General features: G+C 65.9%; 105 protein-coding genes and 1 tRNA gene (1 of these 106 running past the window's edge). 76 read left to right on the top strand and 30 right to left on the bottom strand.

The window, feature by feature from the left end:
* A protein-coding gene (locus tag G3N64_RS02125) for a S53 family peptidase (protein WP_205782108.1) crosses the window boundary here: on the bottom strand, nt 1–1,693 show its 5' portion. Its footprint begins 41 nt before the window's first position; 1,693 of the gene's 1,734 nt are visible here — the first part of the coding sequence; the start codon lies at nt 1,691–1,693; its stop codon lies beyond the left edge, outside the window.
* 292 nt (nt 1,694–1,985) lie between these two features.
* Here G3N64_RS02125 and G3N64_RS02120 point away from each other — a divergent pair, with 292 nt between their 5' ends.
* The 10 genes from G3N64_RS02120 to G3N64_RS02075 all read left to right on the top strand — a co-directional run bounded on the left by G3N64_RS02120 (nt 1,986) and on the right by G3N64_RS02075 (nt 11,687).
* Nucleotides 1,986–2,330, top strand: a complete 345-nt coding sequence (locus G3N64_RS02120) for a hypothetical protein (RefSeq protein ID WP_205782107.1) — start codon at nt 1,986–1,988, stop codon at nt 2,328–2,330.
* Between the two features lie 436 nt (nt 2,331–2,766).
* Nucleotides 2,767–5,280, top strand: coding sequence for a type VI secretion system tip protein VgrG (gene vgrG / locus G3N64_RS02115; RefSeq protein WP_205782106.1), 2,514 nt, complete (start codon nt 2,767–2,769; stop codon nt 5,278–5,280).
* 3 nt (nt 5,281–5,283) lie between these two features.
* Nucleotides 5,284–7,227: a DUF3274 domain-containing protein gene (locus G3N64_RS02110; protein ID WP_205782105.1), complete on the top strand. Its 1,944-nt coding sequence runs from the start codon at nt 5,284–5,286 to the stop codon at nt 7,225–7,227.
* A complete protein-coding gene (locus tag G3N64_RS02105; protein WP_241020726.1) occupies nt 7,227–7,958 on the top strand; it encodes a hypothetical protein in 732 nt (243 codons plus the stop codon). Before G3N64_RS02110 ends, G3N64_RS02105 begins: the two co-directional genes overlap by 1 nt.
* Nucleotides 7,959–7,969: 11 nt before the next feature.
* On the top strand, nt 7,970–8,671 hold the full coding sequence (locus G3N64_RS02100; RefSeq protein WP_205782103.1) for a hypothetical protein: 702 nt from the start codon (nt 7,970–7,972) through the stop codon (nt 8,669–8,671).
* 37 nt (nt 8,672–8,708) lie between these two features.
* Nucleotides 8,709–8,966: a PAAR domain-containing protein gene (locus G3N64_RS02095; RefSeq protein ID WP_205782133.1), complete on the top strand. Its 258-nt coding sequence runs from the start codon at nt 8,709–8,711 to the stop codon at nt 8,964–8,966.
* Nucleotides 8,963–10,372, top strand: coding sequence for a hypothetical protein (locus tag G3N64_RS02090; RefSeq protein WP_205782102.1), 1,410 nt, complete (start codon nt 8,963–8,965; stop codon nt 10,370–10,372). Before G3N64_RS02095 ends, G3N64_RS02090 begins: the two co-directional genes overlap by 4 nt.
* Nucleotides 10,373–10,498: 126 nt before the next feature.
* Nucleotides 10,499–10,822, top strand: coding sequence for a metalloregulator ArsR/SmtB family transcription factor (locus G3N64_RS02085; protein ID WP_205782101.1), 324 nt, complete (start codon nt 10,499–10,501; stop codon nt 10,820–10,822).
* Nucleotides 10,822–11,253, top strand: a complete 432-nt coding sequence (locus G3N64_RS02080; RefSeq protein ID WP_205782100.1) for an SRPBCC domain-containing protein — start codon at nt 10,822–10,824, stop codon at nt 11,251–11,253. The genes G3N64_RS02085 and G3N64_RS02080 overlap by 1 nt, the downstream gene beginning before the upstream one ends.
* Entirely contained in the window at nt 11,250–11,687 is a 438-nt protein-coding gene (locus tag G3N64_RS02075) for a DUF1801 domain-containing protein (RefSeq protein ID WP_205782099.1), read from the top strand. The genes G3N64_RS02080 and G3N64_RS02075 overlap by 4 nt, the downstream gene beginning before the upstream one ends.
* Before the next feature lie 120 nt (nt 11,688–11,807).
* Here the strand turns inward: G3N64_RS02075 and acnA are convergent, their stop codons facing one another.
* The 5 genes from acnA to G3N64_RS02050 form a co-directional block, all read right to left on the bottom strand.
* The gene (acnA, locus tag G3N64_RS02070; protein ID WP_205782098.1) at nt 11,808–14,525 is read right to left on the bottom strand and encodes an aconitate hydratase AcnA; all 2,718 of its coding nucleotides are present in this window, start codon (nt 14,523–14,525) and stop codon (nt 11,808–11,810) included.
* A gap of 300 nt (nt 14,526–14,825) precedes the next feature.
* Complete coding sequence (locus G3N64_RS02065) at nt 14,826–16,277, bottom strand: bifunctional 2-methylcitrate dehydratase/aconitate hydratase (protein ID WP_205782097.1); 1,452 nt, start codon at nt 16,275–16,277, stop codon at nt 14,826–14,828.
* Nucleotides 16,278–16,299: 22 nt separating this feature from the next.
* Complete coding sequence (locus G3N64_RS02060) at nt 16,300–16,815, bottom strand: hypothetical protein (RefSeq protein ID WP_205782096.1); 516 nt, start codon at nt 16,813–16,815, stop codon at nt 16,300–16,302.
* 230 nt (nt 16,816–17,045) lie between these two features.
* Entirely contained in the window at nt 17,046–18,053 is a 1,008-nt protein-coding gene (locus G3N64_RS02055) for an aldolase/citrate lyase family protein (RefSeq protein WP_205782132.1), read from the bottom strand.
* A gap of 184 nt (nt 18,054–18,237) precedes the next feature.
* Nucleotides 18,238–19,224: a malate dehydrogenase gene (locus G3N64_RS02050; protein WP_059237257.1), complete on the bottom strand. Its 987-nt coding sequence runs from the start codon at nt 19,222–19,224 to the stop codon at nt 18,238–18,240.
* Between the two features lie 288 nt (nt 19,225–19,512).
* Between G3N64_RS02050 and G3N64_RS02045 the strand changes: the two genes are divergently transcribed.
* From G3N64_RS02045 to gltA, 7 genes are all read left to right on the top strand, one after another.
* Nucleotides 19,513–20,337, top strand: a complete 825-nt coding sequence (locus G3N64_RS02045; RefSeq protein ID WP_205782131.1) for a GntR family transcriptional regulator — start codon at nt 19,513–19,515, stop codon at nt 20,335–20,337.
* A gap of 170 nt (nt 20,338–20,507) precedes the next feature.
* Nucleotides 20,508–20,924, top strand: coding sequence for a succinate dehydrogenase, cytochrome b556 subunit (sdhC, locus tag G3N64_RS02040; RefSeq protein WP_034185792.1), 417 nt, complete (start codon nt 20,508–20,510; stop codon nt 20,922–20,924).
* A 4-nt stretch (nt 20,925–20,928) separates the two neighbouring features.
* Nucleotides 20,929–21,297: a succinate dehydrogenase, hydrophobic membrane anchor protein gene (sdhD, locus tag G3N64_RS02035; protein WP_011355745.1), complete on the top strand. Its 369-nt coding sequence runs from the start codon at nt 20,929–20,931 to the stop codon at nt 21,295–21,297.
* Between the two features lie 3 nt (nt 21,298–21,300).
* Nucleotides 21,301–23,076, top strand: a complete 1,776-nt coding sequence (gene sdhA / locus G3N64_RS02030; RefSeq protein WP_205782095.1) for a succinate dehydrogenase flavoprotein subunit — start codon at nt 21,301–21,303, stop codon at nt 23,074–23,076.
* Between the two features lie 21 nt (nt 23,077–23,097).
* Nucleotides 23,098–23,799: a succinate dehydrogenase iron-sulfur subunit gene (locus G3N64_RS02025; protein ID WP_060242989.1), complete on the top strand. Its 702-nt coding sequence runs from the start codon at nt 23,098–23,100 to the stop codon at nt 23,797–23,799.
* Nucleotides 23,800–23,806: 7 nt separating this feature from the next.
* Nucleotides 23,807–24,076, top strand: a complete 270-nt coding sequence (locus G3N64_RS02020) for a succinate dehydrogenase assembly factor 2 (RefSeq protein ID WP_205782094.1) — start codon at nt 23,807–23,809, stop codon at nt 24,074–24,076.
* A gap of 66 nt (nt 24,077–24,142) precedes the next feature.
* Nucleotides 24,143–25,444 (top strand): citrate synthase, encoded by a 1,302-nt coding sequence (gltA, locus tag G3N64_RS02015; protein WP_049097329.1) that lies wholly within the window; start codon nt 24,143–24,145, stop codon nt 25,442–25,444.
* Between the two features lie 90 nt (nt 25,445–25,534).
* Here gltA and G3N64_RS02010 read toward each other — a convergent pair whose 3' ends face one another.
* On the bottom strand, nt 25,535–26,512 hold the full coding sequence (locus G3N64_RS02010) for an AraC family transcriptional regulator (protein WP_205782093.1): 978 nt from the start codon (nt 26,510–26,512) through the stop codon (nt 25,535–25,537).
* Between the two features lie 72 nt (nt 26,513–26,584).
* On the opposite strand from G3N64_RS02010, the gene G3N64_RS02005 reads away from it, so the two are divergent.
* The 5 genes from G3N64_RS02005 (at nt 26,585) to G3N64_RS01985 (ending at nt 31,508) form a co-directional block, all read left to right on the top strand.
* Nucleotides 26,585–26,974, top strand: a complete 390-nt coding sequence (locus tag G3N64_RS02005) for a VOC family protein (protein WP_205782092.1) — start codon at nt 26,585–26,587, stop codon at nt 26,972–26,974.
* Between the two features lie 110 nt (nt 26,975–27,084).
* Nucleotides 27,085–28,335, top strand: coding sequence for a DUF1479 domain-containing protein (locus tag G3N64_RS02000; protein WP_205782091.1), 1,251 nt, complete (start codon nt 27,085–27,087; stop codon nt 28,333–28,335).
* 211 nt (nt 28,336–28,546) lie between these two features.
* The gene (locus G3N64_RS01995; RefSeq protein ID WP_205782090.1) at nt 28,547–29,305 is read left to right on the top strand and encodes an amidinotransferase; all 759 of its coding nucleotides are present in this window, start codon (nt 28,547–28,549) and stop codon (nt 29,303–29,305) included.
* A gap of 97 nt (nt 29,306–29,402) precedes the next feature.
* On the top strand, nt 29,403–29,867 hold the full coding sequence (locus tag G3N64_RS01990; RefSeq protein WP_205782089.1) for an Lrp/AsnC family transcriptional regulator: 465 nt from the start codon (nt 29,403–29,405) through the stop codon (nt 29,865–29,867).
* A gap of 102 nt (nt 29,868–29,969) precedes the next feature.
* Nucleotides 29,970–31,508, top strand: a complete 1,539-nt coding sequence (locus G3N64_RS01985) for an amino acid permease (RefSeq protein WP_277399085.1) — start codon at nt 29,970–29,972, stop codon at nt 31,506–31,508.
* A gap of 96 nt (nt 31,509–31,604) precedes the next feature.
* On the opposite strand, the gene G3N64_RS01980 is transcribed toward G3N64_RS01985, so the two are convergent.
* Nucleotides 31,605–32,519, bottom strand: a complete 915-nt coding sequence (locus tag G3N64_RS01980; protein WP_205782088.1) for a LysR family transcriptional regulator — start codon at nt 32,517–32,519, stop codon at nt 31,605–31,607.
* Between the two features lie 192 nt (nt 32,520–32,711).
* Between G3N64_RS01980 and G3N64_RS01975 the strand changes: the two genes are divergently transcribed.
* Together G3N64_RS01975 and G3N64_RS01970 are read left to right on the top strand one after the other, a co-directional pair.
* On the top strand, nt 32,712–34,097 hold the full coding sequence (locus G3N64_RS01975) for an MFS transporter (protein WP_205782087.1): 1,386 nt from the start codon (nt 32,712–32,714) through the stop codon (nt 34,095–34,097).
* A gap of 15 nt (nt 34,098–34,112) precedes the next feature.
* Nucleotides 34,113–34,511, top strand: a complete 399-nt coding sequence (locus G3N64_RS01970; protein WP_205782086.1) for a DUF4440 domain-containing protein — start codon at nt 34,113–34,115, stop codon at nt 34,509–34,511.
* A 51-nt stretch (nt 34,512–34,562) separates the two neighbouring features.
* Here G3N64_RS01970 and G3N64_RS01965 read toward each other — a convergent pair whose 3' ends face one another.
* Nucleotides 34,563–35,288 carry a glutathione S-transferase gene (locus tag G3N64_RS01965; protein WP_205782085.1) on the bottom strand — a complete coding sequence of 242 codons (726 nt, stop codon included), beginning with the start codon at nt 35,286–35,288 and terminating at the stop codon, nt 34,563–34,565.
* A gap of 128 nt (nt 35,289–35,416) precedes the next feature.
* Complete coding sequence (locus G3N64_RS01960; protein WP_205782084.1) at nt 35,417–35,740, bottom strand: cupin domain-containing protein; 324 nt, start codon at nt 35,738–35,740, stop codon at nt 35,417–35,419.
* Nucleotides 35,741–36,145: 405 nt separating this feature from the next.
* On the opposite strand from G3N64_RS01960, the gene G3N64_RS01955 reads away from it, so the two are divergent.
* From G3N64_RS01955 to asd, 8 genes are all read left to right on the top strand, one after another.
* Nucleotides 36,146–36,967, top strand: coding sequence for a hypothetical protein (locus tag G3N64_RS01955; protein WP_205782129.1), 822 nt, complete (start codon nt 36,146–36,148; stop codon nt 36,965–36,967).
* 31 nt (nt 36,968–36,998) lie between these two features.
* Nucleotides 36,999–37,757, top strand: coding sequence for a Tat pathway signal protein (locus G3N64_RS01950; protein WP_205782128.1), 759 nt, complete (start codon nt 36,999–37,001; stop codon nt 37,755–37,757).
* A gap of 235 nt (nt 37,758–37,992) precedes the next feature.
* Nucleotides 37,993–39,402, top strand: coding sequence for a 3-isopropylmalate dehydratase large subunit (gene leuC / locus G3N64_RS01945; protein WP_205782083.1), 1,410 nt, complete (start codon nt 37,993–37,995; stop codon nt 39,400–39,402).
* 3 nt (nt 39,403–39,405) lie between these two features.
* Nucleotides 39,406–39,552 carry an entericidin A/B family lipoprotein gene (locus tag G3N64_RS01940; protein ID WP_089474479.1) on the top strand — a complete coding sequence of 49 codons (147 nt, stop codon included), beginning with the start codon at nt 39,406–39,408 and terminating at the stop codon, nt 39,550–39,552.
* A 66-nt stretch (nt 39,553–39,618) separates the two neighbouring features.
* Nucleotides 39,619–40,269, top strand: a complete 651-nt coding sequence (gene leuD / locus G3N64_RS01935; protein ID WP_011355726.1) for a 3-isopropylmalate dehydratase small subunit — start codon at nt 39,619–39,621, stop codon at nt 40,267–40,269.
* A 79-nt stretch (nt 40,270–40,348) separates the two neighbouring features.
* On the top strand, nt 40,349–41,416 hold the full coding sequence (leuB, locus tag G3N64_RS01930; protein WP_039358295.1) for a 3-isopropylmalate dehydrogenase: 1,068 nt from the start codon (nt 40,349–40,351) through the stop codon (nt 41,414–41,416).
* A gap of 98 nt (nt 41,417–41,514) precedes the next feature.
* Nucleotides 41,515–41,634 (top strand): hypothetical protein, encoded by a 120-nt coding sequence (locus G3N64_RS40355; protein ID WP_041493347.1) that lies wholly within the window; start codon nt 41,515–41,517, stop codon nt 41,632–41,634.
* An 81-nt stretch (nt 41,635–41,715) separates the two neighbouring features.
* Nucleotides 41,716–42,837 (top strand): aspartate-semialdehyde dehydrogenase, encoded by a 1,122-nt coding sequence (gene asd, locus G3N64_RS01925; protein ID WP_205782082.1) that lies wholly within the window; start codon nt 41,716–41,718, stop codon nt 42,835–42,837.
* A 104-nt stretch (nt 42,838–42,941) separates the two neighbouring features.
* Here asd and flgE read toward each other — a convergent pair whose 3' ends face one another.
* Nucleotides 42,942–44,186, bottom strand: a complete 1,245-nt coding sequence (gene flgE / locus G3N64_RS01920; protein ID WP_205782081.1) for a flagellar hook protein FlgE — start codon at nt 44,184–44,186, stop codon at nt 42,942–42,944.
* A gap of 848 nt (nt 44,187–45,034) precedes the next feature.
* On the opposite strand from flgE, the gene G3N64_RS01915 reads away from it, so the two are divergent.
* The 12 genes from G3N64_RS01915 to G3N64_RS01860 all read left to right on the top strand — a co-directional run bounded on the left by G3N64_RS01915 (nt 45,035) and on the right by G3N64_RS01860 (nt 58,391).
* Nucleotides 45,035–47,173, top strand: a complete 2,139-nt coding sequence (locus tag G3N64_RS01915) for a FimV/HubP family polar landmark protein (RefSeq protein ID WP_205782080.1) — start codon at nt 45,035–45,037, stop codon at nt 47,171–47,173.
* On the top strand, nt 47,173–47,985 hold the full coding sequence (gene truA / locus G3N64_RS01910) for a tRNA pseudouridine(38-40) synthase TruA (protein ID WP_205782079.1): 813 nt from the start codon (nt 47,173–47,175) through the stop codon (nt 47,983–47,985). Before G3N64_RS01915 ends, truA begins: the two co-directional genes overlap by 1 nt.
* Nucleotides 47,982–48,683, top strand: a complete 702-nt coding sequence (locus tag G3N64_RS01905; RefSeq protein ID WP_205782078.1) for a phosphoribosylanthranilate isomerase — start codon at nt 47,982–47,984, stop codon at nt 48,681–48,683. The genes truA and G3N64_RS01905 overlap by 4 nt, the downstream gene beginning before the upstream one ends.
* Nucleotides 48,684–48,738: 55 nt before the next feature.
* Nucleotides 48,739–49,932 carry a tryptophan synthase subunit beta gene (gene trpB, locus G3N64_RS01900; protein ID WP_205782077.1) on the top strand — a complete coding sequence of 398 codons (1,194 nt, stop codon included), beginning with the start codon at nt 48,739–48,741 and terminating at the stop codon, nt 49,930–49,932.
* Between the two features lie 9 nt (nt 49,933–49,941).
* Nucleotides 49,942–50,793 carry a site-specific DNA-methyltransferase gene (locus G3N64_RS01895; protein ID WP_205782076.1) on the top strand — a complete coding sequence of 284 codons (852 nt, stop codon included), beginning with the start codon at nt 49,942–49,944 and terminating at the stop codon, nt 50,791–50,793.
* 41 nt (nt 50,794–50,834) lie between these two features.
* A complete protein-coding gene (gene trpA, locus G3N64_RS01890; protein ID WP_205782075.1) occupies nt 50,835–51,650 on the top strand; it encodes a tryptophan synthase subunit alpha in 816 nt (271 codons plus the stop codon).
* Nucleotides 51,651–51,714: 64 nt separating this feature from the next.
* Nucleotides 51,715–52,587, top strand: coding sequence for an acetyl-CoA carboxylase, carboxyltransferase subunit beta (gene accD / locus G3N64_RS01885; RefSeq protein ID WP_011355716.1), 873 nt, complete (start codon nt 51,715–51,717; stop codon nt 52,585–52,587).
* A gap of 100 nt (nt 52,588–52,687) precedes the next feature.
* Nucleotides 52,688–53,998: a bifunctional tetrahydrofolate synthase/dihydrofolate synthase gene (folC, locus tag G3N64_RS01880; RefSeq protein ID WP_205782074.1), complete on the top strand. Its 1,311-nt coding sequence runs from the start codon at nt 52,688–52,690 to the stop codon at nt 53,996–53,998.
* Nucleotides 53,999–54,027: 29 nt separating this feature from the next.
* Complete coding sequence (locus G3N64_RS01875; RefSeq protein ID WP_205782073.1) at nt 54,028–54,870, top strand: SPOR domain-containing protein; 843 nt, start codon at nt 54,028–54,030, stop codon at nt 54,868–54,870.
* Between the two features lie 6 nt (nt 54,871–54,876).
* A complete protein-coding gene (locus G3N64_RS01870) occupies nt 54,877–55,371 on the top strand; it encodes a CvpA family protein (protein WP_069251156.1) in 495 nt (164 codons plus the stop codon).
* A 51-nt stretch (nt 55,372–55,422) separates the two neighbouring features.
* A complete protein-coding gene (purF, locus tag G3N64_RS01865) occupies nt 55,423–56,955 on the top strand; it encodes an amidophosphoribosyltransferase (RefSeq protein WP_069259541.1) in 1,533 nt (510 codons plus the stop codon).
* A gap of 245 nt (nt 56,956–57,200) precedes the next feature.
* Complete coding sequence (locus G3N64_RS01860; protein ID WP_205782072.1) at nt 57,201–58,391, top strand: O-succinylhomoserine sulfhydrylase; 1,191 nt, start codon at nt 57,201–57,203, stop codon at nt 58,389–58,391.
* A gap of 96 nt (nt 58,392–58,487) precedes the next feature.
* On the opposite strand, the gene G3N64_RS01855 is transcribed toward G3N64_RS01860, so the two are convergent.
* The 3 genes from G3N64_RS01855 to G3N64_RS01845 are packed head-to-tail and all read right to left on the bottom strand — an operon-like array spanning nt 58,488 to nt 61,583.
* A complete protein-coding gene (locus G3N64_RS01855; protein ID WP_205782071.1) occupies nt 58,488–59,450 on the bottom strand; it encodes an NAD-dependent epimerase/dehydratase family protein in 963 nt (320 codons plus the stop codon).
* Nucleotides 59,437–60,483, bottom strand: coding sequence for a GDP-mannose 4,6-dehydratase (gene gmd / locus G3N64_RS01850; RefSeq protein WP_205782070.1), 1,047 nt, complete (start codon nt 60,481–60,483; stop codon nt 59,437–59,439). The genes G3N64_RS01855 and gmd overlap by 14 nt, the downstream gene beginning before the upstream one ends.
* A gap of 35 nt (nt 60,484–60,518) precedes the next feature.
* Nucleotides 60,519–61,583 (bottom strand): acyltransferase, encoded by a 1,065-nt coding sequence (locus G3N64_RS01845; protein ID WP_205782069.1) that lies wholly within the window; start codon nt 61,581–61,583, stop codon nt 60,519–60,521.
* Nucleotides 61,584–62,056: 473 nt separating this feature from the next.
* Between G3N64_RS01845 and G3N64_RS01840 the strand changes: the two genes are divergently transcribed.
* The 3 genes from G3N64_RS01840 to G3N64_RS01830 are packed head-to-tail and all read left to right on the top strand — an operon-like array spanning nt 62,057 to nt 68,237.
* On the top strand, nt 62,057–64,273 hold the full coding sequence (locus G3N64_RS01840; RefSeq protein WP_205782068.1) for a hypothetical protein: 2,217 nt from the start codon (nt 62,057–62,059) through the stop codon (nt 64,271–64,273).
* 35 nt (nt 64,274–64,308) lie between these two features.
* Nucleotides 64,309–65,775, top strand: coding sequence for an oligosaccharide flippase family protein (locus G3N64_RS01835; protein WP_205782067.1), 1,467 nt, complete (start codon nt 64,309–64,311; stop codon nt 65,773–65,775).
* Nucleotides 65,772–68,237, top strand: a complete 2,466-nt coding sequence (locus G3N64_RS01830) for a glycosyltransferase family 4 protein (RefSeq protein WP_205782066.1) — start codon at nt 65,772–65,774, stop codon at nt 68,235–68,237. Before G3N64_RS01835 ends, G3N64_RS01830 begins: the two co-directional genes overlap by 4 nt.
* A gap of 444 nt (nt 68,238–68,681) precedes the next feature.
* On the opposite strand, the gene G3N64_RS01825 is transcribed toward G3N64_RS01830, so the two are convergent.
* Entirely contained in the window at nt 68,682–69,857 is a 1,176-nt protein-coding gene (locus G3N64_RS01825; protein ID WP_205782065.1) for an acyltransferase, read from the bottom strand.
* 217 nt (nt 69,858–70,074) lie between these two features.
* On the opposite strand from G3N64_RS01825, the gene G3N64_RS01820 reads away from it, so the two are divergent.
* Both G3N64_RS01820 and galU read left to right on the top strand, forming a co-directional pair.
* Nucleotides 70,075–70,218, top strand: coding sequence for a hypothetical protein (locus tag G3N64_RS01820; protein ID WP_006479318.1), 144 nt, complete (start codon nt 70,075–70,077; stop codon nt 70,216–70,218).
* A 230-nt stretch (nt 70,219–70,448) separates the two neighbouring features.
* Nucleotides 70,449–71,336 carry a UTP--glucose-1-phosphate uridylyltransferase GalU gene (gene galU, locus G3N64_RS01815; protein WP_205782064.1) on the top strand — a complete coding sequence of 296 codons (888 nt, stop codon included), beginning with the start codon at nt 70,449–70,451 and terminating at the stop codon, nt 71,334–71,336.
* A 399-nt stretch (nt 71,337–71,735) separates the two neighbouring features.
* On the opposite strand, the gene G3N64_RS01810 is transcribed toward galU, so the two are convergent.
* Entirely contained in the window at nt 71,736–72,854 is a 1,119-nt protein-coding gene (locus G3N64_RS01810; RefSeq protein ID WP_205782063.1) for an acyltransferase, read from the bottom strand.
* 257 nt (nt 72,855–73,111) lie between these two features.
* Here G3N64_RS01810 and G3N64_RS01805 point away from each other — a divergent pair, with 257 nt between their 5' ends.
* Both G3N64_RS01805 and G3N64_RS01800 read left to right on the top strand, forming a co-directional pair.
* The gene (locus tag G3N64_RS01805; RefSeq protein ID WP_011355701.1) at nt 73,112–73,561 is read left to right on the top strand and encodes an HU family DNA-binding protein; all 450 of its coding nucleotides are present in this window, start codon (nt 73,112–73,114) and stop codon (nt 73,559–73,561) included.
* A gap of 286 nt (nt 73,562–73,847) precedes the next feature.
* Entirely contained in the window at nt 73,848–74,639 is a 792-nt protein-coding gene (locus G3N64_RS01800; RefSeq protein WP_205782062.1) for an AadA family aminoglycoside 3''-O-nucleotidyltransferase, read from the top strand.
* Nucleotides 74,640–74,776: 137 nt separating this feature from the next.
* On the opposite strand, the gene G3N64_RS01795 is transcribed toward G3N64_RS01800, so the two are convergent.
* The 3 genes from G3N64_RS01795 to G3N64_RS01785 form a co-directional block, all read right to left on the bottom strand.
* Nucleotides 74,777–75,250, bottom strand: a complete 474-nt coding sequence (locus tag G3N64_RS01795; RefSeq protein WP_205782061.1) for a VOC family protein — start codon at nt 75,248–75,250, stop codon at nt 74,777–74,779.
* Nucleotides 75,251–75,638: 388 nt separating this feature from the next.
* Nucleotides 75,639–76,796, bottom strand: a complete 1,158-nt coding sequence (locus tag G3N64_RS01790) for a porin (RefSeq protein ID WP_205782060.1) — start codon at nt 76,794–76,796, stop codon at nt 75,639–75,641.
* A gap of 404 nt (nt 76,797–77,200) precedes the next feature.
* Nucleotides 77,201–78,133 (bottom strand): YihY/virulence factor BrkB family protein, encoded by a 933-nt coding sequence (locus G3N64_RS01785; protein ID WP_205782059.1) that lies wholly within the window; start codon nt 78,131–78,133, stop codon nt 77,201–77,203.
* A 344-nt stretch (nt 78,134–78,477) separates the two neighbouring features.
* Between G3N64_RS01785 and G3N64_RS01780 the strand changes: the two genes are divergently transcribed.
* The 19 genes from G3N64_RS01780 (at nt 78,478) to G3N64_RS01690 (ending at nt 99,152) form a co-directional block, all read left to right on the top strand.
* Nucleotides 78,478–79,683 (top strand): IS110 family transposase, encoded by a 1,206-nt coding sequence (locus G3N64_RS01780; RefSeq protein WP_205782058.1) that lies wholly within the window; start codon nt 78,478–78,480, stop codon nt 79,681–79,683.
* A gap of 44 nt (nt 79,684–79,727) precedes the next feature.
* Entirely contained in the window at nt 79,728–82,799 is a 3,072-nt protein-coding gene (gene fdnG / locus G3N64_RS01775) for a formate dehydrogenase-N subunit alpha (protein WP_205782057.1), read from the top strand.
* A gap of 10 nt (nt 82,800–82,809) precedes the next feature.
* A complete protein-coding gene (fdxH, locus tag G3N64_RS01770) occupies nt 82,810–83,724 on the top strand; it encodes a formate dehydrogenase subunit beta (RefSeq protein WP_034198330.1) in 915 nt (304 codons plus the stop codon).
* The gene (locus G3N64_RS01765) at nt 83,721–84,347 is read left to right on the top strand and encodes a formate dehydrogenase subunit gamma (protein ID WP_039370262.1); all 627 of its coding nucleotides are present in this window, start codon (nt 83,721–83,723) and stop codon (nt 84,345–84,347) included. Before fdxH ends, G3N64_RS01765 begins: the two co-directional genes overlap by 4 nt.
* Nucleotides 84,348–84,454: 107 nt before the next feature.
* Nucleotides 84,455–85,390: a formate dehydrogenase accessory protein FdhE gene (gene fdhE / locus G3N64_RS01760; protein WP_205782056.1), complete on the top strand. Its 936-nt coding sequence runs from the start codon at nt 84,455–84,457 to the stop codon at nt 85,388–85,390.
* 75 nt (nt 85,391–85,465) lie between these two features.
* Nucleotides 85,466–86,905, top strand: coding sequence for an L-seryl-tRNA(Sec) selenium transferase (selA, locus tag G3N64_RS01755; protein WP_205782055.1), 1,440 nt, complete (start codon nt 85,466–85,468; stop codon nt 86,903–86,905).
* Entirely contained in the window at nt 86,902–88,827 is a 1,926-nt protein-coding gene (gene selB, locus G3N64_RS01750; RefSeq protein WP_205782054.1) for a selenocysteine-specific translation elongation factor, read from the top strand. The genes selA and selB overlap by 4 nt, the downstream gene beginning before the upstream one ends.
* A 32-nt stretch (nt 88,828–88,859) precedes the next feature.
* Nucleotides 88,860–88,955, top strand: a tRNA-Sec gene (locus G3N64_RS01745).
* A gap of 77 nt (nt 88,956–89,032) precedes the next feature.
* Nucleotides 89,033–89,767: a Fic family protein gene (locus G3N64_RS01740; protein WP_346778795.1), complete on the top strand. Its 735-nt coding sequence runs from the start codon at nt 89,033–89,035 to the stop codon at nt 89,765–89,767.
* Between the two features lie 803 nt (nt 89,768–90,570).
* Nucleotides 90,571–90,825 (top strand): LuxR C-terminal-related transcriptional regulator, encoded by a 255-nt coding sequence (locus tag G3N64_RS01735; RefSeq protein ID WP_205782053.1) that lies wholly within the window; start codon nt 90,571–90,573, stop codon nt 90,823–90,825.
* A 17-nt stretch (nt 90,826–90,842) separates the two neighbouring features.
* The gene (locus tag G3N64_RS01730; RefSeq protein ID WP_241020723.1) at nt 90,843–91,019 is read left to right on the top strand and encodes a LuxR C-terminal-related transcriptional regulator; all 177 of its coding nucleotides are present in this window, start codon (nt 90,843–90,845) and stop codon (nt 91,017–91,019) included.
* A gap of 198 nt (nt 91,020–91,217) precedes the next feature.
* Nucleotides 91,218–92,459: a hypothetical protein gene (locus G3N64_RS01725; protein ID WP_205782052.1), complete on the top strand. Its 1,242-nt coding sequence runs from the start codon at nt 91,218–91,220 to the stop codon at nt 92,457–92,459.
* Nucleotides 92,460–92,621: 162 nt separating this feature from the next.
* The gene (locus G3N64_RS01720; protein ID WP_205782051.1) at nt 92,622–94,325 is read left to right on the top strand and encodes a S8 family serine peptidase; all 1,704 of its coding nucleotides are present in this window, start codon (nt 92,622–92,624) and stop codon (nt 94,323–94,325) included.
* 76 nt (nt 94,326–94,401) lie between these two features.
* Entirely contained in the window at nt 94,402–95,061 is a 660-nt protein-coding gene (locus G3N64_RS01715) for a hypothetical protein (protein ID WP_205782050.1), read from the top strand.
* 34 nt (nt 95,062–95,095) lie between these two features.
* Entirely contained in the window at nt 95,096–96,154 is a 1,059-nt protein-coding gene (locus G3N64_RS01710) for a hypothetical protein (RefSeq protein ID WP_241020722.1), read from the top strand.
* A complete protein-coding gene (locus G3N64_RS01705) occupies nt 96,151–97,110 on the top strand; it encodes a DUF4239 domain-containing protein (RefSeq protein WP_241020721.1) in 960 nt (319 codons plus the stop codon). Before G3N64_RS01710 ends, G3N64_RS01705 begins: the two co-directional genes overlap by 4 nt.
* On the top strand, nt 97,097–97,639 hold the full coding sequence (locus G3N64_RS01700; protein ID WP_205782049.1) for a glycoside hydrolase family 19 protein: 543 nt from the start codon (nt 97,097–97,099) through the stop codon (nt 97,637–97,639). The genes G3N64_RS01705 and G3N64_RS01700 overlap by 14 nt, the downstream gene beginning before the upstream one ends.
* Before the next feature lie 47 nt (nt 97,640–97,686).
* Nucleotides 97,687–98,685: a GNAT family N-acetyltransferase gene (locus tag G3N64_RS01695; protein ID WP_205782048.1), complete on the top strand. Its 999-nt coding sequence runs from the start codon at nt 97,687–97,689 to the stop codon at nt 98,683–98,685.
* 254 nt (nt 98,686–98,939) lie between these two features.
* Entirely contained in the window at nt 98,940–99,152 is a 213-nt protein-coding gene (locus tag G3N64_RS01690) for a hypothetical protein (RefSeq protein ID WP_205782047.1), read from the top strand.
* A 76-nt stretch (nt 99,153–99,228) separates the two neighbouring features.
* Here G3N64_RS01690 and G3N64_RS01685 read toward each other — a convergent pair whose 3' ends face one another.
* On the bottom strand, nt 99,229–99,654 hold the full coding sequence (locus G3N64_RS01685; RefSeq protein WP_205782046.1) for an NUDIX hydrolase: 426 nt from the start codon (nt 99,652–99,654) through the stop codon (nt 99,229–99,231).
* A gap of 224 nt (nt 99,655–99,878) precedes the next feature.
* Nucleotides 99,879–101,267: a nucleobase:cation symporter-2 family protein gene (locus tag G3N64_RS01680; RefSeq protein ID WP_205782045.1), complete on the bottom strand. Its 1,389-nt coding sequence runs from the start codon at nt 101,265–101,267 to the stop codon at nt 99,879–99,881.
* Here G3N64_RS01680 and G3N64_RS01675 point away from each other — a divergent pair.
* Complete coding sequence (locus G3N64_RS01675) at nt 101,232–101,849, top strand: SDR family oxidoreductase (RefSeq protein WP_346778794.1); 618 nt, start codon at nt 101,232–101,234, stop codon at nt 101,847–101,849. The two genes, G3N64_RS01680 and G3N64_RS01675, sit on opposite strands and share 36 nt — an antisense overlap.
* An 8-nt stretch (nt 101,850–101,857) precedes the next feature.
* Here the strand turns inward: G3N64_RS01675 and G3N64_RS01670 are convergent, their stop codons facing one another.
* Nucleotides 101,858–102,835 (bottom strand): LysR family transcriptional regulator, encoded by a 978-nt coding sequence (locus tag G3N64_RS01670; protein ID WP_205782043.1) that lies wholly within the window; start codon nt 102,833–102,835, stop codon nt 101,858–101,860.
* A 132-nt stretch (nt 102,836–102,967) separates the two neighbouring features.
* Between G3N64_RS01670 and G3N64_RS01665 the strand changes: the two genes are divergently transcribed.
* The 3 genes from G3N64_RS01665 to G3N64_RS01655 all read left to right on the top strand — a co-directional run bounded on the left by G3N64_RS01665 (nt 102,968) and on the right by G3N64_RS01655 (nt 105,391).
* Nucleotides 102,968–103,684 carry an SDR family oxidoreductase gene (locus tag G3N64_RS01665; protein WP_205782042.1) on the top strand — a complete coding sequence of 239 codons (717 nt, stop codon included), beginning with the start codon at nt 102,968–102,970 and terminating at the stop codon, nt 103,682–103,684.
* 217 nt (nt 103,685–103,901) lie between these two features.
* Complete coding sequence (locus G3N64_RS01660; protein WP_205782041.1) at nt 103,902–104,237, top strand: putative quinol monooxygenase; 336 nt, start codon at nt 103,902–103,904, stop codon at nt 104,235–104,237.
* Nucleotides 104,234–105,391 carry an iron-containing alcohol dehydrogenase gene (locus G3N64_RS01655; protein ID WP_205782040.1) on the top strand — a complete coding sequence of 386 codons (1,158 nt, stop codon included), beginning with the start codon at nt 104,234–104,236 and terminating at the stop codon, nt 105,389–105,391. The genes G3N64_RS01660 and G3N64_RS01655 overlap by 4 nt, the downstream gene beginning before the upstream one ends.
* Before the next feature lie 61 nt (nt 105,392–105,452).
* Here G3N64_RS01655 and G3N64_RS01650 read toward each other — a convergent pair whose 3' ends face one another.
* Entirely contained in the window at nt 105,453–105,992 is a 540-nt protein-coding gene (locus tag G3N64_RS01650; protein WP_205782039.1) for a hypothetical protein, read from the bottom strand.
* 144 nt (nt 105,993–106,136) lie between these two features.
* Entirely contained in the window at nt 106,137–107,045 is a 909-nt protein-coding gene (locus tag G3N64_RS01645; protein ID WP_205782038.1) for a LysR family transcriptional regulator, read from the bottom strand.
* 174 nt (nt 107,046–107,219) lie between these two features.
* On the opposite strand from G3N64_RS01645, the gene G3N64_RS01640 reads away from it, so the two are divergent.
* Entirely contained in the window at nt 107,220–107,804 is a 585-nt protein-coding gene (locus G3N64_RS01640) for a putative glycolipid-binding domain-containing protein (protein ID WP_205782037.1), read from the top strand.
* Nucleotides 107,805–107,843: 39 nt separating this feature from the next.
* On the opposite strand, the gene G3N64_RS01635 is transcribed toward G3N64_RS01640, so the two are convergent.
* Complete coding sequence (locus G3N64_RS01635) at nt 107,844–108,836, bottom strand: sulfonate ABC transporter substrate-binding protein (protein WP_205782036.1); 993 nt, start codon at nt 108,834–108,836, stop codon at nt 107,844–107,846.
* Nucleotides 108,837–109,173: 337 nt separating this feature from the next.
* Nucleotides 109,174–109,581 (bottom strand): DUF427 domain-containing protein, encoded by a 408-nt coding sequence (locus G3N64_RS01630; RefSeq protein ID WP_205782035.1) that lies wholly within the window; start codon nt 109,579–109,581, stop codon nt 109,174–109,176.
* Nucleotides 109,582–109,870: 289 nt separating this feature from the next.
* Here G3N64_RS01630 and G3N64_RS01625 point away from each other — a divergent pair, with 289 nt between their 5' ends.
* Nucleotides 109,871–111,532: an ABC transporter substrate-binding protein gene (locus tag G3N64_RS01625; protein WP_205782034.1), complete on the top strand. Its 1,662-nt coding sequence runs from the start codon at nt 109,871–109,873 to the stop codon at nt 111,530–111,532.
* Between the two features lie 104 nt (nt 111,533–111,636).
* Here G3N64_RS01625 and G3N64_RS01620 read toward each other — a convergent pair whose 3' ends face one another.
* The 4 genes from G3N64_RS01620 to G3N64_RS01605 form a co-directional block, all read right to left on the bottom strand.
* Entirely contained in the window at nt 111,637–112,584 is a 948-nt protein-coding gene (locus G3N64_RS01620; protein ID WP_205782033.1) for a TauD/TfdA family dioxygenase, read from the bottom strand.
* Nucleotides 112,585–112,747: 163 nt separating this feature from the next.
* Complete coding sequence (locus G3N64_RS01615) at nt 112,748–113,701, bottom strand: TauD/TfdA family dioxygenase (protein ID WP_205782032.1); 954 nt, start codon at nt 113,699–113,701, stop codon at nt 112,748–112,750.
* A gap of 148 nt (nt 113,702–113,849) precedes the next feature.
* Entirely contained in the window at nt 113,850–114,695 is an 846-nt protein-coding gene (locus G3N64_RS01610) for an ABC transporter ATP-binding protein (protein ID WP_241020719.1), read from the bottom strand.
* 37 nt (nt 114,696–114,732) lie between these two features.
* Nucleotides 114,733–115,343 (bottom strand): ABC transporter permease subunit (locus G3N64_RS01605; RefSeq protein WP_205782030.1); only part of this gene is annotated, 611 nt, incomplete at its 5' end.

Genomic DNA, 115,343 nt, shown 5'->3' with positions numbered 1-115,343 from the left:
TGTTCAGGCTGCCGAAGCCGGTCGTGTCATCCCAGCCGGTGCGTGCGTTGTAGCCATACCCCTGATAGCCGTTGTTCCCCGACACCACGTCGTAGCGCACGAGCGACGGGTTCGACGGAATGTCGGCGTAGAACTTGCCGGCCGGGAAGCCGAGGCCCGTGCCGTTCGCTGCGAGCAGGCGCGCCCAGAGGCCCGTGAAGATCGGCGCGGCGAGGCTCGTGCCGCCGATCTGCTGCAACTGGCCGTAGTTGTAGATATAGGCGCCGGTGCTTTGCGCGGCGTCGAACGAGACGTCCGGCAACTGGCGATTGCTGCCCGATTGCCACGACGGTGCGGGCAGGATCGTGCTGACGCCGCCGCCCGTCGCCCACAGCTTGCCGTTGTCGTCGAGCCCTTCGTTCCATACCGTCTCGTTCGAGAAGGCACCCGACGACGTCGTGTAGAGCGTCGTGCCGCCGATCGCGAGCACGTGCGGCGACGAAGCCGGCCACGACACCGTGTAGTTCGAGCCGTCCGGATAGCCGCGGTTGTTGCACTCGTACACGCCTTCGTCGCCCGACGAAACCGAGAACGTCTGGCCTTGCGCCGCGGCGGTCGTGAAGATCTGTTCCTCGGCGTCGAGCGTGCCGTCCGCGTTCGCGTCGGTCTCGCACCAGCCGAGCGACACGTTGATCACCTTCGCGGTGTTGTCCGACACCGCGCGGTTGAACGCCTGTGTGAGGCCCGTGTTGCCGCTCGCATTGAGGTCCGCCATGTAGAACACGAGCTTGCCGACCTGGCCGCCGGCCGAGCCGACGATCGACTGGCTGTCGAGATCCCACTCGCCCTGGCCGTCCTGGTCGTCGGTGTAGCTGCCGCCCGTACCGTTGGTCTTGACGGTCTGCGTCGACACCGTGCCGTAACCGTTGCTCGACGTGAACTGCTTCAGGTCCTGCAGCGTCTGCGACACGCCGCCGATCGTGATGATGCCGACGGTGACGCCGGCTGCAGTCGGCACGCCGGTTGCGTTGTAGAGGCCCGGGAATTCCTTCGGATAGTGGCCGGTCGCCGTGCCGGCCGCGAGCGCCTGCGGCTTCGCGACGTTGCCGATACGCAGCAGCGGCCGCGCGCGTGCGACGCTCTGCAGCCCGAGCACCGAGCCGACGACGTCGCCGAGCGCGCGCGGCACCTGCGCGGTCGACGTGTTGGCGAAGCCCGAACGGCCCGCGTATTCGAAGTGGACGAGCGACGTGTTGAATGCGGTCTTCACCGTGCCGGCCGTGCCGCGCGCGGACACCAGCAGCCGGTTCGGCGCGACCTCGACGTTCACGAAGCCGCTCTTGTGCAGATAGTCGACCACCGACTTCACCTGCGCTTCGGTCGGCGCGTAGCTGGCGAGGAACTGCTCGTGCGTGAGGTACTGGTGGTAATGCGCGCTGCCCGGCCGGTTAACGTCGCGCGACAGTTGCTTGAGCTGCGCGGCATTGCGCAGCTTCAGGCTGACGACGACGTCGGTCGTTTCGCCGGCCGCGAGTTCGAGCGACGGCGCCGCGCTGCGCGCCATCAACTGCGGGCCGGTCAGAAAGGCCTTCGTATGGGTGTCGACCCAGTCCGTCGCCGCATGCGCTGCAGCGGCGGCGAACACGAGCGGTGCCACGCACGCAAGGCGGCGGGGCGACGGCAGGGGCAGGGCAAACCAGGCGTTCCTTTTCATCGGGAGTCCTTTTTAGGAGAGACGACGTTGCTGGAGCCCCCGACCCTTGTGGGGTCGCGAGCGGTGACGAGCGTAGGGTGTCGCTGCCGTTCAGGTAGCTGGCAGTTTCCATAGCTGTCAGTTCTGACATCGAGGCGGGGGCGAGCATGCGCTGCGTCGTACGCGCGAGCGATCGCGGCCGCGTCGAACGAAACCGGTTCGCGACACGACTGCGCGGCAATGTGTGACGTTCGCACGCACGAGTCGCTCGTCGCGGCGCCGGAACGTGCGCGATTGCGGAGCGGATCGCCACGTGAATGCCATGACGCACGACCGGTCGTTGCCGCATGCCGCGTCGCACTATGTGGTCAAACGAAGCGACGCGGCAGGAACGGATTCGCGCGTGCACAAAAAAGGGGCCGGTCGATCGCAAACGATTCCCGAACTGTGGAACGGTGCTTCCGGCAGTCTTGCAGGTGACTTTCGGATCGCATGCGGCGATTGCGGATTAGAGGAAGGGCTCGAATTCGGAGGTGGAATCCAAACTGTCTGGAGCGGCATCGCGAAGCGAAGCCACCGTTACGTGGTTGATCATGTCTGGTATGGGCGCAACGATGTGCGGCAGCGATCGTCGACGTCTGATTTCCGCCGTCACTGAAATTGGATTGAATTGCGTCAAGGCGCAGTCGCAGAGTGTCCGGCGCAGGTTTTCTGTATTGCACAATCGGCTATAAGCCGGAATGTCAGATTTCCAGAAAATGCTTTTGAGTCTACCGGGTCTCAATAGTGTATTTGGCCACACGCGGAGCGCGATATCGGGACTTGTTTGCTACGGTTTTCGACGCAGACGGCGCGTTGTCTCTGTATGTACCGGGCATGTCGCACGGCAACAGTTTAGGCGCCAGACGCGTGGTGCCAATCGAGCGGATTGGCATACGGGAAATACGGAATCCATTTTCGCCCGAGTGGGACCCATTAAAGGACCCGGCTTCAGATCGCGGTGCTTGTTAATTTCAGATTCGTCCTATGGCGGCTTTCGCACTCGCCCGGTTAAAGTCGCACGGACTATTTCGTAAACGTTTTCGGAGGATTGATTGACCCCGAGCACGGCCATTTCCGACATGCTCGCACTCGCGGGCATCAACATCCATCAGTTCTACAGCCTCGATCTCAAGGGCGTGCCAGCCGCTGCGCTCGCGGACATTTACGAGTTCGCCGGGGAGCACGGGATTGGGGAGCCGACGAAGTACACGATTCAATTCACGCATCCCCGTCATGACTTGTCGCGCAGCGAATTCCTTAACCGGATGGGCGCGTTCGTGATCCAGCCGCCGCCGAGTGACAGCTGGAGCCAGCCGGAAGGCGCACGCCGCGTGCAAGGTGTGGTGACGAGTTTCGCGCTGAAGGCCACCAATCGCGACCAGTCGTTGTACGAGATCGTGCTGGAGTCGCGTCTGGCGCTGCTGCGCAATGCGCCGAAATGCCGGTTCTTTCTGGACATGAGCATTCCCGAGATCATCGAGCAAGTTCTTCGGGAGCACGAGTTCAACAAGATATTCGCGTCGTTTGAATTCCAGCTGTACCGAACCTATCGCAAGCGCAGCTTCGTGATGCAATGGGGCGAAGATGACCTGGCGTTCATTACGCGCTTGTGCCGGCGCTCTGGAATTTGGTTCGTATGTGAGGAGGGCGAACGTTGCGAGCGGGTGCGCTTCGGCGACGATTATGCGCACTACCGCCGCGATGCTGAGCGTCTGACGGTTGCATACCGGCCGCACAGTGGACTGGAAGCCGGAGGCGTCGAGTCGGTCAGCGCACTCGAAATGCATGCGAAGACGTTACCGGCGACCTACACGGTACGCACGTTCAATACCGAAGCGGCGATTTCCGATCCAATCGAGGCGGCCTGCCCGGTCAGCGACGACCGCACTACCTATGGTGAAGCGTATACCTGGGGAATGCCGGATCGGAGCGAGGCCGAGGCGAAGGAAGAGGCGCAATTGCGCCGCGAGGCAGCGCTGGCTGGACAGGTCGAGTATCGCGGCGAATGCGACATGCTGGACCTCACGCCCGGCTCGGTGCTTAAACTGTCCAATCGGACATTGCCCGATGCGAAGCATGGGCTGGTCGTGGTGCGGGTGACGCGCAGGGCGACCCGGAAGAAGGCGTATCACGTCAGGTTCGATGCGATTCCATCCGATCGCCAGTATCGAATGCCGTTGAAGGAAGCAACGTGGCCCAGGATCGACGGGGTCATCACCGGGACGATCGCATCGTCGGGCGGCTGGAAAGATCCGTATCTGGACAGGCAGGGCGAATACATCGTCGATCTTCATCTGGATCGAGACACGCGTGTGCCCGGTTTGCAAAGCTGCCCGATGAGACTGGCGAAGCCGTTTGCGGGCCCGAACCAAACCGGCTTTCACTTCGGGCTAGTCGAGGGCACGGTGGTCGGCGTGAGCTTCCTGTGGGGCTGCGTGGATTTGCCGTTCATCAGCCATGTGCTGCATACCGCCCAACACACGGATCCGATTGTCGCGGGCGTGCCCTGGGGCACGCGCAACACGATTCGCACGCGTTCCAACAATACCGTCGAATTGGACGACCGGGAGGGCAAGGAACACGTCAAGGTCGCGACTGAGCACGGTAAGACGCAACTCAATCTTGGCTATACGGTGGACCGGAATCAACAGTTGCGCGGTGAGGGTTTCGAACTGCGTACCGACGATCGTGGGCATGTGCGCGCCGGTGGTGGCCTGCTGGTGTCGTCCGACCGGCAGGAGAAGGCGATCGGGCAGGCGGCCGACATGCGGCCGGCAACGAACCAGTTTGCGCTGACTCAGGCGCAGGCGCGGGGGTTGACCGATGCTGCCGCGGTGGCGCAGGCGGAAATCGCGGATCTGAAGGCGGAAAACGCGTGGCTGCAGGACGAACTGGCAAGCTTGAAAACGGCCGTGATCGCATTGTCCGCACCGAACGGCATTGGCCTGGCGACGCCGGATCGGGTAATGGTGTCGGCGGGCAAGGACGTGAGTGTCGGCACGTCTTCGCGGTTCAACGTGAATGCGCTCCGGAACGTTGCGATCGCGGCAGGCGAGGTGCTGTCGCTGTTTGCGCAAAAGTTTGGCATCAAGCTCTATGCCGCGCGCGGCAAGGTTCAAATCCAGGCGCAGTCGGATGCGATGGAACTGGTGGCGCAGAAGGACATGCGGATCACGAGTGCAGACGGCACGACGACGGTCAATGCCGCCAACGGAGTGGTGCTCGGCGGTGGTGGTACGGCCTACATCAAGGTGCAGGGCGACAACGTCGAAATTGGCGGGGCCGGCTGCCTGATCCTCAAGATCATCGAAATTCAGAAGGAAGGACCCGGTGCGCTGTCGTTGCCGCTGCCGAAGTTCAACCAGACCGATATCGCGAATGACGAACGATTCATTCTCAGCGACGACATCACCGGCCGGCCGGTTGCAAACCGACCTTACAAGATTCGGCTCGCCGGCGGGCAGATTATCGAGGGCGTTACCAACGAAAAGGGGGAGACCTCGTTGAGCCGGCAGGACGTTGCCGGGGGCCTCAAGCTGCTGCTTCAGAACAATAAGGAAGTCTGACTCATGACCGGCGACGAGTCCAATCTGCCGGACGGCGCGGGCGACGATACCGGTGCGCCTCAACCTTACCGGCATGACAACGCAACGCGCATTGTGCCGATGCAGCGCGATCATCTGGGGCAGCCCTATTGGGAGTCGTATCACACACCGACCAGCTTTCAGGTGCGAGCCGAGTGCCGGATTCCGCCGCACATGCCGGGGGTCATCATCTTCGTGCATGGGGTTAACTCCACGGGGGAGTGGTATGACTCGGCGGAACAGGCTTTGTGTGATGGGTTGAATGACCGGTTGAATCGGCCTGACGGTACGAAGCTGAAAGCTAACAATTACATCGCGGTTGATCCCGATACGAAGAAGCCCATTTTGCGCAGGCTCGATCCTAAGGCGACCGGATATTCGCCTGTGATTCGCTTCTATTGGGGTTACAGCGCGGCCCCTGGGACCGAGCGCAACTGGCGCATCCCGATGCGCAATCCGCGTGGCTTCGATCTTTGGTCTCCAGCATGCACGAACGAGCAGGGTCCCTGGCATTGGGGTGGCGGCCCTTTTCAGAACGGAACGAACAACCTGCCGCAGTTGTGGAGCATCGAGGGATTTAAGCGTCACGTGCTCAGGTTCGATATGGAGTCGTTGAACACCGAGGAGGATCGCCAACTGCAGGACTCCCCGCCGCGTACGTACTACGCGCACGCGGCCCAACGGTTGGCTGATTTGGTCGATCGGATTCGCAACGAGTGTCCGCGCGATACGGTGACCGTAATGTCGCATAGCCAAGGGACGATGATCGCGCTGGCAGCGACAGCCTTATGCAAGACACGTGTGCCGGATGCCGTGTTTGTAATGAACTCTCCGTATGCCCTTGATGACAAGATCACGGATGCGTTGGCGTGCGGTACGGAACGTCCTACTCCGGAGGCGCGTATCAACAGTTTCCGGAACATCGCAAACCGGATTAAGGAGGACAAGCGCATTTTCACCGAGGCGGAATTGGATCAGCTTCAGTGTGGTGCGTCCGAAGACATGGATTTTTGGCGGCCCGACAACCAGCGCAAGTCTGGCGTGCACGAACGCGACAATCACGGCCGACTGTACGTGTACTTCACGCCGCACGATCGCGTGATGGGCGCGGTGCCGCTGCAAAGCATCGGCTGGCAGGGCGTGGATGACAAATTACTTAAAGAGTTGGGCGATACGGTGAAGCAGCGCATGCTGGCGCGCGGTACGCCGGTGGGTGACGCACCGGGCGTGAAGAAGTTCGGCACACTGCCACCGATTCCCGACGACAAGCTTGTGCCCGGAGCGAAGTCGACTGATTTCTGGAACGGTAACCGAAATATCTTTACGCCCCTTTTGAAGCTGTGGGCGGTACCGCATCCCGATAACACCGTGACAATTAATACGGAAGAGGTGCCACAGCCAGTCACGGCTGAAGAGATGAGCGACTTTGACGAGTCCCGCGTCGATATGCCAGAAATGGGAAAATGGGTTCCGGATCCAAATGATCCGAACACAGGTAGCTACGCGGACAAAGACTACCGTTTTATGCGCTCGGTTTTTCAACCTAAGCACACCATTGCTACCGAAGACATTTACACATCCAAGCGCATGACGCGAGTAGAAACTCAGGATGAAATGCTGCAACGACTTGATGCCTATCGCGCTGAACCGACCAATCACAGCACGTTACCAGGGAATCAAACATTCATGCGCCGGGTGGTGGCCTACGATTTGCCGATCGGCTTTTGTGATGCGTATGAGAGGCCGGCGTTCTGGACACGCCTAATGCAGTTAGCCGACTGGACGCAGGGCTACGACGATTACTTTGAACTTGGTGCGCCTCAAAGCATTGCCAAACCCGCGTATATCGATTGGGACACGGTAGCCGAGGAACAAAGCAAGACCGAAGCCGAACAACTTCGGCAACAGCAATGGAAGGGCGGAGCGTGATGAAATATTCAATTACCACGATCGCGTTGATCGTCCTGATGCAAGGGTGTACGGCACAGGAGCCGAAGCGTCCAGTCTTCAGGTTGGGAGACTTTATGAGTTCGAGGCTTAAGGAGTTGCCTTACGATTCGCCACCGCAGGTTATCTACCGGATCGACGAGCACCGATTCGTCACGCTTGAACATTACCGAGACTGCCGACACGGAGACGCCTATTACAACGATACACGTGCCGATATTCGAAAGTATCTGGGGCGAGGACATTTTGAGAATTTTCAAGGACGTGTGATTAATGCAGACCCGTCGGGCATGAACATAGTGCTGCCATTGGCCTATCCGCCGAGGGCTATTTGCGGAAATGGTGAGAAAGGATGCGTTGTGCCGCTTTGGTATTCGACGGATGGCGGTATCACTTTCTCAGTGATGACTTATATGGATCACAGTTTTAATCCAACTGAGGATTCGAGGAGCTATTCGGTATTTGTGACCGAGGACAAACTCTATGTGGCGAAGAAGTGGGGGGATGACGATGCCTACGTCGTTGTGTCTCCGATGGTGCCAGGCATTGACTTAAGTAAGCCCTATCCTCCGGGCGTCAGAGGCGGGAGCTTTGCCGCATCGAAGCGACCAGGCATTTTCTCAAAGCTTCGCACACCCTCCGGTCAGGATCGAATTACCTGTGATACGTCGATCAAGCCATCTAATCCGGATGCACCGCTGATACCTCATTGAGATAAAAACCGATGAGATACACCATTTCTATGGTCATGCTGGTCGTCCTGATGCAAGGGTGCACGGCACATGAGCCGAAGCGTCCGGTCTTCAGGTTGGGAGACTTTATGAGTTCGAGGCTTAAGGAATTACCTTACGATTCGCCACCTCAGGTCATCTACCGGATCGACGAGCATCGCTTCGTCACGCTTGAACATTACCGAGACTGCCGACACGGAGATGCCTATTACAACGATACGCGTGCCGACATTCGAAAGTATCTGGGGCGAGGGCATTTTGAGAATTTTCAGGGGCGCGTGATTAATGCAGACCCGTTGGGCATGAACATTGTGCTGCCGTTGGCCTATCCACCGAGGGCTATTTGCGGAAATGGTGAGAAAGGATGCGTTGTGCCGTTTTGGTACTCGACGGATGGTGGAAGAACTTTCGCCACGAAGATCTACGCGGATCATAGTTTAAATCCATTTGAGGATTCGAAAAGATATGTGTTCGCGGTTACGCGAGATAGTCTTTTTATTTCAAAAAAAATAAGCGAAACGGTGAGCGTATTTGACACTGACCGCTACCCGCTCATTCCTGACTCTACTGGTAAGCGCATCGAGTTTGATGCAAAGATGCCGAGTAATCTTCGCACACCCTCCGGCCAGGATCGAATTACCTGCGATGCATCGATCAAACCGACGAACCCGGATGCACCGTTGCTACCGCAGTGAAGCACACCGATCATCACCCTTCATCGAGCACATCAACATGAAAAGTCCAATATGCGTCGGCGACGCAACGACACACGGCGGTGTCGTCAAAACCGCATCGTCAACGTTTGACCTGGATGGCCGCAAGGTGGCGCTGCTGCATGACATCGTCTCGTGTCCGGAGCACGGCGACAATCCGATCATGGAGTGTGCAGAGGGCTACAGCGAAGGCGGCCGAAAATGGGCTGTACACCTGTGTCGTACGCGGTGTGGCAGCCAGGTGATCGCCAGCAGCACCGGGATGAAAATCGCATGAGCAGAACGTGGACAATCCCGAACGTCGACGAGTATCCGAACCGAAAGCCGCCCTCGATCTGGTGGTGCGTGCTTGCCATCGTCGTCATCCAGATGGCGGGCATACTCATTGCGGCGCTCACGTGGGAGCAGGGCAAGCCGGTGATGTCGGAGGAGTTTTTCGCACGCGCGTTGCTGTTGCCGATGCTCGTGTCGGGAGTCATGTGCGGCGTGATCTATGTCGGCTACGAGGAGTGGATCGAACGGGCTGATTGGTGGAATTTCCTGTGTCGCAACGAGCGCGCCATGTGGCGGCAATGGGCGCAAGCGCACGTGGCGATCGTCGACAGCATCGCGTTGACGCCTGAGCTAGAGTTGGCTGAACGTCTGATGGGGCTGGAAGGTAGTGCGCCGATGAACCCGGACAAGATCCTTGCTTTGCCGGAAACAGCATGTTCGGCAGGGGAATCGCGGCTCGCACGGGTACTTGAACGACTGGCGGCTCCATTCGCAACCTGTCTTGCACGTCTTGCGCCGCGCCGGGGCGTCGAAGTGATCCTGCAATCCGCCGACGAGGACGATCTCAAGGAACTCCGGGCGGTATGGAGGCGGCTGAACCTTCCCGACCTCGTGCAATTCCGATGGGTGGCGTACGGTGCGACACAGACCAATATCGACACGTGGTTCGACCACGGTGGCACAACCGATTTTCGGCTGTTGCTGGCCTGTCAACTGCATACCGAGGGGGTAGAGCCGGTATGGTCGGAGGCCGCAGTGGGGATGCTGCTTGTGTCACCGCGCGTCGCCCGGGAAATCGGAGGAAAGTTCAGGCCTCAGGCGCGTTTGTTCCGCTCGATTGCGACGCCGTCCGATTCCGTGGTGGATGCGCTGGAAACGCTGCTGGCAGCGGAGCAGACGCCGCGCGCACGTATCCGGAATGTATGGTTGAGTGATTTGCCGCGCCAGAGTCGTCATGCAACGCTCGGTGCAATTGAGGCTTTGGAGCTGGGGTTCGCGGCGCACGATGTCGACCGCGCCATGGGTAAGCCGGGGCCGGTGAATGGACTATTGCTTCAGGCGCTCGCGGCTCGGATGGTGGCGCACGGCCAAGGTGCACAATTGGTGGCTTCGCCGAGCGCTCGACAGGTGCGGTTGAATCTCGTTGGTGTGCAGCGTGCGCCGGTGCCTCGCGTCGAGGCGGGCTATAGACGTCTGCTTAACTTGTCGTTCTCAGTGAGCGGGAGTTGCTGCCTGACCATGATCATGGTCGCACTGAATACCCTTGGCGCATCCAAATGGTGGTCATGGGCCTGTCTGGCCGGGTTCGTATTGCTATTTCTGATCCAGGTCGGCTGTTCATTCCTGAGGCGTTGGCTGTTGGAAGATGACTTTTTCCGGCAGCTACGACGCATCGGGGCGCGAACGTGAGACCACTCACTGCGTCGCCCGACATCGGGCGCGCGGCGATTGAACAAGATCCTCGTAATTCCTCCTTGACTCTCGCCGCTCGGTCGCTATCCTTCAATCCATAACCATAGGGTTATGGATTTGAACATGCAGAACGCACACGACCTGCTTTTCAGGACGCTAGCCGATCCCACCCGCCGCGCGCTCTTCGAGCGGCTGTGTGCGGACGGCGAGCTGACGGTTGCCGCGCTGACGGCCCATGCGGGCGTTTCGCAGCCGGCCGTGTCGAAGCATCTCGGCGTCCTGAAGCAGGCCGGGCTCGTGAGCGACCGTCACGAAGGCCGGCAGACGCACTACAGCGCGCAGCCGCAGGCGCTGGCCCCGTTGATCGACTGGACGAGCCAGATGGCCGGCTTCTGGCAGAACCGGTTCGATGCCCTCGAAGATCTTCTAAACAGGATGGACCAGTAATGAACCAGGCCACCACCGAAACGCGCTCCGTCGCCGTCGACCGGGAGCTGCCGCATCCGCCGGAGAAGATCTGGCGCGCGCTTACGCAACCGCACCTGATCGAGGCGTGGCTGATGAAGAGCGACTTCGAGCCCATCGCGGGCCGCGCCTTCAGCTTCCGCGCCGACTGGGGCTCGGTCGACTGCACGGTCCTGACGATCGAGCCGCCGCGCGCGTTGTCCTATACATGGGCCGCATATGGCCTCGAAAGCGTCGTCACGTGGACGCTCACGCCGACGCCGGCCGGCACGCATCTGCGGATGGAACAGGTCGGCTTCCGCACGGACCAGGAGCAGGCGTATCGCGGTGCGCAGCACGGCTGGGTCCGGTTCTTCGACTCGCTCGAACAGGTGCTGGCCGGCCCCGACGAAGGCACGGAGGCCCGCTCATGAGCACGACGGACCTCACGCCGTCGGAGCGTATCGACGCGCTGATCGCCGGCATCGCCGATTGGCGCGGCAAGACCTTCGCCGACCTGCGCCAGACGATCCTCGAGGCCCAAGCGGGCATCGTCGAGGAATGGAAATGGATGGGCAGCCCCGTGTGGTCGTGCGACGGGATGATTGCCGTGGCGAACGCGCACAAGGGCAAGGTAAAGCTGACCTTCATGCACGGCGCGCAACTGCCCGATCCCGACAAGCTGTTCAACGACGGCCTCGACGGCAATGCGCGGCGCGCGATCGACCTGTTCGAAGGCGACCGGCTCGACAAGCGGGCGCTGAAGAATCTCGTGCGCGCGGCGATCGAATACAACCGCACGCATCTGAAGAAGAATGCGCGGCGAGCGGGCGCAGGCACGAAGGCACGGGCCGACAAGGCGGCGTGATGCGTCGAACGACCGGCCGCGCCGCCTAGCGCGCACGAAAAAAAGCCCGACACGAGGTCGGGCATCCAAATCGGCCGCAACCGCCGCGAGGCGGCTGCGGCACCTGCAAAAGCAGGGCGCTTACGCTGCGAGCAGCGAGCGCAGCACGAACGGCAGGATACCGCCGTGCTTGTAGTAGTCGACTTCGATCGGCGTATCGATGCGCAGCAGTACCTGCACGCGCTGCGTTTCGCCGTTCTTGCGATTGATCACGAGCGTGACGTCCTGCTGCGGCTTGAAGTCGTCGCCGAGGCCTTCGATGTCATACGTTTCGTCGCCGGTGATGCCGAGCGACTGGATGCTGTCCGAGCCCTTGAACTGCAGCGGCAGCACGCCCATGCCGACCAGGTTCGAGCGGTGGATGCGCTCGAAGCTGCGTGCGATCACGGCCTTCACGCCGAGCAGTTGCGTGCCCTTCGCGGCCCAGTCGCGCGACGAGCCCGTGCCGTACTCTTCACCCGCGAACACGACCGTCGGCGTATCGGCGCCGACATACTGCATGGCCGCGTCGTAGATCGACTGCTGTTCGCCGCTCGGCTGGTGGATCGTCAGGCCGCCTTCGACGCGCGTGCCGTCTGCCTTCGCCGGGATCATCAGGTTCTTGATCCGGACGTTCGCGAACGTGCCGCGCATCATCACGTCGTGGTTGCCGCGGCGCGAGCCGTAGCTGTTGAAGTCGGCCTTCTGCACGCCGTTTTCCTTCAGCCACTTGCCTGCCGGCGAGTCTTCCTTGATCGAGCCCGCCGGGCTGATGTGGTCGGTCGTGACCGAATCGCCGAAGATGCCCAGTGCGCGCGCGCCCTTGACCGTCGGGATCGATGCAGCCGGTTCCATCGAGAAGTCGTTGCCGAAGAACGGCGGCTCGGCGATGTACGTCGACTTCGGCCAGTCGTAGACCTGGCCCGATTCGCCCTCGATCTTGCTCCAGAGGTCGCCCTTCTTGGTCAGCTTCGAGTAGTTGTCCTCGAACTTCTTCGGATCGAGCGCGAACTTGAGCAGCGCGTGGATTTCTTCGCTCGTCGGCCAGATGTCGCCGAGGTAGATGTCGCGGCCGCCCTTGCCCTTGCCGACCGGTTCGGTCATCAGGTCGCGCGTGATGTTGCCGGCGATCGCGTATGCGACGACCAGCGGCGGCGACGCGAGGAAGTTCGCGCGGATGTTCGGGTGGATACGCGCTTCGAAGTTACGGTTGCCCGACAGCACGGCTGCCGCGACGATGTCGTTCTTCGTGATCGCTTCGTTCAGCTCCGGCGTCAGGTCGCCCGCGTTGCCGATACAGGTCGTGCAGCCGTAGGCCGCGACTTCGAAGCCGAGCTTCGACAGGTAGGGCAGGAGGCCCGTTTTCGTCAGGTACTCGGTGACGATGCGCGATCCCGGTGCAAGCGAGGTCTTGATCTTCGGATCGACCGTGAGGCCGGCCTCGACCGCCTTCTTCGCGAGCAGGCCGGCGGCCAGCAGCACGCTCGGGTTCGACGTGTTCGTGCACGACGTGATCGCGGCGATCAGCACGTCGCCGTTCTTCACGTCGACGCCGTTGCTCGTCGTGTATTGCGTGCCGAGGTCTTCCGCCTTCTTCGCGAAGCCGTTGTCCGCGACCGGCTTCGAGAACAGGTCGGTGAACGTCGACTTGACGTTGCCGATCTCGATGCGGTCCTGCGGACGCTTCGGGCCGGCCAGCGACGGTGCGACCGTTGCGAGGTCGAGCGTCACCGTCTTCGTGTAGTCGATGTCGCCGGCCTTCGGGATGCCGAACAGCTTCTGCGCCTTGAAGTAGTTTTCGAACGCGGCGATTTCCGCCTTCGTGCGGCCCGTGCCTTCGAAGTAGTCGATCGTCTTTTCGTCGACCGGGAAGAAGCCCATCGTCGCGCCGTATTCCGGCGCCATGTTGCCGATCGTGGCGCGGTCCGGCAGCGACAGCGACTTCGTGCCTTCGCCGAAGAACTCGACGAACTTGCCGACGACCTTCTCCTTGCGCAGCATTTCGGTGATCGTCAGCACCAGGTCGGTGGCCGTCACGCCTTCGCGCAGCTTGCCCTTCAGCTCGACGCCGACGACGTCCGGCGTCAGGAAGTACACCGGCTGGCCGAGCATGCCGGCTTCCGCCTCGATACCGCCCACGCCCCAGCCGACCACGCCGATGCCGTTGATCATCGTCGTGTGGCTGTCGGTGCCGACGAGCGTATCCGGGTAGTACACGGTGTCGCCGCCGTCCGTCTTCTTGTGGACGCCACGCGCGAGGTATTCGAGGTTCACCTGGTGGACGATGCCGACGCCCGGCGGCACGACCTTGAACGTGTCGAATGCCTGCATGCCCCACTTCATGAACTGGTAGCGCTCGTTGTTGCGCTGGAATTCCAGTTTCATGTTCAGGTCGAGCGCGTCCTTCTGGCGGAAGTAGTCGATCTGGACCGAGTGGTCGACGACGAGATCGACCGGGACCAGCGGCTCGATCTTCTTCGGGTTCTTGCCCGTACGCTCGGCGACGCCGCGCATGGCCGCGATGTCGGCGAGCAGCGGCACGCCCGTGAAGTCCTGCAGCACGACACGCGACACCACGAACGGAATCTCGTCGACGCGCTTGTCGGTCGGCTTCCAGTTCGCGAGCTGCTGGATGTGCTCTTCGGTGATTTTCTTGCCGTCGTAGTTGCGCAGCACGGACTCGAGCACGATACGGATCGACACCGGCAGGCGTTCGATCTTCGTCTTCAGCTCCTTGCCGAGTTGCGGCAGCGAGTAGAACTTGCCTTTGCCGGAACCGCTGTCGAATTCCTTGAGGGTCTTGTGGAGATTGTGGGCCATGGTGATTTTCCTGGGTTTAAGGCTAGGAAACAACGTGTCCTGTAGATGACCAGGGGGCTGTTTGCGGATGAAACGGACATGCGTTGCCCCGAGAAAGGCCGCTCGCAAGGACTGCGACGCCGCGAGCGGCCTTTCTCGGGGCAACCCCAAATTTAAAATTTATTCCACGGGAATGCCCCAAATCGGCCGCATGACGGCGTCGTTCGTCGCTTGTTTGGCACGGCCAAACGGCGCTCCTCACTTCTTGTCCTGCGACCGATTTGGGGCATTCGCATGTCCGTTTCATCCGCAAACAGCCCCCTATATCACATACAGATCGACGTACTGATCGACCGGCATCGCTTCGAGCTTTGCCTGGTCCAGCGACACGTCGAGAATCGCTTGTTGCTGCTTTGCCGGGAAGCGGCGGGCAAGGTTGGTCCTGAACTTCTCGACCAGGAGCGGGATGCCTTCGGCCCGGCGCCTCTGGTGGCCGAGCGGGTATTCGACCGCCACCTCGGCAAGCGTCGACCCGTCCGTGAACTCGATCGTCAGTGCATTCGCGATCGAGCGCTTGTCCGGGTCGTGGTAATCCTTCGTGAACTGCGGATCCTCGACGCACACGGTTTTCGCGCGCAGCGCGTCGATGCGCGGGTCCGCCGCGGCCGCATCCTCGTAGTCGGCCGCGGTCAGCCGGCCGAACAGCAGCGGCACGGCGACCATGTACTGGATGCAGTGGTCGCGGTCGGCCGGATTGGCGAGCGGGCCCTGCTTGTCGATGATGCGGATCGCGGCCGCGTGCGTGCGGATCGTGATCCGGCCGATGTCGTCGGTCGTGCGGCCCGCGGCGGCGAGCTGCGCGTGCAGCTGCAGCGCGGCCTCGGCAGCCGTCTGCGCATGGAATTCGGCGGGAAACGCGATCTTGAACAGCACGTTTTCCATCACGTACGTGCCGTACGGGCGCTGGAAGCGGAACGGCTGCCCGTTGAACAGCACGTCGTAGAAGCCCCAGGTCTTGGCGGTGAGCGCCGACGGGTAGCCCATTTCACCCGTTTTCGCGATCAGCGCGAGGCGCACCGCGCGGGAGGTGGCGTCGCCGGCCGCCCATGATTTGCGCGAGCCCGTATTCGGTGCGTGGCGGTAGGTGCGCAGCGCCTGGCCGTCGACGAATGCGTTGGACACCGCGTTGATCAGCTCGTCGCGCGTGAGCCCGAGCAGCCGGCCGACGACGGCCGTCGATGCGACCTTCACGAGCAGCACGTGGTCGAGCCCGACCGCATTGAACGAATTCTCGAGGGCGAGGCAGCCCTGGATCTCGTGGGCCTGGATCATCGCGACCAGCACGTCGCGCATGGAAAGCGGCTTCCTGCCGGCCGCGACGGCCGTGCGGGAGAGCCAGTCGGCCGTCGCCAGGATCCCGCCGAGATTGTCGGACGGATGACCCCATTCGGCGGCGAGCCAGGTGTCGTTGAAGTCCAGCCAGCGGATCATCGCGCCGATGCCGAACGCGGCCTGGACGGGATCGAGCTGGAAGGACGTGCCGGGCACCTTCGCGCCGTTCGGCACGATCGTGCCGGGCACGACGGGACCGAGCAGCTTGGTGCAGGCAGGGTAGGACAGCGCCTCGAGTCCGCATCCGAGCGTGTCGATCAGGCAATGACGCGCCGTCTCCAGCGCGAGCGCGCTGTCGATGCCGGTATTCAGCACGTAGTCGACGATATCGACGAGTACCGTATCCGGAGCAGGGCGGACGTTGGAGACCGGGGCGGACATCGAGGGGCCGATGGAAACGCGCTTAGTTCGTTGCCGGCTTCAGCTCGTTCGACTGCGTCGGTGCCGGCGTGCCTTGCGCCATTTCCGGCGTCACGCATTCGTCCGCGAGGCGCTCGCCGCCGTTTGCGTCGGAGAACAGCATCGCCTTGGTCGGGATCACGACCAGCTTGAAGCCTGCTGCCGGATCGTAGAACGTGTCGGCGCCCGTCGTCGTGGCCTGACGCGGCAGCTTGTAGTTCTTCTTCGCCCAGTGAACCGTGACGACCTGGTCACGCTTCATGTCACCGGCGAGGTCGAATGACAGACCTTCCTTGCAGGACCACTTGACCGAGCCGTCCGGCACCGTGTCAACCTTGGCTGCGGCACGTGCCTGTGCCTTCTTGCTGCGCGGGATGATGCGCTTGGCCGGCGCCGGGCGCTTGGCCGTTGCCTTCTTCGCGGTCGTCGTGGTCGTACCCTGGGCAAACGCGCTCGGAGCCGACACCAGCATCGTGGCGGACAAGGCGCCGATGGCGGTAGCGATCAGGAGTTTCTTCATGGAGTCAGAACCTTTCGATAATCAGTTGACAAGGGCCGGCAATCGCAACTGCCGGCCGGTTTGAAACTGCACGCGCCCCGAAAGCGCGCAGCGGCCGCTATTTTCACCTATTTGGCCGCGTACATATCAGGTTTTCGGGCTCCGTTACGTTTTTTGTCGTTTCGCAAACCTCTATCCGGTTTGCGCGTCGTCGAATGCATGAAACTCGTGTATCGGCCGGCGGCGCGCGCTTACGGCGCGCGGCCCGCGGCGGCCGGGCCGAACAGCGGCGCGGCCTCGGCCGGAACGGGTTGGCCGGTGGCCCGCGCGCGGCGCAGCACCGACCAGTAATACCGGTAACTCGCGCGATCGTGCAGCGTATCACCGTGGCGCGTCGGGCCCCAGTCGGCGGCCTGCGCGGCCAGCAGGATCTCGGCGGCCAGCGCGACCTCGTCGGTGCGCGGCGCGAATGCGTCGACGATCGGGCGGATCTGCGCGGGGTGGATGCTCCACATCCGCGTGAACGCGAATTCGTCGCGCGCGCGGCGCGCATCGCCGGCGACGATACCCATGTCGCGCACCTCGGTCGTCACGTTGTGCGACGGCGTCTTGCCGTGCGCATGGCAGGCCGCGGCGATTTCCAGCTTCGCGCGGCGCACGAGCGGGTGCTCGAACTGGCCCGGCGAGCGCATCGCGGAATCGGGAATCGCGCCATGGTGCGCGGAGACGAAATCCATCAGCCCGAAGCTCAGCGTGCCGACCGTCGGCAGCGCGGCGAGGGCGCCCGCCTGGGCGAGCGCGCCGTGCGTCTCGACCAGCACGTCGACCGGGATCGGCTGCGCGATGCCGAGTTCGCGGCGCATGCCTTCGATGAACGCGGTCATTTCGGCGGCGTCGGCGGCACTCGCGATCTTCGGGAGCGTGATGTAGGCGGGGGCGCGCGCCGCGCGCAGCACGATGCGCACGTCGTCGCGCCAGTGCGGGTGGGAGAAGTCGTGGATACGGACGCCGACGCGGCCGAAGCGGTTCTCGTCGCTGCCGAGCAGTTCGGCGACGAGTGCCGCGTGCGCGGCTTCCTGGCCGACGGCCGCGCCGTCTTCGCAGTCGAGCGTGATGTCGAATACGGGACCCGTTTCGGCCTGCAGCGCAAGCGACTTGCGCATCAGCTTTTCGCTGCCCGCGTAGTGATCGCAGCAGGGCAGGATCGCGGGCGGGGACGCCCCGTCGTACAGCACTTGTGCAGGAGTGAGCGCGGCCATCTCGTCTACGTCAGGGAAGCAGGTCAACGTGGAGAAAATCGGATTCGGGCGCGTTCTGGGCCGGTGCGCGGCGGGCGCGGGGCGGCAAAACGTGCGCGGATCGGATCGGTCGGCCGGGCCGGCGGCATGCCGGCCCGGGCCGCAACCGGGCTGCCCGAGGGCCGCCCGGCAAGATGCGTGATGCTTAGTTCTTCAGCAGGTGGGCGACGCCATCGCGCTCTTCGAGCAGCTCGGCCAGCGTGCCGTCCATCTTCTCGCGCGAGAACGCGTCGATTTCCAGGCCTTCGATGCGCTTGTACTCGCCGTTTTCGCAAACGACCGGCACGCCGTAGATGATGTCTTCGGGGATGCCGTACGAGCCGTCCGACGGGATGCCCATCGTGACCCACTTGCCGTTCGTGCCGAGGACCCAGTCACGCACGTGGTCGATCGCCGCGTTGGCTGCCGACGCTGCCGACGACAGGCCGCGCGCTTCGATGATCGCCGCGCCGCGCTTGCCGACGGTCGGGATGAACGTGTCGCGGTTCCACACGTCGTCGTTGATCAGCTTCAGCAGCGATTCGCCTTCGGCGGTCGCGAAACGGAAGTCGGGGTACATCGTCGGCGAGTGGTTGCCCCACACGGCGAGCTTCTCGATCGATGCGACCGGCTTGCCCGACTTCGCTGCGAGCTGCGACAGCGCGCGGTTGTGGTCGAGGCGCAGCATGGCCGTGAAGTTCTTCTTCGGCAGGTCCGGTGCCGACTTCATCGCGATGTACGCGTTCGTGTTCGCCGGGTTGCCGACGACCAGCACCTTCACGTCGCGGCTCGCGACTTCGTTCAGCGCAGCGCCCTGAACCGTGAAGATTTCGGCGTTTGCCGACAGCAGGTCCTTGCGCTCCATGCCCTTCGAGCGCGGACGTGCGCCGACCAGCAGTGCGACGTCGGCGTCCTTGAATGCAACCTTCGGATCGTCGGTGATCACGACGCCCGCGAGCAGCGGGAACGCGCAATCGTCGAGTTCCATCACGACGCCCTTGACGGCGCCTTGGGCTTGCGGGAGGTCGAGCAGTTGCAGGATGACCGGCTGGTCCTTGCCGAGCAGGTCGCCGTTCGCGATGCGGAACAGCAGGGAGTAAGCGATTTGACCTGCGGCGCCGGTGACGGCAACGCGCTTTGCGGGCTTAGCCATTGAAAATCTCCAGGACGGGTGAAGCGTTGGACGCTAGCGAAAACGCCATTCTATGCGCGTTGTGCGTAGCGTTGCATTGAAGCAGGGCGGAGGACTCGCGATGGCAGACGCGGTGAACCTGGAGACGGCCGTGGCACGTAGCCGGGGACGCGCTGTTGCACCCGCGAACCCTTGCTCGACCCGGAGTGTAGGAGCCGTCACGCGCAAAGTCAAACGGTATCATATGTCTTATATAAGACAGATGTTTTGCGGAATTTGAGTGGACGAAAAAGTGCGGTTTGTGATGAAATGCGCGCCATGACATCGAACCAGGCGAATACCGCGAATCAGAACGGCGCAGGCAGCCCAGGGCAGCCGGGCGCGAGCGATCCCGCACCTTCGCCTGCGGCGCCGCCGTCGCCGACGTTCAGCCCGTTATACCAGCAGATTAAGTCATTGATCACGCAAAGTCTCGAATCCGGTGAATGGAAGCCGGGCGAGATCATCCCGAGCGAGGTGGAGCTCGCAGCCCGCTACAAGGTGAGCCAGGGCACCGTCCGCAAGGCGATCGACGAACTGGCCGCCGAAAACCTCGTGGTCCGGCGGCAGGGCAAGGGCACTTTTGTTGCGACGCACAATGAGGATCGCGCGCAGTTCCGTTTCCTGCGCCTGCTGGCCGACGACGGTGCCGAGCATCCGCATGTGAGCCGCCTGCTCGAATGCCGGCGCCTGCGCGCGCCGGCCGAGATCGCGCGGCAGCTCGACCTGAAGCCGGCCGATCCCGTCGTGCAGGTGCGCCGCCTGCTGGAGTTCGAGAACGAAGTGACGGTGCTCGACGAGATCTGGCTGCCGGGAGCGATGTTCCGGGGGCTCACGTTCGAGCGGCTGAGCGAGTACAAGGGGCCGCTCTACGCGATGTTCGAGACGGAGTTCGGCACGCGGATGATCCGCGCGACGGAGAAGATCCGCGCGGTCGGGGCGGAGCCGGCGGTGGCCGACCTGCTGCACGTGCCGGCGGGTTTCCCGTTGCTGTCGGTCGAGCGCGTGTCCTATACATACGGAGACCGGCCGGTGGAAGTGCGTCGCGGCTGGTATGTCACAACCGGGTACTACTATCAGAATGACTTGAGTTGACGGTGTTTCGGCTCAAGCCGAGTGCGTTCGCGTTTCCCACGCTCGCGAAGCACGTTTCGGGCCGCCTTTGTTCTTGTTCGCGCAACTATCCAGAGCAGACTTTCGCTGCAGCGCGATATAAAAAGGCGCTAAAATCGCGGATTAGTGTGACAACATAGTAGGGGTCTAGCATGACTGATGCAGTAAGAAAGCCGAGGCCGGAATACCGGAACATCGGATTCGGCGATATCACGATGAAATATCGCATGCCGCTGGCGGCGATATTGTCGATCCTCCATCGAGTCAGCGGCGCGCTGCTGTTCTTGTTCCTCCCGTTCCTGCTGTTCCTCTTCGATCAGAGCCTCACGTCCGAGCTCAGCTTCGAAGTCTTCAAGGCTTTCCTTTCCAACATCATCGTCAAGCTGATCGTCCTCGCATTGTCGTGGGCCTTCTTCCACCATTTCTGCGCCGGCATTCGCCACCTGCTGATGGACGTCAACCACGACGCCGTCACGAAGGAAGGCGGCAAGCGGACGGCAGTCGTCGTCTTTGTCGTCTCGATCGCCCTGACGATCGCCATGGCACTCAAACTGTTCGGAGCATTCTAAGAAAATGGCAGCCAACAACCGAATCGGCTCGAAGCGCCTCGTCGTCGGCGCACACTACGGCCTGCGCGACTGGCTTGCGCAGCGTATCACCGCCACGATCATGGCGGTCTACACGGTCATTCTGCTCGTCCTGTTCTTCGGCGCGCACGATTTCTCGTACGAAGGCTGGGCATCGATCTTCGCCGCTCAATGGATGAAGCTCGCAACCTTCGTGATGCTGCTTTCCCTCTTCTACCACGCATGGGTCGGCGTGCGCGACATCTGGATGGACTACGTGAAGCCCGTCGGTGTGCGCCTGCTGCTGCAATCGCTGACCATCGTCTGGCTGCTCGCATGTGCGGGCTACGCCGCGCAGATTCTCTGGAGAGTGTAAAGAATGGCTGCAATCAAAACTTCCCTCCCGCGTCGCAAGTTTGACGTCGTGATCGTCGGCGCGGGCGGCTCCGGCTTGCGCGCAGCGCTGCAACTGTCGCGTGCGGGCCTGTCGGTCGGCGCGCTGTCGAAGGTGTTCCCGACCCGCTCGCACACGGTGGCCGCGCAGGGCGGCATCGGCGCGTCGCTCGGCAACATGAGCGAAGACAACTGGCACTTCCACTTCTACGACACGATCAAGGGCTCCGACTGGCTCGGCGACCAGGACGCGATCGAATTCATGTGCCGTGAAGCGCCGAACGTCGTGTACGAACTCGAGCATTTCGGCATGCCGTTCGACCGTAACGCGGACGGCACGATCTACCAGCGCCCGTTCGGCGGCCACACCGCGAACTACGGCGAGAAGCCGGTCCAGCGCGCATGCGCGGCCGCCGACCGTACCGGTCACGCGCTGCTGCACACGCTGTACCAGCAGAACGTCGAAGCGAAGACGCAGTTCTTCGTCGAATGGATGGCGCTCGACCTGATCCGCGACGCGGAAGGCGACGTGCTCGGCGTGACGGCCCTCGAGATGGAGACGGGTGACGTCTACATCATGGAAGGCAAGACGACGCTGTTCGCGACGGGCGGCGCAGGCCGGATCTTCGCGGCATCGACCAACGCGTTCATCAACACCGGCGACGGCCTCGGCATGGCTGCGCGTTCGGGCATCGCGCTGCAGGACATGGAATTCTGGCAGTTCCACCCGACCGGCGTGGCCGGCGCGGGCGTGCTGATCACCGAAGGCGTGCGCGGCGAAGGCGGTATCCTGCGCAACGCGAACGGCGAGCGCTTCATGGAGCGCTATGCGCCGACGCTGAAGGATCTGGCGCCGCGTGACTTCGTGTCGCGTTCGATGGACCAGGAAATCAAGGAAGGCCGCGGCGTGGGTCCGAACAAGGACCACGTGCTGCTCGACCTGTCGCACATCGGCGCCGAGACGATCATGAAGCGTCTGCCGTCGATCCGCGAAATCGCACTGAAGTTCGCGAACGTCGACGCGATCAAGGAACCGATCCCGGTCGTCCCGACGATCCACTACCAGATGGGCGGCATCCCGACCAACATCCACGGCCAGGTCGTCGGCACGTCGCGCGGTCACAAGGATCCGGTCAACGGCTTCTACGCAGTGGGCGAATGCTCGTGCGTGTCCGTGCACGGCGCGAACCGCCTCGGCACGAACTCGCTGCTGGACCTCGTGGTGTTCGGCCGAGCAGCCGGCAACCACATCGTCGAGCACGTGAAGAACCAGAAGGAACACAAGCCGCTGCCGGCCGATGCAGGCGAATTCTCGCTGGCGCGCCTGGCGAAGCTCGACAAGTCGACCTCGGGTGAGTACACGCAGGACGTCGCGAACGACATCCGCGCGACGATGCAGAAGCACGCAGGCGTGTTCCGCACGTCGGCACTGCTGAAGGAAGGCGTCGAGCAGATGGCCGGCCTGGCGGCACGCGTGGAAAACATCCACCTGAAGGACAAGTCGAAGGTGTTCAACACCGCGCGCGTCGAAGCGCTCGAGCTGGAGAACCTGATCGAAGTTGCCCGCGCAACGATGGTGTCGGCGGAAGCGCGCAAGGAAAGCCGTGGCGCGCACGCTCACAGCGATTACGAACACCGCGACGACGAGAACTGGCTGCGCCACACGCTGTGGTACAGCGAAGGCGATCGCCTCGACTACAAGCCGGTTCAAATGAAGCCGCTGACGGTCGAATCCGTGCCGCCGAAGCCGCGCACGTTCTAAGCCGAGTCAAAGGAATCCGAAATGGCAAAACGCATTTTTGAAGTCTACCGCTACGATCCGGACAAGGACGCAGCGCCGCGCATGCAGACGTACGAGCTCGAGCTCCAGCACGAGCGCATGCTGCTCGACGCACTGGTGAAGCTGAAGGCAGTGGACGAGACGCTGTCGTTCCGCCGTTCGTGCCGTGAAGGCGTGTGCGGTTCGGACGCGATGAACATCAACGGCAAGAACGGTCTCGCGTGCCTGACGAACCTGAACGACCTGCCGCAGAAGATCGTGCTGCGTCCGCTGCCGGGCCTGCCCGTCGTGCGCGACCTGATCGTCGACATGACGCACTTCTTCAACCAGTACCACTCGATCAAGCCGTACCTGATCAACGACGCGCCGCCGCCGGAGAAGGAACGCCTCCAGTCGCCGGAAGAGCGCGACGAGCTCGACGGCGTGTACGAGTGCATTCTGTGCGCGAGCTGCTCGACGTCGTGCCCGAGCTTCTGGTGGAACCCGGACAAGTTCGTCGGCCCGGCCGGCCTGCTGCAGGCTTACCGCTTCATCGCGGACAGCCGCGACACGGCTACCGGCGAGCGTCTCGACAACCTGGAAGACCCGTACCGTCTGTTCCGTTGCCACACGATCATGAACTGCGTCGACGTTTGCCCGAAGGGCCTGAACCCGACGAAGGCGATCGGCAAGATCAAGGAACTGATGGTCCGTCGCGCAGTTTAAGGTCGAGATGAGCGATTCGCATCAATCCGACCCGCACCGTCGCGCGCGCCTCCGCTGGCGCGCGCGGCGGGGTCTGCTGGAAAACGACATCATCTTCGAGCGTTTCTTCGGCAGATACGAGCATGACCTCACCGATGCAGACGTAGGCGCGTTGTCGCGCCTGCTCGATCTGAGCGACAACGACCTGATGGACTTGCTCCTCGCGCGCAAGGAACCAGAAGGCGACCTAGACAGCCCGGACATTCACCGGCTGTTGGAGATGCTGCGCAACGTGTAACGCCAAGGTGTAACGCGCTGTGCCCGTTATCGAATCCCGTTTCTTTATTTCGATTGAGGATGTGCCATGACTCCGTCTGATGTTAAAGCCACGCTATCGTTCAGCGACAATTCGCCGAGCGTCGAAATGCCGATCTACAAGGGCACGATGGGCCCGGACGTAATCGACATCCGCAAGCTGTACGGCCAGACCGGCAAGTTCACGTACGACCCGGGTTTCATGTCGACGGCAGCTTGTAATTCGGCGATCACGTACATCGATGGCGACAAGGGCGAGCTGCTGTACCGCGGCTACCCGATCGACAACCTCGCGCAAAACGCCGACTTCCTCGAAAGCTGCTACCTGCTGCTGAAGGGTGAACTGCCGAACGCAGCGCAGAAGAAGGAATTCGTCGACACCGTCACGAAGCACACGATGGTGCACGAGCAGATGCACTTCTTCTTCCGTGGCTTCCGTCGCGACGCACACCCGATGGCGATCCTGGTCGCTGCAGTCGGCGCGCTGTCGGCGTTCTACCACGACTCGCTCGACATCAACGATCCGCGTCACCGCGAAGTGTCGGCGATCCGCATGATCGCGAAGCTGCCGACGCTCGTCGCGATGGCGTACAAGTACAGCATCGGCCAGCCGTTCGTGTATCCGAAGAACTCGCTGTCGTACAGCGCGAACTTCATGCACATGATGTTCTCGAACCCGTGCGAAGAGTACAAGGTCAACGACGTGCTCGTTCGCGCGCTCGACCGCATCCTGATCCTGCACGCCGACCACGAACAGAACGCATCGACGTCGACGGTCCGCCTGGCCGGCTCGTCGGGTGCGAACCCGTTCGCCTGTATCGCTGCCGGTATCGCGTGTCTGTGGGGCCCGGCGCACGGTGGGGCGAACGAAGCCGCGCTGAACATGCTCGAGCAGATCGGGTCGCCCGACAACATCCCCGAATTCATCAAGCAGGTGAAGGACAAGAATTCGGGCGTGAAGCTGATGGGCTTCGGCCACCGCGTGTACAAGAACTACGACCCGCGTGCGAAGCTGATGCGCGAGACGTGCTACGAAGTGCTGAACGAACTGGGCCTGCACGACGACCCGCTGTTCAAGCTCGCAATGCAGCTCGAGAAGATCGCGCTGGAAGACGAATACTTCGTGTCGCGCAAGCTGTACCCGAACGTCGACTTCTACTCGGGCATCGTCCAGCGCGCGCTGGGCATCCCGACGTCGATGTTCACGTGTATCTTCGCGATGGCACGTACGGTCGGCTGGATCGCACAGTGGAACGAAATGATCGGCGATCCGGAGCAGAAGATCGGCCGTCCGCGTCAGCTGTTCATCGGCGATACGCCGCGCGAAGCGAAGCCGCTCAACGCACGTTAAGTCGTGCGCGGCGCGAACGGCCGGCAGGCCGCTCGCGTCGGGCGATCGCAACGCCACGACACCCCGACGGGTCAACCCGTCGGGGTGTTTTTATTTGTGCGGTCGAGGTTCGCCCGGTCCGGCGCGGCGCTCCAGCGACGGCGGGCGTGTGTCGAGTGCGGGCGCGTCGTCATCCGGCGCGTGGCCGTGCTGCACGAAGAACTGCCGGTATGCGCCGGGCGTCATCCCGCGTGCGGCGAGGAACTGGCGGTTGAAGTTCGCGGCATTCGGAATGCCGCAGCGCGCGGCCACGGTCGCGATCGGCCAGTCGGTGCCGACGAGATGGCGGCACGCGTGCGCGAGCCGCAGCCGCTGCACGTAGCGGCCGACGCTTTCGCCGAGATGCCGGACGAACAGGCGCTGCAGCGTGCGTTCGGACATGTGCGCGGCGGCGGCGAGCGCGTCGATGCGCAGCGGTTCGTGGAAGTGCCGGTCGATCGCGTCGAGTACGCGGTCGAGGCGTTCGGCTTCGGGGGCGGCCGTGTCGGCGTGCGGCGTCATACCGTCGGCCCGGTCGTATGCGTGCGCGGTGGCGAGCGGTTCGCCGCCGGCTTCGGCGAGATCGGCGAGCGTGTCGAGTGCGGCCGCGAGCCGTGTGCGCGGCGACGGATCGAGCAACCGCGGCAGCCGTGCGCGCATCGCGCGGGCCGTGTCCGAGTCGAAGCGCAGGCCCGGTGCGGCACGCCGCAGCAGCGAGCGCAGCGGCGCGTATTCGGGGCAGCAGTCGGCCAGCCGCCGTACCCAGTCGCCGTCGAACCAGATGACGAGCGCGACTTCGGGTGCATCGCGATCGATGCGTGCATTCGACGACCAGGTGTGCGGCAGGTTGGGCGGCACGAGCACCAGGTCGTCGTCTGCATAGTGCGCGACGTGATCGCCGATGAAGCGCCGGCCGCGGCTGTTGAGCGTCAGCGTCAGTTCGTATTCGGGGTGGCGATGCCATTCGAACGGAATGCGGGCGAGCTGGCGGTGATAGACGCGGATCGAACAGCCGGGGGCGAACATCACATGCTCGTACTGCGGTTTCATGGCGGCCTCCGGGCGAGGGCGGGCATCGCGCCGTGGCATGATCGTGAGCGATCGTCACGACGGAGCAATGCCATGTTTTCACATGTTTGCGTGGGTGTGACCGACACTGCACGCGCCTACGATTTCTACGCGCCGCTGTTCGCGGAACTCGGGCTGCGCCTGAAATTCCGCGAGCCGGACGGCTGGTCGGGCTGGATGCCGGCGGCCGTCGACCGGCCGCTGTTCTTCTTTGGCCGGCCGCTCGACGGCCGCGCGCCCGAACCGGGTAATGGCCACACGATCGCGTTCGATGCGCCGACACGCGCGCACGTCGATCGCTGCCACGCGCTCGCGCTGCGCCATGGCGGCACCTGCGAAGGGCCGCCGGGCCTGCGGCCGGACTATCACCGCGACTACTACGGCGCCTATTTTCGCGACCCGGACGGCAACAAGCTCTGCGTGGTCTGCCATCGCCCGGCGTGACGCAAGGTTGTCTGGATTGTATCGATAGTTGGCCGGATAGTGGTGATCGCGGCCGCGTGCCGGCCGTACGCTGACAGCACATCACGACACCTGTCAGCGAGGAGACCACGATGCAACTGACGATTGGCGACCTGCCTGCCGCAATTCGCGACGCAAAAAGGGGGCTGCGCGCCGACCTGCCCGGTTATGCGGCCACGTTCCGCGAGCTGGAGGGCCACATCGCACGGCAGGTCGACGCGATCCGCCGCGCGCATGCGCATGGCCATGACGTGATTCCGGTGGTGCGGTTCGCGGACATCGCGGGCGGGACCGTCGAGCCGCACGCGGTTGCCGCGATCCGCACGCATGGCGCGGTCGTGATCCGTGGCGTATTCGATGCGCAGCAGGCGCGCGACTGGAACGACGAGATCGGCGCGTACCTAGACGCGAACCGCTTTGCCGACCGGCTGCACGCACGCGCCGAGGACCGCTATTTCGGCAACCTCGCATCGGGCAAGCCGCAGATCTACGGCGTCTACTGGTCGAAGCCGCAGGTGGCTGCGCGCCAGTCGCCGGCACTGACCCGGGCGCGCGTGTTCCTGAACTGCCTGTGGCGGCACGCGGACGGAGGGCGCACGCACTTCGATCCCGACCAGGTGCCGGCCTATGCGGACCGGATTCGTCGCCGCCCGCCCGGCTCGACGTCGCTCGGGCTGTCGCCGCATGTCGACGGCGGTTCCGTCGAACGCTGGCTCGGCGCGAATTTCCGCCAGGTCTACCGTCATGTGCTGGCCGGCCGCTGGCGCGAATACGACCCGTTCGATGCGGCGTTCCGTCCGGACGTCGAGGAGATTCCGTCGCCGGCCGTGTGTTCGATGTTCCGCACGTTCCAGGGCTGGACCGCGCTGACGCCGCAGGGGCCCGGCGACGGCACGCTGCAGTTGATCCCGGTCGCGAACGCGTTGGCCTATGTCGTGTTGCGCGCGCTGCAGGACGATGTCGCCGACGACGACCTGTGCGGCGCACGTCCGGGCCGGGCGCTGTCGATCCGGCCCGAATGGCACGCGCTGCTGCTCGACGCGCTCGTGCCGATTCCGCACATGGAGCCGGGCGACGCGGTGTTCTGGCACGGCGACGTCGTGCACGCGGTCGAGGATGCGCACCGCGGCAGCGGCGACAGCAACGTGATGTACATCGCGGCCGCGCCCGGTTGCGCGAAGAACGACGCGTACCTGCAGCGCCAGCGGGCTGCGTTCCTGCGCGGCGAGAGCCCGCCCGATTTCCCGGCCGATCACTTCGAGGTCGAATTCGACGGACGGGGCGAGGAGGGCGATCTCACGGCGCTCGGCCGTTCGCAGATGGGGTTCGGGCCAGCCGTGTAGCAGGCGCGCCGCCGCATGTGAAAGCGGCCGTTTGCCGGACGGTGAACGCCGTTTGCCGAATCCGCTGCGTGCCGCGCGCAATTCGACGCAATCGGCTGTCGGCGCGGCAGAAATCGACGCGAATTGCGCAATTTGGCTTCCGATAATGGTCCGGACACAACGCAGCTGCCCCGTGCACCGCACGGGCGTGGCGCTGACCATGGAGGAGTCGATGCAATTCACGCAAGCGATCGTTCGCCGTCCCGCGCCGTCCTGTGGCGCGGGCCTGACCACCGCCGAGCTCGGCGCGCCCGACTACGACAAGACGCTCACCCAATTCCACGCATACTGCGACGCGCTGCGCACGCTCGGCGTCGAGCTGACCGAACTGCCGCCGCTAGAGGCGTTCCCCGATTCGCACTTCGTCGAGGATGTCGCGGTCGTGACGCCGGAATTCGCGGTGATCACGCGCCCCGGCGCGCCCGCGCGGCGCGGCGAGACGGTGCACATCGAAGCGGCACTCGGCGCGCATCGCGACCTGCTGCCGATGCAGGAAGGTCGTCTCGACGGCGGCGACGTGATGCTGGTGGGCAAGCGCTTCACCATCGGCCTGACGGGCCGTACCGACGCCGAAGGCATCGCCGCGTTCGAATCGCTCGTGTCGCGCTACGGCTATTCGGTCGTGGCGGTGCCGGTGGGCGCCGGCCTGCATCTCAAGTCGGTCGTCAACGCGCTCGGCGACGACACGCTGCTCGTGACCGAGGCGCTGGCCGCGCATCCGGCCTTCGCCGACTATCGCCGGATCGCGATCTCGGCCGCCGACGAATACGCGGGCAACACGCTGCGCGTGAACGGTACGCTGATCACGCCGGCCGGCTACCCGCGCGTGCACGACGCGATCGCGCCGCTCGGGCTGCCGCTGCACGTGATCGACACGAGCGAGTTTCGCAAGATGGACGGCGGCCTGACCTGCCTGTCGCTGCGGTTCTAGCCGATTGGCGCGCGGCCGCTTCGGCCGGATAATGTGGCCCCGCGCGGAACAGGAGACGTTCCGCGCACCAGCCACGACCCGACCGGAGCGAACGCGGATGACCGACAAGAAGATGCAGCTCGACAAGATCGATCTCCGGATCCTCGACATCCTGCGCACCGACGGGCGGATTTCCTACCGGAAGCTGTCGGAACGCGTGAACCTCACGCCGCGGCCGTGCCAGGCGCGCGTGGAGCGGCTCGAGGCGCTCGGCGTGATCGAAGGGTACCGCGCGGTGATCCAGGTGCCGCGCGCGACCAAGCCGATCGTCGTGATCGCGCAGATCGTGCTGGCCGACCACGGGCGTTCGCAGGCGCCGTTCGAGGACGAAATGCGTGCGAATCCGGCCGTGCTCGACTGCTGGCTCGTCAGCGGCACGTTCGATTTTCTCGTGCGGCTCGCGTGCGAGGATCTCGACGAGTACCGGCGGATCGCGAACGTGTGGCTGGAAAGCCCGCGGTTCCGGATCGAGAAGATCGTGACGACGGCCGAACTGCAGGCGATCAAGCGCAGCGTCGTGTGATGCGGCCGGTCGGGAAGGGCCGGTTTCGACGCGAATGACCGGGCCAGACGATTTGCATTCCGAATCAAATCGTCCGGCGCGGATCCAATCAGGGTGAACACTATGGATGCTTTGCAAGCGGCAGCGGAGATGGCTGCGCCGTCCGGAACGACGCTGAAGCGTCATCTGCAGGGCCGCCACGTCGCGATGATCGCGATCGGCGGCTCGATCGGCACGGGGCTGTTCGTCGCGTCGGGAGCGTCGGTCGCGCAGGCGGGGCCGGGCGGCGCGATCGCCGCGTATATCGCGATCGGGCTGATGGTGTACTTCGTCGTCACGGGCCTCGGCGAGATGGCCGCGCTGATGCCGGTGTCGGGCTCGTTTGCGATCTACGGCGAAAAGTACGTCGACGAAGGCTTTGGCGTCGCGCTCGGCTGGACCTACTGGTACAGCTGGGCCGTGACGATCGCGATCGAACTGGTCGCCGCGCAGATCGTGATGCGCTATTGGTTCCCGACCGTGCCCGGCATCGGGTGGGGCGCGGGTTTCCTCGTGCTGATCTTCCTGCTGAACACGCTGTCGGTGCGCGGCTTTGGCGAATCGGAATACTGGTTCTCGCTGATCAAGGTCGTCACCGTGGTCGCGTTCATCGCGGCCGGGCTGCTGATCGCGGCCGGCCTGATCGGGAGCGGGCATCCGGTCGGCTTGCGCAACTTCACGACGGGCGACGCGCCGTTCGTCGGCGGCGTGCACGCGATGATGAGCGTCGCGCTGATCGCGGGTTTCTCGTTTCTCGGCACCGAGCTGGTCGGGATCACGGCCGGCGAATCGGAGAACCCGCGCAAGACGATCCCACGCGCGGTGAAGCAGATCTTCTGGCGGATCATGCTGTTCTACGTGTTCGCGATCTTCGTGATCGGCCTGCTGGTGCCGTACACGGATCCGAACCTGCTGAAGAGCGACGTGACCGACATCGGCGTGAGCCCGTTCACGCTGGTGTTCAGCCACGCGGGCTTCCGGCTCGCGGCCGGTGCGATGAATCTCGTGATCCTGACGGCCGTGCTGTCGGCCGGCAATTCCGGCACCTACGCGGCCACGCGGATGCTGTACAACCTCGCGGCGGAAGGGCGCGCGCCGGCGATGTTCGCGACGCTGTCGCCGGGCGGCGTGCCGCGCAATGCGCTGTACGCGACGATGGCCGTCGGCGGGCTGTGCTTCCTCACGTCGCTTGCCAACAACCAGAGCATCTATCTGTGGCTGCTGAATACGGTCGGCATCACGGGCTTCATCGCGTGGCTCGGCATCGCGGTCTGCCATTACCGGTTCCGCAAGGGCTTTCTGAAGCAGGGCTACCGGCTCGATCAACTGCCGTACCGCGCGAAATGGTTTCCGTTCGGGCCGCTGTTCGCGATCGCGATCGCGATCTGCATCGTGATCTCGCTCGGGCAGGATTACCAGGCGTTCTTCGCGGCCCGCATCGACTGGATGGAAGTGCTGTCGATCTATGTATGGATTCCGCTGTTCGTCGCGATCTGGTGGGCGTATCGCCGTGCGCGCAAGAGCCGGCTCGTGCGTTACGAGGAGATGGACATCGGTCCGTGGCTGACGCGTTCGGTCGAGACCGTCGATGCGACGGTCTCGCAGCACGGGCAGCCGCACTGACTGCCCGGCACTGAAAGCGCGGTAACGGGAGCCGGTCGTTTCGTACGACCGGCTCCGTCGCGGCGGCCTGCGCGCGGCGACGCACGCAAACCGCGCTCAGTGCACCTGCTGCAACTGCGCTTTCATGAAATCCACCCACGCGCGCACTTTCTGCGGCACGTGCCGCGTCGCGACGTACAGCGCGTAGATGCTCTGCTGCGGAAACCGGTAGGCGGGCAGCGCATCGACCAGTGCACCGCTTTCGAGGTCGTCGCGCACGAGCCATTCGGGCAGCAGCGCGACGCCGCTGCCCTGGCGCGCGAGTTCACTCAACACCGATGCGTTGTCGACGACGACGCGAGGCTTCGTCGCCGGCCGGAACACATGGTCGTTGCCCGCGCGATCGGTGAGCGTCCATTCTGCGATCCGCTCGAGGCGGCTGTGGCCGAGTTGAGGGAGCCGGGCCAGTTCGCCGGGCGACGCCGGCTGCGGGAGCCCGGCCTTCGCAGGCAGGTCGGGCGCCATCACGGCGAGCACGTCGTAGGTGGCGAGGCAGGCGCCGCGATAGGGCAGGTCGCGAAAGTGCTCGTGGCGTCCGAGCCGGATCGCGACGTCGAAGCGGTCGCGCACGAGATCGGCCTGGGACGTATGCGTTTCGAGCCGTACGCGCAACGCGGGATGCTGCACGGTGAACGCATGCAGCATCGGTGCGAGGACGCGCGCCGCGTACTCGACCGTCGACGTTACGCGCAGGATGCCCTGCATCCCGCCGTGTTCTCCGCGTACTTCGTCGATCGCGCCTTCGGCTTCGTCGAGTACGCGCAGGCAGCGCTGGTAGAAGCGCTCGCCGGCGTCGGTCGGCTCGACACGCCGGGTCGTCCGCGTGAGCAGCGTGACGCCGAGCTCGGTTTCGAGTTGCTTCACGTTGAAACTGACGGCCGCCCGCGCCTGGTTCAGCGCGGTTGCGGCGGCCGTGAACGAACCGGCCTCGACCACGGCACGGAATACGGCGAAACGATCGAGGCTCACCATGGTGGGGGCGTGGGTCCTGTCAATGCGTTGGATCGCTCGAAGGGTACCCGAATGTGAGACTGCGTGCGGCGTGCAGTGCGTTGCCGCGTGATCCGATTGTCAAAAAATTTCGACGGAACTCGTCGAATCCGCCCGCTTACCGATGCGGCTGCCGGCTTCTACACTGCGGCGTTTCGTGACGTTCCCGCCGCCATGCCAGACCGTTCCAGAATCGCCGCCGTCTACCTGCTCGGTTTCGCGATCGATCTCGCGAACATGTTCATGCTGAACGCCGCGTATCCGGCGCTGCAGCGCGAACTGCACGCGTCGGTCGCGCAGCTAGCGTGGGTCGGCAACACGTACGTGCTCGGCCTGACCGTCGTGATTCCGTTCGGCACGTGGCTCGCGCGCCGCTGCGGCGAGCGGCGCGTGTTCGCCGCATCGCTGCTGCTGTTCGGGTTCGGCAGCGCCGGCGTCGGCGCGTCGTCGTCGATCGAAGCGCTGCTCGCGTGGCGGCTGGTCCAGGGGCTCGGCGGCGGGCTGTTGATTCCGGTCGGGCAGACGCTGGCCTATCGCGCGTATCCGCCGCAGGCGCGGGCGCGGCTCACGTCGGTCGTGATGATGGTCGCGCTGATCGTGCCCGCGTTGTCGCCTGCGGTCGGCGGTGCCATCGTCGATCGCGGGTCGTGGCGCGCGATCTTCTTCGCAATGCTGCCTATCGCGGCTGCGACCTGCGCGCTCGCGTTCGCGTGGCTGCCGCGCGATGGCGCGCGCGGCCGGCCGCCGCGGCTCGACTGGCCGGGGCTCGGCCTGAGTGCGTTGACGCTCGTCGCGTTGCTGCTCGGGCTGACCGCCGCGGGGCAGCCCGGCGGCGCGGCATTCCCGCTCGCGATGCTGGCGGTCGCCGTCGCGGCAGGCGCCGGCTATGCGGCGCATGCGCGTCGGGCCAGGTCGCCGGTGGTCGACCTGCGCCTGCTCGCACAGCCGTTGCTGCGGATTGGCGTGGTGGTCTATCTGTGCGTGCCGGGTATCTTCACGGGCGTCAACCTCGTCGCGTCGCTCTATCTGCAGAACGCGCTCGGATTGAGCGCCGCGCATGCGGGCGCGCTGATGCTGCCGTGGGCGATTGCGGCGTTCTTCGCGATCGCGACCACGCGCCGCTGCTTTTCGCGCCACGGCGCGAAGCCGTTGTTCGCGTGCGGCATCGCGATCGATTGCGCCGGCATTGCACTGCTCGCAACGCCGTGGGCCGGCGTCGAAGCCGTGCGCATCGCAGCGTTCGCGGCGATGGGGTTCGGTGCGAGCCTGTGTACGAGCACGTCCCAAAGCGCGGCGTTCGTCGATGTACCGGCCGACCGGATGGGCGATGCGAGCGCGCTGTGGAACATCAACCGCCAGTTGAGCTTTTGCGTTGGCGTGGCCGTGCTCGGCAGCGCGCTCAATGCGTTGCTGGCGTTCGACGCAGGCGGCCCGTCGCTCGCACCGTATCGCTGGTGCTTCGGGCTGGCGGTCGTGCTGACGTTGCTGCCGCTCGGCCTGATCGCACGGCTTCCCGCACACCGTGCGCCGGACGCGCAACCCGCTTCATCCCATTCCTGAGAACCTGAGAGCCTGATGAATTTGCCGAATCCGTATTTCAAGGAAGTCGTCGACACCGTTGCCGACATCGAGTGCTGGTTGTCCGGCCGTGCCGCCCGCGAGCGGCTCGCGACGCTGATGGCGCGTTTCTCGCCGGGATTTTCGATGATCACGATGTCGGGCACGGTGCTCGATTACGCGGGCGTCGACGCGCTGTTTTCACACGGGCGCGGCGCGCGTCCCGGGCTGGTGATCGACATCGACGAGTTGCGTGGGCTGGCCGTGTGGTCCGATGGCGCGACGATCGGCTATCGCGAGACGCAGACCGACGCGCAAGGGCGGCGCACGGTGCGGCGCTCGACGGTCGTGTTCCGGCGCGAGGCGGATGGGCCGATCGTGTGGCGCCATCTGCACGAGACACCGGTCGTCGCGTGAGCGGGGGGCATCCGCCGCCGTGCAAGATGGGGCGCGGATGCCGTGCCGGCGTTACTTGTCCAGCTCCGGATAGTGCCGGAAGATGCCCATGTCGTTGAACGGGATGCGGCGTTCCGACTCGAGATAGTGTGCCACCGGCGGATGCTGTGCGACGCGGTCGTGCAGCGCGACCAGCGCCGGGATCTTCCGCTCCGCACGCTTCATTGCTTTCGGAAATGCGTAGCGCAGGCCCTCGATCAACTGGAACATCGACAGGTCCGCATAGCTGAGTGCGCTGCCGGCGAGGTAGCCGCTCTTGTGCGGATTCTGGTCGAGCACGCGCTCGAAGTAACCGAGGAATTTCGGCAGCCGGTTTTCCAGGAAATCGGCTGCGCGTTCGGCGGCTTCCGCCTGCTGGTCCTCGTAGTAGAGGCCGCTTGCGATCGGATGATGCGTGTCGTGGATCTCGGTGACGAAATCGGCGACGGTCAACTGGAGCTGGTGCACCCACAGCCGGCCGGCTTCGTCGCCGGGTGCGAGCCCCAGCCGCGCGCCGAGAAATAGCAGGATGTTCGCGGTCTGCCCGACTACCAGGTCGCCGGCTTTCAGGAACGGCGGCGCGAACGGCACGCATTCCGCCTTCGTGCTGTCCATCATGCGCATCATCGCCGGTACGCCCATGCCGCGTCCCGATTCGCGCGCGACGTCGACGTAGTCGGCCTCGGCCGCTTCGAGCGCGAGCCGCACATACTCGCCTCGGCCCTGGATCTCGGGCCAGTAATACAGTTCGTATCGCATGCTGTTTTCCCGTTCGTTGAACCGGCTGCCACCGGCATCGTGACGACCGGGCGGCCGCGCGTCGCGCGCCACCCGCTGCGAATAGACAGTCTAGGCGATCGCGGGAAAAGTGCCGCGCGCGTCGTGCGCTACGCGTGGCGCTCGCCGCCTTCGGGACCGTAGAAAAACACCCAGGTCGAGAAGTCGCCGGAGAAGCCGACGAAGCGGTGCTCGGCGTGTGCCGGGACGAACAGCACGTCGCCGGCCGCGACCTCGCATTCGCGTCCGTCGACGACGAAGCGCGACGTGCCGGTGGCGATCGCGTAGACCTCGTCGCGCGTATGCGGCTTCTGCTTGTCCTCGATGCGCGGCCGGTACAGCTCGACGTCGAGCGTGCCGTGGCGAAACAGCGTCGTGAACAGCGCGCCTTCTTCGTCGAGGCGTGCGAGCGATTCGTTCAGGCCGAGCTTCATGGCGGGGGCTCCGGATCCGGATCGTGGGGCTGGGAATGCGCGTTGCGCCATCGTATCTCGAAATAAGCGGCGCGGCGTTCAGCGCGCGACGACGCACGCGGATCACGTCGCTCGCCACCGATGCAACAGCGGCTGCACACGCGCGCCATGGATGAAACGCATGTGCCCATCGATGCAACGGCGAGATGTTCGCCCGTATTCGATCGACAGGTTCACCGCGATTTAATAAACACCCACTACGATCCCGCATCGTCGATCGACCGATGCGCGGCGATTCGATTGAAGCGTCGACGGTGCCATCCATCGCCCAATCGCGCGACGCGTCCGGTCGTCATTTCCCGTGAACCCGCGATTTGCAACGCCGTGGCCGGCTGCCGGTGTTGCTCGCATCATTTCGTATTTCTCATGAATCTGAACTCGTCGGCTTCCTTACGCAGAAAATTCCTGGCTGCCGCGCCCGCGGTTGCCGTGGCGCCGCTGCTGAGCGCATGCGGTGGCGACGACGTCACGACGGCACCCGTCACCGATGCGGCGCTGGCCGCGCAGATGTCCGCGAAGCTCAATGCGCAGCTCGGCGACGCGGCGACGGTCAACGCGATCGTGCCGGCGCTGACCGATGTCGGCTTCACGTGGGACCTGCCGACGGTGCCGGCCGCGCAGATCGGCGCGATCGTCGCGTACAGCTTCGGCAATCGCCCGAACGCGGCAAGCGGCAACACGTCGAGCACCGGCGGCAACCAGTCCGCGCTGCCCGACCCGGGGCCCGTCAACGAAGCGCTCGCGGATGCCGTGTACCGCATTCGCCAGTTGAAACCGGTCAAGGTCTACGCGCAGTGGGAGATCGCGCGCTTTCTCGTGTCGAAGTACGGAATGGGCGCCGACGTGCTGTCGTCGGTCGAGCCGGTGATCGCAAGCGACGGCTCGATCGTGTACCTGAGCACGGCCGGCGTCGCGGCCGTGGCCGTGTCGCGCGCGGGCGGCGCGGCCGCGATGGGCGCCGTCGCAGTGGTCGGCCATCGCGACCATGCGAAGCGCTGCATCCAGACTTCTCAGCAGGCGGGCATGAAGGCCGCCGCGGTCGCCGAGGTGCCGCTCCCGACGATGTACGACACGCAGTCGGGCCAGCCGTGGACGCGCAACCGCGGCCTCTATCTCGTGCACGACATGTATGCGCAGATGCTTGGCCGCGCGGTGACCGCGACGATGCAGGCGTTCCCGAAGGGCTGATGCCTTCCGCTACCACTCGACTTCCATGACCATGACGACCCGCCGCCATTTCCTCGCTTCCACTTCGTTGCTCGCCGCCTCGTGTGCGTCCGTTGCGCCGGCTTTCGCGAGCGATGCCCCCGTTTCCGATGCGGAATTGCAGCGCCAGATGCTCGGCAAGCTGACGAACGAACTGAACGACCGCGCGACCGCCACCGACGAAACCGGCTACCTGTTCGACACGTTTTTCTCGTGGACGCCGCCGACTGTCGCCGCCACAGCCATCAACACGATTGCCGCGTTCGGCTTTGGCAGTCGCGCAGGGGCGTCGGGTGCTGCGCCCGTGCCTGGCCCCGTGAACGAGGCGATTGCCGACGCCGTGTTCCAGCTTCGGCAGAAGATCGCGGCCCCGATCTTCGCGCAGCAGGAAGTCGCGAGCGTGCTCGCGTCGAAATACGGACTGACGGCCGGCGTGACGTCGATCGCGACTCCGGCCCTGGCTGCCGGCAGCCCGATACCGACGCCCGACGGCGTGGTTGCCGCGATCGTCAAGCAGGCCGGCTCGGCCGCGGCGCCAGGGAAGGTCGGCGTCGTCACGCACTCGGATCAGGCGTCGATCGCCGTGCGCGTGTCGACAGCGGCAGGGATGCAGGCCGCCGTGCCGGCCGGCCTCACGCTGCCGTCGCTCTACGACACGTCGGCGCTGATGCCGGCCCTGCGGCGGCGCGATCTCTACCTGCTGAGCAACGCGGGCGTGCAACTCGGCATGCTGCGGCTCGACCTGATCAATCGCGAGTACCCGAACGGCTGAAGCCGCAGGGCGTTGGCGCGCGCGATCCGGGTGGCGCGATCCGCGATCCGCAATCGCGCTGCGCCGGATCCCGCGTTCCCCGTTTGGCTGGTAATGCCGATACAGGTATTGGCACTACCAGCCAAACCACTGTTTTTAATGGGTTTTTTCGCATCCGGCCTGCGCCGTGACGCGTTCTGCGTGGCATAATCGACCGCATCCGCAAGGCTTGTAGTCACAACGACCCCGCATACCCATGGCACAGACTCTCTACGACAAACTGTGGAACACCCACGTGGTCCACGCCGAGGAAGACGGCACGACTCTGCTCTACATCGACCGTCAGCTGCTGCATGAAGTCACGAGCCCGCAGGCGTTCGAAGGGCTGAAGATGGCGCAGCGTCCGGTGTGGCGCATCAGCGCGAACCTGGCCGTGTCGGACCACAACGTGCCGACCACCGATCGCAGCCACGGCATCGCCGATCCCGTCTCGAAGCTGCAGGTCGACACGCTCGACGCGAACTGCGATACGTTCGGCATCACGCAGTTCAAGATGAACGACGTGCGCCAGGGCATCGTCCACATCATCGGGCCGGAGCAGGGCGCGACGCTGCCGGGCATGACGATCGTGTGCGGCGATTCGCATACGTCGACGCACGGCGCGTTCGGCGCGCTCGCGCACGGCATCGGCACGTCGGAAGTCGAGCACGTGCTCGCCACGCAAACCCTGCTGCAGAAGAAGAGCAAGAACATGCTCGTGAAGGTCGAGGGCACGTTGCCGCGCGGCTGTACCGCGAAGGACATCGTGCTCGCGATCATCGGCAAGATCGGCACGGCCGGCGGCACGGGCTACGCGATCGAATTCGGCGGCTCGACGATCCGCGCGCTGACGATGGAAGGCCGCATGACCGTCTGCAACATGGCGATCGAAGCCGGCGCGCGCGCGGGCATGGTCGCGGTGGACGACACGACGATCGATTACCTGTTGGGCCGTCCGTTCGTGCCGACCGGCGCGGAATGGGACCAGGCCGTCGAATACTGGCGCCAGTTCAAGTCGGACGAAGGCGCGCAGTTCGATCGCGTGGTCGAGCTGAACGCAGCCGAGATCGTCCCGCAGGTCACGTGGGGCACGTCGCCGGAAATGGTCACGTCGATCGACGGTCGCGTGCCCGATCCCGAGCGCGAGAAGGATCCGGTCAAGCGCGACGCGATGGAGCGTGCGCTGGCCTACATGGCGCTCGAGCCGAACACGCCGATCGAATCGATCAAGGTCGACAAGATCTTCATCGGCTCGTGCACGAACGCGCGCATCGAAGACATCCGCGCAGCCGCGTATGTCGTGAAGAAGCTGAACCGTCGCGTCGCGTCGAACGTGCGGCTCGCGATGGTCGTGCCGGGCTCGGGCCTCGTGAAGGCGCAGGCCGAGCGCGAAGGGCTCGACAAGGTGTTCACGGACGCCGGCTTCGAATGGCGCGAGCCGGGCTGCTCGATGTGCCTCGCGATGAACGCCGACCGGCTCGATCCGGGCGAGCGCTGCGCGTCGACGTCGAACCGCAACTTCGAAGGCCGGCAGGGCGCGGGCGGTCGCACGCACCTCGTGAGCCCCGCGATGGCGGCGGCCGCGGCGATCGAAGGCCATTTCGTCGACATTCGCAAGCTGGGGTAACGCGTGACGGCATCGAAGATCATTGCGCGGCTGGTTGCCGCGCTGGCGCTGGCGGGGCTGGGCTTCGGCCTCGCGGGCTGCAATACCGTCCAGGGCTTCGGGCAGGATGTCAACGCCGCCGGCAGCGCGCTGAAGCGCGCCGCGGAGTGACGCCTCACCGAGAATTTGTCGATGTGCGCCGGCTGGATGCCGGCCCTTCAACCGGATAGACGGATCATGGAAAAATTCACAGTGCATACCGGCGTCGTGGCGCCGCTCGATCGCGAGAACGTCGACACCGACGCGATCATCCCGAAGCAGTTCCTGAAGTCGATCAAGCGCACGGGCTTCGGTCCGAACGCGTTCGACGAATGGCGTTACCTCGATCACGGCGAGCCGGGCCAGGACAACTCGAAGCGTCCGCTGAATCCCGACTTCGTGCTGAACCAGCCGCGCTACCAAGGCGCATCCGTGCTGCTCGCGCGCAAGAACTTCGGCTGCGGCAGCTCGCGCGAGCACGCGCCGTGGGCGCTGCAGCAGTACGGCTTCCGCGCGATCATCGCGCCGAGCTTCGCCGATATTTTCTTCAACAACTGCTACAAGAACGGGTTGCTGCCGATCGTGCTGACCGAGCAGCAGGTCGATCACCTGTTCAACGAGACGGTCGCATTCAACGGCTTCGAGGTGACGGTCGACCTCGACGCACAGGTCGTGCGCACGGGCGACGGCCGCGAGTATCCGTTCGAGATCACCGCGTTCCGCAAGTACTGCCTGCTGAACGGCTTCGACGACATCGGCCTCACGCTGCGCCACGCGGACAAGATCCGCCAGTTCGAAGCCGAGCGCCTCGTGAAGCAGCCGTGGCTCAACACCAAGCTGGTCGGCTGAGATCGCCTTTCGGGCGGGCGCGCCGGCGGCGCGCTCGCCGGCCTGCCTCCATAAAAACCTACCCAGTCAGGAATTTCGCATGAAGATTGCAGTGCTGCCCGGCGACGGCATCGGTCCGGAAATCGTCAATGAAGCCGTGAAGGTGCTGAATGCACTCGACGAGAAGTTCGAACTCGAACAGGCGCCGGTCGGCGGCGCGGGCTACGAGGCGAGCGGCCATCCGCTGCCGGACGCGACGCTGAAGCTCGCGAAGGAAGCCGACGCGATCCTGTTCGGCGCCGTGGGCGACTGGAAGTACGACTCGCTCGAGCGCGCGCTGCGCCCGGAGCAGGCGATCCTCGGGCTGCGCAAGCACCTCGAGCTGTTCGCGAACTTCCGCCCGGCGATCTGCTATCCGCAACTCGTCGACGCATCGCCGCTGAAGCCCGAGCTGGTTGCGGGCCTCGATATCCTGATCGTGCGCGAACTGAACGGCGACATCTACTTCGGCCAGCCGCGCGGCGTGCGCGCCGCACCGGACGGCCTGTTCGCCGGCGAGCGCGAAGGCTTCGACACGATGCGCTATTCGGAACCGGAAGTGCGCCGCATCGCGCACGTCGCGTTCCAGGCAGCCCGCAAGCGCGCGAAGAAGCTGCTGTCGGTCGACAAGGCGAACGTGCTCGAAACGTCGCAATTCTGGCGCGACATCATGATCGACGTGTCGAAGGAATACGCGGACGTCGAGCTGTCGCACATGTACGTCGACAACGCGGCAATGCAGCTCGCGAAGGCGCCGAAGCAGTTCGACGTGATCGTCACCGGCAACATGTTCGGCGACATCCTGTCGGATGAGGCGTCGATGCTGACGGGCTCGATCGGCATGCTGCCGTCGGCGTCGCTCGACAAGAACAACAAGGGCCTGTACGAACCGTCGCACGGCTCGGCGCCGGACATCGCGGGCAAGGGCATCGCGAACCCGCTCGCGACGATCCTGTCGGCCGCGATGATGCTGCGCTACTCGCTGAATCGCGCGGAGCAGGCCGATCGCATCGAGCGCGCGGTGAAAACGGTGCTCGAACAGGGCTACCGCACGGGCGACATCGCGACGCCGGGCTGCCGGCAGGTCGGCACGACGGCGATGGGCGACGCGGTGGTCGCGGCGCTGTAACGCAATCATGTAGAAAGGGCGCGAACGGGCCGCGAAATCGGCCGGTTCGCGTGCGGTTGGCCGTTGTGCGGGCCACCGGCTTTGTGTAGACTCGAACGATGGCGCATTTTTCCCTGATCTCCCCGGTCTTGAAACTCCACGGCAACATTGCCCGTGCGGGTGCGCGCGCCATCGTCATCACGAAAACCATTACCACGAAAACGATCATTAAACGCTGATCGTCCGTCGTGCCCGCCTATTTCCCCGCGCGGTCACACCGGGGACGGAAATGGCGGGGAAGCTCCATCAAAGGGTTAGTCATGAACGTAGGTCTCGTAGGTTGGCGCGGCATGGTCGGCAGCGTCCTGATGCAGCGCATGCAGGAAGAGGGCGATTTCGACCTGATCGAACCGGTGTTTTTCAGCACCAGCAACACGGGCGGCAAAGCGCCGTCGTTCGCGAAAAACGAGACTACGCTCAAGGACGCGACCAACGTCGACGAGCTGAAGAAGTGCGACGTGATCATCACGTGCCAGGGCGGCGACTACACGAACGACGTGTTCCCGAAGCTGCGCGCGGCCGGCTGGAACGGCTACTGGATCGATGCGGCATCGTCGCTGCGGATGAAGGACGACGCGGTCATCATCCTCGATCCGGTCAACCTCGACGTGATCAAGGATGCGCTCGTCAAGGGCCAGAAGAACTTCATCGGCGGCAACTGCACGGTCAGCCTGATGCTGATGGCGCTCGGCGGCCTGTTCCGCGAGAACCTCGTCGACTGGATGACGGCGATGACCTACCAGGCCGCATCGGGCGCGGGCGCGCAGAACATGCGCGAACTGCTGTCGCAGATGGGCACGCTGAACGGTGCGGTGAAGGAACAGCTCGCCGATCCGGCATCCGCGATCCTCGACATCGACCGCCGGGTGCTCGCCGCGATGAACAGCGAGGCGATGCCGACGAGCAACTTCGGCGTGCCGCTCGCCGGCTCGCTGATCCCGTGGATCGACAAGGATCTCGGCAACGGGATGTCGAAGGAAGAGTGGAAGGGCGGCGCGGAAACCAACAAGATCCTCGGCAAGCCGGCCATGGGCGAGCCGGGTTCGATCCCGGTCGACGGCCTGTGCGTGCGGATCGGCGCAATGCGCTGCCATTCGCAGGCGCTGACGATCAAGCTGAACAAGGACGTGCCGCTCGACGAAATCAACGGCATCCTCGCATCGGCGAACGACTGGGTGAAGGTCGTGCCGAACGAGCGTGAAGCGTCGATGCGCGACCTGTCGCCGGCGAACGTCACGGGCACGCTGACGGTGCCGGTCGGCCGCCTGCGCAAGCTCGCGATGGGTGGCGAATACCTGTCGGCGTTCACGGTCGGCGACCAGCTGCTGTGGGGTGCGGCCGAGCCGCTGCGCCGCATGCTGCGCATCCTGCTCGACAAGTAAGCTGCATGTCCGGCCCGCGATCCGCGGGCCGCGTTGCACAAGATGGCGCGCCGCGTCGGCCTTGAACATATCAAGGCTGGCGCGGCGCGTTTTTCATGCGCGGGTCAGCGCATGTTCAGGAGCGTCTGGTCGACGGTCTGCTGGGTCTTGATCGTCTGCGCATTGGCCTGGTAATCACGCTGCGCCTTGATCAGGTTCACGAGCTCGGTCGTCAGGTCGACGTTCGAGTTTTCCAGTGCGCTCCCCTGCAGCGTGCCGTGGTTCGTGCTCCCCGGCGCGGAGATTTGCGGCACGCCCGACGCGGCGGTTTCCACGTACTGATTGCCGCCGATGTTCTCGAGCCCGTTCGGGTTGTTGAAGTTCGCGAGCGCGATCAGGCCGAGCACCGCGCTCTGGCCGTTCGAGTAATTGCCGGTGAGCTTGCCGTCGGTGCCGATCGAGAACGTCGTCAGCGTGCCGCTCGCAAAGCCGTCCTGTGCGAGATTGTTCACGCCGCTTTTCCCGCCGAACTGTGTCGTGCCGCTCAGGTCGAGCGTCAGGTTCTGCGGATTGGCGCCGCCCGACGCGTTGGGGATCGAGAAGGCGAACTGGCCGAGGCTCGGCGTCGGCTGGCCGGTGGCCGCCGACGTCGTCGAGCTGATCCGGCCCGATGCGTCGAACGTGACGGTGCCGAGATTCGTCGGCGTCTGGCCTTGCACGCCCGCGTAGGCCTGCCAGGTGCCGGCCGCGTTCTTCGTGAAATACATCGAGACCTGTTGCGCACCGCCGAGCGTGTCGTACACCTGGATCGACGAGTTGTAGTTGTACGTGGTGTTGTCGCCCGCGTTGAACGGCGTCTTGGCCGGCACCTTGTCCTGCGAGTTCAGGTTGAACTGGCCGGTGATCTTCGACGTCGCCTGCGGCGCGATGTTGTTGGTCGGCGCCTGCAGCGGCACGGTCGCCGCGGTGTTGATCGCGCCGCCCGGGCCTGCCGCATAGCCCATCAGGTTGCGGTTTTGCGCGTCGACGATGGCGCCGCTCTTGTCGCGATGGAATACGCCGTCACGCGAGTACGTCGTTACGCCGTTGTTCGACATCTGGAAGAAGCCGTTGCCGTTGATCGCGATGTCGAGCGACGACTTCGTCGTGTTGATCGTCCCCTGGCCGAATTGTTGCTGCACCGACGTGAGCCGCGTGCCGATGCCGATCTGCGTGTTGGTCGACGTCGCGACCGAATTCGCATACATGTCGGCGAAGTTCGCGCGACCCTGCTTGAAGCCAACCGTGTTTGCGTTCGCGATGTTGTTGCCGATCACGTCGAGATGGTTCGCCGCGCCGGCCAACCCGCTCAAACCCTGTTGATAGCCCATGTTCGATCCCCGTAACGAGCTGGTGAGTAAATGCAGTCGTGCGACTGCGCGATGCCTCCCTGGCACCTCACGACGTCAGCCCGGCCGACCGCGAACCCGCCTTTCCGGCCGGTGCGCGCGCGAGGGTCGAATTGCGCCGATTCTTGTTTGAAGACGATCGTAGCGACGGCAATTATTTGATCTGTGTAATTTTGTGTAATGTAATTGAATTGCTGACGAAATGATTGATTTCGTATGAGCAATGGAACGGAATTGAGGCTGGGGAGCCTTGTGGGGCGGGGGTCTGGTCGAGAAAATGTTCAATTCGGCGATAAGAGAGGGGAATTGGCCTCTTATCGATCAATTGAAATTGATTTGAGTGGAATTGAAGGCGGGCGGGATTTGTTTTGATTGTCGGTTGTTAATCCATTAACGGCAGGTGGCGTGAATTATTGAGCAAATGTGTACGATTTCCGGTCGTGGCGCGGCATCGAGCCCGCGGTTGTGCAAGCCGTCCGGTGAGTGAGCAAAGGCCGCGACCTTTGTTCCGGATGCGATGCGGTCGGGCGGTTTTTCAACCGCGGCAGATGTGCTTCCGCTTGATCGGGGGGGGCTGGTCTCAGCGTGCACACCCGGGCATCGGCGCGGCCCGGTCGCCGGGCGCACCGGCGCGCGAACGCGAGCGGTTGCACCCATCGGCGACGAATTCGGCCCGAACCCGATCACGTGAAGTAAACTAGACGTTTACGACGCACAGACCCGCCGAAAGCGTCGCGTTCCACGCGACGCTTTTGCATTTCTGCGGCAACTTTATTGACGCTTTCAACCGCGAATCCGAGCCGCGCCCGTGCGCGGCGATAGAGCCAACGATGTCCCGAATTTCCTTGTTTCCGCGTCCGTCCCGTCTGTCGCGCGCCGTGCGTGGCGCGCTGGCGATCCTGGCGCTCGGCGCAACCGCATCGGCCTGGGCGGCCGGCACCGGCGACCTGCCGGCGTCCGCTGCCGACGGCGCAGTGCCGCTTACCGTGACGGTCCAGCCGGGCCAGTCGCTGAACGACATCGCGAAAGCGGCCACGCAGTCGCGCGATCCCGGTGTGCTCGCACGCGCCGGCCGCGCACTGTTCGACGCCAATCCGCAGGCGTTCATGAAGCGCGACGCGAGCCGCCTGAAAGTCGGCGCGACGCTGACCGTGCCGGCGCTGGACGCGACAGGCGCGGCAGTCGTGCCGGCCGGTGCATCCGCTGCGTCCGGTGCAGCGGCAGCTTCCGCGCCCGCCGCGGCACCGGGCGGCACGGCAGTTGCGCAGCATGGCGCGTCCGCGCCGCATCCGGTGTCCGCCGTGCCATCCGCGCCGGTGGCGCCGGCCGTGCATGCGGCGCCGGTGAGCGGTGCGAGCGTGGCAACGGCCGCCGGCGCGTCGGCATCGATCGGCGCTTCGGCAGTGCAGGGCGCATCGGCTGCCGAAGGCATGCAGCCGGCGACACCCGTTGCAGGGGCAAGCGGTCCGCATGTGTGGAGCGGCACGATCCAGTCGATGCCGTCGTCCGCGAGCGGTGCGGCGATCCCGCCTGCGACGGGGAGCCAGGTTTTCGGCGCGAGCGAACCGGCCGGCGCGGCGCCGGTGACGGGTGCGTCGCAGCCGCGGCCATCGAGCCTGCAGCAATTGCTGACGCTGAAGAACCGCGTGCTGATGGAGTTGCAGAAGCACGGCATCGGCAAGCCGGCCACGACGAACGAGGTTACGCCGGCTCCGGCTCCGGCACCCGTCGCGCCGCGTCCGGCCGCGAACGATGAGGGCGCGTCCGCTGCCGCGCCGACGGCAGGCGAAGCCGCGTCCGGCGTCGCCGCCAGCGCGGTGCAGCCGGCATCGGTATCGGCGCCCGCGCAACCGGCCGCGCCGGTCGCGGCACCTGCACGCAGCACCGAGCAGATGGACTGGCGTCCGGCTGCGGTGGCCGGTGCGGCCGTGATCGTCCTTGCTGCAGGTTTCGTGTGGCGCAAGCGCCGGAAAGGCCGGCGCACGGAAGATACGGGTACGGCTGCGGCGGCCGGAGCGGGCAGCGCCGCGGCGGCAGAAGCCGAAAACGCGCCGTCTGTCGAACCTGAATTGCCGATCCGGCCTGAGATGCCGGTCGCCCGTGATGCTGCTTCCGACTTGAACCTTGCCGCGGCGACCGCCGCAGCGGTGGAGCCGGTCGAGACGCCGGATACGGATGTGTCGCCGGCGTCGGATGTGGCGAAGCCGCATGTCGAGCAGCCTGAATTGCCGACCGCGCACGCCGCAGTGCCGCCCGCGAGCGAGACGTCTCCGGTTTCGCACGATGCCGAGCCGATCGAAAAGGTCGCGGCCGAAACGCAGGCCGAAAAGCCGGTCGAAGCGTCGTCAGAGACGCCGATCGAGACGTCGGTGGAGACGCGGGTAGCGATGCCGGGGGAGACCCCGGCTGCACCCGCGGCAACCGAAGCGCAGCATGCGGCGCTGATGCAGAACGCGATCAGTGCGCTCAGCAGCCTCGACATGCCGCTGCCGCCGCGCACGGCGGACGAGCCGGTCGCGCAAGCAGGGCAGTCTGACACCGATAAAATCGCAACTAACGGTCAAGCCGCCCGGCACCTGCCAATTGGTTCGATTGATCCGGCCCCGGAACATCCGGCCGACCAGGACGACGAGTTCGATTGGGATCCGGACGCGGCGACGCCTGCCGGCCACGCAGGCAGCCCGTTCACGCCGTCGTCGTTGCCGCCGCTCGGCGGCGCGCAGTTCGGCGCGTTGAAGCTCGATTTCGATCTCGACCTGCCGTCCGCGCCGGGCGCCGCGTTGCCGGCGCTGACGCCGGACGAACTCGCCCGCATCGCGCGCAACAAGCTCGACCTCGCGGCCGAATACGTCGAATTGGGCGACCTGTCCGGCGCGCGGACGCTGCTGCAGGAAGTGGTCGACGCGAACGACGCCGCGACGCGCGACGATGCGCGTGCGCTGCTCGCGAAACTGGCGGACGAGGCGTGATGCGGATCGCGCTCGGCATTCAGTACGACGGCGCGGCGTTCTGCGGCTGGCAGGCGCAGCCGCACGGCAAGACCGTGCAGGATCGGCTCGAGCACGCGCTGGCCGAGTTCGCACGCGTGCCGTTGCATACGACGGTGGCCGGGCGGACCGACACGGGCGTGCATGGGCTCGGGCAGGTCGTGCACTTCGATACCGGCCTCGATCGCGAGGTTTTCTCGTGGGTGCGCGGCACCAATGCATTCCTGCCGCCGACCGTGGCGGTGCAATGGGCGAAGCCGATGCCGGAGACGTTCCACGCGCGTTTCTCGGCGTTCGAGCGCACCTATTACTACACGCTGTACGTGCATCCGGTGCGCTCGCCGATGCTGGCGGGGCGCGCGGGCTGGATCCATACGCCGCTCGACGACGACGCGATGCGTGCCGCCGCCGCGCACCTGATCGGCGAGCATGATTTCTCTTCGTTCCGGTCGTCGGAATGCCAGTCGAAGACGCCGGTCAAACACCTGTACCAGATCGACGTGCGGCGCGTGGGCCATTTCATTCATTTCCGCTTCCGCGCCAACGCGTTCCTGCACCACATGGTGCGCAACCTGATGGGCTGCCTCGTCGCGGTCGGTCGCGGCCGCTATCCGGCCGACTGGCTCGCCGACGTGCTGGCCGGGCGCGATCGCAATCTCGCGGCGCCCACGTTCATGGCCGACGGGCTGTACCTCGCCCACGTCGGCTACCCGGCGGAATTCGCCGTCCCGCCCGCGCAGCTCGGCAGCGTGCCGTGGAGCAGCGTCTGGGCCGATCTGGACCCTCAATCATGACGGATCACGCCGTGTCTCCTTCGATTCCCGCCGCGGCCGGCCTGCCGCCGCGCACGCGCATCAAGCTGTGCGGGCTGTCGCGCCCCGAGGACGTGCTGCACGCGGCCGCGCTCGGCGCCGACGCGATCGGCCTCGTGTTCTACCCGAAGAGCCCGCGCGCGGTGACGATCGCGCAGGCGGCCGAGCTCGCGCGCCTCGCGCCGCCGTTCGTGTCGGTGGTCGGGCTGTTCGTGAATGCGACCGAAGCCGAGATCGAGGCCGTCGTGCGCGACGTGCCGCTCACGCTGCTGCAGTTCCATGGCGACGAGACCCCCGAACAATGCGACGCACTTGGCCGCGCGGCACGCCTGCCGTGGCTGCGTGCGGTGCGCGTCGGCCCCTCGACGCAGTCGGCCGATTTGGTAGAATCGGGGCTTCATTATTCGAAAGCGCGCGGCCTCCTGTTCGACACCCTGGTGCCGGATTACGGCGGTAGCGGCAAGGTCTTCGATTGGTCTCTTATTCCCGCAGAGCTCGCGCATCGGGCCGTTTTGAGTGGTGGCTTGAGCGCGCAAAACGTCGGTGATGCGATTCGCCAGTTGCGCCCGTTTGCTGTCGATGTCTCGAGTGGCATCGAAGTGGAGGGCGCGAAGGGCGTGAAGGATCACGCCCGGATGGCGGCGTTCGTACGCGCGGTGCGCGAAGCGGACGCCGGGTGATGCAAGCCGGTGCGGCCCCGAAAGCGGGGCACACCGACCGATCGAGAGAGACACCATGTACAACCTTCCTGATGATCGCGGCCACTTCGGCCCGTATGGCGGCGTGTTCGTCGCCGAGACGCTGATTCACGCGCTGGGCGAGCTGCGCGCGGCGTACGCAAAATTCCAGAACGATCCCGATTTCGTCGCCGAATTCGAGCGCGAACTGAAGTATTTCGTCGGCCGCCCGTCGCCGATCTACCACGCGCAGCGCTGGAGCGAGACGCTCGGCGGCGCGCAGATCTACCTGAAGCGCGAAGACCTGAACCACACGGGCGCGCACAAGATCAACAACGTGATCGGCCAGGCGCTGCTCGCGAAGCGCATGGGCAAGAAGCGCGTGATCGCCGAGACGGGCGCCGGCCAGCACGGCGTCGCGACCGCGACGATCTGCGCGCGCTTCGGGATGGAGTGCGTCGTCTACATGGGTTCGGAAGACGTGCGCCGTCAGGCCGCGAACGTCTACCGGATGAAGCTGCTCGGCGCGACGGTCGTGCCGGTCGAATCGGGTTCGCGCACGTTGAAGGACGCGCTGAACGAAGCGATGCGCGACTGGGTCACGAACATCGAGAGCACGTTCTACATCATCGGCACGGTTGCGGGCCCGCACCCGTATCCGATGATGGTGCGCGACTTCCAGCGCGTGATCGGCGACGAGTGCAAGGTGCAGATGCCGGAAATGACCGGCCGGCAGCCCGATGCGGTGATCGCCTGCGTCGGCGGCGGCTCGAACGCGATGGGCATCTTCTATCCGTACATCGACGACACGTCGGTGCAGCTGATCGGCGTCGAAGCAGCCGGCGACGGCCTCGACACGGGCCATCACGCGGCGTCGCTGATCGCCGGCAGCCCGGGCGTGCTGCACGGCAACCGGACTTACCTGCTGCAGGACGACAACGGCCAGATCATCGAGACGCATTCGGTGTCGGCGGGCCTCGACTACCCGGGCGTCGGCCCCGAGCACGCGTGGCTGAAGGACAGCGGCCGTGCACAGTACGTCGGCATCACCGACGACGAAGCGCTGAAGGCGTTCCACGACTGTTGCCGGATCGAGGGGATCATTCCCGCGCTCGAGTCGAGCCACGCGATCGCGTATGGCGTGAAGCTCGCACCGACGTTGCCGAAGGACAAGATCCTGCTCGTCAACCTGTCGGGCCGCGGCGACAAGGACATGCACACGGTCGCCGAGCGATCGGGCATCGAGCTCTGACCCCGACCGATGCGTGACCTGATCGAAGAACCGGGCGGCGGTGCCGCGAGCGAGGCGGAGGCGGCTCAGGCCGCCGCTGCCGTGCCGCGCGCGCTGCCGTCCGGGATCGAACTGCATAACCGCGATTTCCTGACCCATGCCGCGCACCTGCCGGATGCGTCGATCGACCTGATCGTCGCCGATCCCCCGTACGGGCTTGGCAAGGACTATGGCAACGACTCGGACAAGCGTTCGGGCGACGACTTTCTCGCGTGGACGCGCGAGTGGCTCGAGCTCGCGATTCCGAAGCTGAAGCCGAGCGGGTCGATGTACATCTTCTGCACGTGGCAGTACGCGCCGGAAATCTTCAGTTTCCTGAAGACGCAGCTCACGATGGTCAACGAGATCATCTGGGACCGGCGCGTGCCGAGCATGGGCGGCACGACGCGCCGTTTCACGTCGGTGCACGACAACATCGGCTTTTTCGCGGTTTCCAGGGCGTATTACTTCGATCTCGATCCGGTCCGCATCCCGTACGACGCCGACACGAAGAAGGCCCGCTCGCGCAAGCTGTTCGAAGGCAGCAAGTGGCTGGAGATGGGCTACAACCCGAAGGACGTCTGGTCGGTCTCGCGCCTGCACCGGCAGCACGCGGAGCGCGTCGACCATCCGACCCAGAAGCCGCTGGAAATCATCGAGCGGATGGTGCTCGCAAGCTGCCCGCCGGGCGGCCGCGTGCTCGATCCGTTCATGGGCAGCGGCACGACCGCGGTGGCCTGCGCACGGCAGGGGCGCGACTTCGTCGGCTACGAGATCAACGAAAGCTATTGTGCGATCGCGCACGAGCGCGTGAACGCGCTCGCTGCGCCGGCGTGCGCGTGAATCGCGCCGCCGCATCGCCGAACGCATTTAGGAAAATTGCCATGTCCCGTATTCAGCAGACCTTCGCCGCGCTCGCCGAACAAGGCCGTAAGGGCCTGATCCCGTTCATCACGGCCGGCGATCCCGACCCCGCCAAGACCGTCGAATTCATGCACGCGCTCGCCGAAGGCGGCGCGGACGTGATCGAACTCGGCGTGCCGTTCTCGGACCCGATGGCCGACGGCCCCGTGATCCAGCGCTCGTCGGAACGCGCGCTCGCGCGCGGCGTCACGCTGAAGAGCGTGCTTGCCGACGTGAAGCGCTTTCGCGAAACCGACCCCAAAACCCCCGTCGTGCTGATGGGCTATGCGAACCCGATCGAGCGGATGGGCGTCGACGCGTTCGCGGCCGAAGCTCACGCGGCCGGTGTCGACGGCGTGCTCGTCGTCGACTATCCGCCGGAAGAGGCGGGCGTGTTCGCCGAGAAAATGCGCGCCGCGCAGATCGATCCGATCTTCCTGCTCGCACCCACGTCGACCGACGAACGCATCGCCGACGTCGGCAAGATCGCGAGCGGCTACGTGTATTACGTGTCGCTCAAGGGCGTGACCGGCGCAGGAAATCTGGATGTTTCGAGCATTGCGGGTAAAATCCCGGCCATCAAGTCGCGCGTGCCGGTTCCGGTGGGCGTCGGCTTCGGCATCCGCGACGCCGAAACGGCGCGCGCGGTGGCCGAGGTGTCGGACGCCGTCGTGATCGGCAGCCGCCTCGTGCAGCTGCTCGAAAGCGCTGCGCCGGAGGGTGCTGCCGCCGCGCTGAAGACTTTCATCGCCGAGCTGCGCGCCGCCCTGGACGGCGCGGGCAAGACGGCGCGATAAACACAACACAGGAAGCGGGAACGGGCGATGCGGCCCGGCCCGCCACGGAACAGGAAACCATACGATGAGCTGGCTCGACAAACTGTTGCCGCCGAAGATCAAGCAGACCGACCCGAAAAGCCGCAAGGGCATTCCGGAAGGCCTGTGGGTCAAGTGCCCGTCCTGCGAGGCCGTGCTGTACCGCAACGACGTGGACGCGAACCTGCACGTGTGCCCGAAGTGCGATCACCACATGCGTATCGGTGCGCGTGAGCGCCTCGACGGGCTGCTCGATCCGGAAGGCCGCTACGAGATCGGCCAGGAAATCGTGCCGGTCGACACGCTGAAGTTCAAGGACAGCCGCAAGTACCCCGATCGTCTGAAGGAAGCGATGGACGACACGGGCGAAACCGACGCGATGGTCGTGATGGGCGGTGCGATCCACACGCTGCCGGTGGTCGCGGCCTGCTTCGAGTTCTCGTTCATGGGCGGCTCGATGGGTTCGGTGGTCGGCGAGCGCTTCGCACGCGGCGCGCAGAACGCGCTGGAGCAGCAGGTGCCGTTCATCTGCTTCACCGCTTCGGGCGGCGCACGGATGCAGGAAAGCCTGCTGTCGCTGATGCAGATGGCGAAAACCACCGCGATGCTGACCAAGCTGGCCGAAGCGAAGCTGCCGTTCATCTCGGTGCTGACCGATCCGACGATGGGTGGCGTGTCGGCGAGCTTTGCGTTCCTCGGCGACGTCGTGATCGCCGAACCGAAGGCGCTGATCGGCTTCGCCGGCCCGCGCGTGATCGAGCAGACGGTCCGCGAGAAGTTGCCGGAAGGTTTCCAGCGCGCCGAATTCCTGCTGAAGACGGGCGCGATCGACATGATCGTCGACCGTCGCAAGCTGCGCGACGAGATCGCGCAACTGCTCGCGCTGCTGCAGCGGCAACCGGCCGACGCGCTGGCCTGACCGGCGCGAGGTTGTGAACACTGCGCGCCGCCTGGCTTCAGCGTCAGGCGGCGCGCTTCGTTTTTTGGCGTAGTGGCGATCCCGATCCAGATTTGAACCGATGAGCACTTTTCCCACTCTCGACGCGTGGCTTTCGCATCTCGAACGCGCGCACCCGGTCGGCATCGACATGGGCCTGACCCGCATCGGGCAGGTCAAGGCGGCGCTGCAGCTCGAATTCGCGTGCCCGGTCATCACCGTCGGCGGCACGAACGGCAAGGGCTCGACCTGTGCGTTCCTCGAGACGATCCTCGTGCGCGCGGGCTACAAGGTCGGCTGCCACACGTCGCCGCACCTGCTCGAATTCAACGAGCGCGCGCGCGTGAACGGGCAGAACGTCACCGATGCCGAACTGCTGCCGCACTTCGAGGCCGTCGAAGCCGCGCGCACGTCGCTGCCCGAGCCCGTGTCGCTCACGTACTTCGAATTCACGACGCTCGCGATCCTGCACCTGTTCGCGTCGCGCGGGCTCGATGCGGTGATCCTCGAAGTCGGCCTCGGCGGCCGGCTCGATGCGGTGAACATCATCGATACCGATTGCGCGATCGTCACGAGCATCGACATCGACCACACCGAATATCTCGGCGACACGCGCGAGAAGATCGCGTTCGAGAAGGCCGGGATCTTCCGTGCCGGCAAGCCGGCGATCTGCGGCGATCCGGCCGCGCCGCAAACGCTGATCGATCACGCCGAAGCGATCGGCGCCGACCTGTGGCTCGTCGGCCGCGATTTCCGCTACGAGGCGCAGGCAGGCGCGGAGCGCCAGCAGTGGAGCTACCTCGGTCGCGAGAAGCGCTATCCGGCGCTCGCGTATCCGGCGCTGCGCGGCGCGAATCAGCTGATCAATGCATCGGCCGCGCTCGCCGCGCTCGAAGCGCTGCGCCCGGTGCTGCCGGTGTCGGCGCAGGACATCCGGCTCGGCCTCGCGAACGTCGAGCTGCCGGGGCGCTTCCAGGTGCTGCCCGGCAAGCCGGCGATCGTGCTCGACGTCGCGCACAACCCGCATGCATCGGCCGTGCTCGAGCAGAACCTCGGCAACATGGGTTTCTTCCCGTACACGTACGCGGTGTTCGGCGCGATGCACGATAAGGACATCGACGGCGTGCTGCAGCACCTGAAGGGGGAGGTCGACCACTGGTGCGTGACCGACCTGCCGCTGCCGCGCGCGGCCTCCGCGGAGCAGCTCGAAGCCGCGCTGCGCAAGGCCGGCGTGGAGGAGGGGCCCGATTCGAGCGTCACGCGTTACACGTCGCCTGCCGAAGCGTTTCGCGATGCACTAAAAAGAGCATCCGAGAATGATAGAATCGTGGTTTTCGGCAGTTTCCATACGGTTGCCGGCGTGCTGGCCTACCGTAAATCGCAGCAACACTGACTGACGGGCAGTTTCGGACTCAGCCATTCATGGGAATTTTCTCGTTCGGCAAAAAAGACGACGACGCGCCTCCGCGGCGCGGCGGTCGCACCGGGACCTCCCGGAACGTGCGCACGGAGCGCACTGAACGCGTCGAGCGCCGCTCGCGCCGCACCGAGCGTCCGGAATCGGACGCACTGCTCCTCGATCCGACCCTTCCAGAAAAGCAACGCGCACGCCGTCGCCTCGTCGGCGCGATTGCGCTCGTCGCCGCCGCCGTGATCGTGCTGCCGATGGTGCTCGATTCGCACCCGAAGCCGGTGACGGACGATATCGCGATCGACATTCCGAACCGGCCCGCGCACCAGGCGGTCGCGCCGCGTGACGACGATGCATCCGATGTGCAGGCAGGCGTTGCGCACGACGAACCGCCGGCATCCGATGTCGCCGTTGCGGCTGCACCGGCGCCCGCGCCGAAGGCCGCCGACAAGCCGGCCGCGAAACCCGATACCACGACCACGACCACGGCGAGCGTGACGCCGCCGAAGCCCGCGCCGAAACCGGCCGCGCCCGTGGCGAAGCCGGCTGCGCCGAAGCCCGCGCCCGCGGCTGTCGCGAATGCCGACGCTGCGAGCCCGGACAGCGGCGACGTTTCGTCGCCGTCGTCGCCGGCCGGTGCGCGCTTCGCGGTGCAGCTCGGTTCGTTCAAGGACGACGCAACCGCCCGTTCGTGGGCCACCAAGTTGAAATCGGCGGGCGTGCCCGCATATGTCGAGCATCGCAAGCAGGCGGACGGCAGCACGGCTACACTGTTGCGTGCGGGCCCGTTCGCAGATCGCGCGGCGGCTTCCGCCGCGATCGCGAAGGTGCGCGAAGCCGGTCTGACGCAGTAACGCGCGATGCTGACGGCTTTCGACTACGCTGTATTGGCGGTGATCGCGTTGTCGGCGCTGCGCGGTGCGTGGCGCGGCTTCGTGTCCGAGATTTTCGGGCTGATCGGCTGGATCGCGGCGATCGTGATCGCGGGCCGCTACGTCGGACTGGTCGTGCCGTATATCCCGGCGAACTGGCCGGGCGGTGCGCTGACGCAGTGGGTGATCGCCTTCGCGTTGGTCGTGATCGGCGTGGTGCTGGTCGCCGGCGTTGCGAACGCGCTGCTGTCGCGGATCGCGCAGGCGAGCGGCCTGGGCGGTGTCGACCGCTCGCTGGGCATGATGTTCGGGCTCGTTCGCGGCTGCGTGCTGGTGGTGCTGCTGGTCGCGGCGGCCGGGCTGACCGAACTGCCCAAACAGGAATTCTGGCGCAATGCGCTATTGCGTCCTTTCGCCGAGCAGGGCGTGCATGAGCTGAAGCAGCTCCTGCCCGACGGCATGGCCCAGTACGTACGCGTGTGACGACGCGGCCGGGCAGGACGGAACCGATTTTGTCATTCTGAAGGACATGCCATGTGCGGCATCGTAGGTGTTATCTCCCAATCCCCGGTCAACCAGCTGATCTATGACAGCCTGCTGCTGCTGCAGCATCGCGGTCAGGACGCAGCGGGCATCGCGACGGCGGACGGCAGCAATTTCCACATGTACAAGGCGAACGGCATGGTGCGCGACGTGTTCCGCACGCGCAACATGCGCAGCCTGCCCGGTACCTACGGCATCGGCCAGGTGCGTTACCCGACGGCCGGCTCGGCGTCGAGCGAAGCCGAGGCACAACCGTTCTATGTGAACGCGCCGTTCGGGATCATCCTCGCGCACAACGGCAACCTGACGAACTGGCAACAACTGAAGGACGAGATGTTCCGGATCGACCGCCGGCACATCAACACCAATTCCGACAGCGAAGTGCTGCTCAACGTGTTCGCGCACGAGCTGCAACTGTCGACTACCGGCCTCGAGCTCGATCCGGCATCGGTGTTCAAGGCGGTTTCGGGCGTGCATCGCCGCCTGCAGGGTTCGTATGCGATCGTGTCGCTGATCGCCGGCTACGGCCTGCTCGCGTTCCGCGATCCGTTCGGCATCCGCCCGCTCTGCATCGGCAAGCTCGAGACCGAGCACGGCACCGAGTGGATGGTCGCATCGGAGTCGGTGGCCGTCGAAGGCATCGGTTTCGAGTTCGTCCGCGACGTGCAGCCGGGCGAGGCGATCTTCATCGACCCGGCCGGCAATTTCCACAGCCAGCAGTGCGCGGAGCAGCCGACGCTGAATCCGTGCATGTTCGAATACGTGTACCTCGCGCGTCCGGATTCGTGCCTCGACGGCGTGCCCGTCTACAACGTGCGCCTGCGCATGGGCGACTATCTCGCCGAGAAGATCAAGCGCGAGTTGCCGAACGTGCCGATCGACGTCGTGATGCCGATTCCCGATTCGTCGCGTCCGGCTGCGATGCAGGTCGCCGCGAAGCTCGGCGTCGAGTACCGCGAAGGCTTCTTCAAGAACCGCTACGTCGGCCGGACCTTCATCATGCCGGGGCAGGCCGTGCGCAAGAAGTCGGTGCGCCAGAAGCTCAACGCGATGAGCATCGAGTTCAAGGACAAGCACGTGCTGATCGTCGACGATTCGATCGTGCGCGGTACGACCTCGCATGAAATCGTGCAGATGGCGCGCGATGCGGGCGCGAAGTCGGTGATCTTCGCGTCGGCCGCGCCGCCCGTGAAGTTCCCGAACGTGTACGGCATCGACATGCCGACGCGCGGCGAACTCGTCGCACACGGCCGCACCGATGAAGAAGTCGCGAAGATCATCGGCGCCGACCACCTGATCTACCAGGATGTCGACGACCTGCGCCGCGCGGTGCGCGACATCAACCCGAAGCTCGAACGCTTCGAGGCGTCGTGCTTCGACGGCAACTACATCACCGGCGACGTGACGCCCGAGTATCTCGATGCGATCGAGCGCGCGCGCCTCACGCCGGCATCGCAGGCCGATCGCGATACGGCCGGCGACACCGAACGCTCGCAGATGAACCTGCAGCTGTCGGTCGAGTGACACCGTCGCACGCTTTTGACGAGGCGTGATAGGATGTGGCCTTGCGTCGATTTGATATCAGCTTGCGGACGCGGGGCGACTTCCCAAAACAGCTAAAGCGAAGGCCGGTGGCAACCGGCCCGAGTCGATCGCTGTCGTACCGCACCGAAGCCCGCTGATGCCGACGCATAGCGGGCTTTTTGTTTTGGCCTGGTTTTGACTGGGTCCGCGCGACATGCGCGGCCATCGAATACGGAAAACGGAACATGGACGACTCCCTCAACTTCGACACGCTTGCCGTGCGCGCGGGCACGCTGCGCAGCGACTTCAACGAGCACTCGGAAGCGCTGTTCCTCACGTCGAGCTTCTGCTTCCAGAGCGCGGCCGACGCGGCCGAGCGCTTCGCGAATTCGGAAGACTACTTCACCTATTCGCGCTTCACGAACCCGACCGTCACCATGTTCCAGGAGCGTCTCGCGGCGCTCGAGGGCGGCGAGGCCTGCATCGCGACGGCGTCGGGGATGGCCGCGATCATGTCGGTCGTGATGGCCGCGCTGCAGGCCGGCGACCACCTCGTCAGCTCGCGCAGCCTGTTCGGCTCGACGCTCGGGATGTTCTCGCAGATCTTCAGCAAGTTCGGGATCACGACGACCTTCGTCGACCCGACCGACCTGAACGCGTGGAAGGAAGCCGTGCGGCCGGAAACGAAGATGTTCTTCCTCGAGACGCCGTCGAACCCGCTGACCGAACTCGCCGACATCGAGGCGATCGGCAAGATCGCGAAGGCATCGAATGCGCTGTTCGTCGTCGACAACTGTTTCTGCAGCCCGGTGCTGCAGCAGCCGCTGAAGCTCGGCGCGGATGTCGTGATGCACTCGGCGACGAAATTCCTCGACGGCCAGGGCCGCGTGCTCGGCGGCGCGCTGGTCGGCTCGAAGGAATTCATCATGGGCAAGGTGTTCCCGTTCGTGCGCAGCGCGGGCCCGACGCTGTCGGCGTTCAACGCGTGGGTGCTGCTGAAGGGGATGGAGACGCTGTCGCTGCGTGTCGAGAAGCAATCGGCGAACGCGCTGGAGATCGCGCGCTGGCTCGATTCGCATCCGGCCGTCGCGCGCGTGTTCCATCCGGGCCTCGAATCGCACCCGCAGCATGAACTCGCGAAGCGTCAGCAGAAGGCAGGCGGGTCGATCCTGTCGTTCGAGCTGAAGGGCGATACGCCCGAACAGCAGCGCGCGAATGCGTGGCGCGTGATCGACAACACGACGCTGATCTCGATCACCGGCAACCTCGGCGACACGCGTACGACCATTACCCATCCCGCGACGACCACGCACGGCCGCATCACGCCGGAAGCGCGCGCGGCAGCGGGGATCAGCGAAGGGCTGATCCGGTTGTCGGTCGGCCTGGAAGACGCGGGCGACATCCGCAACGACCTCGCGCGCGGCCTCGAAGGCTGAGCGGGGCGACCGGTTTCACGGTCGACATGACAACGGGCCGCTCGACCGAGCGGCCCGTTGTCTTTTCAGGCTGGCGAGGAACGTGTGTCGCCGGACTCAGCCGGCGTGCCCGTGCGGGGTATCGCGCATCGCGTCCACCATCCATCGCAGCGTTTCGTCGAGCGGCGTGACGGGCAGGTCGCCCACCGCGCGCCGCAGCTTGTCGCGCGACCCGCTCAGGCTCTTCACCTCGTTGTGTCGCACGAAACGCGGATCGATCGTCACGTCGATCACGTAACCGGCGATGCGCGACAGCATCGCCAATACTTCCTTCAACGAATACGCGCGCTCCGAGCAGACGTTGAACGTCTCGCCGGCCGGCGCGGCTTCGACCAGCTTCAGGTACGCGGCCGTCACGTCGCGCACGTCGGAGAAATCGCGGCTCACGTCGAGATTGCCGAGCGAGATGCGCGGTGCGTTGCGCGCGTAGTGCGCGACGAGCTTCGGCAGCAGGTACGCATCGTTCTGGCCGACACCCGTGTAGTTGAACGGCCGCGCGATCACGATCGGCAGCCGGTCGGCCCACAGCTTCGCCGCGTATTCCATCGCGAGCTTGCTGACCGCGTAGTCGTTCGCCGGGGCGGGGGCGACGGTTTCGTCGAGCACGCCGGCCGTCGAATTACCGTAGATGTTCGCGCTGCTGGCGAGCAGCACGGCCGACGGGAGGCGGTCGAGTCCCGCAAGCGCAGCCAGCAGGTTGCGCGTGCCGACGATGTTGACCGCGTAAGTTTGCGACGGCTCGTCCTGCGCGACATGCGCGCGCGCGGCGAGATGCACGACCGCATCGGGCCGCGCGTCGGCCGCGGCCGCGCGCATCGCGTCCGCGTCGAGCAGGTCGACGGGCAGCAGCGTGCAGTGCGCGAAGGCCGGATCGTCGGGCCGCGCCGCGCCAGGCGCGACCGTGCCCCAGACCTCATAACCGGCCGCCTGCAGGCGCTCGGCCATGTAGCGGCCCGTGAAGCCCGTCAGGCCCGTGACGAACGCACGGCGCGACGGGCGTCCGGTTTCAGAACGTGTCATGGTGTTGATTCCGCGTCAAATCCGCTTCGACCATCATCTGGCAAAGTTGTTCGAGCGTCGTCTTCGGTTCCCAGCCGAGCCTGGATTTGGCCTTGTCGGCGCAGCCGATCAGCAGGTCGACCTCGGCAGGGCGGTAGAACTTCGGATTCACTTCCACGAGCACGTTGCCGGTCGACGCGTCGAGGCCGCGTTCCTGCTCACCCTTGCCGGACCATTCGATCTGGTAGCCGGCCGCCGCGAACGCCATCCGCACGAAATCGCGCACGGTCTCGGTGCGGTTGGTTGCGAGCACGTAGGTGTCGGGTTCGTCGGCCTGCAGCATCCGCCACATGCCTTCGACGTACTCGAGCGCGAAGCCCCAGTCGCGCTTCGCGTCGAGGTTGCCGAGCTCGAGGCGGGTCGCCTTGCCGAGCTTGATCTTCGCGATGGTGTCGGTGATCTTGCGCGTGACGAACTCGCGGCCGCGCAGCGGCGACTCGTGATTGAACAGGATGCCGCTGCTGCCGAACAGGCCGTACGACTCGCGGTAGTTCACCGTCATCCAGTGCGCGTACAGCTTCGCGACACCGTACGGGCTGCGCGGATAGAACGAGGTCGCTTCCGTCTGCGGAATCGACTGCACCTTGCCGAACATCTCGGAGGTCGAGGCCTGGTAGAAGCGTGTCTTCGGGCTCACGACGCGGATCGCCTCGAGCAGGTTCAACGGACCCAGGCCCGTCACTTCGGCGGTCGTCGTCGGCTGGTCGAACGACACGCCGACGAAGCTCTGCGCGGCGAGGTTGTACAACTCGTCCGGCTGCGTGCGTTCGAGCAGGCGCAGGCTCGAGCCCGCATCGGTCAGGTCGTGCTCGACGAGCGTGAGGTTCGGGTGCGTGTCGACGCCGAGCTCGGCGATGCGCCAGAAATTCACCGAGCTGGTGCGGCGGTAGGTGCCGGTGACCTCGTAGCCCTTGTCGAGCAGCAGCTTGGTCAGGTAGGCGCCGTCCTGCCCCGAGATCCCGGTAATGATGGCCTTCTTGCGAGTTTGGCTCATGACGTTGTCCTGATAGAAACGATGGAGGATGAAATTCAGGCGGTGGTGCCGGCGGCGGCCGGCAGCGCGCGGCGTGCGGGGCCGCGCGTCAGGCGCCGTTCGAAGCCGTACCAGCTCAGGGTCGCGTACGCGAGCGTGATCGCGAGCGCCAGCGCGGCCGTCACGAAGCGGTTCAGGTGCAGCGGCCACAGCGCGTACAGCACGCTGAGGTGGATCAGGTACACGGTGTAGCTGACGGTGCCCACGTAGACGAGCATCGGGTTCGTCAGCACACGCTGCACGAGGCCGCGGCCGCGCAGTGCGATCACGACGATCGACGTGCACAGCAGCAGCGAGATGCTGTAGAGCGCCGCATTCGACAGCGGCGTGTTCGCGGCGCGAAAGCGCGGGAACGACAGATGCAGCCAGCCGAGGATCGCGAGCGACACGAGCGCGCCGACGATCGCGAGCGGATAGAACGGCTCGAGCGCGCGCCGGTCGCGACGCAGCACGATCGCGAGCAGCGCGCCCGCGGCGAGCAGGTCCATCCGGAACGGCGTCAGGTAGTAGATCGGCCAGAACGAGTCGAACCACGGCGTCGCGATCGCGCGCAGCACGGGGGCCGCGACGATCAGCGCGGCGGCGACCCACAGCAGCACGCGCTCCGAGCACCACAGCACGACGAACGGCCAGAAGATATAGAACTGCTCCTCGACCGCGAGCGACCACAGCACGTTCAGGCTGTCGTGGCCGATGCTGCCGAGCGACAGCCCGATGTTGGTCGAGAAGAACGCGAACCACGGCCAGTGCGGCAGCCAGCTCGAACCGAACAGGATCGTCGACACCACCAGCAGCAGCACGTACGGCGGCAGGATGCGGCGCACGCGGCGTGCGTAGAAGTGGCTGAAGTACGACTGCCCGCGCGCCTTGCGATCGAGCAGGATGCCGGTGATCAGCAGGCCGCTCAGCACGAAGAACAGGTCGACGCCCATCCAGAGCGGCGCCTTCAGCGCGTGCTGCAGGAACACGGCGCCCACCGCGATTGCGCGCAGCCCGTCGAGCTGCACGATGCGGCCGTGTTGCGGCGGGGTGAGGTCCGCGGGTCGCGAGATGCCCGTCATCGCGCCGCTCCTTCGCGACGCGCGGCGTGAGCCGGGGCGTGTCGCACATCCGATGCGTAAACGTGAACGTAATGCATGCCATTAAATGAAATATCGAATCGAAATCGATTCTAGGGAAAAGAAATCGGCAAAAAAACGCGCGTCATTTATCTGACGACAAACATTCGAATGCCGATTATTCCGTTCGCAGGATGCAAGGTCGCCGCCCGGAAGGCCCCGGCAGGCGGTGCGGGGCGGCATTTTCTACGGATCGAAAAATGAAAAGCGGTCGTTATTGCCGTTTTTGGGCGCCTTTATGTATCTGTTCCGGTTCGATATTTCACGCGGAAACATCCCCAAATATTTCCAAATTTCTTGTGATTATTTTTGCTTGTAACCTGCATCGCGACGTTTGAAACCCATTTAGCGACAGGGTGCGCCGGCGGCAGTCCGTGGCGGCCCGGTCGCTGTTGCATCAAGTCTGGAGAAGCGCATTGCGACGTCTGATTCTGGTAGGCACGACGGTATGCGCGACGCTGCTGACGAGCGCCGCACCGGCCGAAACGGTGTTGCCCGCGACGACGTCGTGGATCGGCAACACGTTCGGCTATGGCGACGGGAACTGGACGCAGATCGACATCCGCGCGATCGCGGTGACGCCTGAAGGCAAGGTGTATACGAATGCGCCGTGGGACGAGAGTGGGGCCGAAGCGAGCGTCTACCAGGACGGCAAGATGCTCGGCTTCGCCGGCGGCACGCACGGCTGGGGCAACCTCGGCGGCAGCGCGATCGCCGTGAACAGCAAGTACGCGTACGTGGCGATCGGTGTCGGCAACGAGCGCGGCCACCTGCAGTCGCCCGGCATCTGGCCGGACAAGGGCAAGCAGTGGTTCGGCATCTCGCGCCGCACGATCGGCGACATGAAGCAGCCCGCGCCGTTCCGCGCGGCGCCGCAGGTGGCACCCGGCGGCCGTGCGGACACCGGCCGCGCGCGGATGGCCGCGAGCTTCATGATGATGAACGAGGTGCCGGCGCCCGCGCGGTCGGAAGTGGGCGAGCAGAAGGCGGAAGTCGGCGGCCTCGCGGCCGACGACAAGACGCTGTTCGCGACGAATCCGTCGCGCGACGCGGTGGACGTGTACGACGCGGAGACGATGCAGCAAAAGGGCACGTGGAGCGCGCACGAGCCGGGCCGCATCGCGCTCGCGGGCGACGGCACGCTGTGGCTGCTCACGGATACGATCAACGGGCCCGTGCACCTGGCGCACGTGCGCGCGGACGGCCGCAAGCTCGACGACGCGCCCGCGCTGCCGGAAGGCACCGACGCGGTGGACGTGGCAGTCGACGCGAAAGGGCGCGTGCTCGTCGCGGACAACGGGCCGCGCCAGCAGATCCTGATCTTCTCGAAAGGCGGCAAGGGCTATGCGCAGTCGGGCACGCTCGGCGAGCGCGGCGGCATCCTCGCGGGCCCGGTGCCCGGCCGGCCGGGGCCGCAGCGTTTCAACGGGCTGACGGGCGTCGGCGTCGACCGTGCGGGCAACGTCTATGTGTCGATGAACGGCATCGGGCCGCGTCACGACACGATCGGCGCGGGGCTCGGCGCGGTGCTCGAAAGCTACGCGCCGGACGGCAAGCAGCGCTGGCAGGTGCAGGGGCTGCTGTTCGTCGACGGCGCGTGGCTCGACCCGGCGCGGCCGAACAGCGTGTACACGGGCAACAAGCGCTTCGAGCTCGACCTGTCGAAACCGCCGGGCCAGGACTGGAAATACGTCGGTTTCCTGTCGAACCGCTTCAAGTATCCGGACGATCCCGTGTTCCACACGGACCAGTATCCCGGCATGCCGCTCGCGCGGCGCGTCGACGGGCGCACGTTCCTGTACCTGACCGACATGTACGCCGACCACCTGAAGATCTACCGCTTCGACGCGAAGCGCGACGGCGAGGTCGCGATTCCGTCGGGCCTGATCGCGGGCCGCGCGCGGCCGGTCGACAAGGTGCCGAACAAGCCGCCGGGCGGCGACTGGCTGTGGCGCGACGCGAACGGCAACGGCCGGCTGGATGCCGACGAGTTCGAGATCAACACGACGGGCAAGGCGAAGGCGGGCGGCTGGGGCTGGTGGGTCGACACGAAGGGCGACATCTGGCGCACGAGCGACGTGCGCGGCATCCATCGCTTCGGCTATGGCGGTGTCGACAAGGCCGGCAACCCGATCTACTCGTACGACAAGGTCACGACCTATCCGATGCCGCAGCCGTTCACGCAACTGCGCCGCTCGATCTACGACGCGCAGACGGACACGCTGTACGTGACCGGTTACACGGCGGACGCACCGCCGCAGCCGGGCATCAACAAGGAAGTGGGTCGCGTGCTGGTGCGCTTCGACAAGTGGTCGACGGGCTCGCCGGTCGTGCGCTACCAGGTCGCGCTGCCGTGGCAGCTCGACGCGAAGCCGATCTTCGACCTGATCGGGATCACGGCCGAGGGCCGCTACCTGTTCGGGGTGGAACCGGTCGGCAAGATCCACGTGTACGACAAGGAAACCGGCAAGGAAGTGGGCGTGATGAGCCCGGGCGCCGAGGTCGGCAAGGCATCCGGCTGGGTCGACGTGCCGTTCGGCATCAGCGCGTTCCGGCGCGAGAACGGCGAGTACCTCGTGTTCGTCGAGGAAGACGCGCGCGGCAAGGTGCTGATGTATCGCTGGAAACCGTGACGGGCGGCGCCGTCGACGTCACACAAGGCAGAAGCATGGACAAAGGCATACTCAAGAACGTTTCGATCAACTTCATCGGGCTGATCCTGCCGACCTTCGTGTCGCTGGTGACGGTGCCCGCCTATATCCACGCGCTCGGCGTCGAACGCTACGGCGTCGTCAGCCTCGTGTGGACGCTGATCGGCTATTTCGGGATCCTCGATCTCGGGATGAGCATGGCCGCGCAGAACCACATCTCGAAGGCGCTCGCGAGCGGCAACGCCGACGAAAGCGCGCGCGTGTTCTGGAGCGCGTTCTGGCTGAACCTCGGCACCGGCATCGTGGGCGGGCTGCTGATCTATTTCGGCGCGTTCATCTACACCGCGTACTTCACGAAGGTGTCGGCGGCGATGCAGCACGAGGTGTATCTCGCGCTGCCGTGGCTCGCGCTCGCGATTCCGCTGGCGAACGTGTCGTGGGTGTTCGCCGGCGCGATCAACGGCGCCGAACGCTTCGGCGTGTTCAACACGAACCAGACGATCGGCACGTTCCTGTTCCAGCTGCTGCCGCTCGGCGCCGCGTGGTGGATCGCGCCGAACCTGCAGACGGTGCTCGCCGCGGCGGTCGTCGCGCGCCTGGTCGCGGCGGTGATGCTCGGTCACGCCAGCATCAAGGTGCTCGGGATCCGGCGCATCGATCCGCCGCAGTGGGGTACCGCGAAAGGGCTGTTCAACTTCGGCGGCTGGATGCTGATCGCGAGCACGACGAGCATGATCGCCGACACGCTCGACCGCGTGATGCTCGGCGCCGGCATGGGTGCGAAGTTCGTCACCTACTACACGGTGCCGCAGAACCTCGTCACGCGCCTGAACATGCTGCCGAACGCGCTCGTGCGCACGCTGTTCCCGCGCCTGTCGGCGGTCGGCCGCGACCATGCGGACACGCTCGCGCGCCAGTCGCTCGAATTCCTGAACGGCGTGTTCACGCCGGTCGGCATCGTCGCGATCTTCGCGCTCGCGCCGTTCCTCACGTTGTGGGTCGGCGCGGATCTCGCCGCGCATTCGGCGCCGGTCGGCCGCGTGCTGGTGATCAGCGTGTGGCTCGTCGGCCAGGCGAGCGTCACGCGGATCCTGATCCAGTCGCAGGTCAACCCGGCCCGCGCGGCGTTCGCCGGGCTCGTCGAGATGCCGTTCTTCGTCGGCGGCCTGTGGTTCGGCATTCATCACTTCGGGCTGATCGGCGCGGCGGTGGTCGTCGCGGCGCGCGCGCTCGTCGACTACGGCGTGCTGCTGTACCTGTCGGCGATCCGGATGCGCGCGATCGTGCTCGACATGCTCGCGCACCTGGCCTTCCTGCTCGCGAGCCTGTTTCTGGCGCAGGCGTGGCCGGGGCTCGTCGAGTCGATCGGCATCTGCGCGGTCGTGCTGCTACTGAATGTTGCGTGGTCGCTCACGATGACCCCTGGGCTGCGTGCGCTCGTGCGCGACCTGTTTGTCCGTCTCAATGCGAGGAGAACCGTATGAATCGCGATCTGGCGGAACACGCCGTATTGAATCTCGCCACCGCCGATGCGGCCGTGGCCGACGCGGGCGATGCCGCCGCGCTACGCCGGGCGCTGCCGGCCGAATGGGCCAGCGCGCGCCATCCGGCGCGCGCGCTGCGCGTGGCGATCGTCCACGACTGGCTCGTCACCTATGCGGGCGCCGAACGCGTGCTCGAGCAGATCGTCGCGTGCTTTCCCGACGCCGACCTGTTCAGCCTCGTCGACTTCCTCGACGATCGCGCGTTCGTGCGCGGCAAGCCGGTGACGACGTCCTTCATCCAGAAGCTGCCGTTCGCACGCACCAAGTACCGCAGCTACCTGCCGCTGATGCCGCTCGCGATCGAGCAGCTCGACGTGTCCGAGTACGACCTGGTGATCTCGAGCAGCCACGCGGTCGCGAAGGGCGTGCTGACGGGGCCGGACCAGGTGCACATCAGCTACGTGCATTCGCCGATCCGCTATGCGTGGGATCTGCAGCACCAGTACCTGGAACAGTCGAACCTGACGCACGGGCCGAAATCGCTGCTCGCGCGGATGATCCTGCATTACATCCGCAACTGGGACACGCGCACCGCGAACGCGGTGGACGGTTTCGTCGCGAACTCCGCGTTCATCGCGCGGCGCATCAAGAAGGTCTATCACCGCGACGCGGCGGTGATCTTCCCGCCGGTCGACGTCGACGCGTTTTCGCTGAACGCGGAGAAGGAGGACTTCTACCTGACCGCGTCGCGGATGGTGCCGTACAAGAAGATCGACCTGATCGTCGACGCGTTCTCGCGTACACCCGAGCGCAAGCTCGTCGTAATCGGCGACGGCCCCGAGATGCAGAAGATCCGCGCGAAGGCCGGCCCGAACGTCGAGATCATGGGCTACCAGCCGTTCGCGGTGCTGCACGACCGGATGCGCCGTGCGAAGGCGTTCGTGTTCGCGGCGGAGGAGGATTTCGGGATCTCGGTGGTCGAGGCGCAGGCGTGCGGCACGCCGGTGATCGCGTACGGCAAGGGCGGCGCGCTCGAAACCGTGCTCGACCCGCAGTCGAACCTGAATCCGACCGGGCTCTTTTTCGACGAACAGACGCCGCTTGCGATCGTCTCGGCCGTCGACGATTTCGAGCGCGCGCCGCAGCGCTTCACCCCGAACGCCTGCCGCACGAACGCGGAGCGGTTTTCCGCCGATACGTTCCGGCGGCGCTTTCTCGACTACGTGGAAGCCGCGCTGCCCGGCTCGACCGCGCAGCGCGGCACGGCCATCGCGCCGATGCCGGCCGCGCGCGGCCCGGCGACGCTCGTGCTCGACCAGAGCGGCGTGCTCGGCGGCGCCGAGCTGTCGCTGCTCGAGATCATGAAGCACATGCGCGCGAACGCCGATGTGCTGCTGTTCGACGACGGCCCGTTCCGCGCGGCGCTCGACGAGATCGGCGCGCGTGTCGACGTGGTCGACCAGGGCGCGCTCGCGGGCGTGCGCAAGCAGGGTGGCGTGTCGGTCGGCGCGTTGAAGCAGCTCGTGCGACTGGTGCGCGAAGTCGCGCGCCGTGCACGCCGCGCCGAGGTGATCTACGCGAACACGCAGCGCGCGATGGTGGTGGCCGCGCTGGCCGGGCGGCTCGCACGCAAGCCGGTGGTGTGGCATTTGCGCGACATCGTCAGCACCGACCATTTCGGCAGCAAGCAGTTGCTGGCGATCAAGTACTGCGCGCGGCTCGGGGTCACGCGCGTGATCGCGAACTCGGACGCGTCCGCGCAGGCGTTTCGCGCGCTGACGGGCTTCACGCCGCAGCACGTCGACGTCGTGTTCAACGGCATTTCGGCCGAGCCGTTCGATGCGCTGGAAGGCGTCAGCCAGGCCGCGCTGCGCGCGCGGCTGGGGTTGCCCGAGCACGCATGGCTCGTCGGTTCGTTCAGCCGCCTCGCGCACTGGAAGGGGCAGCACGTGCTGCTGGAGGCCGCCGCGCGGCATCCCGACATGCACGTGGTGCTGGTCGGCGCGCCGCTGTTCGGCGAGGACGAATACGCCGCGCAGCTGCACGAAACCGTCGCGCGGCACGGGATGGACGGGCGCGTGCACTTCCTCGGGTTCCAGCGCGACGTGGCCGCGTGCATGACGGCGGTCGACGTCGTTGCGCACACGTCGATCACGCCCGAGCCGTTCGGGCGCGTGATCGTCGAGGGGATGCTCGCGCGCCGGCCGGTCGTCGCGGCCCGCGCGGGCGGCGTCGTCGAGATCATCGAAGATGGTGACAACGGGCTGCTCTGCGCGCCGGGCGATGCGGCCGCGCTGGCCGATGCGCTGGATACGCTGAAGCGCGACGGCGCGCTGCGCGAGCGGCTGGTCGCGAGCGGGCGGGCGACCGCGGTGCGCCGGTTCGGCACCGAAACCTACGTGGAGCGGGTCGAGAAGATCCTCGCGGATACGGCGAAGGCCGCGAAGGCGAAGAAGCAGTAGCCGGCGCGAGCCGGCAGGAAACGGGCCCTCATGCGGCGGTGCGCTGCGTGGGGGCTTTGCTTTTCGGCGCGGGGGCTTGGTCGAGCGAGTGGCGGGCAGGTTGTTGCGCGCCGTGTAGGGCGTGCTTGACCGGTCGTCGATTGGGATGTGCGGCGGGCGGTGCGAGGAGGTGACGCCAGAAGGTGATGCCAGAAGGTGATGCCAGAAGGTGATGCCAGAAGGTGATGCCAGAAGGTGATGCCAGAAGGTGATGCCAGAAAGCCCCGCCCAGGCAGTCCGCGTGGTGAAAGCCGGTCTGAGACGGCCCATGCGGGCCGTAGCGCGGCCGGAGACCGGAGGGCTGCCCCATCCCCGTCAACCAGCTCTGCCGGCGCGCTCAGGCCATGAAAAAGCCCCGGCGCAGCGGGACGCCGCGCAGGGGCTCGGGAACGCGGGCCGGCCGCGTCACACGGCTCGTTCGGGCGCCGGCGTGACGACGCGGGCGGGGCGGGCCGGCTTGAAGCTGGCCGACCACGTCATCGCAGGCCGTTCGAACATCCGGTAGAACAGGTACGCGACCGGGATCGCGGCGGCCATGAACGCGAACGACGGCCAGATCGACAGCTGCAGCTCGGAATGGAACAGCACCGAGCCGAGGCAGACGAACAGCGGCAGGTGGATCAGGTAAAGCGAGTAGCTGAAGTCGCCGAACCAGCTCAGCACGCGCAGCGGCGGCGTCGGGCGCGGCGGGCGGGCGAGCGCGCGGTACAGGAAGCACGCGAAGCCGGCCGACCACAGCTGGAACGCGCCGTACTGGCCGAAATGGAACGCGCCGCAGCCGGCGGCCAGCAGCACGGCGGCCGCGCCGTACCATGCGCGCGACGGCACGGTGGCCGCGCCGCGCGCCTGCTGCGCCCGCACGTCGGCGATCCACGCGCCGATCGTCCAGGACAGCCAGTACGACGTGAAGAACTGCAGATCGTGCCGTTCGAGCAGCCACGCCGACGCGACGTTGACGAGCGCGACCGCGGCCACGACGGCCGGCATGCCGATGCGCCGGCGGATCGCGAACAGCAGCGGGTAGATCGCGTAGAACTGCACTTCGAGCGACAGCGTCCACAGCGCGCCGTTCGACCCGTACGTGTAGCCGGCGACGCCCTGCAGCGAGAACAGGTTCACGAGGAACGCGACGAGGCCGACGTCGCGGATCTTGTGGCTGACGGGCTCGATCTGCAGGCTGACCGAGTCGAGCGCGAGCGTGAACAGCAGCGCGGCGAGCAGCACCGGGTAGATGCGCGCGAACCGGCGCACCCAGAAGTTCGGCGCGTCGAGCCGGTACGCGGGATCGGCCGAGAGCTTGAGCGCCGCGTTGCGGTGGATGCAGTAGCCGCTGATCACGAAGAAGATCGGCACGCCGGCGGAGCCCCACGCGAACGGGAAGGTCAGGTAGCCGGCGATCGCGCTCGGGGTGAGCGCATGACCGTAAGCGTGATGGAAGCTCTGCATGCCGACCCAGACGACCTGGCGGCAGTGGAAATAGGCGACGAGCAGCGCCGCGAAGCCGCGCATCGCGTCGATCACGTGTTCCTTGTGATCGGCGACGGGCGGCGCGGTCAGAGACGATCCGCTGAAAGCTTGCATGCGATTCGATTCCTTGCGACGGATGGACGGGAAGTTTCATCCAATCGTAATGCGCAAGAATTCGATCAATGAATAAAAAAATCTCACCGCGAAATATCGGAATTCCACATCATGGTTTTATCGCGTTCCGAAAGCGGTTCCGCGAGGCGGGTCAATTATTTACCGATTTTTTTCTGATAGTTTGAAGCTCCAGTTGATTGATGCAAGGAGCGGCAAGATGGACATGCATTGGATCGCGAGCGCGGCAGTACTGCTGGTCATGGCCGTGCTGTCGGCGTACCGCGAGGCGCTGAAGAACGAACCGATTCGCCCGGGTCTCGAACGGGGCGGCGTGCCCTATATCGAGGAATTCGAATCGTAAGAATTTGTATCTGGAAAATCGGTAATTTGTTTCTGTCTCGGCACTCGGTTCGGCAATATCGACCGGGTTGAAAGGATTATATTTTTTCCGGAATCATTGGGCAATCAGTCCATATCGAAAATGAGCGGAGTCGAATTGGCAGTACCGTCGATTCTCGATATGCCGTTCGGAACACAATCGCGCCGGGTCGCAGGTCGACGCGGCGCAGTCAACGCAATCAGGATGCGAACATGTTGAAAGTCACCAAGGCCGTGTTCCCCGTTGCCGGTCTCGGCACGCGGTTCCTCCCGGCAACGAAGGCGAGCCCGAAGGAAATGTTGCCCGTCGTCGACAAGCCGCTGATCCAGTACGCGGTCGAGGAAGCGATCAACGCCGGTATCACCGAGATGATCTTCGTCACCGGGCGCAGCAAGCGCGCGATCGAGGATCACTTCGACAAGTCCTACGAGATCGAGGCCGAGCTCGAGGCGCGCGGCAAGGAAAAGCTGCTCGAGCTCGTGCGCGGCATCAAGCCGAGCCACGTCAACTGCTTCTACGTGCGCCAGCCGGAAGCGCTCGGCCTCGGCCACGCAGTGCTGTGCGCGGAGAAGCTGGTGCACGGCGAGCCGTTCGCGGTGATCCTCGCCGACGACCTGCTGCACGGCGAACAGCCGGTGCTGAAGCAGCTCGTCGACGTGTTCGACCACTATCACAGCTCGGTGATCGGGGTCGAGACGATCCCGCGCGAGGACAGCCGCTCGTACGGCGTCGTCGAAGGCCGCGAATGGGAAGAGGACATCATCAAGCTGTCGGGCATCATCGAGAAGCCCGCGCCCGAGGATGCGCCGTCGAATCTCGGTGTGGTCGGCCGCTACGTGTTCATGCCGACGATCTTCGATCACCTGCGCAAGCTCAAGCCGGGTGCCGGCGGCGAGCTGCAGCTGACCGACGCGGTCCAGTCGCTGCTCGCGAACGAGCAGGTGCTCGCGTATCGCTACTACGGCACGCGTTTCGATTGCGGCAGCAAGATCGGCTATCTCAAGGCCACCGTCGAGCTCGCGCTCCAGCATCCGGAAGTGAGCCGCGAATTCGAGGCCTATCTGCGTACCTGCTTGCCCACGCTGGCTGCTGTCGCCTAAGCAGCCGCGCGCTCCGTCGTTTCAGGTGGTGGTTGTTCCGTTGGCCCCGGCCGCTCGCGCGCCGGGGCTTTTTTGCGTGTGCAGGTGCGTGGGTGCGCGATCGTGGTGCGCGCCGTCGGCGCGTGTGCCCTGGCGGGTTTGCTTCGAGCGCGGTACTGCGTGCGGAGCGGGGTGCGCTGGCAAGGCAGGGTGTCACGCCTGAAACCGGTGCCGCAGCGGGCGGCCGGGTGACCGGATCGGCGGTCGGGTTGCGCGATGCACATTGATGTTCGTGACCGCACCGATTCTGCCGGCGCCTGTCGATGTCGCCGCGCCTCGCCTCGCTCGCCGAGCGTCAGCCACCAGCTGTGGTCTGAATCGCGTTTTCCCCGTTCGATCGTTGCCGCGTCCGTGTGGCGTTCAACGCGCCGACGTGCTCGGCCGCGCGACGAAATGCCGGGCCAGCATCGCGGCGATCGGCTTCTTGAAGTCGAGCAGCCGCTTTTCGAGATAGCGCCAGGACAGGTGCGCGAGCAGCACGGCGAGCGCGAACTGCAGCATCTCGGATAGCGTTTCGCGGACGATTTCCGGTATGGCCACGTGCGCCACGTGCGCGGGCAGCACGCCGAAGCGCGCCGGAATCAGGTTGTGGAACAGGTAGAAGCCGTAGCTGATCGTGCCGAGATAGACGAGCGGCGCCCAGTCGAGCAGCGCCACGACCGGATGCTCGGGTTCGCTGACGATCCACAGCAGCAGCGCGCCGAGCGATGCGGACAGGCCGAGATCCGCGAGCCCCGCGAGCGCGTCGGGCAATGCCGTGCACGCGGGCAGCACGAGAAAGAACACGACACCCGCCGCGCCGAGCCAGCCGGGTGGAACGCCGCGCACGGCGGCCGTGCCGCGATCGGCGAGCGCCATCGCGCCAACGCCGCCGAGTGCGATCAGCGCGAAATTCCACGGGGAAAACGCATAGATCAGCACCGGCGACGCGTCGCACAGGTAGAGCGCGAGATGCGCGAGCGCGCACAGCACGACGGCCGCGATGCCGAGCGCGACGTGTCGCGCGGCGGGCACCGCGAGCAGCGCGAGCGGCGCGATCAGATAGAACTGCTGTTCAACCGCGAGGCTCCAGAAGTGCGACGTGGAGCCCGGCCAGCCGTCCTTGACGACGCCGATCCAGTAATTCGACAGGAACGCCGCATGCCACGCGAGCCCGAGATTGACGCCGCGCTGGTAGAACAGCGCGTGCGCGATCGCGAGCGCGGCGAGCAGCAGGTAGTAGACGGGAAAGATCCGCAGCGCGCGCTTCGCGAGGAACAGCGCGAGCGCGTGGCGGCGCGTCATGGTGCCGCATTCGACCGCCTGGCGGTTGCGATGCAGCTCGCCGACGATCAGGAATCCGCTGATGAGGAAAAACGTCCACACGCCAAGCTTGCCGACGTCGACGGCAAGGACGTGGCCCTTGTGGGACAGGAAAACGAGCATGACGGCGAGGGCTCGCAGGCCGTCGAGTCCTTTGACGTATCTGGCTTCGCGCATGGAGGCATCCGGGCATTGAGCGAGCCCAGTATAGGTGCGCAAATATCGAACGTAATTCGCGTTCGGGTGCCTACGTGAAGGCGTTTTTTGATGCTGGAGCGTCGATGAAATCGGTCGCATGCAAAAAAACCTGCGGGAAACCCCGCGAAAACGCATAAAAGTACTGCACGAAGCGTCAAGGCGCTTGTAGAATCCGGCGTTGAAGCGCGCGCGTTGCACGCTTCGTGTATCCAACGACCACACCTGGTAGGAGAAACATGGCGACTTCCGCAAAAAAGGTGGCCAAGAAGGCTGCCGCACCCGCCACCAAGAAAGTGGCTGCCAAAAAGGCTGCGCCCGCGAAGAAAGTAGTGGCCAAGAAGGTTGTCGCGAAGGCGGCACCGGCTGCTCCGACGCCGCTGAAGGACAAGTTCACGAAGGCATCGCTCGCAACGCACATCGCTGAGCGCGCAGCTGTCGAAGTGAAGGCTGTCAAGGCAGTGCTCGTCGCACTCGAGAACGTCGTGCTCGGCTCGGTCCACAAGAAGGGCGCGGGCGAGTTCACGCTGCCGGGTCTGCTGAAGATCACGGCACAAGTCGTGCCGGCGAAGAAGAAGCGCTTCGGCAAGGATCCGTTCACGGGCGAAGAGCGTTGGTTCCCGGCGAAGCCGGCCAGCGTGCGCGTGAAGGCACGTGCGCTGAAGAAGCTGAAGGACGCGGCAGCGTAATGCTGCGCAACGGCTGCCGAATGCATGTCGGCAGCCGTTGCGATGTCCGACGATCCCCGTACGCGAAAGCGTGCGGGGATTTTTATTGCGCTGCGCAAATCGCGCGGCAGCGAAGCAGCGAAGCAGTGAAATGGCGGAAGGTCAGGGACGACGCGTGACGCATGCTGGATGACGTGCCGCGCACGCGCGATGACGAACGGTATCCTCGCTCGTGCTCGCGGTCGATCCGCCGCGACCCGTCGCGCTCGCTGCACCTGTTGCGTGCGCATGGCGAGACACACGCATCGTGACTGACTTCATTCCCGGCGAAATCGCAGCCCAGGTCGCTGCCGCGTGCGACACGATCGAGCGGCATCTCGGCGGGATGCTGAAGGCGATCCACCTGTTCGGATCGGCGTTCGACGGCGGGCTGAAACCGCGCAGCGACGTCGACCTGCTGGTGACGGTGTCGGCCCGGCCCGACGAATCGACGCGGCGTGCGCTGATGCTCGACCTGCTCGCCGTGTCGGCGCCGCCCGGCCACGCCTACGGCATACGCGCACTGGAAGCGACCGTCGTCGCGCACGATGAGGTCGTGCCGTGGCGTCATCCGGCGCGTCGCGAACTGCAGTTCGGCGAGTGGCTGCGTCACGACCTCGAGGCCGGCATCGTTGAACCTCCGCGCGTCGACCACGATCTGGCGATCCTGTTGACGAAGGTGCGGCAGCACAGTGTCGTGCTGGTCGGCTCGCCGGCGGCGGCGCTTTTCGAGCAAGTGCCTGCACGGGATTTTGTCTCTGCGCTGCTGGCGACGGTTGCGCAGTGGAATGCCGAACCGGACTGGCGCGGCGACGAGTGCAACGTGGTGCTCGCGCTCGCGCGCATCTGGTACAGCGCCGCGACCGGCAGGATCGCGCCCAAGGACGTCGCGGCGACATGGGTACTGGAACGCTTGCCGGAAGCCTACCGGCCGGTTGTCGCGGCGGCGCGTGCCGCCTATCTCGGCGGCGAGGAAGATGCGGCGATCCTGTCGGGCGAACCCCTCGCCGCATTCATCGGCTACGCGCGGCGAACGGTCGAATCGATGCTGTCGACGTAGCGGCGGATGCCGCGCGCGGCCGGTTTGGGGGCGACGCCGATGCAGATCATCGGCAATGGCGCGGCAGTCGCACGCGCATGCGGTCGAGCCGGATGCCTGTCGGCGACCCGGCGCGTCATCGCGCACGCGCTGCTTCGTCAGCCCGCCGTACCGGCGTAGGCGGCCTTCAATGCGGCGTCGTCGAGCTTGATCATCTGCATCATCGCGGTGGCCACGCGCGTGGCCTTGACCGTGTCGCGATCGGCCACCATCGGGATCAGCGCTTCCGGAACGATCTGCCACGAGACGCCGTAGCGGTCTCTCAGCCAGCCGCAGGCGTCGGCCGTGCCGCCGTTGTCGAGCAGGGCGTTCCAGTAGCGGTCGAGTTCCGCCTGGTCGGCGCAGCTGACCAGCAGCGAGATCGCGTGGTTGAACGTATCGGTGCGCGGGTGGCTCATCGCGAAGAACGGCTGCCCGAACAGCTCGAACTCGACCATCCGCGTGCCGTCGGTGCCGGGCACCGCCGTGACGCGCACGATGCGCGAATCCGGAAAGATGCCCGCATAGAAGGCTGCGGCTTCTTCGGCTTCCGCCGCGTACCAGAGGAAAGGCGTGATCTTCTGAATCGTCATGGCGTATCTCCTGTCTGTATGGGTCGGGGCGCACATCGCGTGCCGACCTCGATACGACGGATGAAGGCCGTCGAAATCGACACACCGGGGCGAACGGCCGTCGCACCGGGTCCATGGCACCGACAGTGCGGATGGTAGTCGTCCGGCGCGCACATAGCGAGAGAGCCCTGCGTCAGGAAATCATGTTTCCGCCGCATTGCAGCCCCCAGGCGCCGCTGCCGGCCGCCTGACGCGTTCGGTGCCCGGGCATCGGCCGCCGGCCGGTGCAGGCCATGCCGGCCCGCTGGCGACGGACGAAAAAAAAGCCAGCCACGGCCGAAACCGATGACTGGCTTTCCAGTTCGGCGGCAAGGCGTCGGAGACGCCTTGCACGCCGGGTACGTCGTTTTTAGAACTTGTGGCGAATGCCGACCGCGACCATTTCGGCCGAGCTCTTGCCGGCGAAGCCGTACGAAGCGATCGACGCTTGCGCGGTTTGCTGCACGCCGTCGACGAGCTGCGTACCGCTCGCGTGCTGGTATGCGCCAACCAGGTAGACGTCCGTGCGCTTCGACAGCGAGTAGTCCGCGCCGACACCAACCTGGTGGTACTTCGCGCTCGTGTCGCCGCTCGCCTTCGTGTACGAGTAGCCGAGGCCCAGCAGCAGCGGCGGCGTGACCTGGTACGTCACGAACGCGCGGCCCGTGTTGTACTTTTCGGTCGAGCCGAAGCCCGAGAACGCGTCCGGCTTGTACTGTGCGTTGCTGTAGCCGAGGCCGAACGTCACCGGGCCGATCACGTACTGACCTGCAACTTGCGCGATGGCGATCGACTTCGCCGTGGCGTAACCCGAGTTGATCGGGCCGTCGAAGATTGCGTCGGACGTCGTCGAGCCCCAGCCCGTGCGGCCGACAGCCGTCGTCGGCGACGGGTTGTTCGCGTAGAAGTAGCCTGCAGCAACGCCGACCGGGCCGTTGTTGTATGCAGCGGCGACCGACCACGTCTGGCCCGCGCCCGTCTTGCCTGCCACGCCGCCGAGGGCGTACATGCCTTCGACCTGGAAGCCTGCGAACACCGGCGACGTGTACTTGATCGCGTTGCTGACGCGCAGCGAGTTGTCGTTGTTGTCGACGTCGCCCGGCGTGGCCATCACGCTGCCGAAGTAGTTGTCAGCCGTGACTGCCTGTACCAGATCGACCAGCGGGTCGTACTGGCGGCCGAGCGTCAGCGTACCGTACTGGCTGCTTTCGAGGCCGACGAATGCTTGACGGCCGAACATGCGACCACCTTGGTTCAGCTTGCCGGTGCCCGGATCAAAACCGTTTTCCAACTGGAAGATCGCCTTCAGACCACCGCCGAGGTCTTCAGCGCCTTTCAGGCCGAAGCGGCTGCCTTGCAGGTTGCCCGACAGCATTTGCCACGAGTTGTTCGACTGGCCGTCATTGCCGTGAACCCATGCGATCGACGTATCGATCACACCGTACAGCGTGACGCTCGACTGAGCCTGAGCAGCGCCAGCGGCGCCCAGCAGGGCGAGCGAGAGGGTCGAGAGAGCGAATTTCTTCATCGTTGAGTTTCTCCACGCAAGTGATTCATCGTTATTTGTTGCGGATTGGAGAATAGCTCAGTGCCATACGCGCAAGAAAGCTCAAAAAATAAAGTGTCTCGAAAAGGTAACAGCGTTAAAAAGTCTATATATATCAAGCACATCAGCGACTGTTCCTGTTTTTGAAACAGTTGACAATTGCTGCGGCGCGATTGTTTCACTAGTTGATGCGCGTTGCTGCTCGCAACCTGTTTCGGCCCGTTGGCGCACGGAAACGGAGGCTTGCAAACGTTTGCGGTTGCGGCATCGAACGCACGGGCATGCAAGGAACGTGTCAACGCCATGCGGATGCGCGGCGGACAGCGTGGTTGCAAAGCGGCGAACGGGTGTGCGGGGGCGTGTCGCGATGGCGTGAAAAGGGCGAGTCAGTCGTCGCGCATGCGATCGATGGGCCGATCGGCTTGAGCGGACGCGGCCGGTGCGGTACCCGCGCGCCGATGCGCGTTGCCGCGGGCCGCCGCGAATTCCGCGCCGAGCAGCAGCACGATCGCGGAGAAGTACAGCCACATCAGCAGGACCGCGAACGATCCGGCCGCGCCGAATGCGCTTGCGGTGCCTGCGTGCGCGAGGTACAGCGCGAACAGCTTCTTGCCGCCGGAGAACAGGATCGCGGACACGATGCCGCCGATCGCGGCGTCGCGCCACGCGACGCGCGCATCGGGCAGGAACTTCATCAACGATGCGAACGCGGCCGCGAGCACCGCGATGCCGACGAAGAACTGCACGAGGTTCGTGACGATCACGTACGGCGAATTGCCCAGCAGCCAGGTGCCGACGAACGTGATCGCGGTGTCGAGCACGAGCGACACGATCAGCAGGAACGCGACGCCGAGCACGAGCCCGAACGAGATCAGCCGCACGCGCACGAGCCCGAGCATGCTCGACCAGCGGCTTTCGGTGGCCGGCCAGATCACGCTGAGCGCAGCGCTGAGCGATGCGAAGGTGGCCGACGCGCCGATCGCGAGCGCGGCGAACGAGATCATCGTCGCGAGGCCGCCGCGCTGGCCCGCGCGGTGCGCGTTCTGCACGATCGTCTGGATGCTGGCCGCCGCGTCGTCGCCGATCAGCTGGTGCGCCTGTTCGAACACCTGGCCGCGCGCGGCATCGTCGCCGTAGAACCAGCCGGCCACCGCGATCACCATCACGAGCATCGGCGCGAGCGAGAACGCGGAGAAAAAGGCGATGCCGGCGGCCATTGCGGAGCAGCGGTCGGCCGAGAAGCGCTTGAATGCGGTGAGGGCCCAGTTGGCCTGTTGTTGCGCGAGACGGGTGGCTTCGGAGGTGATCGGTCGTTTCATGACGGTTCGGTTGCGTGCGGATTGCGGATCATCGTTGGCAATCAGACAATTCAGTATTGATCCGAAGATTCGAACATAGTTGCGCGAACTGTCTATAATTCCTTTCAGTTTCCCCCCGTTACTATCTTCACGCCCCGATAATTGGGGCTTTGGCCAGCCAGGCCCGGCATGATTCTCGCCCCCAGTCGCAGTCATGATCCGGGGGGTGTTGTCACCGGGCCTGGTGGGTGGCTGGTGATCGCTGATAGGGGTTTGGCCGGGATATCCCGACGCCGTCCGTAACGTGGATGCCGAGACTTGCCACCGTTGTTGCAGGCCAATCCGTTCACTCTGCTCAAACTTCGATGCAAGACACTCAACAACATGGCGCCGTCGATGTCTTTATCGGCGTCGATGTCGGTAAAGGCCAGCATCACGCCGTGGCACTCGATCGGAACGGTAAGCGCCTGTACAACAAGGCGCTACCCAACGACGAGGCCAAGCTACGCGCCCTCATCGCCGAACTCAAGACTCACGGCCGACTCCTGTTCGTCGTCGATCAGCCTTCCACCATCGGCGCGCTTCCTGTAGCCGTCGCCCGTGCTGAAGGCGTCCTCGTCGCCTATCTGCCGGGACTGGCCATGCGTCGCATCGCCGACCTACATGCAGGCGAAGCCAAGACCGATGCCCGCGATGCCGCGATTATTGCCGAGGCTGCCCGCTCGATGCCGCATACGCTGCGCTCGCTTCGATTGGCGGACGAGCAGCTCGCCGAACTCACCATGCTGTGCGGCTTCGACGACGATCTTGCCGACCAAGTCACTCAAACCAGCAACCGCATTCGCGGCTTGCTCACCCAGATTCATCCCGCTCTCGAACGCGTTCTTGGACCGCGCCTCGACCATCCAGCGGTGCTCGATCTGCTTGAGCGCTACCCGTCGCCCGCCGCGCTTGCCGCCGTCAGCGAGAAGACACTCGCCAATCGCCTGACCAAGCTCGCTCCTCGCATGGGCAAAGGCTTGGCGACCGAGATCGTTCAGGCACTGAGCGAACAAGCCGTGACCGTGCCCGGCACGCAAGCTGCCACCATCGTCATGCCTCGCTTGGCCCAGCAGCTTGCGGCCTTGCGTAAGCAACGCGACGAGGTCGCCGCCGAAGTTGAGCGGCTGGTGCTTGCGCACCCTCTTTGGCCGGTCCTGACCAGCATGCCGGGAGTCGGCGTCAGGACCGCCGCCAGACTCCTGACCGAAGTCGCCCACAAGGCCTTCGCTTCGGCCGCCCACTTGGCGGCCTACGCTGGTCTTGCCCCGGTCACCCGGCGCTCGGGCTCATCCATCCGTGGTGAGCATCCATCCAGACGCGGCAACAAAGTGCTCAAGCGCGCCTTGTTCCTATCCGCCTTCGCTGCCTTGCGAGATCCTGTCTCGCGGGCTTACTACGCGCGCAAGATCCAGCAGGGCAAGCGCCACAACCAAGCGCTCATCGCGCTGGCACGGCGACGCTGCGACGTCCTGTTCGCCATGCTGCGCGACGGCACCATTTACCAACCCAAGTCAGCCCCTAACGCTTGACGAAGGACATAGGGGCACCCCCCACAATAACGCCGAGACCAGCCATGCTACAAATGTCCCGGCGCCAGTTCCTGAAGGTGACGGCTACGTCGCTTGCCGGATCGAGTCTAGCCCTGATGGGCTTCTCTCCGTCCGAAGCGCTCGCCGAAGTCCGACAGTACAAGCTGGCGCGCACAGTCGAAACGCGCAACACCTGTCCTTACTGTTCAGTGGGTTGCGGCATCCTGATGTACAGCCTCGGAGACGGCGCGAAGAACGCCCAGCCGAGCATCATCCACATCGAAGGCGATCCCGATCATCCTGTCAATCGCGGCACGCTGTGCCCGAAGGGCGCGAGCCTGATCGACTTCATCCACAGCCCGAGCCGCCTGACGCACCCCGAGTATCGTGCGCCCGGCTCGGACAAGTGGGAACCGATCTCGTGGAATGACGCGCTCGACCGCATCGCGAAGCTGATGAAGGCCGACCGCGACGCGAACTTCGTCGAGACGGCGGAAGACGGTGCGAAGGTCAACCGCTGGCTGACCACCGGCATGCTGGCCGCATCGGCGGGCAGCAACGAGGTCGGCTACCTGACGCACAAGACCATCCGCAGTCTCGGGATGCTCGCATTCGACAATCAGGCGCGTGTCTGACATGGCCCGACGGTGGCAGGTCTTGCCCCGACGTTTGGCCGTGGAGCGATGACGAACCATTGGGTCGACATCAAGAACGCGGACGTGATTCTCGTGATGGGCGGCAATGCAGCCGAGGCCCATCCGTGCGGTTTCAAGTGGGTAACGGAGGCGAAGGCGCACCGCAAGGCGCGGCTGATCGTCGTCGACCCGCGCTTTACGCGTACGGCCTCGGTGGCCGACTACTACGCGCCGATCCGCACCGGCACCGACATCGTCTTCCTGGGCGGCGTCATCAACTATCTGCTGACGAACGACAAGATCCAGCATGAGTACGTGAAGAACTACACGGACTTCTCGTTCATCGTGCGCGAGGATTTCGCGTTCAACGACGGCATCTATTCCGGCTACGACGCCCAGAAGCACGCGTACCCGGACAAATCGAGCTGGGACTACGAGCGTGGCGACGACGGCTTCGCGAAGGTCGACCCGACGCTGCAGCATCCGCGTTGCGTGGTCAACCTGCTGAAGCAGCACTACGCGCGCTATACGCCGGACATGGTCCAGCGGGTCTGCGGCACGCCGAAGGAGAAATTCCTGAAGGTGTGCGAGATGCTCGCGACCACCGCCGTTCCCGGCCGCGCCGGCACGATCCTGTACGCGCTCGGCTGGACGCACCACTCGATCGGTGCGCAGATGATCCGCACCGGCGCGATGGTGCAGCTGCTGCTCGGCAACATCGGCATCGCCGGTGGCGGGATGAACGCGCTGCGCGGTCACTCGAACATCCAGGGGTTGACCGACCTCGGGCTGATGTCGAACCTGCTGCCGGGCTACATGACGCTGCCGATGCAGTCCGAGCAGGATTTCGACGGCTACATCAAGAAGCGCGTGCAGCAGCCGCTGCGGCCGAACCAGTTGAGCTACTGGAAGAACTACAAGGCCTTCCACGTGAGCTTCATGAAGTCCTGGTGGGGCGACGCGGCGACCGCCGAGAACAACTGGGGCTACGACTACCTGCCGAAGCTGGACAAGCAGTACGACCTGCTGCAGGTGATCGAGCTGATGAATGCCGGCAAGATGAACGGCTACATCTGCCAGGGCTTCAACCCGCTTGCGGCGTCGCCTTCGAAGGTGAAGACGGCAGCCGGCCTCGCGAAGCTGAAGTGGCTCGTGATCATGGATCCGCTCGCGACCGAGACCTCCGAGTTCTGGAAGCATCACGGCGACTACAACGACGTCGATGCATCGAAGATCCAGACCGAGGTGTTCCGCCTGCCGACCACGTGCTTTGCGGAGGAAAACGGTTCGCTCGTGAGTTCGAGCCGCGTGCTGCAATGGCACTGGAAGGGCGCGGAGCCGCCGGGCGAGGCGCGTAGCGACCTCGAGATCATGTCGGGGCTGTTCCTGCGCATGCGCAAGATGTACCAGACGGACGGCGGCAAGTATCCGGATCCGATCGTCAACCTGACCTGGCCGTACGCGAACCCGGAAAGCCCGACGCCCGAAGAGCTCGCGATGGAGTTCAACGGGCGTGCGCTCGCCGATCTGCCCGATCCGAAGGATCCGGCCAAGACGCTCGTGAAGAAGGGCGAGCAGCTGGCCGCGTTCGCGCAGCTGAAGGACGACGGCACGACCGCGAGCGGCTGCTGGATCTTCTGCGGGGCATGGACGCAGGCCGGCAACCAGATGGGGCGGCGCGACAACGCCGACCCGACCGGCATCGGCCAGACGCTGAACTGGGCGTGGGCGTGGCCGGCGAACCGGCGGATCCTGTACAACCGCGCGTCGTGCGACGTGAGCGGCAAGCCGTTCGACCCGACCCGCAAGCTGATCGGCTGGAACGGCAGCGCGTGGAAGGGCGCCGACATTCCGGACTTCAAGGCGGACGAACCACCCGAAAACGGGATGGGGCCGTTCATCATGAACCCGGAGGGCGTCGCACGCTTCTTCGCACGCGCGGGGATGAACGAAGGGCCGTTCCCCGAGCACTACGAGCCGTTCGAGACGCCGCTCGACGCGAACCCGCTGCACCCGAACAATCCGCAGGCGCTGAACAACCCGGCTGCCCGCGTGTTCCCGGACGACCGCGCGTCGTTCGGCAAGGTGGCGGACTTCCCGCACGTGGCGACGACGTACCGGCTGACCGAGCATTTCCACTACTGGACCAAGCATGCGCGGCTGAACGCGATCATCCAGCCCGAGCAATTCGTCGAGATCGGCGAAGACCTCGCGAAGGAAGTCGGCGTTGCGCATGGCGAGCGCGTGAAGGTGTCGTCCAAGCGCGGCTACATCGTCGCGGTCGCCCTCGTCACGAAGCGGATCAAGCCGCTGACGGTCGACGGCAAGAAGGTCCAGACGGTCGGCGTCCCGTTGCACTGGGGCTTCAAGGGTCTGACGAAGCCCGGCTATCTCGCCAATACCCTGACTCCGTCCGTAGGCGACGGCAACTCCTATACACCGGAATTCAAGTCGTTCCTGGTGAAGGTCGAAAAGGCGTAAGGGGGAAGAGATGGCATTGCAATCGCTGGATATCAAGCGCGTCTCGGCCACCACGACGCCACCGCCCACGGTGCGCGAACCGGTGACCGGGAGCGTCGCGAAGCTGATCGACGTATCGAAGTGCATCGGCTGCAAGGCATGCCAGACGGCATGCATGGAGTGGAACGACCTGCGCGACGAAGTCGGCACCAACGTCGGCGTGTACGACAACCCGGCCGACCTCTCCGAGCACTCGTGGACGGTCATGCGGTTCTCCGAATACGAGAACCCGGCGGGCGACCTCGAGTGGCTGATCCGCAAGGACGGCTGCATGCACTGCGAGGATCCGGGCTGCCTGAAGGCGTGTCCGTCGCCGGGCGCGATCGTGCAGTACAACAACGGGATCGTCGATTTCCACGAGGAGAACTGCATCGGTTGCGGCTATTGCGTGACCGGCTGCCCGTTCAACGTTCCGCGGATCTCGAAGAAGGATCATCGCGCGTACAAGTGCACGCTCTGTTCCGACCGCGTCGCGGTCGGCCAGGAACCGGCCTGCGTGAAGACCTGCCCGACGGGCGCGATCGTGTTCGGCACCAAGGAGGACATGAAGCAGCACGCGGCCGAGCGGATCGAGGACCTGAAGGAGCGCGGCTTCGAGCATGCGGGGCTGTACGACCCGCAGGGCGTCGGCGGCACGCACGTGATGTACGTGCTGCACCACGCGGACAAGCCGTCGCTGTACCACGGGCTGCCCGACAACCCGTCGATCAGCCCGATGGTGAAGCTGTGGAAGGGCATCGCGAAGCCGCTCGCGGTCGCCGGCATCGCGCTGACGGCGCTCGCCGGGTTCTTCCACTATGTCCGGGTCGGTCCGAACGAGGTGAGCGACGAAGAGGAATCGGCCGCGCGCGACGAGGCGCGACGCATCAAGGAGGACGCGAAATGAAGCACGACGACCCCAACCTGATCGTCCGCTACTCGGCGAACGAGCGCACGAACCACTGGATCACCGCGATCACGTTCGTGTTGCTCGCGCTGTCCGGGCTCGCGCTGTTCCATCCGTCGATGTTCTGGCTGACCGCGCTGTTCGGCGGCGGCCAGTGGACGCGGATCCTGCATCCGTTCGTCGGCCTCGTGATGTTCGTGTCGTTCGCGATCCTGGTGGTGCGCTTCTGGCACCACAACGCGCTCGACGCGGACGACCGGCAGTGGCTGAAGCAGATCGGCGACGTGCTGACCAACCAGGAAGACAAGCTGCCGCCTGTCGGGCGCTATAACGCCGGGCAGAAGCTGCTATTCTTTACGCTGGTGGCGTGCCTGCTGCTGCTCCTGCTGTCGGGAGTCGTGATCTGGAGGCGCTACTTCTCGTTCTACTTCCCGATCGGGGTGATCCGCGCGGCCGCTGTCGTGCATGCCGTGGCGGCCTTCGTGCTGATCGCGAGCATCATCGTGCACATTTACGCGGCGTTGTGGGTGAAGGGCTCGATCGGCGCGATGGTGCGTGGCACCGTCACGCTGGGCTGGGCTCGCAAGCATCACCCGAAGTGGTTCCGTGAAAGCGTGAAGTAACGCACCGGAGCGGGGCGGTACGCCGGTTGCGGCGTATCGTTCCGCCAACCGTCGGAATCGCCAGAAGCGCCGATTCGTCGGCGCTTGTTTTTTTGGAAGACATTTTTGTGACACAACGCATTCTCGAACCGACCGAGATCTCGGCACTCGATCATTCGGCCATCCCGCGCTTTCGCCTGCCGGAGCGCGCCACCGCGTTCTCGGCACGCGCCGCGCGGCTGCGCAAGCTGGCCGACCTGAACCCGATCAGCGGCTACCTGCGGCTGATGGCTACCGTCGCCGATGCGCAGCACGCGACGCTGCAAACGCTCGAACTGCCGCTGCCGTCGAAGGAAGCGATCGCGCTTGCGCAGCAGCATTCGATGCCGCTGGTGCCGGCGCTCGACGGCGAGCGCGACCCGCGCTGGCGCGCCGTGCTGTACGAACTGCTCGACCGCGTCGAAGGCGCCGGGCTCGTCAACCCGCAGCTCGCGAAGCTGCTCGACCGGCTGCGCCTGATGGCGCCCGCCGAACTCGACGCGCAAGCCGACGCGATCCTCGCGCTGCGCTTCGCCGAAGTCGACCCGGCCACCGCGCCGTTCCTGATGGCCGCGCTGCAGGTCGTCTGGACGGATCTCGCCAGCCGCGTTTCACCGGCCGACGTCCCGTATCTCGACCAGCCGGGCCTGTGCCCCGTGTGCGGCACGCACCCGGTCGCGAGCGTCGTGCGGGTCGGCGGCCAGTACCAGGGCTACCGCTTCCTGCAGTGCGGGCTGTGCACGACCGAGTGGCACATGGTGCGCACGAAGTGCTCGCACTGCGATTCGACGAAGGGCATCGCGTATCACGGGATCGAGGGCGGCAGCGAAGCCGTCAAGGCCGAATCGTGCGACGAGTGCAAGACCTATCGCAAGATCGGCTATCAGGAGAAGGACTACGAGTTCGAGCCGCTGGCGGACGATCTCGCGAGTCTCACGCTCGACCTGCTGATGAACGAGGCCGGCTACCAGCGCAGCTCGCCGAATCCGCTGCTGTGGCCGGACGTTCCGCGGGAAGCGGAATGACGGCACGGGGCCGGAGGCGGTGCGCGAGCGCCGGCTTCGGCCGACTGCGAAGCATGAGACTGGAGCCACTTCGACGTGACCGAACCGGGTTTGAATGAACTGAATGCCGTGCTGGCGCGCGTGCCGTCGGTCGAGCGCGTGCTGTCGTCGGCGCCGCTGCAACCGCTGCTCGCCGACTACGGCCGTACGCGCGTGCTGAACGCAGTGCGCGCCGAGCTCGAACGCTGGCGTATCGCCGCGCAGCGCGATCCGGCGGCGTCCGAGCCGCTCGACGAGCCGCATATCGCCGCGGCCGTCGCACGCACGCTGGCCGCGCAGAGCGCGGGCGCGGTGCGCACCGTGTTCAACCTGACCGGCACCGTGCTGCACACGAACCTCGGGCGCGCGCTGTTGCCCGACGACGCGGTGCGCGCGGTGGTCGACGTGCTCACGCGGCCGGTCAACCTCGAATTCGACCTTGCCACGGGCCGCCGCGGCGATCGCGACGACCTGATCGACGATCTGTTGTGCGAACTGACGGGCGCGGAAGCCGCGACCGTCGTCAACAACAACGCGGCAGCCGTGCTGCTGGCGCTGTCGGCGCTCGCGACGAAGCGGGAAGTCGTCGTGTCGCGCGGCGAGTTGGTCGAGATCGGCGGCGCATTCCGCATCCCCGACATCATGAGCCGCGCGGGCGCAAGGCTGCGCGAAGTCGGCACCACCAACCGCACCCATCTGCGCGACTACGCGGAGGCAATCGGCCCGCGCACCGCGCTGCTGATGAAGGTGCACTGCAGCAACTATGCGATCAGCGGCTTCACGAAGGAGACGACGCTCGCCGAACTCGCGCCGCTCGCGCGCGAGCACGGGCTGCCGGTCGCCGTCGATCTCGGCAGCGGCACGCTCGCCGACCTGTCGCAATGGGGCCTGCCGCACGAGACGACCGTGCAGGAAACCGTTGCCGCCGGCGCAAACGTTGTCACGTTCAGCGGCGACAAGCTGCTCGGCGGGCCGCAGGCCGGCCTGATCGTCGGCGATCGCGCGCTGATCGCGAAGATCAAGAAACATCCGCTCAAGCGTGCGCTGCGGGTCGGAAAGCTGACGCTCGCGGCGCTCGAACCCGTGCTGCGCCTCTACCAGTCACCCGAGTTCCTGCGCGACCGGCTCACGACGCTGCGCCTGCTGACGAGAGCGCAGCGCGAGATCGCCGAGGCCGCCGAACGCGTGCGCCCGGTGCTGCAGGCCGCGCTCGGCAGCGGTTTCGACGTGACGGTCGAGCCGATGTTCAGCCAGATCGGCAGCGGCGCGCTGCCGGTCGACCAGTTGCCGAGCGCCGGGCTCGTCGTACGCACGGCGGACGGCAAGCGCGGCGGCCGTGCGCTGGCGCAACTCGAGAAGCGGCTGCGCGAATGGCCGCGCCCGGTGATCGGCCGCGTGGCCGACAATGCGCTGCGGCTCGACCTGCGCTGCCTCGAAGCCGCCGACGAGGCGGTATTCGTCGCGCAATGCGTGCCGCTCGCGGGGCCCGCTGCATGATCGTCGGTACCGCCGGACACATCGATCACGGCAAGACGACGCTGGCGCGCGCGCTGACGGGCGTCGATACCGATCGCCTGAAGGAAGAGAAGGCGCGCGGCATCTCGATCGAGCTCGGTTACGCGTATACGCCGCTCGACAACGGCGACGTGCTCGGCCTGATCGACGTGCCGGGCCACGAGAAGCTGATTCATACGATGGCGGCCGGCGCGTGCGGGATCGACTTCGCGCTGCTCGTGATTGCCGCCGACGACGGCGTGATGCCGCAGACGCGCGAGCATCTCGCGATCCTGCAACTGCTCGGCGTCACGCATGGCGCCGTCGCGCTGACGAAGTGCGACCGCGTCGACGCCGCGCGCGTTGCCGAGGTGCGCGACGAAATCGCCACGTGGCTGCACGACTCGACGCTGGCCGGCGTGCCGATCTTCGAAACCCGGGCGACGGCCGCGGACGATCCGGGCGTCGCCGCGTTGAAGCGTCATCTGGCCGATGCGGCGATCGCGTGGCGTGGCCGCCGCGACGACGGGCTGTTCCGGCTCGCGGTCGATCGCGTGTTTACGCTCGCGGGGCAGGGCACCGTCGTGACGGGCACCGCGTTCGCGGGCCGCGTCGCGACCGGCGACATGCTCGCGATCGTGCGCACGGGCGGCGCGGCGCGCGTGCGCAGCATCCATGCGCAGAACCGGCCGGTCGAGGCCGGCCGCGCGGGCGAGCGTTGCGCACTGAATCTGGCCGGGGTCGACAAGGCCGACGTCGAGCGCGGCGATACCGTCGCCGATGCGCGGCTCGTCGCGACGTCGCCGCGTCTGGACGTCGAGCTGACGCTGCTCGCGGATGCGGGGCTCACGCTGACGCACTGGGCGCCGCTGCACGTGCATCTCGGCACGCTGCATCGCGTCGCGCACGTCGCGCTGCTCGATGGCGACACGCTTGCGCCTGGCCAGCGGATGCGCGTGCAACTGGTATTCGACGAGCCGGTGTTTGCGCTGCCGGGCGACCGGTTCATCGTCCGCAATCCGCAGGCGACGCGCACGGTCGGCGGCGGCCACGTGCTCGACCCGTTCGGGCCGGCGCGCAAGCGTCGTACGCCCCAGCGCCGCGCGTGGCTCGACGCGCTGGCCGAGTGGCTCGACGCAGGGCGCCTCGATGCGCTGCTCGCGCAGGCGCCGCTCGGCATCCCGCGCGCGATGCTCACGCACCTGACGGGTTTCGCGCCGAACGCGCTGGCGTTGCCGGATGACGCGCTGGCGATCGGGCAGCGCGACGCCGCGTCGAACGACGGCGCGGTGATTGCACATGCGCACTGGCGTGCGCTGCAGACGCGGGCGATCGAGACGCTGCGCACGTATCACGAGCGCATGCCCGACGAGCAGGGGCTCGACGCCGCGCGCTTGCGGCGGATGGCTGCGCCGCTCGCCGGCGATGCGCTGTGGCGCGCGCTCGTCGATGCGCTGGTGGCGGGCGGCGAAGTCGCGCGAAGCGGGCCGTGGCTGCATCTGCCATCGCACTCGGTGAGTCTCGAGCCGCGAGAGGAGGCGCTGGCGCAGCAACTGCTGCCGCTGATTCATGCGGGGCGCTTCGATCCGCCGTGGGTGCGCGACCTGGCCCGCGACACGGGCGCGGCCGAGGACGCGGTGCGTACCTTGCTGCGCAAGCTCGCACGGCGCGGTGACGTGCAGCAGGTCGTGCGCGACCTGTTTTATCACGCGGACGTCGTGCGCGAGCTTGCGGAGCTGGTCGCGCATCTCGCGCCGTCGCGCGACGGCGGGCTCGATGCCGCGACGTTTCGCGATGCGACGGGGCTCGGCCGCAAGCGCGCGATCCAGATTCTCGAGTTCTTCGATCGGGTTGGGTATACTCGCTTCCACCGCGATCTTCACTTCCTGCGGCCTGACAGCGGTTGGGCGGGTATTCAGGCGTAGGCGCTCGTTGTTCTTTGGGTTCTTTTCCTCACGGAAGGCATTCGTATCCGGTGGTACGGCCGGGCTTCAAACCCGGTTGGGGGTGTCAGACACTCCCGGGTAGGTTCGACTCCTGCTGCCTTCCGCCATCAGCCATCCCCGGTGGGGATTAAAATGGCTCGAATGGGTCGAAATGGGTGATTTCATGGATTCGTCCGTACCGCTTCTGCTGGAAGCCGTCGATGCCGACAAGGCAAAGCTGGACGCAGCGCGTCCGCTTCCGCCGCATACGCTGGCGTCATTGCGCGAAAAGCTGATGCTGGAGTGGACCTATCATTCGAATGCGATCGAAGGCAACACGCTGACCTTGCGGGAAACGAAGGTCGTGCTGGAAGGCATTACGGTCGGCGGCAAATCGCTGCGCGAGCATTTCGAAGCCACGAATCATCGCGACGCGATTCTCTATGTCGAGGAAATCGTCCGCAAGCAGGAAACGCTGTCAGAGTGGCAGATCCGGAATATTCACGGGCTGGTACTCAAGGGTATCGACGACGGCGAGGCGGGCAGGTATCGCCGGGAGAACGTCGTGATCGCTGGAGCAAGCACGACGCCACCGGATTTCCTGCATTTGCCGGCCGAGATGGCCGCGCTCATGGATTGGGACACGCAGGCGGGGGCGATGCATCCCGTGGCACGTGCGGCCGAACTGCATACGCGGTTCGTCAAGATCCATCCGTTTGTCGACGGCAATGGAAGAACCGGGCGGTTGCTGCTGAACTTCGAACTGATGAAGTCCGGCTACCCGCCGGCCGTCATTTGCAAGGAAGATCGGCTGGCTTACTACGATACGCTGGACGAAGCGTGCACAACTGGCGACTACAGCGGCATTACTCGCCTCGTGGCCGAGTCCGTCCAGCGCTCGCTCGATGCCTACCTCGGCGTGCTTGGATTGCGCACGTAGGCGAGCAATCCCGAACGCCTGTCGGAATGGCCCGATCACTGGGGCGTCCCGTCTCGACCGGTTACTTCGATTCCTGCTGCCTTCCGCCACGCGGTGTTTTTGCGATTCGGCTCGTGCGTGCGGGGGAATCGCGATTGCCCATATCGAGAGCACTTCATTCACCTCGACTTCAACGAAGCGCACCTTGTCATGCGGCGTCTCCGGACGAGTCGCCGAATCTGACTCCACGATTGCCGGAACCGCCTGCATCGGGCGCGATTCGCTTCCCATCACATTGGAATCGGGCCGGGATCCCGACTCAACGCGCGCCGATCAGCGGAACGCACCCCGTACCAACCGCCAACCGGATTGCTTTCAATCGTCGGAATCGACGTCGTCATTCTGTCATTCGAGAATGGGAGTTGCTCTTTTGTTTTTAATGGGCAAAATAATAAACAAAAATAGGAATTCACTAATGAAATAGAATTCCGATGCATGCACGGTCGACCGATTCAATCAGTGATATCAATCATCATGCGAAATCGAGTGGCGGGCGTATGATGCATCGTCCCGATCGCCCTGAATTCAAATAGCCGGCACACGGCTGCCGCGACCATCTCGCAGCCGGGAATAATCAAAAAAAGTCGTTTTATAACGGGCGACCCGGAAATGACGAAGCAGTCTCAAGCGCATCCGCCTTGGCATGTCGCGTGCATCAGGAGAGATGTCCGGTCGCCAGTGAGTTTGTCGTGAATAGTCGAAGGAGACCGCCGCGCCCGTGACAAAGAAGGGGATGCCCTTTCAATTGTCGACGGGGATCCATCTTGAAACTCACCGCACGCGAGACGGTCGTGTTGGGCTTGATCGCGCAAGGCCTGACCGACCGTGAAATTGCGGTCGTACTGGCCGTTTCCGTATATACCGCGCGCAAGCATCGCGAAAATCTCCTCAATAAATTCGGCTTCAAGAAATCAGCGCAACTGACCATGCGCTATTTCATTCTTTTTCCTGACGTGCTCAAAAAAACGGTATCCAGCGTCGTCCGGATCCGTTCTCGTCGCGCGAACGCGAGATCCTGAACCTGCTCGCCGCCGGCATGAGCGACAAGCAGGTCGCCCGCGCGCTCGGCATCAGCGACCAGACCGTCCGCAAGCATCGCGCACATCTTCTCCGCAAGACCGCCTCGCCCAACATCTGTGCGCTCCTCCATACGGCCGTGTGTTCCGGCTGGCTCACGGACCCATTTCCCGTTGCGATGCCCGACTCGCCGTAGCGAGATGCATACCGCATTTGCCGTATGGAACCGGCAGGACCCGACTCGCAGAATCGACTTGCCGATTCGTCCGATGTTTCCGTCGACCCATGCGTAGCGGGCCGATGGAGGCGTCGCCGGCCGGCATGTCGACGGTGCACGCGACGCAGGGCCTGCGGCGCGTGTGCCGATAGTTTCCTCTTCATCAAGGACTCGAAAATGACTCATGTACACCATGCATTGCCGGGGGTACCGCTCGCTGTTTCGGGACACGTTCCGGCTTACGCGACGACGGTTGCGCAAGGGGAGTTCGCGCCGCAGGGCATCGGCGGCGCGGTCATCGGTACCGCTGCGCCGGTACTCGGCGAATTGCTCGGCCGGCTCGGCGGGCTGCTGCCGTTCGTCGCGCAACCGCAGGCGGCGTTCGCCCCGCAAGGCGTGTTCGGCGACATCCTGAAATCGGTCGCACCGACGGTGGGCACGGTCGCTGGCCAAGTGGGCGGGCTGCTGCCGTTCTCGGCGCAGCCGCAGGCAGCGTTCGCTCCGCAGGGCATCGGCGGCGCGGTTATCGGTACCGCTGCGCCGGTGCTCGGCGAATTGCTCGGCCGGCTCGGCGGGCTGCTGCCGTTCTCGGCGCAACCGCAAGCGGCGTTTGCACCGCAAGGTGTGTTCGGCGACATCCTGAAATCGGTCGCACCGACGGTCGGTACGGTCGCCGGGCAACTGGGTGGCCTGCTGCCGTTCGCGGCCCAGCCGCAGGCGACGTTCGCGCCGCAAGGCATCGGCGGCGCGGTCATCGGTACCGCTGCGCCGGTACTCGGCGAATTGCTCGGCCGGCTCGGCGGGCTGCTGCCGTTCTCGGCTCATCCGCAGGCGGCGTTCGCGCCGCAAGGCGTGTTCGGCGACATCCTGAAGTCGGTCGCGCCGACGGTTGGCACGGTCGCCGGCCAATTGGGCGGGGTGCTGCCGTTCTCGGCTCATCCGCAAGCGGCGTTCGCCCCACAAGGTGTGTTCGGCGACATCCTGAAGTCGGTCGCGCCGACGGTTGGCACGGTCGCCGGGCAACTGGGTGGCCTGCTGCCGTTCTCGGCTCATCCGCAAGCGGCGTTCGCCCCGCAAGGCGTGTTCGGCGACATCCTGAAGTCGGTCGCGCCGACGGTTGGCACGGTCGCCGGGCAACTGGGTGGCCTGCTGCCGTTCTCGGCTCATCCGCAGGCGGCGTTCGCCCCGCAAGGCGTGTTCGGCGACATCCTGAAGTCGGTCGCACCCACCGTCGGCACGGTCGCCGGGCAACTGGGCGGGCTGCTGCCGTTCTCGGCCCAGCCCCAGGCGGTATTCGCGCCGCAGGGTATCGGCGGCGCGGTCATCGGTACCGCCGCCCCGGTGCTGGGCGAATTGCTCGGCCGGCTCGGCGGCCTGCTGCCGTTCTCCGTGATGCCCACCCAGCCGTCATTCCACTGACCTGTCGCAACGACAGACCTGCGCCACCCTGCGGTTCCCGCGGGGGCGCACTCGGCGGACGCCCGTCGCGCAACGATCCGGTCGTTTCGGGATGCGCGTCCGTCGCTTGCGACCGACTGACCCATGGCGTGCCTCGAGTGTCGCGCCGCGAAGGAGATTGCGATGGACAAGGACAAGAAGCCAACCGCCGCGAAGGCGGCAGCCGTGCCGGCGGACGGTGTCGCCGCCGCACCGGATGTCGTGCCGCCCGATTCGGCCGACGATGCGGTTCATGTGACGAGCGGCAAGCGCCAGTATCTGATTGCGCCGCGGCGCGGCGCGCTCGCTCGCCAGGCCGCAGTGACGCCGATGTCGGCACACGACCTCGACAATGCGGTCGGCCGGCTGCCCGGCGTCGAAGTCGTGCGTGTGATCAACAGCCACAAGAACGCGCAGATGATGTCCGCGCGGCCGGACGAAGCGACCGACACGTACATCGTCAAGATGGACCCCGCGCACGCGCAGCTGCTGCAGGCGACGGCGCCGCCGGAAATGATCGTCGAGGAAGACCATCCGCTCGGCTACGGGAAAAAGCCGGAACAGGAATCCGGCGTCGAGCTTCGTCCGCAGGCGGCAATCGCGTCGACGATCCTGCGCCCGGTGACGATCCGCGTGCTGGGCGCGGACGATCAACCCCAGCCCGGCGTTCCGGTGACGCTCGCGGGCGACGGCTTCCCGGTGAGCGGCACCACCGACGCGCGAGGCGAAACGACACTGGCCGTCGCGCAGATGGCGCCCGGTCCGCTCCAGTCGCTGGCAGTGCGGCCGGCCCACACGTACTGGAATGTCCACCTGTCGGCGCCGCTGCTGTCGAGCGATCAGGCGAATGTGGTGCGCCTTACGCCGTTGTCGCAGCCGAACCCGAACGTGCCGCCGCATGCCCCCTTCGGGTGGGGGCAGCGCCTGATGGGCCTCGACGAGCTTCCCGCCACGACGACGGGGCGGGGCGTCCGCGTCGCGATCGTGGATTCGGGGGCGGACGCGTCGCATCCGCTGCTGAACCATATCGTGCGCGGTGCCGATCTGACCAACGATCAGAACCCGGATACCTGGAAGGACGACGTGATCGGCCACGGATCGCATTGCGCGGGCGTGATCGCCGCGCGCATCAGTCCGCAGGCCGCCGACGCGCAGATGGCGATGCGCGGCTTCGCGCCCGATGCGGAGATTCACGTGCTGAAGATCTTCCCCGGCGGCCAGTTCAGTACGCTGATCCAGGCGCTCGACTATTGCATCGATCACGACATCGACGTCGTGAACCTGAGCCTCGGCGCGCCGCAGGCGTCGCTCGCCGTCGAGCAGAAGCTGATGGAGGCCGTGCAATCCGGCGTCGCATGCATCGTCGCGGCCGGCAATTCGGGCGGCCCGGTCCAGTACCCGGCGTCGTCGCCGTACGTGCTCGCGGTGTCGGCGCTGGGTCTGCATCGCGAGTTGCCGGTCAACACGTGGGAGCAGACGCAAATCGTCGCGCAGGCTGCGACGCCTGACGGTCTCTTCTCGCCGACGTTCTCGTGCCACGGTCCTCAGATCGGCGTGTGCGGGCCGGGAGTGGGCGTCGTATCGACGGTGCCGGGCGCGGCGTTCAATGCCGAATCCGGCACGTCGATGGCGGCGCCGCACATCACGGGGCTCGCGGCGCTGCTGGTGAGCGATCCGCAGATCGCCGGCCATCTCGGGCCGCGCCGGCCGGAACGCGTCGCCGCGCTGTTTCAGCTGATCCGGATGATCTGCACGCCGATCGTGCAGTACGACGTCACGAACCGCTTCGGCGCTGGCCTGCCGCGCTTCCAGAACCTTCGCCAGCTGTTGCAGCAAGCGGGCCGCTGACGGCGCGCGTGCCGCGCCGGCCGCCGGCCGATTCCGTCGGCCGGCGCAAGTCGTCACACACGAGGAGAAACGCATCATGTCGACCCTGTTGCGCATTGCCCGGGCTGCCTGCGCCGCCAGCCTGATCCTGACCTGCGCCGGCGCGCACGCGCAGGACTGGACGCTGGTGCTGTCCTGGAAGCTTGGCGAGTGCGTCGGCGGCGATGGCGCCCAGACGTGCACGCCGGGCCAGTCGCCGTCCGCGCGCCAGGCCGCGGACGGCACGCCGATCTGGATCACGGCGATCGGCCTGTACACGCCGCGGCGCGACTGCGACACGACGCCGGTGCCGGCCGGCACGCTGTCCGACGATGCCGCGCCGTATATCGCGCCGGCGAGCGCCGACGCCTTCCAGCAGCACTGGAACCGCTATGGGAGCTGCACGGGATACGCGCCTGCCGGTTATGCCGCCGAGCTTGCGGCAATGGCGCGTGCGGTCGGCCTCACGAATCTCGGCCGCTACCTGGGGGAGCACGACAACAAGGTGGTGCGGCTCGACGAGCTGAAGAACGCGCAACTGCACGATTTCTTCCTCGGCGCGGACAAGTCCGTGCAGTTCCTGTGCACGCCCGAAGGACGGCTCGCGGAGGTGCGCTACCGGCTGCGCGACTGGTCCGACGTGTTCGTGTATCGCGACAAGGGCGGCATGCTCGTCGTGGCGCCGGGCGGCAATTGCGGCGACGAAGTGCGGCTGTAGCGCACGTTGCCGGCCGACACCCTGGAGACTCGCCATGCGAACGCATCGCTCGTGGTTCCGGACAGCACCGGACGCACCGCCCGAAGCGGACGGCGCTGACGCGGCCGCGTCGAAGCGCGATCTGGTCGGGCAGTTGCAGACCGAATGTAATGCGATGGCGCGCTACGCGCTGCAGCACGGGATTGCCGTCGCTCCCGACCTGATCGCGCAATTGTCGATGCTGATGGCCGCGGTGTCGCATACCACGGCGGGCACCGCCGCGTACGACGCGTCGTCGGTGCACGGCGCATCGTACGCGCTTGCCGCGATTCATCGCCGGCTTGCCGTCGCGATCGCGCCGGCTACGCCGCAGGCCATCACGCTGCTCGACCGCGAACTGCGCGTCCGCTCGCGCTTCGCGTGGCTCGGACCCGTGCCGCTGATTCGCGCGCTGACGCTTTCCGCCGCGACGTTCCTGGTCGCCGTGATCGCGACGTCGCTGTCGCCGGAAGTGTCGGTCGCGAACATCGATCAGGGGTTTCTCGATTCGCACGGTACCCGGCTGCTGTGGAATGCGCTGTTCCTGCTGTTCTGCGCGGGGCTCGGCGCGTCGTTTGCCACGCTGTTCCAGGCTCACCGCTACGTCGCGAATTCGACCTACGACCCGAAGTACGACGCGTCATACGGCGCGCGGCTGATTCTCGGCGTGATCGCCGGCCTGATCCTCGTCGAGTTGCTGCCGCCTCACCTGTACGACGGCGGCAGCATGCGCAGCTTCGGCAAGCCAGCGCTTGCGATGCTCGGCGGGTTTTCCGCGACGGCCGTGCATCGGCTGCTGCACCGGCTCGTCGAGACGCTCGAGACGCTCGTGCGCGGCGATACGGCGGCCGCCGCACAGGCGACCTTCGAAGCGCACCGCGCCCATGCGGCGACCGAGCGTGTGCAACGGCAAAGCGAACTCGCGGCGGATCTGCTCCGGCTTCAGCAATCGCTTGAAACGGGGATGCCGGCCGATGCGGTCAAGCAGCGGCTCGCCGAATTCACGCGCGCGATGCTGTCGGCGGATATGCCGCAGGCAGGGCGTCGCGACGGCGCAAACGCAATCGGGGAATGACCATGCTCTTTCTCTACAACTGGCCATCGTGGCTGATGGGGGCCTTCGTCGTGATCGCGACCGTCGCGGCGGCGCTCGGCGGCTACGCGCTGTTCCGTCGCATCCTGCCCGTCGACCTGCTGCCGGAGCAGCGGGCGATGGCGATCACGATGGTGTCGGTCATCACGACGATCAACTCGTTGCTCGTCGCGTTTTCGGCGATCAGCGTGTGGGACGCCTACAACGGCGCGGAGCGTACGGTCGAGGCCGAAGCGACCGCGGCCGGCGAACTGTCGCGCGATCTCGCCGCGTTCGGCGACCCGGTCGCGGATGCCGCATCGGGCGCGCTGCGTGCCTATCTCGACGGTGTCGTCCGTTACGAGTGGCCGAAGATGCAGCAGCAGGCGAGTGGCGATGCGCAGGCGGCGGCCCGCTTCGATCGCCTGTTCGACATGGCCAACCGGATCGAGCCGCGCAGCGAGCGGCAGCGCGTGCTGCTCGGCGAGGTGCTCGCGCGGATGAACGAGATGGCGAAGCATCGCGAACAGCGCCTGCTAACGCTCGACGTCGCGATGCCGGCCACGCTGTGGGGCGTGGTGGTGCTCGCGAGCGTCGTGTCGTTTCTGCTTCTCTACATCCTCCCGGGCACACGCTTCAACATCGCGCTCGTCACGAGCTGGGCGCTCACGCTCGGCCTCGCGTTCTTCTTCGTGCTGGCCGTCGACCGTCCGTTCGCGGGCGAAGTCAGCGTCAAGCCGGAGCCGCTGCGCGTGATCGTTGCTGCGATGGACGCGCAATCGCGGCGCCGCGCGTCGGCTGCATCGCGCGACACGCCAGCGTCGCCGCGCCATTCGCTTGGGACGCTCATCGACGATGGAGCCGCGGCGACTGTCCCGACCGATTCATCACCGCCGGGCGCACTCGCGACCGTCCCGCCCGCCCATGCGCCGCAAGGAGAACACGATGACACTCGATGAATTCCGGGCCGCCGCCTCGATATCCGGCGCGCTCGCGCAACGCTGGCATCCGGCGCTTGCCGCCGCGATGGCCGAGTTCGGCATTTCGACCTCCGCACGCATTGCGGCGTTCGTCGCGCAAACGGGCCACGAGACGCTCGGCTTCACGCTCACGCGCGAGCTGTGGGGACCGACTCCCGCGCAGCTCGCCTATGAGCCGCCTTCGCGCAAGGCTGCGGCGCTCGGCAACGTTCAGCCGGGCGACGGCCGGCGCTTCCTCGGCCGCGGGCTCATTCAGATCACGGGGCGTGCGAACTATCGCGAATGCGGCAACGCACTCGGCGCCGATCTCGAGCGCGAGCCGGAGCGCCTCGAACACGAGCCGCTGGCCGCGCGCTCGGCAGCCTGGTGGTGGGCGCGGCACGGCTGCAATGCGATCGCCGATTCCGGCGATTTCGCGTTGCTGACGAGACGCATCAACGGCGGTGTCAACGGACTCGAAGACCGGATGCGCCGATGGGCGATCGCGAAGAAGGTGCTGTGCCTGTGAGCGTGCGGCATGGAGTGAAGACTGACCAACCAACGGAGGGCAATATCATGAACACGCGAATCTGGGGTGAATTCGTCTCGAAACGGGGTGCGCTGATTGCGATCGCGATCGTGGCCGGCACCATGCCAGGGTACGCATCGGCGGAAATCAAATGCCAGTCTGTCGATTTTAAAGTGGGGCGCGCGTTGAACTCGACGTGGGGGAAACAACTGCATCATCTGCAAAGCAGAGGCGGTGTCGACAATACGGTCAACTCGCTGTGCAGACCCAACTGGGTTCATGCCGACGATTACTGGCTGTATGGCAACTATTATCCGCTCCACGGCGGCAAAACGAGGATGCGGGGCGACGACGCGCGCCAGTTCGTCGGGTCGAATCGGCAGCAGCCCGAACTGAGCCGATATCTTTGCAAGGACACTGGCGAGAACGGCACGATACCGTTCAAGAAGGCGACGTCGGTTGGCGTATTCGCTTACGAAACCCGCGACACGGACGAGTCACAGAGGAAGGCAACCGACATCGCGAGGCAAGTCGAATTGCACGTGCTGTGTGTAGCGCCGGACAAGCGCGGCAAAGGGAGGGGTGTTGAAATCCTCAATGAGGCCGTGCGGCACATGACCGAGGGCATCGGTGACGACAAGAAGGTTCGCATCCAGCTGACCTCGCACACGAAGGCGCAGCGTTTCTACGACAAGCTCGACATGACGTGCCGCGCGGAAACAACGGTTGGCGGCAACGCGCACATCTACGAGCGCACGCTCGGGCACAGAGAGCGTATCGAGACGCGTAGCCCGATCTATTACAGGAACTGGAGAAATGGTGAATGCAAACGAGTGACGTTCGGCTGCGGCAATCGAAGCGACTATGAAGATCTGAAAAAACAGGCGTTCGACTCCGACGAGCGTTACGACGAGGCGGTCGGGCATGGCTACGACAAAGAGGTATTCTTCATTGGCGACTGGGCGGGCAACCACGGATGCGATGCCAAATCGAATACGATTCCGTATGGCGAGGTGAGCGAGAAACTGGGCGAGGGCGGCCAATGACGGGCCGGATGCGGCTGCCTTGCCGAGCGGCATGTCGCATTCGGCAAGCAGCCGCCCGCATCGGGTACCGTCACGCAACCGCCGGCATCGTGTTGCGCGATCCGAACTGTACCGCGCGGTCGGGATCGGAAAATCTTGATCGGGAAAAGCACTAGACGTTTGCGAATTTTGTCCGGGCTATAGTGGAATCACTGAAGGTAGACGCGGCGTCCCTTGCCGATACCGTTCAGGTAACGACTGTAGACGGGTGCTGTATGAAAAATAAAATCGAAAGGACCGCCGGACCGATCTGGGGCGTGGCTGCAGGATTGCTGCTTGCTGCCGCAGGATTGAGTCTCGGCATTTTCCCGGCGTCCCTGCAAAGCTCGGGCAGCGCGAACGACTTCATGGCGTCCGGTATTGCGATGCTGGGCATTTTCGTGGTCGTCTATTCCACGCACGAGTTGCGAAGAAGGCGTTTGCACTGAGCGCTCACGCGCCGCCGATCCACGCAGGGCGACCCGGGCCGGCCGCCGGCTCACGAGTGCGCTCGTCCGAAGCGCGCTACGCCTTGCTGATTTCGTGTTGGTAAACGAGTTCGACGATTCGCTTCGTCGGAATGCTGGCGCGCAATCCGTCGACGCCGTCGATCGGAAACCACTTGCATTTCTCGATCTCGTTGTTCGCTTGCGGCGTCTGGTCCGGGCCGACTTCCGCGAAGAACACGTGATGGATCTTGGCGAGCCCGGTGAACTGCATCGAGTAGACGAGATTCTGGCCGGTCATGCCGGTTTCTTCGGATAACTCGCGATGTGCGGCTTCGAGCGGCGTTTCCCCGCGCTTGATCGTGCCGCCGGGAAGCGCCCAGCGCGACGCCGCGCGGGCGACAAGCAGTACTTGTTTGCCGCGGTAGCAGACGACGGTCGCGCGTTCCTTGACCGGGACGGCGCTCGTTTCGGGGGCGTTGGTGGGTGCGGGGGCTTGGGGCATGGCGTGATTCTAACCAGCACACATGGATCGGCCAAGGCGGCCCGACCGGGTTTGACCTTTGATTGCCGCCGACACGTGGCCGCTGGCCCCGAGACACGTCGAAAGTGCAGGGCGATGCGCCGATCGCGTTGCCTGCACCGGGAGCCGCAGGAGCCGCGAGTGCCAACCGACACGACGCCCGGCGCGGCCCGTCAGGCACCCCGCGCATCGTGCGGTTCATCCGGTTACTTCTTTTCCGGCAGGAACCAGTTCATCACGAGCGCGCAGATGCCGCCCGTCGCTACACCCGATTCCAGCACGTTCTTCAGCGCGTGCGGCAGGCTGTTCAGGATGTCCGGCACCTGCGACACGCCGAGGCCGAGCGCGAGCGACACCGCGATGATCAGCAGCGCGCGGCGATCGAGATGGACGCCCGCGAGGATGTTGATGCCCGACGCGGCCACCGCGCCGAACATCACCATCGCCGCGCCGCCGAGCACGGGCTCCGGCACGGCCTGCAGCACGCCGGCGACGACCGGGAACAGGCCGAGCACCACGAGCATCCCCGCGATCCAGACACCGACGTAGCGGCTGGCGACGCCGGTGATCTGGATCACGCCGTTGTTCTGCGCGAACACGGAGCTCGGGAACGTATTGAACACGCCGGCCAGCAGCGAGTTCGCGCCGTTGACGAGCACGCCGCCCTTGATCCGTTGCATCCACACCGGGCCCTCGACCGGCTCGTTCGAGATCTTGCTGGTGGCCGTGACGTCGCCGATCGCTTCGAGCGACGTGACGAGGTAGATGATCAGCATCGGCACGAACAGCGACCACGAGAAGCCGATGCCGAAGTGCAGCGGCGTCGGCACCTGGAACAGCGCGGCCTGGTGCATGCCGGTGAAGTCGAGGCGGCCGAGGAACGCGGCCGCGAGATAGCCGATGACGAGCGCGATGACGAGCGCGGTGCTGCGCACCCACACCACCGGCACGCGGTTCAGCAGGATGATCGTGCCGAGCACGAGGCCGGACAGCGTCAGGTTCTCCGCGCTCGCGAACGTGCCCTTGGCCATCGCGCCGAAGCCGCCGCCCATGCTGATGAGGCCGACCTTGATCAGCGTGAGGCCGATCAGCAGCACGACGATGCCGGTGACGAGCGGTGTGATCAGGCGCTTCACGAACGGCAGGATGCGCGACACGCCCATCTCGACGAACGACCCGGCAATCACGACGCCGAAGATCGCGGCCATCACGGTCTCGACCGGCGTGCCTTGCTTGACCATCAGGCTGCCGCCGGCGATCAGCGGTCCGACGAAGTTGAAGCTCGTGCCCTGGACGATCAGCAGGCCGGCGCCCAGCGGGCCGAAGCGCTTGCACTGGACGAAGGTGGCGATGCCGGAAATCACCAGCGACATCGACACGATCAGGGTCGTATCGCGGCTGGACACGCCGAGTGCCTGGCAGATCAGCAGGCCGGGCGTGACGATCGGCACGATGATCGCCAGCAGGTGCTGCAGCGCGGCGACGAAGGCGACCATCGGCGCCGGCCGGTCGTTCGGGCCGTAGACGAGGTCGCGTGCGGAATCTGCGGCGTCGGCGCCGTGGGCGGCGGGTTGGGCGGAGGTGGCGGGTTGCATGGCGAGCGGGCCGGACAAGGTGGAAAGTGCGGCATTTTAGCCGAACGGCCCGTCTGCGCCGCCGGGGCGCGCTGCAATCGCGGGGATGCGACGGATCGGGAAAACGGTGGCGGATCGGCGTCGGGGCCGGCCGTGATCGCGGCGCCCGTCGGTCAGCGGGCCTGCCGCGATGCGGGCGCGGTCGGGGTGGGCCTCGCGGCCGCGGCCGCCGCGCAGGCGAAAGGCGCCGGCGTCACGCTGGTCGGCCGGACCCGCGCGAAGCTCGAGTCTGCCGCACAGGCCATTGGCGGCGCGCGCATCGCGGTGGCCGACATCGCCGACCGGCACGCGGTGCAGGCCGTCTTCGACACGATCGCGCGCGTCGATCACCTGGTCGTCGCGCCCGGCTTCGTCGCGACGCCGCTGTATGACGCGTTCGGCCCGGAAGCTCGCGATACGATCCTTTCGGGCGCGGCTTCGGCACTGCCCGGCGGCCGTGTCGGGCGCGCCGATGAAGTGGGGGAAGCGATCGCATTCCTGCTGGGCAACGGCTTCATGAACGGCGAGATCCTGCACATCGACGGCGGTGGCCGGCTCGTTTGAGCTGCGCGTCAGCCTGTCGCGCGTGTGCCGGTGCGGCGCGCCGGCGGGCGCGGCGCGTGGGCATCCGGATACGCGCGCTGGCAGACGGCGATGACCGCATCGCGCAGGCAACGGTGGACCGGATCGCCGTGCATGCGCGGATGCCATAGCGCGGACACGAGAATCCCGGGCAGGCGCACCGGGATCTCGAAGCTGCGCAGCCCGAGCGCCTCCGTGAGCCCCGGCGAGAACGCGTTGCCGAGGCTCGAGCGCGGCACGAGCGCGATCAGGTCGGTGCTGGCCGCGACCCGCATCGCATCGGGGTAGCCCGGGACGACGACGTGCACGGTGTGGCCTGAACCGGCCGTGTCGGTCGAGTGGTCGGCCGGCCCGCCGAAATCGCCGAGCTGCGACGCGATCACGTGACGGCAGGCCGCATAGCGCGCGGGCGTGATCCTGCCCGATGCGAACAGCGGATGCCCGGCGCGTGCCACCGCGACGTGCCAGTCGTGAAACAGCATGCGCGTGTGCAGTTCGGGGGCGTCGCCGCCGCGTTTGCCGATTTCCAGGTCGACGGTGCCGTCGCGCAGCGCTTGCGGATCGCGGTCGGGCTTCGGGACGAAGCGGATGCGCACCTGCGGCGCGACTTCGCCGAGTGCGGCGACCACCGGGCCGGACAGCATTTCCATGAACGATGCGGCCGCGCGGAGGGTGAACGTGGCCGCGTGCGTCGCCATGTCCACGTCGGCCGTCGCCGGCCGCAGCACCGCGCGCGCATCGCTCGCGACCGCGTGCACGCGGTCGCGCAACGCGGCTGCGTGCGGCGTCGGCACGAGCGCGCGCCCGGCGCGCACGAGCAACCGATCGCCGGTGGATATCCGCAGCCGCGTGAGCGTGCGGCTCATCGCGGACGTGCTCAGGCCAAGCCGGCGCGCGGCGCCGGTCACGCTGCCTTCCGACAGCAGCACGTCGAGCGCGGTGACGAGGTTCAGGTCGATGTCTTCCATGGCGACAGGATACGCTTTCGCGCGGTTTGACATGGCGTTCGATGCAACTATCGATTGAATCCAGTGCGTCTGGTGCCTGTTTCGATGCCCGCCTATAGTGGGCGCATGACGAAACCGGCAAAGGCGGAAACCATGCAATCGACCGTATCGAACCCAAACCGGCCCGCGATCCTGCTCGTCGCGGCCTCGCGCGGCCTCGGGCTCGCGATGGCGGAGGCGTTCCTGGAAAAAGGCTGGCACGTAACGGGCACCGTGCGCGCTGGATCGGGGCGCACGAAACTGCACGACCTCGCCGACCGCTTCGACGGCCGGCTCGACATCGAGACGCTCGATATCTGCGAGCCGGCGCAACTGGCCGCGCTGCGCGAGCGGCTGTCGGGCCGGCGCTTCGACATGCTGTTCGTGAATGCGGGAACGACGAACGAGCCAACCGAAACGATCGGCGAAGTGACGACCGATGAATTCGTGCGCGTGATGATCACGAATGCGCTGGCGCCGATGCGCGTGATCGAGACGCTGCAGGATCTCGTGCCTGCGGACGGGCTGATCGGCGCGATGTCGTCGGGGCAGGGCAGCGTGGCGAACAACGTCAGCGGCATGCGCGAGGTCTATCGCGGCAGCAAGGCCGCGCTGAACCAGTTCATGCGCAGCTTCGCGGCACGCCAGGCCGAGACGCGGCGCGCGATGGCGCTGATGGCGCCCGGCTGGGTCCGCACGGAACTGGGCGGGCCCGATGCGCGCCTGACGATCGAGGAAAGCGTACCGAGTCTCGTCGATGTGCTGATCGCAAAGCGTGGGCGCCCGGGGCTCGAATATCTCGACTATCTGGGGCGGACGGTGCCGTGGTAGTGGGCGCGTCGGCGCACCGCACAGGTAGCGGCCAATTGCGTTCCGCCGTGCCGTGAACGTGGCGCGGTGGCAGCACTGCGAAGGCCGCGCCGATTCAATACAATGCGACGATCGGCCAGTGACACGGCGTTGCGCCGTCGCGTTCGAATCCCTCCGGTTCGCCGCGCATTGCGTGCGTCCCCGTCACGACTGCCGCCAGTCGAACACGGAGCGCAACATGAACGAACCCTACCTGCAGGTCATCGCGCATTTCTACGCAAAACCCGGCAACGGCGATCGCGTGATCGAATTGCTCGCCGAGCTTGCGCCCGCGACGCGCGCCGAGCCGAAGAATATCGACTACGCGTATTTCCGGTCGCCGGAGGACCCGGACCACATCGTGATCCTCGAACGCTACAGCGAAGAGGACGGCCTCGACGTGCATCGGGAAACGCCGCATTTCCAGCGGATCGGGATCGGCGCGATCATTCCGTTGCTCGATCGCCGCGACGTGTCGCGCTACATGGTGCAGCCGGACACCGGCACGGCGACGCCACCGGGAGGCACCCGATGAACCCGTTTCAATTCCGTACCGTTCCGACGCAGGTCGTCGAATGCGGCGCCGCGCGCCGGCTCGGCGCGTTGTTGCGCGAACGCTTTCCGGCGCTCGTGCGGCTGTGCGTCGTCACCGACGCGTTCCTGCATCGCAGCGGCGTGCTCGCGCCTGCGCTGGAGAGCCTCGCCGCGCACGGCTGGCAGGTCACCGTGATCGACGACGTGATCGCCGATCCGCCCGAGCACGTGGTGCTGGAAGCGACCGACCGGGCCGTCGCGGCCGATGCCGAGATCGTGCTCGGCCTGGGCGGCGGATCGTCGATGGACGTCGCGAAGCTGATCGCGGTGCTCGCGCCGGGGCAGCAGGCGCTGGCCGACATGTACGGCGTCGACAAGGTCACGAGCGCGCGGCTGCCGCTCGTGCAGATGCCGACGACGGCCGGCACGGGTTCCGAAGTGACGGCCGTGTCGATCGTCACGGTCGGCGAAGCGCGCAAGATGGGGGTCGTGTCGCCACACCTGTTCGCGGATGTCGCGATCCTCGATGCCGAACTGACGCTCGGCCTGCCGCGCGCGGCGACGGCCGCGACGGGCATCGACGCGATGGTGCATGCGATCGAGGCCTACACGTCCGCGCGGCTGAAGAACCCGGTGTCCGACATGCTGGCCGTGCACGCGCTGACGCTGCTGTCGCGCAACCTGCTCGCGGCATGCGACGACGGCCAAAACCGCGATGCGCGCGAGGCAATGCTGGTTGGCGCGATGTTCGCAGGGCAGGCGTTCGCGAATGCGCCGGTCGCGGCCGTGCATGCGCTCGCCTATCCGGTCGGCGGGATCTTCCATGTACCGCACGGGCTGTCGAATGCGCTCGTGCTGCCGCACGTGCTGCGTTTCAACGCGCCGGCTGCCGCACCGCTGTATGCGGAACTCGCGGCGATCGTCGCGCCGTCGGCGACGGGCAGCGACGAAGCGCGCACGCACGCGCTGATTGCCGAGATCGACCGGCTGATCGTCGCGACGGGGATCCCGCGCACGCTGCGCGAGGTCGGTATCGGGGAGGGCGACCTGCCGAGGATGGCGTCGGACGCGATGCTGCAGACGCGCCTGCTCGTGAACAATCCGCGCGAGGTGACGGAGGCCGACGCGCTGGCGATCTACCGGCAGGCGTGGTGACGCGGCGGCGCTTCGACGGCAGGCAGGCGGCGGCGCGCTGTCGTTTGCATGCCGCACCGCGTTACTTCAGGTCGCGATCCTTGCAGGTCGGCTCGAGGTCGCCGTCGAAGTATTGATAGAGATGCACGAGCAACTTGCCGTTGCCGACCTTGCGCCCGAGATAATGCGTGCCTTCCGTCGATGTGCAGGTCGAGAACGCGAGGGGCAGGCCGCCGTCGAGTACGGCTTCCGGGCGGGCACCCTGCCGCACGAAGCGAGCCGCGCCGACGACGCCGAAGCCGCTCGTGTCCGCCGGCACGGACTTCGGCATCGAGAGTGCATACGCGGCGATCGTCCGGCCCTCGTGCCGGTCGTCGTGCAGGTTGTCGACGATCTGATTGGCCGGCTTGCTCGCAGGCCCGGTGATCGTGGCGCAGCAGTGCGCGATGCCCTTGTCGTCGTCGGGCAGGATCTGCAGCGACGTGCCTGCCGCCAGATGCGTGTTCGGCGTGTAGTAGACGCCGAACGCGACGACGCCGACCTGTTGCGCTTGTGACGCAACGGAGACGGAGACGGAGAGGGCGGCGGCGGCGAGCAGCGGACGGAGCGGACGGATGGGCATGATGGCGGCGATGATACACGCCGGCCGCGAGGCCGGCGAGGAGCGGCCGCATCGGCTCATTCACGATGCGCAGGCCGTTTGCCGCACGGGCCACGCCGCCCCGGCCGGGTTACGCGCGTGACGCGTCGGTGCCGGTTGCCGCCGTTATCGGGCAGGGTGGGCCAGCAGCGGCGGGATGTCCTGTTTCAGCAGCTCGACGACGGCCCGCACGCGCGGCGGCAGCGGCCGCTGCGCGTGCACGAGCACATGGAGCGCGAAGTCGGGAATCACGTACCGCGGCAGGAGTTCGACGAGCGTGCCGGCCGCGAGCGCATCGGCGCAGGCCGGGTGCTGGACCACGCCGATGCCGCCGCCGGCCACGATCGTGTCGAACATCGGGCGCCAGTGGCTCGTGGTCATGATCGTGCGGATGCGCGCGTATTCGAGCGGGTCGCCGTCGCGCTGCAGCGGCAGCCGTTCGCTGGCGAAGACGCCTTTCACGCGGATGAACGGATGGTTCGCAAGATCGGCCGCCGTGTCGATCGGGGCGTGCCGCTCGAGATACGACGGCGCGGCGACGAGCCGGCGGCCGACCGTGCCGACCGGATGCGCGACGAACCCGCCGTCGCCGAGCTGTCCGACGCGGATCGAGATATCGACGCCTTCCGTGACCGGATCGACGATGTCGTCGTTCAAGACCAGATCGACGTGCAAGTTCGGATACGCGGTGCGGACATGCATCAGCACGCCCGGCAGCACGATCTCGCCGAAGCACTGCGGCGCCGCGAGCCGGATCGTGCCGTCGAGCGCGTTCTCCGTCTTCGAGACCGATGCGACCGCATCGTCGGCCGCTTCGAGCAGCGCCTTGCTGCGTTCGTAGAAGATCCGGCCTTCTTCCGTGCAGGTGAGGGTGCGCGCACTGCGCAACAGGAGCCGTGTGCCGAGATGCTTCTCGAGTCGCTCGATGCGCTCGCTGACGGCCGGCTGGCCCATGTCGAGATCCCGCGCCGCGCCGGACATCGTGCCGCGCTCGACGACCCTGACGTAGATGCGCATCGTCGCCAGCAAATCCATGAAGTCGCGCCCCTTGTCCGGTTCCGGTTGATGCCGATCGACGGATGGTATCAAAGCAACCCAACCCGAAGGTGCGCGATGAACCAATAATGACCATCGGATGCCGAAGCCGCGTGTGTTCGCCGATGCGATGGGTGACAATTCGCTTCCGTGCGATCGACTGGAGACGACGACATGACGCAACAGGATGAAGCAGTGCGCACGCGCTGCGTCGCATGGCAGATCGTGCAGACATGGCAGGCGGCCGAATGGTGCCGGCTCGTCGAGTCGAGAACGGGAATCGATCTGTCGGGTTCGGTGTCGGGTGCGATCGACGGCTCGCCGTTTCGCATCGATTACGCGATCGCATGCGGCGCCGACTGGCTCACGCGCTCGGCACGCATCATGCAATGGGGCGGCACGCAGCCGCCGCGTCAGTGGGATATCGCGTGCGACGCGGGACGATGGACGATCGATGGCGTCGCCGTACCGGCGCTCGCGGGCGCAACCGATATCGATCTCGGTTTCAGCCCGTCGACGAATACGCTGCCGATCCGCCGGCTTGGCCTGGCCGTCGGCGAAGCGGCCGTGATCCATACCGCGTGGCTGCGCTTTCCGGATTTCGAGTTCGTGCGCGGCGAGCAGCGGTATACGCGCAAGGCGGAACACATGTACCGCTACGAAAGCGGCACGTATGCGGCCGATATCGCGACCGACGAAGCGGGCCTCGTCACCGACTACGACGAATGGCGGCGCATCGGCGCGGCACCCGTACGGTGATTCACGCGTCCCGCGCCGCGCGTCGGCGGCAACAGTGCGTCAGCGCGCGCTGGCTACCGACAATTTGCCCGGAATCAGCTTCAGCGTGCTGAACGTGTCGGCGATGTTCTGCTGATACGCGAGCGTCGTGTCGCTGATCGGCTGCACGCCGTAGCCGGCACGCTTGAGCGCGACTTCGAGCGTCGGCGCGTCGAGGCCGACGAGCGGCGACAGCTGCGTGGCGACTTCCGGCACATGGTCGCGCGCCCAGCGGTCGACCGCGTCGACTTCGTCGAGCAGCGCGCGCAGCACCTGCGGGTGAGCGGCCGCATATTTGCGCGCGGCGAGGTAGTACTGCGTATTGCGCACGAGCCCTTCGCCGTTCGCGATCACGCGCGCGCCGATCTGCCGCTCGGCGGCGGCCAGATACGGATCCCAGATCACCCACGCATCGACGCTGCGCTGCACGAACGCGGCGCGCGCGTCGGCGGGCGTCAGGTAGATCGGCTGGATGTCGGCATACGTGAGGCCCGCATGTTCGAGCGCTTTCACGAGCAGGAAGTGGACGTTCGAACCCTTGTTGAACGCGACTTTCTTGCCGCGCAGCTGCGCGACGTTGCGGATCGGCGAATCGGGCAGCACGACGATCGCCTCGCCCTGCGGCGCGGGCGGCTCGTTGCCGATGTAGACGAAATCGACGCCGCCCGCCTGCGCGAAGATCGGTGGCGTCTCGCCGACCGTGCCGACGTCGATCGCGCCGGCGTTCAGGCCCTCGAGCAGCTGCGGGCCGGCTGGAAATTCGAGCCATTGCACGGTGACGCCCTGGCTCGCGAGCCGCTTCTCCAGCGTGCCGCGCGCCTTGAGCACGACGAAGTTGCCGTATTTCTGGAAGCCGATGCGCAACCGCGTGCCGCTGTCCTGCGCGTGCGCGGGCAGGCCCGCGAGCGGGCCGAGCGCGAGCCCGGCCAGCCCGGCGGCCGCGCCTTGCAGCCACTGGCGGCGATGCGGGTTCGCCGGTGTCGGTTCAACGTCTGCGTGCGGTGTGTCGTTCATCGAGGCGTCCTGCGTGCGGGTTCACGGGCCGCGCGCGAAAGGCGGCGCGGTCGGCGCAAGGCGGGGCCCGATGCGGGCGATGCGCGCCACGGGCCGGCCCGCGCCGGAGTCAGGACGATACGGCCGTGCGGGCCGGCCGCCAACCAACGAATCCGCATATGCAAATCAGCGGGGGGCTTGGTGGCGTCGTTCGGGCGGGTGACGCGCACCGCAACCGGCCGGAACGCGCCGGAACGAGCCGGCACGGCGGACTGAGCGGACTGAAGGGACTGAGCGGGCGAAATCGCGGCCTCGCACGCGCGGCCGCCCGGCATTCGATGAACGGCCGCCGCCACGCTCAATCGGAGCCGGCCGGGCTTTCCTCGATCGAATCGACGCGATCCGGATAGAACGCGAGATGCCCGCGGATCGCATCGACGGCCGGATACGGCGCCTCGTAGGTCCAGACGGCATTGACCGCGCGCTCGCCGCCGGCCGGAATCGAGTAATAGGCGGCGTCGCCCTTGTACGGACAGTATGTTGCGTGATTGGTGCGTTGCAGCAGTGTCAGGTCGGCATCCTCGCGCGGGATGTAGAGCACCGCCGGGTAGGCGGCTTCACGCAGCGCCAGCGCGCGGCGCGTATCCGCGACGACCCTGCCGGCCGCCTTGACCACGACGCGCCGCGGGTGCAGTTCGACCGTGATCGGGTGATCGGGGCCCGGCGTCTTCACCGGGCGAGCAGACGTTTCGGAGCTGACGGGCATCGTGTGTCCTCCTGGAGTCGGCGGCGCGGTGGCGCCGGGCGGGTCCCGGCGCGCCCGTGCCGGCGTTGGCCAGCCGATACGATGCGCCATTTCGGGCGAGTCTGCAGGGGGCCGGAAGACGGCGGCGCGAGAAGGGCGCCCGGCGCTCACGTGGACGTTTTCATGCACGGGCAGCGAGATGCATCCACGACGATAAGCAACGCGAAATTAATTGGTAAGCGATCGGCGAGCGACGCGCGAAGATCGGCCGTCGTCAGTCGCATGACAGCCATCCCCGATCTCCGTCACCATGAAGAACGCTTTCGTTTCGCCCGCCGCGCGTCGTACGCGTGGCGTACCTCATGCCGTTGCTGCCCTGCGCGGCATCGCGGCGTCGCTGCTGCTCGCCGGCGCGGCCACGCAGGCGCTCGCCGCGCCGGCCGGCAAGACGCTCGTGTATTGCACCGAAGGCAGCCCGGCCGGCTTCGATCCGGGCCAGCACACGACGAGCACCGATTTCGACGCGAGCACGTACACGGTCTACAACGGGCTCGTGCAGTTCAAGCGCGGCACGCTCGATCTCGAACCGTCGCTCGCGACGAGCTGGGACGTGTCGCCGGACCAGCGCACGATCACGTTCCACCTGCGGCGCGGCGTGAAATTCCAGACGACCGCCTGGTTCACGCCGACGCGGCCGTTCCAGGCCGACGACGTCGTCTTCACGTTCCGCCGGATGCTCGACCCCGACGATCCGTTCCGCAAGGCCTACCCGGTCAGCTTCCCGTATTTCAGCGACCTCGGTTTCGACCGCAACGTCGAGCGTATCGACAAGGTCGACGACTACACGGTGCGCTTCGTGTTGAAGACGCCCGACGTCGTATTCGTGCGCAATCTCGCGATGGCGTTCGCGTCGATCCTGTCGGCCGAGTATGCGTCGCAGCTCGCGGCGCGCCATCGCGAGGCCGACATCAACCAGTTCCCGGTCGGCACCGGGCCGTTCCTGCTGCGCACGTACCAGAAGGACGCGCTGATCCGCTACGACGCGAATCCCGACTACTGGAAGCCGGACGACGTGAAGCTCTCGCGCCTCGTGTTCGCGATCACGCCCGATCCGGCCGCGCGCCTGCAGAAGCTGGTGGCCGGCGAATGCCAGGTATCGGTGTTCCCGCGGCCGGCCGATCTCGACACGGTGCGGCGCGACCCGAAGCTGACGTTGTTCTCGGGGATGGGCTTCAACGTCGGCTTCGTCGCGTACAACACGCAGCATGCGCCGCTCGATCGCGTCGACGTGCGGCGTGCGCTCGACATCGCGATCGACAAGTCGGCGATCGTGAAGGCCGTGTTCAACGGCGACGCGAAGATCGCGACGAACCCGATGCCGCCCACGCAATGGTCGTACAACCCGCGCCTGAAGGATGCGCCGCGCGATCCGGCGGCCGCGAAGGCGCTGCTTGCGCAGGCAGGCTTCCCGAACGGCTTCGACCTGACGCTTTGGGCGATGCCCGTGCAGCGCCCGTACAACCCGAATGCGCAGTTGATGGCGCAGCTGATCCAGCAGGACTGGGCGAAGATCGGCGTGCGCGCGAAGATCGTCAGCTACGAATGGGGCGAATACAACCGCCGCGCGAAGCACGACGGGCAGCACGACGCGATCCTGTACGGCTGGTCGGGCGACAACGGCGATCCCGACAACTGGCTCGGCACGCTGCTCGGTTGCGACGCGGTGCACGGCAGCAATCTGGCGAAGTGGTGCAATCAGGATTTCGAGAAGCTGGTGGACGCGGCACGTTCAAATTCGGACGTCGCGAAGCGCACGGCCTTGTACGAACAGGCGCAGGTCGTGTTCAAGGACCAGGTGCCGTTCACGCCGATCGCGACGTCGATCGTGTCGCTGCCGGTGTCCAAACGCGTGCACGGGCTGACATTCTCGCCGCTCGGCGGGCACCGCTTCGACGGGGTCTGGCTGGATTGACGGGAGGGCTGCGCGGACGTGCGGCCTGCGCTTTCGTCCGCGTGGTGTGACAGGAGCGGCCGGCGCGATGCAGTGCGCGCCGGCCGCCGTCAGTTCAGTTCAGTTCAGTTGAGCGCGACCGCCGCCGCGGCTTCGACCGGCGAGCCTTCGAGTGCGACCGACGGCCGGCCGTCGGGGCCGACCGGCACGTCGCCAGTGAGCGTCGTGCGATAGAGCTGGCGGTCGAAGTCGAGATCGAAGATGTCGACGGGCGCGAGGTGGGCGGTCGCGCGGTTGTCCCAGAACGCGATGCTGCGCGGTTCCCACTTGAAGCGGATGGTGAATTCCGGCCGCGTCACGTGTTCCCACAGCAGCTCGAGCAGTGACTGGCTCTCGCGCGGCGTCAGCCCGACGATCGATTTCAGGAAGCTCGGGCTCACGTACAGCGCGCGTTCGCCGGTCTCCGGATGCACGCGCACGAGCGGATGCTCGGTCACGAGCGGGCGGCGTTCGACCGCCTCGTCGAACGCGCCGGTCGCGCGCGCGCCGGCCGGCGGCGTGAAGCGATGAATGCCGCGCAGGCTGTCGACGAAGCCGCGCAAGGGCGCGGACAGCGTTTCGTACGCCCGCACGAGGTTCGTCCAGTGCGTGTCGCCGCCGTACGGCGGGATCGTCACGCCGCGCAGGATCGACGCCCACGGCGGGTTCACGGCGGCCGTCACGTCGGTGTGCCAGCCGGTCCACGGGCGGCGCACCGGTTCGCCTTCGAAGCGCGTCGCCTTGCGATGCTTCGCGATCGAATAGACGGCCGGATGCCCGTCGACGTGCCCGAACACCGGGTGGCCGACCGTCGGCTCGCCGAACTGCGCGGAGAACGCGACGTGCTGCTCGTGCGTGAGGAATTGCTCGCGGAAGAAGATGACGCGCCATTTCAGCAGCGCGGCACGGATCGCCGAGATCTGCGGCGTGGTCAACGGTTGCGTGAGATCGACGCCGCGTATTTCCGCGCCGATATGGGCGGACAGCGGGATCACGTCGACCGGCTGGGCGGCGGGTTCGAGTAGGGCGCTCATGCGACGCTCCTGGCGGAAGTGAACGGGGCGGAGGGCCGACATCGTTGCGCGTGCATGTGTCGGTCCGGTGGCGGGAAGTGCATGGTCGGTGTCCGGTGTGGAAACGCGGGGCAGGCACGGCGGCGCGCACGGCGCGCCGCCGCGGGACGCGGGCGCTATTGCGTTATTGCAGCGTCGCGCCCGGCCCCTTCAGCACGACGCTCTGGCGGCCGTCGATGCCGACCGGCACGTCGCCGTGCACGGTCGCGCGGCGCACGACACGGCGCGCATCGCCGTAGTCGTTGATCGCGTAGTGCTGCGTCGCGCGGTTGTCCCAGATCGCGACGTCGCCTTCCTGCCAGTTCCAGCGCACGGTGTTCTCGAGCCGCGTCACGTGTTCGTGGAACACCTGCAGCAAGTGTGCGGAATCCTGCGCCGACAGCCCCTTGAGCCGCTGCACGAAATGCCCGAGCACGAGCGTGCGTTCGCCGGTTTCCGGATGGACGCGCACGACCGGGTGCTCGGTTTCGTAGACGGTCGACGTGAATACTTCGCGGTAGCGCTTCAGTTGCGTATCGTCGGCATGCACGTGCGTCGACGCGTAGTCGTACGCGTTGGTATGCAGCGCCCACAGCGTGTCGGCGAGCGCGCGCAGCGGGTCGGGCAGGTTCGCGTACGCGGCGGCCGTGTTGGCCCACACGGTATCGCCGCCGAACGGCGGAATCAGGACCGCGCGCAGGATCGAGATCTTCGGGTACGCGTCGACGAAGGTCACGTCGGTGTGCCACGAATTGGCGCGGGCGCCGTGCGCGGAATCGAGTTCGAGCAGGTGCGCGCTGCCGTCGACGGACGGCACGGTAGGATGCGCGACGGTATCGCCGAAGCGGCGTGCGAACGCCTCCTGCGCGGTGTCGTCGAGATGCTGCTGGCCACGGAAGAACAGCACCTTGTGGCGCAGCAGCGCGGCCTGGATCGCGTCGAACGTCGCGTCGTCGAGCGTGCCCGACAGCCGCACGCCGGCGATCTCGGCGCCGATCCGGCCGGCGACCTGGCGAAGCTGGAGCGGGGCGGCGGCCGTGCGCGGCGCGGCGTGCGAAGCATGCGAAGACGGGTGAGCGGCGTGCTGGACTTCGGACATCGGGAATCTCCTGGAGTCGGGTCGGTCGAGTCTCCATTCAAGCAGGGACCGTGCGCATTCGGAACCGATGAATCGTCACAACCTTAGCGTGTGCGCAGCGACGATCGATATGCGTCGTCGTGCTGAGCAAGCCGGCACGTCGTGCGTGCTACCACGCAAGCCGCCATTCACCGATCCGGTGCGGGCGCGGCGTGTCGATAGGCTTGCCGCCCGGGCGATCGCCGCCCGGCGGGTCGCTGTCGTCGAAATCGGCGAGCACGGTGTCGCGCAACCGCGCGAATGCCGGCGAATCGCGCCGGCGCGGGCGCGGCAACGCAACATCGACGATGCGTTCGATGCGGCCCGGGCGCGGCGCCATCGTCACGACGCGGTCGCCGAGATACACGGCTTCGTCGACGTCGTGCGTGACGAGGATCATCGTGATGCGTTCCTGTTCCCAGATGCGCAGCAGTTCGTTCTGCATCCGTGCGCGCGTCTGCGCGTCGAGCGCGCCGAACGGCTCGTCGAGCAGCAGCACGCGCGGGCGATTCACGAGGCCGCGCGCGATCGCGACGCGCTGCGCCATCCCGCCCGACAGCTGGTTCGGATATGCGTGCTCGAAGCTGTTCAGCCCGACGAGCGCGATGTGATCCGCGACCGCGCGCCGCTTCGCGGCCACGTCGAGCGGCGCGTTGCGCAGCGCGGCCTCGATGTTCTGCGCGACGGTCAGCCACGGGAACAGCCGGTGATCCTGGAACACGATCCCGCGCTGCAGCGACGTGTCGCGCACGCGTTCTGCGCCGGCACGGATCTCGCCCGTGTAGTCGGTGTCGAGCCCGGCGATCAGCCGCAGCAGTGTCGACTTGCCGCAACCGCTCGCGCCGACGATCGTCACGAATTCGCCGGCGCGCACGTGCAGCGACACATCGTCGAGCACGGCGAGCGCGGCGCCGCGTTGTGCGTAGTGCTTGCTCACGTGGAGGATGTCGAGCGAATCGGAGGCGAGGGTCGTCATGGCGGTGCGAAGAAGGGGGCGGAGAAGGAAAGGGCGATCAGCGCGGCAGGTCGCCGCGCCGGGCCAGCACCTTGCGCTCGATCGCACGCGCGATCGCGTTCAGGGCCCAGCCGGTCACGCCGACGACGATGATCCCGAACAGCACGAGATCCATCCGGAACTGCTCGCTGCCGTCGATCAGCGTGTTGCCGATCCCGCTGCCGGCGACCAGCAGGTATTCGGCGCCGAGCGTCGCGAGCCACGAATAGATCAGGCCGAGATACAGCCCGGTGAAGATCGACGGCAGTGCGGCCGGCAGGATCACGTAGCGGACGAGCTGGAGCCGCGAATAGCGCAGCGCGCGGGCGACGTCGACATACGCGCGCGGCACCGCGTGAATGCCGTCGCAGGTGTGTGCGGCGACGGGCAGCAGCGCGGCGAGCGACAGGAATACGACCTTCGCGACATCGCCGAGGCCGAACCATACGGAAATCAGCGGAATCCACGCGAACAGCGAGATCTGCTTGAACGTGTCGAAGCTCGGGCCGACCATCCGCGCCGCGATGCGCGACAGCCCGAGCGCGGCGCCGAGCAGCAGCCCGCCCGTCGCGCCCAGCGCGAACCCGCAGGCTTCGCGCGCGAGCGACGCGGACAGCGCGCGAGCGAGCG

The sequence above is a fragment of the Burkholderia sp. Ac-20344 genome, from assembly GCF_017104975.1.
Classification (GTDB): domain Bacteria; phylum Pseudomonadota; class Gammaproteobacteria; order Burkholderiales; family Burkholderiaceae; genus Burkholderia.
Note: the sequence above shows the minus strand (reverse complement) of the source record. Positions and strands in the feature narration are given on the sequence as shown.

Coding starts and splice junctions, on each gene's coding strand:
- asd (WP_205782082.1), top strand. CDS start 41,716: ATGAACGTAGGTCTCGTAGGTTGGCGCGGCATGGTCGGCAGCGTCCTG.
- acnA (WP_205782098.1), bottom strand. CDS start 14,525: ATGGCCCACAATCTCCACAAGACCCTCAAGGAATTCGACAGCGGTTCC.
- G3N64_RS02020 (WP_205782094.1), top strand. CDS start 23,807: ATGAGCGATTCGCATCAATCCGACCCGCACCGTCGCGCGCGCCTCCGC.
- G3N64_RS01875 (WP_205782073.1), top strand. CDS start 54,028: ATGGGAATTTTCTCGTTCGGCAAAAAAGACGACGACGCGCCTCCGCGG.
- G3N64_RS02090 (WP_205782102.1), top strand. CDS start 8,963: ATGAGCAGAACGTGGACAATCCCGAACGTCGACGAGTATCCGAACCGA.
- G3N64_RS01855 (WP_205782071.1), bottom strand. CDS start 59,450: ATGACACGTTCTGAAACCGGACGCCCGTCGCGCCGTGCGTTCGTCACG.
- G3N64_RS01720 (WP_205782051.1), top strand. CDS start 92,622: ATGGACAAGGACAAGAAGCCAACCGCCGCGAAGGCGGCAGCCGTGCCG.
- G3N64_RS01645 (WP_205782038.1), bottom strand. CDS start 107,045: ATGGATTTGCTGGCGACGATGCGCATCTACGTCAGGGTCGTCGAGCGC.
- G3N64_RS01715 (WP_205782050.1), top strand. CDS start 94,402: ATGTCGACCCTGTTGCGCATTGCCCGGGCTGCCTGCGCCGCCAGCCTG.
- G3N64_RS01870 (WP_069251156.1), top strand. CDS start 54,877: ATGCTGACGGCTTTCGACTACGCTGTATTGGCGGTGATCGCGTTGTCG.
- G3N64_RS01685 (WP_205782046.1), bottom strand. CDS start 99,654: ATGCCCCAAGCCCCCGCACCCACCAACGCCCCCGAAACGAGCGCCGTC.
- G3N64_RS01765 (WP_039370262.1), top strand. CDS start 83,721: ATGAAGCACGACGACCCCAACCTGATCGTCCGCTACTCGGCGAACGAG.
- G3N64_RS01845 (WP_205782069.1), bottom strand. CDS start 61,583: ATGACGGGCATCTCGCGACCCGCGGACCTCACCCCGCCGCAACACGGC.
- G3N64_RS01995 (WP_205782090.1), top strand. CDS start 28,547: ATGCAATTCACGCAAGCGATCGTTCGCCGTCCCGCGCCGTCCTGTGGC.
- G3N64_RS02010 (WP_205782093.1), bottom strand. CDS start 26,512: ATGAAACCGCAGTACGAGCATGTGATGTTCGCCCCCGGCTGTTCGATC.
- G3N64_RS01670 (WP_205782043.1), bottom strand. CDS start 102,835: ATGGAAGACATCGACCTGAACCTCGTCACCGCGCTCGACGTGCTGCTG.
- G3N64_RS02025 (WP_060242989.1), top strand. CDS start 23,098: ATGGCAAAACGCATTTTTGAAGTCTACCGCTACGATCCGGACAAGGAC.
- G3N64_RS01820 (WP_006479318.1), top strand. CDS start 70,075: ATGGACATGCATTGGATCGCGAGCGCGGCAGTACTGCTGGTCATGGCC.
- G3N64_RS02055 (WP_205782132.1), bottom strand. CDS start 18,053: ATGGCCGCGCTCACTCCTGCACAAGTGCTGTACGACGGGGCGTCCCCG.
- G3N64_RS01980 (WP_205782088.1), bottom strand. CDS start 32,519: ATGGTGAGCCTCGATCGTTTCGCCGTATTCCGTGCCGTGGTCGAGGCC.
- sdhC (WP_034185792.1), top strand. CDS start 20,508: ATGACTGATGCAGTAAGAAAGCCGAGGCCGGAATACCGGAACATCGGA.
- G3N64_RS01650 (WP_205782039.1), bottom strand. CDS start 105,992: ATGCCCATCCGTCCGCTCCGTCCGCTGCTCGCCGCCGCCGCCCTCTCC.
- G3N64_RS02095 (WP_205782133.1), top strand. CDS start 8,709: ATGAAAAGTCCAATATGCGTCGGCGACGCAACGACACACGGCGGTGTC.
- G3N64_RS02050 (WP_059237257.1), bottom strand. CDS start 19,224: ATGGCTAAGCCCGCAAAGCGCGTTGCCGTCACCGGCGCCGCAGGTCAA.
- G3N64_RS01795 (WP_205782061.1), bottom strand. CDS start 75,250: ATGACGATTCAGAAGATCACGCCTTTCCTCTGGTACGCGGCGGAAGCC.
- G3N64_RS01615 (WP_205782032.1), bottom strand. CDS start 113,701: ATGTCCGAAGTCCAGCACGCCGCTCACCCGTCTTCGCATGCTTCGCAC.
- G3N64_RS02005 (WP_205782092.1), top strand. CDS start 26,585: ATGTTTTCACATGTTTGCGTGGGTGTGACCGACACTGCACGCGCCTAC.
- G3N64_RS01700 (WP_205782049.1), top strand. CDS start 97,097: ATGACACTCGATGAATTCCGGGCCGCCGCCTCGATATCCGGCGCGCTC.
- G3N64_RS02065 (WP_205782097.1), bottom strand. CDS start 16,277: ATGTCCGCCCCGGTCTCCAACGTCCGCCCTGCTCCGGATACGGTACTC.
- G3N64_RS01660 (WP_205782041.1), top strand. CDS start 103,902: ATGAACGAACCCTACCTGCAGGTCATCGCGCATTTCTACGCAAAACCC.
- G3N64_RS01955 (WP_205782129.1), top strand. CDS start 36,146: ATGAATCTGAACTCGTCGGCTTCCTTACGCAGAAAATTCCTGGCTGCC.
- G3N64_RS01680 (WP_205782045.1), bottom strand. CDS start 101,267: ATGCAACCCGCCACCTCCGCCCAACCCGCCGCCCACGGCGCCGACGCC.
- G3N64_RS01625 (WP_205782034.1), top strand. CDS start 109,871: ATGAAGAACGCTTTCGTTTCGCCCGCCGCGCGTCGTACGCGTGGCGTA.
- G3N64_RS01620 (WP_205782033.1), bottom strand. CDS start 112,584: ATGAGCGCCCTACTCGAACCCGCCGCCCAGCCGGTCGACGTGATCCCG.
- G3N64_RS02105 (WP_241020726.1), top strand. CDS start 7,227: ATGAAATATTCAATTACCACGATCGCGTTGATCGTCCTGATGCAAGGG.
- G3N64_RS01950 (WP_205782128.1), top strand. CDS start 36,999: ATGACGACCCGCCGCCATTTCCTCGCTTCCACTTCGTTGCTCGCCGCC.
- G3N64_RS01780 (WP_205782058.1), top strand. CDS start 78,478: ATGCAAGACACTCAACAACATGGCGCCGTCGATGTCTTTATCGGCGTC.
- G3N64_RS02080 (WP_205782100.1), top strand. CDS start 10,822: ATGAACCAGGCCACCACCGAAACGCGCTCCGTCGCCGTCGACCGGGAG.
- G3N64_RS01790 (WP_205782060.1), bottom strand. CDS start 76,796: ATGAAGAAATTCGCTCTCTCGACCCTCTCGCTCGCCCTGCTGGGCGCC.
- G3N64_RS01630 (WP_205782035.1), bottom strand. CDS start 109,581: ATGCCCGTCAGCTCCGAAACGTCTGCTCGCCCGGTGAAGACGCCGGGC.
- folC (WP_205782074.1), top strand. CDS start 52,688: ATGAGCACTTTTCCCACTCTCGACGCGTGGCTTTCGCATCTCGAACGC.
- G3N64_RS02060 (WP_205782096.1), bottom strand. CDS start 16,815: ATGAAGAAACTCCTGATCGCTACCGCCATCGGCGCCTTGTCCGCCACG.
- gltA (WP_049097329.1), top strand. CDS start 24,143: ATGACTCCGTCTGATGTTAAAGCCACGCTATCGTTCAGCGACAATTCG.
- accD (WP_011355716.1), top strand. CDS start 51,715: ATGAGCTGGCTCGACAAACTGTTGCCGCCGAAGATCAAGCAGACCGAC.
- G3N64_RS01960 (WP_205782084.1), bottom strand. CDS start 35,740: ATGAAGCTCGGCCTGAACGAATCGCTCGCACGCCTCGACGAAGAAGGC.
- G3N64_RS01610 (WP_241020719.1), bottom strand. CDS start 114,695: ATGACGACCCTCGCCTCCGATTCGCTCGACATCCTCCACGTGAGCAAG.
- G3N64_RS01730 (WP_241020723.1), top strand. CDS start 90,843: ATGAGCGACAAGCAGGTCGCCCGCGCGCTCGGCATCAGCGACCAGACC.
- G3N64_RS01830 (WP_205782066.1), top strand. CDS start 65,772: ATGAATCGCGATCTGGCGGAACACGCCGTATTGAATCTCGCCACCGCC.
- G3N64_RS01695 (WP_205782048.1), top strand. CDS start 97,687: ATGAACACGCGAATCTGGGGTGAATTCGTCTCGAAACGGGGTGCGCTG.
- flgE (WP_205782081.1), bottom strand. CDS start 44,186: ATGGGCTATCAACAGGGTTTGAGCGGGTTGGCCGGCGCGGCGAACCAT.
- sdhA (WP_205782095.1), top strand. CDS start 21,301: ATGGCTGCAATCAAAACTTCCCTCCCGCGTCGCAAGTTTGACGTCGTG.
- G3N64_RS01860 (WP_205782072.1), top strand. CDS start 57,201: ATGGACGACTCCCTCAACTTCGACACGCTTGCCGTGCGCGCGGGCACG.
- G3N64_RS01710 (WP_241020722.1), top strand. CDS start 95,096: ATGCGAACGCATCGCTCGTGGTTCCGGACAGCACCGGACGCACCGCCC.
- trpA (WP_205782075.1), top strand. CDS start 50,835: ATGTCCCGTATTCAGCAGACCTTCGCCGCGCTCGCCGAACAAGGCCGT.
- G3N64_RS02045 (WP_205782131.1), top strand. CDS start 19,513: ATGCGCGCCATGACATCGAACCAGGCGAATACCGCGAATCAGAACGGC.
- G3N64_RS01905 (WP_205782078.1), top strand. CDS start 47,982: ATGACGGATCACGCCGTGTCTCCTTCGATTCCCGCCGCGGCCGGCCTG.
- G3N64_RS01640 (WP_205782037.1), top strand. CDS start 107,220: ATGACGCAACAGGATGAAGCAGTGCGCACGCGCTGCGTCGCATGGCAG.
- G3N64_RS01725 (WP_205782052.1), top strand. CDS start 91,218: ATGACTCATGTACACCATGCATTGCCGGGGGTACCGCTCGCTGTTTCG.
- G3N64_RS40355 (WP_041493347.1), top strand. CDS start 41,515: ATGGCGCATTTTTCCCTGATCTCCCCGGTCTTGAAACTCCACGGCAAC.
- G3N64_RS01705 (WP_241020721.1), top strand. CDS start 96,151: ATGACCATGCTCTTTCTCTACAACTGGCCATCGTGGCTGATGGGGGCC.
- G3N64_RS01915 (WP_205782080.1), top strand. CDS start 45,035: ATGTCCCGAATTTCCTTGTTTCCGCGTCCGTCCCGTCTGTCGCGCGCC.
- trpB (WP_205782077.1), top strand. CDS start 48,739: ATGTACAACCTTCCTGATGATCGCGGCCACTTCGGCCCGTATGGCGGC.
- purF (WP_069259541.1), top strand. CDS start 55,423: ATGTGCGGCATCGTAGGTGTTATCTCCCAATCCCCGGTCAACCAGCTG.
- G3N64_RS02085 (WP_205782101.1), top strand. CDS start 10,499: ATGCAGAACGCACACGACCTGCTTTTCAGGACGCTAGCCGATCCCACC.
- galU (WP_205782064.1), top strand. CDS start 70,449: ATGTTGAAAGTCACCAAGGCCGTGTTCCCCGTTGCCGGTCTCGGCACG.
- G3N64_RS01895 (WP_205782076.1), top strand. CDS start 49,942: ATGCGTGACCTGATCGAAGAACCGGGCGGCGGTGCCGCGAGCGAGGCG.
- G3N64_RS01805 (WP_011355701.1), top strand. CDS start 73,112: ATGGCGACTTCCGCAAAAAAGGTGGCCAAGAAGGCTGCCGCACCCGCC.
- G3N64_RS02100 (WP_205782103.1), top strand. CDS start 7,970: ATGAGATACACCATTTCTATGGTCATGCTGGTCGTCCTGATGCAAGGG.
- selB (WP_205782054.1), top strand. CDS start 86,902: ATGATCGTCGGTACCGCCGGACACATCGATCACGGCAAGACGACGCTG.
- G3N64_RS01655 (WP_205782040.1), top strand. CDS start 104,234: ATGAACCCGTTTCAATTCCGTACCGTTCCGACGCAGGTCGTCGAATGC.
- leuD (WP_011355726.1), top strand. CDS start 39,619: ATGGAAAAATTCACAGTGCATACCGGCGTCGTGGCGCCGCTCGATCGC.
- G3N64_RS01835 (WP_205782067.1), top strand. CDS start 64,309: ATGGACAAAGGCATACTCAAGAACGTTTCGATCAACTTCATCGGGCTG.
- G3N64_RS01985 (WP_277399085.1), top strand. CDS start 29,970: ATGGATGCTTTGCAAGCGGCAGCGGAGATGGCTGCGCCGTCCGGAACG.
- G3N64_RS01970 (WP_205782086.1), top strand. CDS start 34,113: ATGAATTTGCCGAATCCGTATTTCAAGGAAGTCGTCGACACCGTTGCC.
- G3N64_RS02075 (WP_205782099.1), top strand. CDS start 11,250: ATGAGCACGACGGACCTCACGCCGTCGGAGCGTATCGACGCGCTGATC.
- G3N64_RS01825 (WP_205782065.1), bottom strand. CDS start 69,857: ATGCAAGCTTTCAGCGGATCGTCTCTGACCGCGCCGCCCGTCGCCGAT.
- G3N64_RS02110 (WP_205782105.1), top strand. CDS start 5,284: ATGACCGGCGACGAGTCCAATCTGCCGGACGGCGCGGGCGACGATACC.
- G3N64_RS01965 (WP_205782085.1), bottom strand. CDS start 35,288: ATGCGATACGAACTGTATTACTGGCCCGAGATCCAGGGCCGAGGCGAG.
- leuC (WP_205782083.1), top strand. CDS start 37,993: ATGGCACAGACTCTCTACGACAAACTGTGGAACACCCACGTGGTCCAC.
- fdxH (WP_034198330.1), top strand. CDS start 82,810: ATGGCATTGCAATCGCTGGATATCAAGCGCGTCTCGGCCACCACGACG.
- G3N64_RS01990 (WP_205782089.1), top strand. CDS start 29,403: ATGACCGACAAGAAGATGCAGCTCGACAAGATCGATCTCCGGATCCTC.
- G3N64_RS01975 (WP_205782087.1), top strand. CDS start 32,712: ATGCCAGACCGTTCCAGAATCGCCGCCGTCTACCTGCTCGGTTTCGCG.
- G3N64_RS02000 (WP_205782091.1), top strand. CDS start 27,085: ATGCAACTGACGATTGGCGACCTGCCTGCCGCAATTCGCGACGCAAAA.
- sdhD (WP_011355745.1), top strand. CDS start 20,929: ATGGCAGCCAACAACCGAATCGGCTCGAAGCGCCTCGTCGTCGGCGCA.
- G3N64_RS01690 (WP_205782047.1), top strand. CDS start 98,940: ATGAAAAATAAAATCGAAAGGACCGCCGGACCGATCTGGGGCGTGGCT.
- truA (WP_205782079.1), top strand. CDS start 47,173: ATGCGGATCGCGCTCGGCATTCAGTACGACGGCGCGGCGTTCTGCGGC.
- leuB (WP_039358295.1), top strand. CDS start 40,349: ATGAAGATTGCAGTGCTGCCCGGCGACGGCATCGGTCCGGAAATCGTC.
- G3N64_RS01785 (WP_205782059.1), bottom strand. CDS start 78,133: ATGAAACGACCGATCACCTCCGAAGCCACCCGTCTCGCGCAACAACAG.
- G3N64_RS01635 (WP_205782036.1), bottom strand. CDS start 108,836: ATGAACGACACACCGCACGCAGACGTTGAACCGACACCGGCGAACCCG.
- G3N64_RS01810 (WP_205782063.1), bottom strand. CDS start 72,854: ATGCGCGAAGCCAGATACGTCAAAGGACTCGACGGCCTGCGAGCCCTC.
- G3N64_RS01665 (WP_205782042.1), top strand. CDS start 102,968: ATGCAATCGACCGTATCGAACCCAAACCGGCCCGCGATCCTGCTCGTC.
- gmd (WP_205782070.1), bottom strand. CDS start 60,483: ATGAGCCAAACTCGCAAGAAGGCCATCATTACCGGGATCTCGGGGCAG.